Consider the following 115,343-nt stretch of genomic DNA (forward strand, 5'->3'; position numbering starts at 1 on the left):
CTAGTTGATACAAAAGTATATTTTACACATCCATATTCATCATGGGAAAGAGGTACCAATGAACGTCATAATGGTCTCATAAGACGTTTTATACCTAAAGGTAGAAGTATAAGTGAATTCTCCATTGAAGCCATTGGTAGAATTCAAAATTGGTGTAACACTTTGCCAAGAAAAATATTAGGATACCTAACCCCTGATGAATCTTTTGAGGATCAACTAAGAGAAATTCTATATGACTAAAATACCAAATTATTACAGTTTGAGATTAGTTCAATTTAATATTGCAATTTAGGCAGATTTAATAACTCCAAAATAAGAAATTAAAAATTCAATACTATTTGGTAAAAGTATACTAACCATATTTTCTACATTAATACCTAAATCAATTAAACCATTTGCTAATTGATTAGATTTTACTTCTAGTTCATAATAGGTGATTTCTTGGTCTTGAAAACTAGCTACAATCTTTTCTCTTTTATCTTTTGCAATTTTATTTAGAACTTTTCCTATTACCAATATTTTATAACCTCCTTGATTTTTAATTATTTTATCCATTATAAAATTTAAATGGTAGTCTTATATATACTTCAATTTTATAGAATAAAATCCCTTTATAATATAAGTTATTTTAATATCATTAAGTTGAATATACCAAATTATTAACCTGGGCTTTTAGCTTTTTTCTATATTTTAGTATTTATACAGACTTTAGTTTAATTAAAATCTTTAGAATTAAACTCTAAATATGATTAATAATAACTACTTTAAAGTTCACTATACCTTAGTTCAAAATTCTTTATATAACCTTTGACAATTTATATTTTAAATTTTATAATGAAGAAAGATGTACATATAAACAAAGAGAACGATTTAAATATGAGGAGGTAAAAATGAAATTTAAAAAGTTTTATATTTTAATTATTTGTCTGTTTTTAATAATATCACTAGGTATTAATAAAGTCCAAGCTGAATCGCCAAATAATCGTATTGAAAAAGCTATTAAAGTATTAAATGAAGTCTCTGATCAGAATGATGCAGAATCTATGGCTAGCCTACTTAGAAAAGCTAAAGGGGTTGTTATCTTTCCTAAAGTACTTAAAGGAGGGTTTATATTCGGGGCCCGTTACGGTGATGGTTTATTATTAAAACATGACACCAATCGTGATATCTGGTACGGTCCTTATTTTATTGAAATGAAAGGATTATCATATGGATTCCAAGCTGGAGTTCAGTCCATTGGTCTTGTTTTAGTTATTAATAATGAACTTGGTTTGAATAATTTTGAAGAAAGCACTCTAACCTTAGGAGGAGATCTTTCAATAGCTGCTGGTCCTGTTGGACGTTCAACAGAAGCCAGCACAGATATTGAATTAGAAGCAGCCATATATAGTTATTCAATGAGTAAAGGTGCATTTGCTGGTGTCTCTATTGAAGGTTCCCAAATAAAGAATGATACAGAAGCTAATAGAACTTACTGGGGGACTTCTCTTACTCCACATGAAATGCTTAACAAAAGAGCAACTAGCTACAAAATCACTTCTTTAATCAATACTATTGAAAAGCTTACGGCAACTGCAGATTAAATATATCCTAAAAAAAGACCAGAGCTAGATTATGCTCTGGTCTTTTAGCAAATTACTTTTTTAATTTAGACTTATTCAAAAATTTCTAATGCTTTAGCAGCAACTCTACTTCCAAATAGTTTTGCTCTTTCCTGTTGCTCAGCATCCCCTTCTTTAATACATACAGCTCCATAATGAGTAAAAGGTTTCCCTTCGGCTGAACCAACAGAATATACTAACATTCCTTTAACTAACATATGTCCTGCTAATGTTAATAAAGCCGAATCGGCTCCTCCACCTAAATAATTTTCTGTAGCAAAGGCAGCACCTAACTTACCTGAAAGATCAAATTCATGAGATGTATCAAACCATTTTTTAATTTGCCAAGAAAAATCTGCTAAATAAGTAGGACAACCAAAAATTACAGCTGCTGCTTCATCTAAAAATCCTTGGTCTATATCTTCAATTCCCATACATTTTACTTCAACATTTCCTGCTGAACTTGCTCCTTCAGCAATAATTCCTGCTACTGTCTCTGTATTCCCACTTTCGCTATGATATAAAATAGCTAATTTCATTAAATTAACCCCTCCTCTTTATAAAATAAACTGTACTATTAGTATTACTATAAAACAACTTATTTTCCTGTTTAGAACTTGATAAACATATTATTCTTAATTATCCATTTAATTTATATTTAATTAATATTTTCAGTCATAAGTGACTAAGTAATAAATGTACTATGTTAAATAAAATAAGAGCTAACTCCTATTAAATGAGAAGCTAGCTCTTATTCAATCATTCTGAAGAATTAGGAATTCTACCTGGAATTAAACCTATAACTGGTCTAACTGGATCAGGACGAGGATCAAAATTCATTGAACCATTTCCTGTTTCTGGTGGTTCAAAAGTAACTACTACCATATCAAACGGCCATGCTGACTGATCAATGGAAAATTCATTCTTAAAAACACCTAAACCATCTTGTAAAGTAAGATCTGTATCTCTAAAAAGACCAGTAGTTATATGATTATATAACCAACTAAATAATATAATTAGTCATTTATTATGAAAAACTCTAAATATACATAAAAATATAATTAACCTTTTCTTTGATCGTCTATGTTCTTAACTTTATCAAATAAATCATCAATCTCTTTTTTTCCATAAGAGTATAATTCACCACAAAAATGACATCTAATTTCTACCTGACCCTCTTCTGCAATTATCTCCTTAATTTCTTCTCTGCCTAAACCAACTAATAAATTTTTAGTACGGTCTTTACTACATTTACATTTATAAGAAACATCACGTTGAGTCAAAGTTCTAAATCTAAAACCATCTAAAACCTTTTCTAATAACTCTTCAGGACTTAAACCTTGATTTATTAATCCACTTACTGATTCTATCTTTGCTAAGTTTTCTTCTAATTGTTCTATTGTTTCTTCACTAGCCTCTGGTAATAACTGAACAATGAATCCACCAGCAGCTTTAACTGAAAGGTCAGTATCTATTAAAACTCCTAATCCAACAGCCGAAGGAGTTTGTTCTGATTGAGTGAAATAGTATGTAAGGTCTTCACCAATCTCACCAGAAATTAAAGGTACGCTACCTTCATATGGTTCCTTTAATCCTAAATTTTTACGGACAATCAACTTACCATTGCCAATAGCTCCAGCTACATCTAACTTTCCTTGTTTATTAGTCATAAAATCTATTTTAGGGTTACCAACATACCCTCTTACCTCTCCGTAATGATTAGATTCAGCAACTATCTTATTTAAAGGACCATCACCAATAATTTTTAAACCAGTTTCATGTCCAGTTTTAACCATAGACCCCATCAATAAATTAGCACTTAACGCTCTTCCTAAAGCTGCTGTTGCCACTGGTGTTGTATTATGTGCCTGTTGAGCATCTTTAACAACTTTAGTTGAATTAACTGCTAAAGCTCTAATCTCTTTATTTGTAGTCATTACTCTGATTAAATTATCTTTCACTTAGTATCACCTCTATATCATTATATCGTCTTATCTGTAAATTTTAAAATATTATTTTGCATAATATCAAACTTGAAATTTTTTTGAAAATCTAACTCTTATATGTTTAATTATGAGTATAATAAACAAAGATTAAGAAAATATTAATTATTGAAGAGTAACTATCTTATAAAAGAACCAAGAGGAGTGGATCAATTGACTAAATCCGTCTTTTTAGACCGCGATGGTGTTATTAATAAATATGATAAACCAGTTAATAAACCTGAAGACTTAGAGCTATTTCCTTGGACTAGTCAAGCCATAAACCAGCTTAATCAAGCAGGTTACAAAGTCTTTATTGTTACTAATCAAGGTGGTATAGAATCTGGTTACTTCACTACAACAGATTTAGAAAAAATCCACCAAAATTTAGTAACAACCTTAAAAGAAGATGATGCTATTATTGATGATATTGAATATTGTCCACATTTTAAATCAAATTGTAAATGTCGCAAACCAAAACCAGGCATGATATTTAAATTAGCTGATAAATATAATATCGATTTAAAAGCCTCCTTTATGGTAGGAGACCGAAACTCTGATATTATAGCTGGTAATAAAGCTAAATGTCAAACTATTAAGTTAGGAGAAGAATATCCTGCAGCAAATTATTCTGTTAAGAATTTAGCAGAAGCAGTCTCTATTATTAAATCTCATTAACCTCTTCATACTAAAGGCATCCAACGATTATCCCAATCCTGATTAGAGTTAGAGAGTTCTTTATTAATAACATCTCCTAATTTCTTAATTCCTTCTTTAATCTCTCGCTCAGTTACTGCTGCTATACTTAACCTAACTTTATTTGTTTGAGGTTGATTATGATAAAATACCGTACCAGGAGCAATATTAATTCCTGCTGCAAAAGCCTTATCATATAATTCATTAGCAGTAAGGCCTTGTGGTAGTTCCAACCAAATATTTAAACCACCCTCTGGTGCTACAAAGTCACATTCTTGAGGTAAATATTCATTTAAAACAGTAATCATAATCTGATACCTTTGCTGATAAGTTTCTTTTAATTTATTAAGTTGCTTCTCCCATAACTCTTCTCTAAAATACAGATCTAAAACTCGCTGAATCAAACCATCAGTAAAAATATCTGACATATATTTAGATAATAAAATATCATTAAAATGACATTCTGGAATAATTAAAAAAGCTAATCTCAAACCTGGCATGAATATCTTTGAAAAACTTTTAATATAAATTACTCTTTCATCTTCATCCATAGCTTTTAAAGCCATATTATTACTTTCTCCATAATTCAAATCACTCAAACAGTCATCTTCAATAATTAATAAATCATACTTTTGAGCTAACTCTAATATCCTTTCTTTTTTCTCCTGAGAATAACTATAACCTGTTGGATTTTGAAAATTAGGCATTAAATAAATGAATTTAGGTTTTTCCTTTTTTAATTCACTTTCCAACAACTTAAGATCTATCCCATTTTGATTAATAGGAATCTCTGTTATATTAGCATTTCGAGATTTAAAAACAGAAATTGCTCCAGGATAAGTAGGCTGCTCTACAAATACTGTATCTCCATAATCCAAAAAAGTTTTAGCTAAAATATCAATTCCCTGTTGTGCTCCGGAAATAATTTGGATTTCATTAACATCGGCTTCTATCTGATATCTATTTATATATTTACTAATAGATTTTCGCAATGCTAAATAACCTTGGCTCTTTTGATAACCGAAGGCGTATCCTCCATCTCTCTCTAATACTTTATTAATTAATCTTTTAAAAGGACTAATTGGAAATAAATCAGGAGTCGGAGCAGCAGTAGCAAAATTAATTATACCTTCTTGTCCACTTTCCTTCCTCTCTTCTATAAATTTTGTATCCTCATCAATATATACTTCCTCATCTAAGTAAATATCTTCTTTAAATTCAACTTTAGGAGCAACAAAAGTCCCACTACCAACTTTTTTATAAACTATTTCTTCCTCTGCCAATAGATTATAAGCATTAACAACGGTTACGTTATTAACTCCTAATTCTTCTGCAAACTTTCTAATCGATGGTAACTTTGTATGAGTTTTTACCTCTCCTTTCTCAATTAAACTTTTTAACTGACTATATAATTGAATATATAAATGTTTAGAAGATATTTTGTCTAATTGTACCCCTTTGAACATAATAGTTCCTCCTTATCTCTAAATTACAGACTATATAAATATTTATTGTACCCCTCTTGACAATACAATCTACTTTTGTATATAATAATTAATGGGTACAATACTATTTATTATAATATTGAACCCATACAATTTATTATATAGTAAATTAAAAACAGTGTAAAGTATAGGTTGTTAATTACTTAAAAAGGAGATGATTAAAATGAATGACAGATATGAATTGAACAAGAATCTAGCCCAAATGCTAAAAGGTGGAGTAATCATGGACGTAACAACTTCTGAAGAAGCAAAAATTGCCGAAGAGGCTGGTGCAGTAGCAGTAATGGCTTTAGAAAGAGTTCCTGCTGATATTCGTAAACAAGGTGGTGTCGCTCGAGCTTCAGATCCAGCCATGATTGAAGAGATTATTGAATCTGTTTCTATTCCAGTTATGGCTAAAACCAGAATTGGTCATTTTGTTGAAGCCCAAGTTTTAAAAGCTCTCGATGTAGATTACATAGATGAAAGTGAAGTTTTAACTCCTGCTGATGAAGATAATCACATTAATAAAGAAAAATTTGATATTCCATTCGTCTGTGGAGCTACAAATTTAGCCGAAGCACTACGTCGTATCGGTGAAGGAGCTAGTATGATCCGAACTAAAGGTGAGGCTGGTACTGGTAATGTAGTAGAAGCAGTTCGCCATATGAGAACTATCAATGCAGAAATTAGACAATTGACTACTTTAGATAGTGAAGAATTAATGACAGCAGCTAAAGAACATAGAGCACCTTTTGAATTAGTTAAGTATGTAGCAGAGAATGGCAGGTTACCTGTTATCAATTTTGCAGCCGGTGGAATTGCTACCCCTGCTGATGCAGCACTTATGATGCAGTTAGGCTGTGATGGGGTCTTTGTCGGTTCAGGTATCTTTAAATCGGGTAATCCTGTTAAACGAGCCAATGCAATTGTCAAGGCTACTGCCCATTATGAAGATCCTCAAGCCATTGCTAAAGTCTCAAAAAACATTGGGGAAGCAATGGTAGGAATTAATATAAGTGATTTACCTGACAATGAAAAATTAGCCGACAGAGGATGGTAATCTAATAAAGAAGGTGACAGACTATGATTAAAATCGGAGTATTATCGTTACAAGGGAGTGTCGAAGAACATCTTGACTTATTAGATAAAATTCCGGAAGTAACTCCTCTTCCAATCAAGAAAAAAGAAGAATTTAAAGATTTAGATGGGTTGATTTTACCTGGTGGTGAGAGTACAACTCTTAGTAAATTAATTCATATCTTCGAAATTAGAAAAAATATTATTAAATTAGCCCAGCAAGGTATTCCTATCTGGGGAACCTGTGCCGGTATGATTTTAATGGCTAAGCAAATCCACGGGCAAAAAAATAGTCATCTTGATTTAATAGATATTACTGTGAGACGTAATGGTTATGGTAATCAACTTGCTAGTTTTAAAACTAAGGCAATAATTCCCAAACTATCTAAACAAAAAATTCCTTTAATATTCATTCGTGCTCCTTATATTACAGAAGTAAATTCTAATGTTGAAGTATTATTAGAAATTGATGATAAGATAGTGGCTGTAGAGCAAAATAATCTTTTAGCTACTTCTTTTCATCCTGAATTAGATGATGATCTAACAGTTCATCAATACTTTGTGCAAAAAATAAAACAAAATATTAATTAAGATTCATTTTTTCAATAAATAGGACACGACCATAAATAATATAGGCGTGTCCTATTTCAAACTTAAAATATTTTATTAATAGCTTTCTTAAATTTATCTGGATGAACAGGTTTAATTAAAAAATCTTTTGCTCCATTCTTGATAGCTTCAATTATTATTGATTCAGAATCCATAGCACTACAGACTAGTATATTTGCCTCTGGATCTATCTTTAAAATTCTTTTCAAAGCAGTAAGCCCATCTACACCTGGCATAACAATATCTAAGATAACTAAATTTGGTTTAAATTTTTTATATAATTCTACCACTTCTATTCCATTTTTAGCTCTCCCTACTACTTCAAAACCAACTTCTTTTAACATATCCTTAAACATTAATCTCATAAATATGGCGTCATCAGCAACTAATGCTTTCTTTCCCATTAGATTCCTCCTACAAATATTACTTAAAAGATTACTAATTAATCTGTATTCTTCTTAACCAGATTTAATTCATAATAATCTATTATATTACGAAGTAATAAAATAGTATTAAATGGGAAATGCATTTCTGCATTTTGAGAAATCATAATTCATCTCCCCTACTTTCTTATAATAGGCTAATTTTAAATAAAATACCTGAACACTCATTCATATATAAACTAAAAATATAAATTATTATCCTGAATTTATTCAGAAGATTTAGGTAATTTAATAATTAATTTAGTACCAACCTTACTATTACTTAAAATTTCTATTGAACCTCCATATCGTTTAATAATCTTTTGAGTAATATAAAGTCCAAAGCCTCTATCTTCTTTATTACCATGTTTAGTACTAAAACCTAATTTAAAAATCTGTTTTTGTAATCCTTTAGGGATAACCGAATAGTTATTATGTACAACTATTTTAATTTGCTCCCCAACTACATCACTATTAATTTTAATTCGATTATTTTCTAAGGATTGATTATTAGCTAACTCATCAAGAGCATTATCAATCAAATTACTGATTATTCTAATCAACTTATGAGATGGAAGATTAGCTTTACGCAATGACACATTTAAATCCACCATTAAATCAACATCTAAACTTCTAGCTTCTGCTGACTTAGAAACTAAAAGACTATAAATAATTGGATCCTCATCCATATCTTCTAAATCTATTAACTTATAATTTAATGTTTCATCAATTTTTTTAAATAATCAATAATTCTATCATACTTCTCTAATTGTACTAATCCCCATAAAACCTGCAATTGATTCTTAAAATCATGTCTTTGAACCCTAAGCTGATTAATCATTTCTTCTTTTCCTTGACGTAATAAATATTCATTCTCTGCCAATTCACCTATAAATTTAGCTACCACTAATCCAAATACAGGTAACCAAAAAAATGACTGATTACTCATATTAGCTTGGCATCCCATTGCCGCTACTCCACATAAAACTGCTGCTAAATATGCTAAATCTTTACCATATTTTAAACCAATTCTAAAAATATATAAAATATAAATTACTTGAAAAAAGTTTGCCATTGCATAATCCAAATAAATGAATACAGTAATTAAAATAGCATCAATAATTAGTTCAAGAAAAGCCCATTTATGATAAGCATCAATTTGTATAACTGAATTCTTTATCTTAAAAGTAATTAATACTGAAATAATACTAATTATAAGGAAAGCTCCAACTGATAATGAAAAATTAAAATTAGAAGAAGTTCCATGCAGATACGTTATCACAAACATCATTAAAATCGCAATTATTTTAATATAATCTATCTTTTCAATCAAATTTTTATCTTGGTGCTCTATGACTGTAAACAATACATTTCACCTTCTATCACTTTATATATACTTCTTTTAATATTATTAGAGATTCACTCCTGTTTTCCCTTGTTTCTCGACAAAAATATTTAAAAAGTAGAATATTCCTACTCAGAAGAATAAATTATTAATTGTGAGGTAAAATAGAAATATAAAATATGAATAAAGGAGGATTATTTTGCAAAACAAACCTCATATTGCATACTTCTGTATGGAGTACGGTCTTAATGAAGAATTACCTATTTATTCTGGTGGGTTAGGAGTTTTAGCGGGAGATCATCTTAAAGCGGCTCATGACCTTCAGGCACCATTAGTAGCTATTGGTATGCTGTGGAAACAAGATTATACACATCAGTATATTGATGAAAACGGTAGACCATATGACACCTACCCTAATTTTGATTATGACTTTTTAAAAGATACTGGAGTTTCAGTCAACGTTAATGTTAGAGATGAAGATGTAACCTGCAAAGTAAAATTAGTAGATAGATATGATAACGCTCCTCTTTACCTCTTAGATACTAACTTCCCTGGTAGTGAACATGGCTGGATAACTAGTAGACTTTATGGAGGGCAGACTCAAGATCGAATAGCTCAAGAAATTGTTTTAGGCATAGGAGGTCTTAGAGCTTTAAGAAAATTAGGAATTCAAGTAGATAAATATCACTTCAATGAAGGACATGCTATACTAGCTGGTATTGAATTGATGCAAGAAAGAATGAAAAACGAAGGTTTATCCTTTCAAGAAGCTAAAAATGCAGTAAAAAAAGAGATTGTTTTTACTACCCATACCCCTGTTAGAGCTGGAAATGAAGCCCATGAGCATCAATTATTACAAGAAATGGGGGCTTATAATGGATTAAACTATAATCAGATGAACGAAATAGGCGGCGATCCTTTCAATATGACTGTAGCTGGACTTCGTTTATCTCATATTACTAATGGTGTATCTAAACTGCACAAAGAAACCACTAAAGAAATGTGGAAAGATGTATCTGGTACATCACCTATTATTGGAATAACTAATGGAGTTCATGCCAAAACTTGGCAAGATAAGAAAATGAGAAATGCTTATGAAGAAGATCAAGACTTGTGGCAACCACATCAAAAATCAAAACAAGAATTAATAGATTATGTAAAAGAAAATAACGGTGCTAATATGGATATTAACTCTATAATTATTGGATTTGCTCGTAGAGCAGCACCTTATAAACGTAGTGAACTAATCTTTAGAGATGCTGAAGCCATTGATCCACTTCTACGTGATGGTAAAGTCCAACTTGTCTTCTCTGGTAAAGCACATCCAAATGATCAAAATGGAAAAGATATTGTCCAAAATTTAGTTAAAATGGATCGAAAATATAAAGATTCTGTTGTTTTCTTAGAAAATTATGATATGGAAATCGCTCGTAAATTAGTTAAAGGTTCCGATGTTTGGCTTAATAATCCACGTCGTCCATTAGAAGCCAGTGGAACCTCTGGTATGAAAGCTGCTATGAATGGAGTATTAAATCTAAGTGTAGTTGACGGTTGGCTAGCTGAAGGTCCACAGCATGGAGTTAGTGGTTGGTTAATTGATGAAGCACTCCATGAAGAGTATAATCATTTAAGTGAAGATGAAAGAGACCTTAAAGCTCTTTATAAAATTATTTATGATGAAGTAATTCCGACATACTATGATAACCGTGCTAAGTGGAAAGAAATGATGAAAGCAAGTATTGATATGTCCCAGTGGAAATTCTCTGCTCAAAGAATGGTAGAAGAATATTATGAACGAATGTATAATAAGAATTTAGTTCGTCCTGAACAAAATCAACAACCTAGTGCTAAGCCTTTTGAAACAGTAACAGAATCTATTGAGGTAATCTCTCCACCTCAACAACAAATGTAAATCTAACTATATAATTATAAGTCAACATGTTTCTAAACAGTTATGCTTAGAAACATGTTGACTCTTTTTATTTTATATTAAAAACTAAACCATAAAAATTATCATCTTCTTTAAAAGTATTCAGAAGTTCATATCCCTTATCTTTAAAAATATCAATAACCTCTTCTTTAGAAAACGCTATTTTAGCTGGAGGACCCATATCTCGTTCTTTATCATTCCAATCCACAATTACTACTCGATGTTTATTCTTAGAAAAACGTTTTATTTCATCTATAAGTTCTTCTGGTTCTTCTAGTTCATGAAAAACAGTTACTAAAAATGAAAGATCTACTTGCTTAGATTTTATAGGTACTTCACTTTCTTTAGATTTAACCAATTCTATATTCTGTTGCCTATCAATTTTACTCTCTAAAATATTTAACATTTTAGGACTAATATCTATAGCAAAAACCTTTCCAGCACTAAATCTTAATCTTTCAGCTAATGGTAAGGTTAAGTAACCAATTCCACAACCTATATCAGCTACTACCATACCAGGATTAATTTCACCTAAACCTTGTAAAATATTATCTACAGGTAAAATCTTTCTTCGTTTAGGACTATCTAATTTTTCATATTCATTTTCATTAAACTTTTTATCTGTCATCTCTTGACCTCCTTATGATTTGGATCTTATATTGTTTAATATGGTAGAGTAACATAAAAAATAGTTCCCTTGTTCTCTTCAGTTTGAAAAGAAATATTGCCTTGATGTAAATTATGAATAATATGATAAGTTACCGGGAGTCCTAATCCTGACCCATTCTTCCCTTTAGTAGATGTGAAAGGATCAAAAATTGTTTCTTGAATATCCTCTGAAATATTTGGGCCGCTATTATAAATGCTTATTAGAATTTCTCCATTAGTATCCCACGCTTTAACCTTAATCTTACGTTCTTTTTCATGATTTTCTAATGATTCTATAGCATTTTCCACTATATTTATTAAAGCTCTTTTTAATAATTCTTTATCACCATAAATTATAGACAGATCACCTTCAAAGTCAGTTTCAAATTCTATACCATATTTAGGACAAAACTTTCTTAAAAAATTCTCAACATCCAATAATATTTCTTTTAATTCTAATCTTTCAAATGTTGGTTTATCACATTGACAAAATTCCAATAACTGTCCTAATAAAGTATTTAATTCACCAACTTGTTCATTAATCTTATTAAAATATAACTCTAGCTTTTCTATTTGAAAATTATCTTTACGTGCTAATAATCCCCCAACTTCTGCCGAAGATTTGACAACCTGCAACGGGTTCCGCAATTCATGAATAATTCTAAAGGCCATCTCTCCAGCATTCTTTATTTCATTAGCTTTTTGAGCTTGATTAACCAATTTAGTCTTCGAATCTAAATCAATTAGAATATCAACCCCACCAACTAATTCATCTTCAACCATCAAAGGAAAGGAGATAACATTCAAATGAAATGTATCATCACCTGACCTTAATATTCGCTTACTTTCTAATAACTTCTTTTGATCCATAGCTTCTGTTAATAATGGATCATAATCATCAGGCAAGACTTCAGTAACTTTTTTTCCAATTAGCTCACTATCAACTACTTTAAATTTACCATAAGGATCTGTTACATCAATATAATGATATTCATTATCTACTATCCAAACATCTGTTATTTCTGAACTAGTATTAAAATTTAATATCTTGATATCATTAAAATCTGCATCAGCAATTACCTCAATTCCTAAGACTAAAACTCCTATACCACCAGTGTCTAAATTAACTGGTAAATTACAATAGATTAATTGATAATCATATTCTTCAAATAAATTATCTCGATATCCATATGTAGGTTTCCCTGTTCTCAATGTCTCCTGTAAAAAGAGTTTTTGTGGGTCAAGTGCTAAATTTAAACTAGCAATTAATTTACCTTCTACTTCAGACGGTGAACTATTTAAATATTCACAAAATCTATTATTAGCAGATATTATTCTTCTTTCATTATCTAGAGCAAATGAAATGCCTGAAAAATCACTTACTATGGCCTTTACATCAAGATTTAACATCTCTTTCCCTGTTCTAAACCCTGTTTGGCTATTCTCAATATTTTTCAAATTAAGAGTTATATCTTTAAATTTTCTAATATTCATAATTACCCCTCGCATTTCGTTAGTATATAATAACTGCTAATATTTTCTAGATTTAATTATATATTATTTATTAAATAACAATATTCCATAATATACTCATAATCCCTTTATCTCATTTATTTATTTTTTTAAAATGGATATCAACTGTCGTTTTTACATGCATGTATTGTTATGTTATCATAACAATTTAGTACAACTAATTATATTCCATATATTTTATTAAATTCCTTCTTTTTTAGAAGTAATTAGACATTAAATAGAAAGATCAGCTAAATATTTAGCTGATCTTTAACTCAATTAATAATTTTTTTGTATAATTTTATAATAATTTCTTGATTATAGCCCTAATTTCATCTACTTGACAATTAAGATTATGTTTAATTTGTAGTTCTGCCAAACCCTGTAGTCCAGGATGTATATCAACTCCTGTCTTTTCTTCTAATTTTTCTAAAATCTTAAATTCATCTATTTTAGAAGACAATAAAGACTCATCAATAGCTTCTAATACTGTAGAACTAAATTTATATGGATTAGCCGTAGCATCAATTACTGTTTTAGTCTTATCTTCACTACTATTAAAATATTCTTTATAAGCTTTAATTCCAACTGCTGTATGAGGATCAATCACATAATCATATTCTTGATAGATATCTTTAATTATCTCTTTAGTCTCTGCTTCAGTAGCAAATTTCCCTACAAATAGCTGATCAATCTTTTCTTTTGTTTTATTATCTATTTCAAATTTACCTTCCTCATTTAATTGCTGATACCATTCATTAATTTTGTTAGAATCATGTCCAGTCATTTCGAATAAGAATCTCTCTAAGTTAGAAGAAATTAAGATATCCATCGATGGACTAATCGTCTCTTTAAATTCCCTATTCTTATTATAAATCCCTGTATTAAAAAAGTCTGTTAAAACTTTATTATCATTAGAAGCACAAATAAACTTATTAACAGGCAATCCCATTTGATAGGCATAATATCCCGCTAAAATATTACCAAAATTACCGGTTGGGACTGTAAAATTAATCTTATCACCTGGTTTAATATCTTCCTGATTTAAAAAATTAGCATAAGCTTTAAAATAATAAATAATCTGCGGTACTAATCTACCCCAATTAATAGAATTAGCTGATGAAAATTGATAACCTTCTTTAGCAATTATTTCATTGAATTCTTCATCTCCAAAAATTTCTTTTACACTACTTTGACAATCATCAAAGTTACCCTTAACAGCGATTACTTCAGTATTATCACCAGTAGTAGTTATCATTTGATGCTCTTGTGCTTTACTAACTCCATCTTGAGGATAGAAAACAATAATCTCAATTCCATCAACATCTTTAAACCCTTCTAAAGCTGCTTTACCTGTGTCTCCAGAAGTAGCTACTAAGATTAATATATCTTCATCTACCTCCACCTTATTAATAGCTTGCACTAATAAATAAGGCAAAATCTGTAATGCTAAGTCCTTAAATGCTGCTGTAGGACCATGCCATAATTCTAATATGTATGTCCTATCATTTAATTTATGAATTGGTGTTACTTCTTTTGCTGCAAAATTATTCATATTGTACGCTTCTTTAATTGCATTCTCTAATTCTTTATTTGTATAATCAGTTAAAAAGACAGATAAAACTTCTTTTGCAATTTCTTGATAACTTTTATCCTTCATCTGATATATAACCTCTTGAGATAAACTCGGCACATCTTCTGGAACAAATAATCCTCCAGCAGGTACCATTCCTAACCTAATTACTTCTGCTGAATTAACTTTTTGATAATTCCCTCTAGTACTAATATATTCCATTCTACTCAATCCTTTCTACTTCTCTTAGAGGTAATTATACCAAATCTAAAATTGAATTTAAAGTTATTATAGGGATTTTTCACATAAAATAACCACTGAAATTTATATAAAAATTAATTATTAATGACTTTAATCATCAACCATCTCTAAATCAGTTATATTTTCATGAAAACTATTTAATTTACAACTTACGTCACATATTTGTAACATATTCATCATATTTTCATCAAATTTATACTATATAATTATAATTGAAAGGTTAAGTTAGTTAACACTTACCCCTTTATATAAATAGTGTTAAATACTTACCCCTTATTTCCCCTTTTTAATATCCCTTTTATAAAGAGCTACCTATATAGGTAGCTCTTTATGTTTTTATTCTAATTATTTTATTGTTTTAGTAATTTCCTGTAGTTTCTTTTCCAGCTATAATCTTAACACCTGAACTAGCTCCAATTCTAGTAGCTCCTGCTTCAATCATCTGTTTAGCATCTTCTAAACTTCTAATTCCCCCGGAAGCTTTAACTTCTAATTCATCACCTACAACTTCTTTCATTAATTTAACATCATCTATAGTCGCACCACCAGTTCCAAAACCTGTAGATGTCTTTACAAAATCTGCTCCTGCTTCTTTAACAACTTGACAAGCCTTTCTTTTTTCTTCATCATTCAAATAACAAGTTTCAATAATTACTTTAACTATATTATCTGAGCTAACTGCAACTACTTCTTTAATATCATCTTTAACAATATTCCAGACTTCAGATTTTACTGCTCCTAGATTAATTACCATATCAAGTTCTTGAGCTCCATTCTTAATAGCATTTTTAACTTCAAAAGCTTTAACTTTAGTTGTATTCATGCCTAATGGAAAACCAATTACTGTACAAACCTTAACTGAACTACCTTTTAATTCCTCACTAGCTAATTTTACAAAACTAGGATTTACACATACAGAAGCAAAATTATATTCTTTAGCTTCTTGACACTTGGTCTTAATATCCTCCTCAATTGCATCAGCATTTAAAATAGTATGATCAATCATATTTGATATTTCTTGGTTCATTATCTTCACCTTCCTCTTTTTAATCAAATAATTTAGTTACTGTCTTTAATACCATTTCTGTCATTCTATCTACACCTTGTTGAATCTTATCTTTATCTGCCCTTACTTGAGTAAAGACATGATCTGATACAGTAAGTACTGTTGCTGCTCTTAAACCATACTTAGCAGCAATATTATATAAAGCTGCTGTTTCCATCTCCACACCCAAAACACCATATTCAGCTAATTTCTTTAATCCATCTATATAGTTATCACTTTTACCATAAAAATAATCAGAAGTCACAATCTGTCCTACATGAACAGGCATATCTAATTTAATAGCACTTTGATATAAATTATTAATTAATTCAAAATCAGCTGGTGGAGCTAACGTAATGTCATCAGTTAAACTATTAATTGTAGTTCCTGCAGTAGCAGCTGATTGGCCAATTAACAAATCAGCAGCTTCTAAACCTTCTTTTAGAGCACCACAAGTTCCTACTCTAATTAATGTTTTTGCTCCTAACATATTTAATTCTTCTAAAATAATTGCAGTAGATGGAACTCCCATACCTGTAGTTTGAACAGATACTTTTACTCCATTAAAAGTTCCTGTATAACCATACATCTCTCTATAACTAGTATATAACTTAGGATCATCTAAGAACTTTTTAGCTATATACTTAGCCCTTTCTGGATTTCCAGGTAATAATACAATATCAGCTACTTCATCTTCCTTAGCTTCAATATGAATTGGCATTTATAATATCCTCCCTATAAAATATAATCTTAATAATTATATTCCTAAATTATTAACTTTTACCTTTTCTTACTTCATGAATAAGATTATATGTAAAGTATCTGTTTTACCAAACAATTTATAAGTCGTCTGACATCTAACCTTTCATAATCCCATTTTAATGTATTTCAAAGTAATTGTCAATCTAATAAAATAACAAAACTTTTATTACAAATCAAAAAGATCTCCCTAACTATATAGCTAGAGAGATCTTTTTGATTAATTAAATATATTAATCTAAGCTACCTCTGATGCATCTACTTTCACTGTACTCGTTTCATCTATCTCTTCAATAGTTATTCCCATAAATCCATATATCATAGAAATTACTGGAACAATTAAATTAAAGAAAGCATAAGGAACATAAGCAAATGTATCAACACCTAAAGTTGCAGCCATATATGCTCCTCCAGCTGTCCATGGAATTAATACTGCAGTTAAAGTACCACTATCCTCTAATACCCTAGATAGATTCTTAGGATGCAATCCTTTTTTCTCATAAGCTGCTTTATACATCTTACCTGGTACAATAATAGATAAGAATTGATCACCTAATAAAGCATTGGCTCCAATACAAGCTACAATATTACTCGCAATCAATTTACCAGTTGTATTAGCTAATGATAATATTTTATTAACTATTACTTCTAATACCGAAATCCTATCAAGTACCCCACCAAAAGCTAAAGCACAAAGAATTAATGATATCGTCCACATCATACTATTTAATCCACCACGAGATAAAAGACTATCTACTACCTTTACTCCTGTATCACTACTATATCCATAATGCATAGCATTAATAACTTTAGAAAAACCAGCTCCCTGGAATAACATAGCAAAAATTCCCCCAACCACAGAACCTGAAATTAAAGTAGGAACTGCTGGTATTTTCATAGCCGCCATAATAAATACCATTACAGCCGGTAATAACATCCAAATATTAATTGTAAACGTCTGATTTAATGTATCTAAAATAACATTTATCTTATTAACATCTAGTGCTTCTGTTCCAAAACCTCTTCCTAAAAATCCATATAAAATTAAAGCTATAATATAAGCCGGTGTAGTAGTATAAACCATATGTTTAATATGTTCAAATAAATTACTTCCAGCCATTGCCGGAGCTAAATTAGTAGTATCAGATAATGGTGACATTTTATCTCCAAAATAAGCCCCAGAAATAATTGCTCCAGCTACCATTGGTAATGGAATTCCTAAGCCCTGACCAACTCCTATTAATGCAATTCCTACTGTTCCTGCTGTCGTCCAAGAACTACCACTAGCCAGGGAAACAACTGAACATATTAAGACTGTTGCCACTAAGAAAATTTGTGGTGATAATAATTTCATACCATAATAAATCATTGTAGGTACAGTACCACTAAGAATCCAAGCACCGATTACAATACCAATAATCAATAGAATAATTATTGAACCCATAGCTACATTAATTCCATCTATCAATCCTTGTTGAATATCTTTCCAATTAAATCCTAATACCACTCCTAAAAGACTAGCTACTGCAGTTCCTAAAACTAATGGAATATGTGGATCAATCCCCAAAAATACTATTCCAGTAAATAATAATACTGCCGTTATTACTATAGGTAGTATAGCTTCAAATAAATTAGGTTTTCTTATTTGTTTCATTCTAACTCCTCCTGTTTTATTATAACTTTTATATTTTAATACTTTAACCAACTAAATTATAACTAACTAATCTACCTATGACAAATATTATCTTACTTATATATGTTAGTTTATCTGTTACTTGCTTCTTTTTAAGCTAAATTACTACCTTTTTTGCAATTTATCACTTTATCATGTCAAATTAAATGATAAATCCTATTAAATATTAACTTGCCCTTTCTAACTGCCTAGCGACTAGCTGTACACTGTCATGACTGCCAGCAATTGTTAAGATATCACCATATTGTAATTTATTATATCCATGCGGGATAATTAATTCATTATTTCTTTCTATAGATAATAATAAACATTCTCCTGGCAAATCTAAATCTGATACTTTCTTATCAATATAGAAACTTTGTTTCAATCTTATCTCTTTAGTAGTTAATTTTTCTTCAGTCAAATTAATAAACGTTTTAGGACTTCTAATCAGATTTTCTAGCATAACTACTGCTGCTATAGAAGGAGTTATTATATTTATCCCTTCCTCTGATAATATTTTATTTTTCTCCATGTCACATTTAGAATTTAAAAGTAATATATTTTCAACTATAAAATTATCTTTGACTAATTTACAAATTTTTTCATTAACATAATCATCACCGGTAGCTACTACTAAAGTGGTATTCTTATTAATATCTACTTGCTTTAAAATAGATAAGTTAGTAGCATCACCTTCAATAACTTCATCAGCTAATTGCTTAGCTCTTTTTACTCTATTACTATCTTTCTCTATAATAGTTATTTCTGTATGATCTTCACGTAACTTTTTTACTAATAAAGAAACTAATTCACCACTCCCAATAATTACAATAGATTCTTTATCTTTTTCATATTCTGGACAAAAATAATCAAATAAAATTGGTGAAACAGTACAAGTAAAAATAGCTGTTAATATAATCGCTGAATTAATACTTTCACCGATTATTCCTAACTCTAAGCCAATAGTAGAAGCAGCAATTATTAAACTTAATCTAGATGATAATAGAAACCCTGCACTTAAAGTCTCTCGCCATGAATAATTCCGTTTAAAAATCAAAGCTGGAATCAATTTTACAAGGTAGGAGGCTATAATTAAACAAATAGTAAATAACCAAATATCTTTAGAATTAAATAAAACAGTAATATCAAATTTCACGCCAACCATAATAAAGAAAATTGGAATAAAAAAACCATAACCAATAGCATCTAATTTATGATTTAAGTAATTATTTTCATCATCAGAAATTAAAGAAATAATAGTTCCTGCTAAAAATGCTCCTAAAATCATTTCAATACCTAATTCCTGAGCTAAAGCAATAAAAATCAAAATTAAGGCAAATGATGCTCTAACTTTAATTTGAGAAGTAGCATGAGCTAACTCATCAAATATTTTACTATTACTAAAGATAATACCCATTTTATGAAAAATGATAAAGGCTAAAAAAAGAAGACCAATCAATAAAATTTGATGAAGGGCACCAGAAGTAGTTAAAATAGCAAAAATAGTAATTAATAAAATTGTTAAAAAATCTGCCAGTAATGCAGACAGTAATAACTGTTGTCCATAATCAGTAGTTATAATTTCTTTTTCTTTTAAAGTTGGCATGACTATTGCTAAAGAAGTAGTTGAAATTATTAAAGTCATCAACCAAGGAGTAGATAGTAGATTGAAAATTACAAATAATTGAGATATAATATATGAAATTAACAATGTTAAAGAAAAGATAATAATACTGTTTAAAATAGAACCATTTAATATACCTTTTTCTTTTTTAGCTGTTCTTTGAATTAAATTAAAATCAACTTCTAATCCAGATAAAAACATTAAAAAAGCAAATCCAAATTCTGATAAAAAATTTAGCCATGATCCAGCTTCTATTAAGTTTAATCCACTCTTTCCAATTATAACTCCAGCAATAATCTCTCCCACCACTACCGGAATTTTAACTTTTTTAACACTTTCAATTATAATTGGAACTATAAAGGCCAATAAAGTAATAATCACCAATGAATTAAAAGAATGCTCCATCCTCCTATCCCCTCCTATTAATTTTTTTCTATAAATTACTTATATGCCCAATTATATTGTATCAGTAAAAATTAATATATGATATAAGTTTCTTTAGAATTTACTATAAAATCTTTAGGTTTTATTTTAAAAAGAGAATAAAAAAATAACAGCCCTTTAAAGAGCTGTTACCTGTGATTCCTCATCTTCTAAAGAATAATTATTAATATGTTCTTGATCATCATCTGCCCCTTTATCAATTTCCCCTGCTTTATTTAATGCAAACTTAGCTGCTAATGGACCAATTAATTCACTAACAGCAACCGATGCTAAAATAAGAGATGTTAAAGTTTTACTAAATTGAGGAAAAGCTGATGCAGCTACAAAGACTAATCCAACCCCTACACCTGCTTGCGGGATTAAACCTAGACCTAAATAACGTCTTACTTTTTTTAGGTGCTTTAGAAATTGTTGCTCCTGTCCATGCCCCTAAGACTTTACCTACAATTCTAGAAACTATAAAAGCAACTCCAACTAATCCAGTACTAAATAATGCATCTAATTGTAATTCAGCACCAGCTAATGTAAAGAAAGCAACAAAAATTGGCACTTCAGCTGCTTCAATAACTTCTTTAATCTCATGTTGTGAATCAAAGAAATTAGTAAGAGCAAAACCTGCAGTCATATTTACCAATAATGGAGATAGATGATAAGCATCTGCTAACTCCATATCAAGTAAGACAGTAGTTAATACAATTAATAGATACTCCTTCTTAAGCTTAGTTCGATGAGCCAAAAAGGCAAGTAATTTAGCAATTATCAAACCTACAATTATTGAACCAAATATTTCAATGAATGGCTGTCCTATCATACTCATTATTGAACCGCCTCCATTAATTAGGACCTGATCCACTGCTAATACTAACCCAAATAACATTATACAAACTGCATCATCAATAGCAATAGTCGCTAACAAAGTACTAGTAAAAGGCCCTTTAGCTTTATATTCTTCAATTACCGCAGTAGTAGCTGCTGGAGCGGTTGCTGAAGCAATTGCACTTAAAATTAAAGCTAACGGCAATGAAACTCCAAATAGTAACATAATACTTAAAACAACCATAAATGTTCCTAGAAATTGAAAAAATGTTATACTTATAATAGTAAAACCTAATTTTTTTAATTCATCTATAATTAATTCCTCTCCAATTGTTAAAGCTATTAATCCTAATCCCAAATTTGTAATTGGCGCCAATGTCTTAACATATTCATGAGTTTCAATTCCTAAAACTGATTCACCAAATACAACCCCTGTTAATATATAACCTGTAATAGATGGAATCCCTATCTTATTAAATAAACTTCCTACTATAAAACCAGAAAGCAACATCAAACTAAATGCTAAAACTAAATTCACATTATCCAGCCCCCTTTTTAGACTACCTAGAGTCCATCTTAATTTATATTGTAACATCAATATTTAGAAGAAGATATAAATTTTTTTGGTTCTTTCTATAAAATCTTTAGACATATTTAAAAGCCTACTAAAAATTCAATAGTAGGCTTTTAATATTAATAATATTTTTTAATTTTTAATTAAACATGTATAGGATCTGCCTTCTCATCTAAAGAATAATCCTCACACTCTTTAGCCTCATTAACCTCTCCAGCTTTAGTAAGTGCACTTTTTATAGCTAATGGACCAATTAACGCATTTACAGCTACTGAAGCTAAAATTATAGAAGTGATTACTGAACCTATTTCCGGGAACTTTTCTGAAACTACAATAGATAAACCAATTCCAACCCCAGCCTGTGGAATTAATCCCCAGCCTAGATAACGAGAAATAACTCTAGATGAATTAGAAGCCTTAGCTCCTAACCAAGCTCCTAATAACTTCCCTATAATCCTAGCCACTATATAAGTAGTTCCAATTATACCAACTTGCGATAAGATTGAGAAATCTAACTCTGCTCCTGCTAAAGTAAAGAAAGCTATAAATAAAGGAACTTCTATAACTTCAATAACTTCCTTAATCTCATGACGACAATCAAATAAATTAGCTAATGTAAACCCAGCCGTAATATTAATCAATAATGATGATAAATGAAGATAATTTGCTAACTCTATATCAATAAATAATACAGCTAATACTACTAACAAATAATCTTTTTCTAATTTAGTATGATGTGCAAAATAGTGCAAAATTCCAGCAACTATTATTCCCACAATAATAGAACCAATTATTTCAATCATAGGTTCACTTAATGAACTTAAGATAGAATGACTTGCACCTGTATTTAATGTGCCTACAATTGCCATAATTCCCCCAAAGAACATAATGGCAAATAAATCACCAACAGCAAGAGTCCCTAATAATCTACTAGTAAGTGGTCCTTGAGCCCTATATTCTTCAATAACAGCTACCGTTTCTGCAGGAGCATTAGCCGAAGCAATAGCTCCTAAAATTAAAGCTATTGGAAGCTGTACACCTAATAAAGTTAATCCACCGGCAACTAAAATAAAGGTAATTAATAATTGAAATAAACTAATACTTAAAATACTCTTACCCGCTTTCTTTAAATCTTCAATCAATAATTCTTCACCTATAGTTAAGGAGATTACACCCAGACCTAGACCAGTAACAGGTGCTAATCTTTTAATATGTTCATGAGTTTGAATACCTAATATAGATTCTCCAAAAAGAATTCCAGTTATAATATAACCTGTAACCGTTGGAATTCCGATTTTTTTAAATAAATTACCTACTACAAAGCCACAAAGTAACATTAATCCAAACGATAAAAGCAAATTCATTAATCCTTCCCCTCCTTGATCATGTATTAGACTGTTTATGAAAAATTATAATTAATTTCGACTTTATTCCATCTTCAATTATATTGTATCAGTAAAATTACATATAAGATATAAATTTTTTTAGTTCTTTCTATAATATCTTTAGAAACTTATAAAATATATTTAAAATGAAGAAGACCTCTTTATGGTATTTTAACACCCATAAAAAGGTCTTGTTTCTATCATTATATTAAGTTATATCCTCTAACCTCGGTCATGATGAGGACGCTCATGAACTTTTTTTGCTGCTTCTAATACTGATCTTAATATATCTAATTGCGTCTGTTCACTAGATAGATCAGTACTATTTAGAATAATTTTACCTTCTTCACTTCCAGCATATCGCGGCTTTAAATTACTAAGAGCTAAAGCAAGTATATCTTGCTTACATTGATCACAATCACAAAACTCTTCTTTGTCTGTTAATATTTCATCAACCTTACTCATCACTTCATCTTCTATTAAATTACCGCTTACCATAATTCACTATTCCCCCTTCAATATCTGACTATTCCATAATTATTTTCTCTATACTTAAATTTACTTCAATGTCAGCAACTCATACATTTCCTTATATTACTAATTCCATATATAATTTAAATCACCTTTAAAGTTGATGAAATATTTTTTAATTTTAATATTTTTATTATTAAAATTAATTCCGTGGTCTAATAGTGCTACCGCTAGTAATCTTTCTTTTATTAAAATCATCTTCTTTAACTCTAGGTAAGACTCTACAATTTTGACCAATCTCAATATTCTCTGGTATTCTAACTCCTTTACCAATTACATTTAAACCACTATTCAAAATTTTTGGTCGTTCAAAATTAGCAGTTGTGTTTTTATAAAAACCTATTTGGGTATTATTTCCTATAACTACATTCTTATCAATTATAGATTTACAAATCTTAGCCCCTTGTTTAATGATAGTATTATTAAAAATAATTGAATCTTTAACTTCAACTCCTTCTTCAATGAAAACCCCTGGGAAAACAACTGAATTTTTTATTTTACCATTAATAATAGCTCCATTAGAAATTAAACTTTGATTAACTTCACCTTCTCTTCCAAATTTAGCAGGTGGTTTACTTTCACTTCTAGTATGCCATTTCCAATTATCATCATATAAATCCATCTCGGGCAAAGGATTAATTAGAGACAGATTGGCTTCCCAAAACGATTTAATTGTACCTACATCTTTCCAATATCCTTTGTATTTATAAGCAAAGACTCTAGTCTTTCTAATCATTTGTGGAATAATATGATGACCAAAATCTGAATTCTTTTGACTACAAAATTCTTCTAATTTATTAATTAACACATCTGTACTAAAGACATATATACCCATTGATGCTAAATTACTAGGTGGATTCTCAGGTTTTTCTTTAAAATCAACTATCCTCATATCTTCATTAGTATTTAAAATGCCAAATTGATGAGCCTCTTCTATAGGTACTGGTTTAGCCGCAATAGTTAAATCAGCATTCTTAGATTTATGATAGTCCACCATTTTAGAATAATCCATTTTATAAATGTGATCCCCAGATAAAATAACAACATAATCTGGCTTTTTATTTTTAATATAAAGAAGGTTTTGATAAACAGCATGAGCTGTTCCCTGATACCATCCTCCTTCTTTACCTATATAAGGGTGTAATAAAGTTACTCCACCGAACTGCCTATCAAGATCCCAAGGTTTTCCAATTCCAATATGTCTATGTAAAGATCTAGGTAAATATTGAGTTAAAATTCCTACATCATATATACCTGAATTAACACAATTACTTAAAGTAAAATCAATAATTCTATACTTTCCGGCAAATGGAACACCTGGTTTAGCTCTATCTGCAGATAAAATATCCAGCCTACTCCCTCTACCACCAGCTAAAACTAATGCTAAAATACTCATTATCATCTCACCTTCTTCAAAAGTTATTTAGATGTATAATGCTTACTATATACTTGATAATTAATATTGGAAAAAATATTATCTTTTTTCTCCAATTCACTTAACCATTCTTCATCAATTTCTTTTAACTTCAATTGATTATAAATATTAAAGAACCGATGGATATGAGCTTTAGTACGCTTTATGGCATACTCTACCATTGTTCCTGTCTTCATAATAAAAGCCCAATCACTACTTTGAGCTAATAATAATTCCCTAGCCGCTTGATTCAAAGCTCTCTTAGTTAACTTATTTGGATTAATATAATCAGTAGCCAATTCAACCATTTTCTCTACAGCTTGATGTAAATGCCGATATATCCAATCATTACTACTATCTAACCACACGTCATTATAACCATTAGCCCCCCAACTACACATAGGAGGTTGACAGACTTGATTCTTAGGATACATCTTTAAATATTCTATAGGAGAAATTAATTCTATTACTTCCTGCTCATTAGTTATCTTTTTAATTAAAAAATTTAAAAAGTCAGGCCCTTCATACCACCAATGTCCAAATAATTCAGCATCATACGGTGCTAAAATTAATGGTTCCCTGTCCATAAGATTACTTAAATCTTCTATCTGTTTTATTCTATTAAAAATAAAATCTTCTGCATGATTAGCAGCTTTTTCTCGCGCTATTTTATAATCATATGGCTCTTTATCTTGTAGTTCACAATTATCTCCAGTAATCTTATAATACTTAATTCCAGTATTAGTACGAATCTTTTCATCAGAAATATAAGATTTAATATAGTCTAATGGTAAATCAAACCCTATATCACGATAATATTCTCGATAATTATAATCTCCTGGATACCCTTTTTGGGCACTCCATACTTGTTTAGCTGATTTTCTATCTCTACCAAAAGCCGCTACTCCTGATGGAGTATAGATTGGTGCAAATACTCCATATTTAGGTCGAGGCGTAGCATATAATATACCATGAGTATCAAGAATAAAAAATCGAATTTCATATAACTCTAAGATTTTATCAAGTCCTGGATAATAAGCACACTCTGGCAGCCAAATTCCTGCTGGAGCCTCACCTAAATGTTGCTTATGATTATCAATAGCAAATTCAATTTGAGCTCTAACTGCCTCTGGATATTCCTTCATTAACGGTAGATAACCATGAGTTGCTCCACAAGTAATAATATCTAAATAACCTAAATCCTGAAATTTCTTAAATGCATTAACTAAATTTCGGTTATATTTATTTACAAAAATTTCCTTTGCACATTGAAACTTATTTAAATATATTTTAGCTGTTTGATTAATCTGTTCATAATCTTTAGTACGTGTTATTTCTTTTGAGGCTAGCTCAATTAAGTTATTAATATACTTAATGTAACGTTCTTGTAATAAAGAGTCAGTTAACATAGAAATTAAAGATGGACTTAAGGACATAGTTAATTTATAATTTATTCCGTCTCTATGAAGTTGTTCAAAATGTTCAATTAATGGAATATATGTTTCGGTAATTGCTTCATATAGCCATCTTTCTTCTAAAAAATCTTCATAATCTGGATGACGCACAAATGGTAAGTGGGCATGTAATACTAACGATAAATACCCCTTCACTTCTGACAAAATTTATCACCTCATTATCTAAAATATTTTCATTCTGCTGTAACTTATAGCTTATTTTATATTAAAAGTCTTTAATGATTCTAAAGAACTATATCCTGTCTTTAAATCAAATCGTTGAATAACATTTTTAATCTTCTTTATAAAATCTATTGAACTATAATTATCTATTTCTGATCCGTCCTTAGATAATCTATAAATTGTTTCTATCTCTTCATTAACTTCTAACCACTCTTCATCAAACAAATCACTAATGCTATTAGCTGGTGTCTTTACTTGATTAGAATTAATTAATGAATAAAATATATTATCTTTATCTAAAATTCCTAACTCACCTATATAAATATGATTTGGTGTTAACCCTCCAAGATACCAACTGTTATAATCATCTTCAACCTTAATATTATAATAGTTAGTTGTAGTTAAATCATAAACTCTTAATACTATAGGAATATCATCTTTCTCTATATAACCAGCCTGTAACGCAATTTCATTTAATCTATCAGACGTATATTCCCAATATACATATATCCATTCAGGATTCTTTACTTGTAATACTAATTTATTAACATAATATTTTTCAGGTAATGTAAATTGTTCTTTATAAACCTCCTTTTTAGGTTGACCTGTGTTAGTAGTTTCATTTTGACTTGTTAAAGTTTCTTCTTCATACTCTAGTTCCTGTAAATTTAACCTTTTTTCTCTTAACATAATCCTCCCCCTTCTTTAATATATTCTCTTTAATTGACTGAATCCAGAAACTATACTTATTTGTAAATATATTACATTTAATATTAATTATTACACATTATACCACTTTAGTTCTTTTCAATTGTAGGTAAATAAATCATAAATTTAGTACCAGTCTCTAGAATATCTACTTCTATCTTTCCATCATATTTTTCTATGATTTCCTTACTAATACTTAATCCTAACCCATTACCATTACTTTTAGTAGTATAAAATGGACTAAAAACTTCATCTATATATTCCTCTTTAATCCCTGGGCCATTATCTTTAATTATTATTATGTTATATTTATCATCTTGTGTAGACTTAATTTCTATATCTATCTGTTTATTAGTATTTTCACTTAAAGCATCCATAGCATTCTTAATTATATTTAATAAGACTTGCTTAATATGTAAATGTTCACAATAACCTTGACTATTTTTATCTAAATCATAATCTATTTTGATCCCCTTTGCATGACATTCATCAGCTATTAATTGGTGAATATCTTCAATAACTTCATTAAGTGATATTAATTCTGGATCTAAATTCTCAGGTTTAGCGTATTCTAACGATCTATTAATTAATAAATTTAATTCATCTATTTCTTTATCTAATAAATTTAAATATTTATCTATTTTTTCATCATTATAATCAGTTAATCTATGTTCAATATATTGTATAAATCCTTTAATATTTGCTAATGGATTCTTTAATTCATGGACTAATTTTGCTACTACCTCCTTTTCTAATAATAGTCCTTCTGAAAAGCTTAGTGAACAAAAACATATATAACCTTTTATTACAGAGTGATCATCTAATAAAGGCTCAACTTTAAGTTTTAATTTATAATTATCATTTAATCTAATTTTTAATTCTATATCCTCTTTAAAATTAATCTTAATTTGCTTTTCATTTAAATTAAAAAATGTTGTAATTCTCTTGCCTATTAATTCCTCATTCTTCTCTTTTAAAAATTCATCTGTTATAGCATTATAACTTTGAATTATTAAGTCAGTATTTAATATTAATATTCCTAATTCTTCATTCTTTTGTTGCAAAGACATTATTTATCACCTCACTTATCACTTCAATAATTTAAATTATACTTATTAGTCCCTATAAACTTCCACAAATCATCTCAATAAACCTAATTTATTACAATCATATACATTATATTTTATGATATCTATTTATATGCATATAATTGTTATTCTTTCTTTGCAAAACTAACAATATATTTTATAAAAGTTATTCCGTACATGTGAAAACTAATTTTAAAAATTTATAACCTCAACATAACTATCTTATAAGATACAATAATAATTTATGACTCAAATAGCTTTATAATAAAAAAACCTCCTATATTAATAGAGGCCACTTAAAAAGTAGTCTCATATTAATATAAGAGGTTATAATTTAAGATTAATTATAAACTTTAAATTAAATACCTAATCCTTCTCTCTTCTCTATGATATGAGCTTCAATATCTTCAGCAACCTGCACTGGATCCTCACCTAAGGCTACTTTACCACCACTCATCTCTTCTAAATCTTCAGTTAAAAGTTTTACTAACTCTTTTCCACCAGTAACTGGAGGAGTAGGCGATAAGTGTGTATAGAGTCCGTAAGCTAGAGCAAAGACACCATCAATAGTTGCTTTCTGTTCTAGATACTGTGGTGCGGTTACTGCTACTGGTAGAGCAGAAGTATCTACATCTAAGAAATCAGCTATAGCAGTAACTACTGTTGAAATACGACCAGTATCAGTACAGGTACCAAAAGGTAATACCGGTGGAATCTGTAACTTCTCACAGACGGCTTTTAATCCATCTCCTGCTTGTTCAATTGCTTCCATACTGGCTAATCCAGCAACTTCTAAACCATGACAACCACAACCACCAGTTACTACTAAAATATCTTTCTTAATTAATTCTTCAGTTAACTTAACAGTCATATAATCATGAGGTCCATTCTGAAGAGTAGTACAGTTAATTAAAGCAACAACTCCTTTAATATTTCCATCTTTAATTACATCAACTAATGGATCTATTTTTCCACCTAATGCTTCTAATACAGATTCAGTAGAAAAACCAGCAATTGCTTCCTGAGTTATTTGTGGCACAAATGGCTCAATATTTCTTTCTTTTCGCTTCTTGAAATTCTCAATCCCCATATTAATTAGTTCTTGAGCAACATCTCCAACTTTATCAGGCATATAATTATAATTTTTTTCTACTCCAGGAATTCTAACTAAGTCACTGACAGAGACTAAAGTAACTTGATACTTATCTTCATAAGGTTTTAAATTTGGTGGTGAGCAGTTTTCATCCATAGCAAAGATATCAATAGTACCAGTAGCTAAAGCAGGTTCAATAGCTAACCAATTACCGATTAATCCTCCAAAAACATCATCCATACCAAATCTTTGTGCTAATTCCTGACCGGTTTCAATACAACCAATAACTCTAATACCTTTAGCTCCGGCATCTTTAGCTCTTTGCTGAACTTGTTCATCACGGACAGCGTAAATAGTAGCTACGCCTGTCCACGGCTCGTGACCATTAAATACTATATTAATATAGTCAGGATCAAGAATTCCCATATCTGTTTGAATTGGGTGAGGTGTAGGAGTACCAAAAAGCATATCTTGTACTAGATTTAAACCAAGCTGCGCACCATAAATAGTTGCTATTCCGAGGCGCATAGCTTTCTTGGCCATAGATACATGATAACCATCTACATTTGTTAAACAACTAGCAGTAGCATCTTTAATTTCATGTACAACCCCAGAAGGATATAACCCTAAATCCTTCCATTTCTTCTTTCTATGCTTTGGTGCAAAAGCGTCAACCATCATTGGTGATGTTTCATAACCAGAATATAGCTGACCAATCATAGTATCAGCTAATTGTATAGCAACATCTTCTTTAGCTCCTGAATTATCAACTCCTACTGCTGCAGCAATATCCCTTAACTTTTGTTCATCAACTATACCAAAAGGTGTCTTATCCTCCGCAGTTGCTTTAAGAGTTCTAAAAGCATTGTAAGCATGATGAGTATAGGTACTAGTGCCCATTGCATTTCTAAGTAACATATCACGCATGGCCATAGCATTAGGATCAATACCACAAGTACCTAATTCAGCACCTGCTTTTTCTGAAATACGACAAGGCCCATTACTACATAACTGACAGCTAACACCATCTACACAAAACTTACATCTAATTCTATCTTGAGCATCAAAACGATCGAAAGTATTACTCATTTCATCTTTAGTTAATCTTTCTTCATATAATTCTTGAACAGAGTCATGAATACTAATTCTACCATCTAATACTTCTTTAAATGGAACTTCTTCTGACATTGCATCTCCTCCTATTAATTTTATTCTATTCTATTATTTCACTATAAGCATTTATTTATAACCTAATTTTTAAATGAACATCTATTTAATCTTTTTTTATATAAATTATAGAAATGATTAGCTATATAAAATCTTATTTAATGAATTAAAATTTCAGATTCAGAGTAACCTAAATGATAACTGCATTTAATTGAAAGTAGGTGTTTAAATGAAGTATTTAATTATAATTTTAATAATAACTACTTTAGTTGCATTTAGCTATATTACTCATATAACAATTAATAATTTAAAAACTCCTGCTATAAATGAAAAATATTTAGCAGGTAAGAAAGTATGGCATAAAAAAGGTTGTGTTGACTGTCATGCTATTTTTGGAAATGGGGCTTATTTAGCATCTGATTTAACAAAAACCATGAGTAATAGAAATAAAAAATGGATTAGAAAATTCTTCACCAAACGTCCAGTAATGCCACCAAATAAATCTAAAAAACATCCTGGACTCTCTAGTGAAGAAGCTGATGAGATTATTGCTTTTTTAATCTTTGTAAATCAGATTGACACTAACAGTTGGCCACCTAAAACTTTATTAAAAACTAAATTAAAAGATTATAATTTAAAATAAAAAAGGGTGAATTGATATGAAACGATTATTAAATACATTTAAAAGACTAATACCTTTTTTGCCTTCTGAGAATAATAACAAACAAGATGACCAAGAAAATAAAAAATCTAAAATCAAAACTATTGAATATAAATCACAAAAAGTAAGTTTTAAATTTTTAACTGCTGCCATTTTAATGTTTACTTTTCAGGTCTTTTTAGCTTTTGGCGCTTCAATGGAATTCATTATTCCTGATTTACCAGCTCCAATTCCTTTCAACGCTGGTAGAGCATTTCATATTAATTTAAGTATTTTTTGGCCGATTTTAGGAATAATCGGCGGGGTTTATTACATATTACCAGAAGAAGTTGGATATGACATAAATATTAAATTAGCTAATATACAATTTTGGTTAATGATAATAACTTTATTATCTATTTATAGTAGTTTATCTTTAGGATTTACAACTGGACGTGAATATTTAGAAGCCTTATTACCATTTAAAATAGCAATTGCTGTCTCTTTAATATTATTCTTTATAAATATTCTATTAACATTATTAAAAAGAAAGGTTACTGAATGGCATCCTACTATGGTTGGATTAATTGTAGGATTATTTTTTTCTATTATAATGTTTATCCCTAGTATGTTAACGTATAAAAATATAGCCATGGATGAATTCTTTAAATTTTGGACTGTACATATTTGGGTAGAAAGTACATTAGAATTAATAATAGCCTCAATAATTTCTTCAATTTTATTAATGATGACTGGAGTAAAACGCAAAACAGTAGAACGCTGGTATTATGTAGAGGTGTTTTTAGTAATATTAACAGGATTTTTAGGAGTAGGACATCATTATTTTTGGATAGGTACTCCAAACATATGGTTATATATAGGAATGATCTTCGGTGCATTACAAATACTTCCTATTTTCTTTTTGGTTTATACTGCTTTTAAAAGTATTAAACGGCAGAATATGATAACTACTAATGAATTAACCTTTAAATATTTATGGGCTACAGTCTTTTGGAATTTAATTGGTGCTGGAGGCTTAGGATTTATTATGACTTGGCCTGGTATTAATCAATATACTCATGGTACAGAATTAGTTTCAGCACATGGACATTTAGCTATTTTTGGAACATATGGTTTATTAACTTTATCTTTATTCTACTTTATTTTACCTCAATGGAAAAGAACAAAAGATCTAAGTATAAAAAAAGGCAAAATAGCATTCTGGTTAATAAATTCTGGATTAGCTTTAATGGGAATTTCGCTCTTCATAGCAGGAGTAGTGCAATCATATTTATTAAGATATGTAGGGATAGAATTTACTAAAGTTAGAGCATTATTAATACCTTACATGATAGGCCGGTCATTAGGAGGACTAATTTTTGCTGCTGGAGCAGTAATTATTGGGTGGAATTTAGGAAGTAATTTGTTATTTAAAAAATAAATTAAAGTAGGATAATTGGATTATATAAACTAATTATCCTACTAATGATATTTTAAATAGCTGTTTAAAATATATGCCAATTCTTAAATACCGATTGATATCCTTGTTGATGTAGCATCGCTGTAACTTCCTTAACACTTCTTTTATCCGAAGTTTCGAATTGACAATCATCTTGATCGACATTTATATCTATAGTTTCATTAGTTTGAGCATAACCACCAACACTAGTCTTCGCAGCTGCTGACATCTTTGTTACTCCTAAACCTATTAAATTATCTCGTAATTCAGCTCTTTCTCTAGTAGATATATTTAAACCCGCTCGCGGCAAAAATAACCTTAAGGCCAATAAATTTTGAACTAACTTCTTATCTTGCACCTCATCTTTAGGTTGATACGCTCCTAAATGAGGTCTAATACGAGGTAATGAAAGACTAATTTCCGTTTCTAAATAATTATCTTGCAAATACTTAGCATGTAATCCAGTAAAGAAAGCTTCCTTACGCCAATCATTCAATCCTAATAAAGCACCAATATTAACTGCTCTCATTCCAGCTTGACACCCACGTTCCGGAGCATTTAAACGGAATTGATAATCTTTTTTAGGCCCTGCTAAATGAACTTGATCATAGACATCCTGGTTATAGACTTCTTGATAAATAGTTAAACTATCAACACCAGCTTCAACTAATTCCCTATATTCCTCTGTTTTTAAAGGATAAATCTCAATAGCAATTGAATCAAAATAATCAGTTAATAATTCTACGGCTTCTTTAATATATGACACTGAAGTGTCTCTCCGTGATTCACCAGTTAAAATCAAGATATGTCTAAAACCCATCTTGGCTATAGCTTCTGCTTCTTTAGCAATTTCAGATAATCCCAATTTCTTTCGTTCAATACTTTCTTTAGTATTAAAACTACAATAAAGACATTGATTAACACAATAGTTAGCAAGATATAGAGGAGTATATAAAAATACCACTTTCCCAAAATGTTTAATTGTTAACTTTTGAGCTCTTTGAGCCATAGGTTCTAAATATCTTTCTGCTCTTTTAGATAGTAATGCTAGAAAATCTAGATAATCAATTCTATCTTTTTCTAAAATTTGTTCAATATCCTGATCACTTAGTTCATTCCAATAAGCAACAAAGTCAAAATCAGCTAATTCTAAATACTGGTCATAAAAGCTCATTTAGCTATCATCCTCTGTATTAAGAAAACCTGTTAATGGAGAAGAAGCTGAAGCATATTTCTTAATTTGCCCAGTTCCAGCTACATAGGCCTTTCTCCCTGCTTCTACACCTTGCTTAAAAGCTTCCCCGATTAGCACTAGATCTTTGGCTGTAGCAATAGCTGTATTTACTAAGACCGCTTCTGCTCCTAACTCCATAGCCTCAGCAGCATCTGATGGTTTGCCAATACCAGCATCTACAATGGTTGGAACTTCTATCTCTTCAATTAAAATTCTAACTAATTCTTTAGTCTTCAATCCTCGATTAGTACCAATTGGAGCTCCTAAAGGCATAACTGCTGCTGCTCCTACTTTCTCTAGCTCTTTAGCTACCATTAAATCAGGACTCATATAAGGTAGTACAGTGAACCCTTCTTTAACTAGCATTTCAGTAGCCTTAATAGTTTCATAATTATCTGGTAATAGATACTTATTATCAGAAATCACCTCTATTTTAACCCAGTCACCACATCCAGCTGCCCTAGCAATCTTAGCAATTTTTACAGCCTCCTTAGCAGTTCTAGCCCCTGATGTATTAGGCATTAAAATACAATCATCTGGTATGTAATTAATAATATTCTCTTCCTTAGCTTCAAAATCCATTCTTCTTAATGCTACTGTCACTACTTGTGCTCCAGATCTTTTAATTACTTCTGGAATAATATTTTTATTTGGAAACTTTCCAGTCCCTATAAATAAACGACTATCTACTTCTTGACCATTAATTATTAATTTATCCATCTTTTTATCCTCCTCCTACAAACCTTAATATTTCTAAAATATCTTTAGGTTGTAAAGTTATTTGACTTAACCTTTCATCATCACCTATGATCTCACCATTATATTGAATAACTACTTGATTTGGATCAATACTTTTATATTTAATATATTCTAAAATACTTAAACCTACTTCTATCTCTTCTTCTTCCCCATTTACTTTAATTAGCACTAAATCTTCACCTCCTAAATAAGAATATAAAAAAAAGCATAACCCCACGCAGGAGTTATGCTTAAATTTCCAGTTACTTAATATTATAAGTAATACTGTTTCCCTACGCTGGTGCTAACCAACAGGTTCAAAGGGTATAATCTCAGCTCTATAAAGAGCACCCCTAATTAATATTTGATTTTTTACTTACTTGAATTATAACAGACAAAATATAGAGTTGCAAGGTTTTTTATTATTAACAAATAGATTACTTAGTCTCTTCATCAACAGTATCTATTATTATTTTTTAAATATTTTTTATTTTTTGGTCATAAGTGACTAAGTAATTAATAACTATAAAATCAAATAAAAATATAGCCATGTTCTCCTGTCTAGCAGCTTCAATACTAACATTTAAAGATAAAAGATTAGTCTGTAATAAAAAACAGCCTAATGATAGGCTGTTTTAAGATTTAAGCATTTATTCTTTCATTATCATTTGATAATTTCCATCCTAACATTTTAATTACTGTCAAGGCAATCATAGCATCTACTGCATGATGTAAGACAGTTCCAACTCCAATTACTACTCCAGCTTTATATAAAGAAAAGCCAAATGGAATAACTATTAATGCTTCTCCTAAAGCATGAATCAATGTAGTTAATCCAAAAGCACTAATCACAGTTTTACCTTTTTGAATCCATAAGGCTCCTACTACTCCTACAACAATATGCACCGCAGCTCGAGCAGCAATTGTAGGACCTAGAATCATTAAAAAACCTAAAGTAGAACCTACCCCTACTAAACCTGCTACTAATGGACTAATTATCATAGCAATTAAAGTAGGAACATGAGAAGCTAAGGTAGCAGAAAAAGGCGGAATATATACTCTTAAATACCCTCCAAACATCAACGGAATTGCTAATGCTAAAGCTGTTAATAAAGCACCATAAACTAAATCTTTAATCTTCACTCTAATCTCCCCCTATTTTACAATTAATTAAACTTCAAAGTTTAAACTAATATCTAAAGAATTAATAGTATGAGTCAAAGTTCCTAAAGAAATTACATCCACTCCAGTAGCAGCAACCTCAGCAATTGTTTCATTAGTAATTCCTCCTGATGCTTCTACAATTGCTTCTCCATCAATTAATTCCACAGCTTCTTTCATCATTTTTGAAGACATATTATCTAACATAATAATATCAGCTCTAGCTTCTAAAGCTTCTTTAACATCAGCCAAATCTTCAGTCTCCACTTCAACCGTCATCGTATGAGGAATATTAGCTTTAGCTCTTTTAACAGCTTCTTTAATCCCTCCTACAGCTCGAATATGATTATCTTTAATCATTACTGCATCATATAACCCTAAACGATGATTACTACCACCACCTATTCTAACAGCATACTTTTCTAATATACGCAATCCTGGTGTTGTTTTTCGAGTATCAACTATTCTCACATCATAATCAGTAACCAACTTTTTATATTTAGCAGTCTTTGTAGCTATTCCTGACATTCGTTGTAAAAAGTTAAGAGCCAATCGTTCTCCAGTCAAGATTGAACTAGCTACTCCAGAAATTTCAGCAATCTCTTCACCAGCTTCTACCTTAGTTCCTTCATCTATAAGAAATTTAAAATTAAGTTTTGAATCCACTTTTTTAAAAACCATTTTAACTACTTCTAATCCAGCAATCACTCCTGATTCTTTAGCTAAAAAAGTGCCAGTAATTTGTCTAGATTTATCAATAATCGCTTCAGTAGTAATATCACCAGTCCATAAATCTTCTTCTAAAGCATTATCGATTATTTTTAATACTTCTTCTTTATTTAAATTCAAGATTTAACCCCTCCCACTCTTTATCTTTTTGTAAAACTATATGTTTTTGCCACTTTTGTTTAGTTTCTGGATAATCTTCTCGATAATGTGCTCCTCTACTCTCTTTTCTAATAAGAGATGCCTTAACTACTAAGTAAGCTAAATTAATTAGATTTTGAACTTCAATATATCTAATATCCTCTATATCTATATTTAAGTAATTAATTAATTCTTTAATTTCATTCATTGTTTGATTTAAGCCATTCTTATTACGAATAATCCCTACATTCTCCATCATTAATAATTGTAACTTTTCTTTAACTGCTGATAATGGCTTGTCTATCAATTGTTGATTATTATTATTTATCTTTAATTTCTTAAAATCTAATTTTAAATCTATCATATATTCTATTGCTTTCTTAGCTACTCGTTTACCATAGACTAAGCCATCTAAAAGTGAGTTACTAGCTAATCTATTGGCACCATGAACTCCCAAGGAAGCCGTTTCTCCACAAGCAAATAATCCTAAAAGATTTGTCTCTCCATTGGTATTAGTCTTGATTCCTCCCATAAAGTAATGAGCAGCAGGTGAAACCGGTATAAAATCTTTAGTAATATTAATCCCTCTCTCTAAACAAGTCTGATAAATAGTAGGAAACCTTCTTTTAATAAATTCTGTTTCTAAGCCTGTCACATCTAAATAAACATACCCAATATTATTCTTTTCCATCTCTTGATAAATTGCTCTAGCCACTACATCACGAGGAGCTAATTCAGCTAATTCATGGTATTTAGGCATAAAACGATCACCGGACTGATCTCTTAATACTGCCCCTTCACCTCTAACTGCTTCGGAAATAAGAAAATTTGGAATTCCATTTAATTGTAATGTAGTAGGGTGAAACTGAACAAACTCTAAGTCCATCACTTCTACTCCAGCTCGATATGCTAAGGCAATACCATCACCAGTTGCTACTTCTGGATTGGAAGTCTCTTGATAAAGTTGACCAGCACCACCAGTAGCTAAAACTACAGCTTTAGCTAGGTAAGCCACATACTCACCTTGTTGATTATCATAAGCTAATGCGCCGTGACATCTATCATCCTCTGTTAAAAGATCAATTACAAAGATGCCATTTTCGACTTTAATTTGAGATTTATTTAAAACTTTTTCAAATAAAGAGGATCTAATCTCCGTTCCTGTTGCATCGCCTCCAGCATGTAAAATCCGTCGACAACTATGAGCCCCTTCTTTAGTTAAAGCAACTTTATCACCTTCACGATCAAAATCTACACCTAACTCAAATAATTCTTTAATCCTCTGACTTCCTTCATTAACTAAAATTTTAACAGCATAAGGATTACATAAACCATCTCCAGCATCTAAAGTATCACGGTAATGTAATTCTGGTGTATCATCTTCAGAAATTACAGCCGCTATACCACCTTGTGCATACTCTGTATTACAATCCTTAGGCTCTTCCTTAGTTAATAAAGTTACTTCTCCTTTTTCAGCTAAATTCAAAGCACTGAATAAACCAGCAATTCCACTACCTATTACTAAAAAATCTGTTTCTATTTTATCTAAATCTGATAAGTCAAAATTTACTAAATATCTAGGAACCATAATCCAGCCTCCAAATGTACTACTACTATTTGCTAAACTCTAACATTCTATCTAAAGCTTCTTTAGCTTTAACTCTAATATTTTTATCTACAGTCACCTTATACTGCATATTCTCTAAAGCGTCGGCTACATGCTGCAATGAAGTCATCTTCATATTTTTACAAACTAGGCCCTGATTTAAGATATAAAAAGTCTTATCTGGATTCTCATTATTTAATCTATATAAGATTCCCATTTCAGTACCAACGATAATTTTATCTGCCTCAGACTCATTGGCAAACTTTAAAATTTGTGAAGTACTACCTACATAATCTGCCGCTGATAAAACTTCTGGCCTACATTCTGGATGAACAATAATTGGAGCCTTTGGATGTGCTTCTTTAACTTTTTCAAAATCATCAGCCTTAACTCTATGATGAGTAATACATCGTCCCTCCCATAAAACCACATCTTTATCTGTTCGTTGAGAAACATAGTGTCCTAAATTCTCATCTGGAACAAATAAGATTTGATCACTATCTAAAGATTCCACAATATCTACTGCATTAGATGAGGTACAACAAATATCACTTTCAGCCTTTACTTCTGCTGAAGAATTAACATAACAAACAACTGTAGCATTAGGATATTCTTTCTTCTTCATTATTAACTCTTCTGCTGTAATCATGGCTGCCATGGGACACCCTGCATTCTGTTCTGGTAATAATACTGTCTTATGCGGAGATAGAATAGCAGCACTTTCTGCCATGAAATCTACTCCACAGAAGACAATCACCTCAGCATCTACTATATCAGCAGCTTTTTGACTTAATCCTAATGAATCTCCAGTATAATCAGCGATAGCTTGTACTTCATCAATTTGATAATTATGAGCTAAAATAATAGCATTTCGCTCTTTTTTTAAATTCTCTATCTTTTGCACTAAATCTACTGACTCAGAAGTCATAAATTCTGCCTCCTTATATACATTCTTAATTTAGTTTAACCAATTTAAGCATTACTATAATTGTATAATTTTACTAGGCCTAGTATTGCTAACATAATTGTACAACCTTATGGATGTGATGTCAAGTGTCTTTACACCTGTAAATAAAAAAATCCAATCTATATTAATGTAATGTATAGTTTTGAATTTAAAACCTAATACTAACTATAATAAAATTTATTAATTACTCTAGGGAGATGATAAAACATGTCCAAAAAAACCCATTATTTAGCTGATAGTAATACTAAAGAGATTCATGATCTTAGCAACCCAGTAATGGACTGTAAATTAGAAAAAATCAATAAAGAATATATTACATTTCTCCAAAACAATCAAGAATTAAATGAATACTTAGATGAAGGGTATGATGGCTGCCCTTTTTGTCTTAGAACTCGTAGCCAAAAAGCCAAAAAGAGCAGCTAATTAATAATCAATTAATAAATATCCTTTCTCCTTTAATTTGCATTCAATTAGATTTAAAACTTCTTGATTAAGAGCCTCAATAGTATGTAAATGCACACCTTCAGTTAAAGTTAATAATGGTTTAACAGTATTATTATTATACTTGTGCATAAAGTTAGTTAAATCTGATTTAGATTGAATCATCAATAGTCCATTTAGTTCCCCATAAATTGGATGTTCAATAATTACATCTTTAACTCTACCACCGTACTTAATTATAGTTTCTAGTTCATCCTCTATTTCTGCACCATCATGTATGCAAGCAATAGTCTTTGTAACCATTTGGCTACTCCTTTGTTGAGGTATAATATATCCCTGAGAAGTAGCCAATATTTCCTCTCCCTGAGCACGCAACAACGCAACATCTTGCACTATTACTTGCCTACTTACCCCAAACTTTTTAGCTAATTTGGAACCAGTGATCGGTGATTGATTATCCATTAATAGATCTAGTATTTTTTTTCTTCTTTGATCTACTGACACATCTTTTCCCTCCAATTGATTTTTAAGCATCCTCATTTAGTTTATTTGACTACTTAATCCATTTTACTAATCCTAATTCATGTTTATTAGTTAACCTATCTTCATTTGGAACTATTCTAAAAGTATACTTATAAGATCCAATTTCTTTTAATTTTATATCTGTTGAATATACATACTTATTATTCTCTAATTCTTTTTTTAAATCCATCGATATAATATCTATTTTTTCTTTCCCATTTTCAGTTACCAAATATAACTCTATTTGAATATCATCAGGACTTAACTCTCCTAAACTAACTTTAACTGTGAATCTAATCATATCAGTTATATTAAAGGTACCTTGTTCCCCTTGATTCTGGGAGGTAATCTCTATATCTTCCCAATTATTTTTTAGCTTTTCTTTCCAAGAAACTAAATTCTTGCTTATATTATAATTGTCCTTTTTAGCCTTAATTCCCTTTATAGTAGCTGGCATATACAATCTTTTAGTATATTCTTGAACCATTCTATCAGTACTATATTTAGGAATAATTGAAATCATTGCCTCTTTCATCCAATTTATCCAATCTGCTGGCAGGTCTTTATCATTAGTATTATAGTAGAGAGGAACTATCATTTCCTCTAAAAGAGTATATAATGAATTACTATCGATTAAATCTTGTTCTTCTTTATCTGTATATTTTAACCTTTCTTTAGAACCTATAACCCAACCATTTTTTTCATTATAACCCTCACACCACCAACCATCAAATATACTTAAATTTAATCCTCCGTTAATTGCAGATTTTTGGCCGCTAGTTCCACTAGCCTCTAAAGGCCTTCTAGGATTATTTAACCAAACATCTACTCCCTGTATCAAATATCTAGCTAAATTCATATCATAATCTTCTAAAAGTACTATTTTACCTTTAAACTCTTTACTTTCAGCAATATCATGAATTTTTTTAATTAATTTCTTCCCTGGTTTATCAGCAGGATGAGCTTTTCCAGCAAAAACAAGCTGTACTTCTTTATCTGTTTTATTACAAATCTTATTTAATCGTTCTAAATTATTGAAGACAAGTGTAGCACGTTTATAAGTAGCAAATCTACGAGCAAAACCAATTGTTAATGCTCCTTTATCTAATATATCTTTCACTGCTGTTATATCCTGATATCTACGTTTTCTTTCTAAGTCTCTCTTTCTAATATTATCTATCATTTTTGATTTTAATTTCCGGTGAGTATGCCAAAACTTATCATTCGGAATTTCTCTAATATTTTCCCAAATATTCCTATCCTTAATTTTCATTCTCCAATTAGCAGGTAAATATTCATCAAAGAGCTCTTCCCATTCAGATGCCAACCAAGTTCGAGTATGAATTCCATTAGTTATATAAGTAATCGGATTTTCATTTGGCGGAACTTCTTCCCAAATATCTTGCCACATCTTACTAGCAATCTTTCCATGTAATTTACTAACGCCATTACTAAATTTAGCTAATTTTAAACCTAAGACAGTTAAACAAAACTCATCGTCATCTTCATAAATTTGACCAAGATCCATAAATTCTTCCTTGGTTAAGCCAATATCTTCCCAATAACTAGCAAAATATTTTTCTTTCAAATCAAATGGAAATGTTTCATTACCTGCTGGTACTGGAGTATGAGTAGTAAATACAGTATTAGCACCTACTACTTCAATGGCTTGATTAAAACTTAACTCTTCTTCTTTAATTAATTTTCTAATTCTTTCTAACTCTAAATAAACCGAATGTCCTTCATTCATATGCCATACTATAGGGCTATATTCCATTTTGTATAAAGCTTTAGTGCCTCCTACACCTAAAATAATCTCTTGTAAAATTCTTGTTTCCTGGTCTCCCCCATATAATTGAGCCGTTATTTTTCGGTCATCCTTACTATTCTCCTGCAAATTCGTATCTAGTAAATAGATAGAAACCCTTCCAACTTTAACCTCCCAAACTTTAACCATGACTTCTCTATCTAATAATTTAACATTAATTGTTAATTCTTCTCCTAATTCATCTTTTACAGGAGTTATGGGTAGTTGACTAAAATGCAATTCAGGATATAAACTTTCTTGCCAACCTTCTCCATTAATTTTTTGTTTAAAGTACCCATTATGATACAATAAACCTATACCTACAAAAGGTAATCCTAAATCACTAGCTGACTTACAGTGATCACCAGCCAAAACACCTAAGCCCCCGGAATAAATTGGTAAAGAATCATGAAATCCAAATTCAGTAGAAAAATAAGCAATTACATTATCTTCTTCAATTGATATTGGAGCATTGTCCTTAAACCAAGTCTCTTCTTGTTGTAAATAATCATTAAAATGATTCATAACCTGATTGTATTTATTAATAAATGCCTGTTGTTGACTAACTTTTTGTAATCTTTGATAATCAACTTTAGATAAAAAACTTACAGGATTTCTACCAGATTCTTTCCACTTTTTAGCGTCAATCATTTTAAATAAATCTTCTGCTTCTTGATTCCAACTCCACCAAAGATTATATGCTAATTGTTTTAAACCCTTAATTTTCATTGGTAATCTTGGAAAGACAGATAAACTACCATAAAAGTTCATTCTATATATCTCCTCCCTAATTTAATTAAAATTATTAAGAATTCTAATTTAAATAATATTAAATTTTATATTGCTAATGAAAGTTACTTCTTAAATGCTAAGTACTAATCAGATTATGCGATTAGCTTAAATATGTTACATTTTATCTTTTAGAGACAAAATTATTTCCTTTTTAGCAATTACTTCTTCCCCATCTATATTTCTTACTAAATACTTTCCTAGTAAGTCTTTAGTTAGAGTTATTGTATCTTTTTGATAGAAATCTAAAGATAATCTCAACCTTACCCCTCGTTTCTTTAGTATATTTAATTGGCTTATTATTAAGCTAATTCAGTAAATAATTATTAATTCCTGTTTATCTTAACCTAATTTATTTTTGAATATAGATTCTTTTCTGTTAAAAAAACCCCTTTCTATAATATTATAGAAAGGGGTTTTTTTAAATTTCAAATTCTGAAACTAAATTTTGTAATTTTTGAGCCATCTGAGCTAATTCTTCAGAAGACTTAGTTACTTCTTCAGACATATTACTAATATTTTGAGAAACATCCAATACTTCATCACTTCTTTTGGATAAATTTTCAACTGAAACAGCTGTCTGTTGCATATAGGTAGAAGTATCATCAATAGCATTCTTAATTTTATAGAATACTTCTCCTGTTTCTTCTACAACCTGCTTCCCTTCTTGAGCAGTCTTTTCTACTTCTTGGATTGCACCTAAACTAGCTGCCGACTTATTCTGTGTGTCTCCAATTAATTTACTAATTTCATTAGTTGCTTTAGAGGTTTCTTCTGCCAGTTCCCTAATCTCTTCAGCAACTACAGCAAAACCTCGTCCATGTTCTCCAGCCCTAGCAGCTTCAATTGCTGCATTTAAAGCTAGAAGGTTTGTTTGATCTGCTATATCAGTAATTAATTCTACTATCTTATTAATCTCTTGTGAATTAGTATTTAACTCCTTAATTTTATCTACTGTTTCTTCCACTACTTGATTAATATTTTCCATACTTGCTATTGTAGTATCAATTTTGTCGCCTCCCACACGTGTTTGGGAGTTAGTTTCTTGAGTAAGACTTGTTACTTCTTGATTACTAGCTGAAATCTGTTGTATATTAGCTGTCATTTCTTCTATATAATGATTAGTAGTTTCAATGGATGCATTTCCTTCCTCTGCTGATGCAGAAAGTTCTTCACTATAAGCTGATAAATCTTCTACGTTATTAAATATATTAGTTATCATATTACGCAGCTTATCTACCATATTATTAAAAGAAGTTACTAAACTACCTATTTCATCTTCACCAAATTCACCATCTAACCTTTTTAATTTACCTTCTGCAATTTGATTAGCCATATCCTTTAACATATTTAAACTTTTACGCATAGGGGTAATTATTTTATACATCAATAATATTAATGCTCCATTGACTATTATAATTAAAGAAAGTACTATTATTTTTACTTTCTGCTGTACCTTTTTAAATCTTTGATAAAATACTCGTCCATTCTTTTCACTCTCATTAAAAGCTTTTGTTTTAAGCTTAAGATATTCTTCTTTAGTCAACTCACCAGCTTGATATTTTTTCACAACTTTTACTAAATTCTTTTGATCTTTAATATCTTTTATACAAAGTTCAGTACCTACTCTCATATCTTCCGGTAATAATAAACGGTCAAGCCAACTAATCATTTCTAAAAATTTCTCAGGCTTTCTCTGCATTTCTTTTTGCCCTTCAAAAAATTGTTTTAAAAACTTTTCATCACCAATTTCTTCATATTTATTTAAATAAAGTCTATTCTTCCAAAGTAACTTAACATGATCTCGTTCTAAAGATTGTAACTTAGATAATTTATGTAAGTTAGCAATTCCAAACAGAGTAATCCCAAAAGATAATATTGGTATAATCAAAAGAATTATAAATTTTCTCTTGTTTAAGTTATTAAAAAGATTACTTAATTTCATAATTATCAAATTCCTTTCACTTTTAAAATATGTCTCTTTAATAAAAACTAACCCTATATTTCACCTCCTCATCTAAGCTAACATCTTCTGAATTGTTCTATTCCTCACAATAGATATATTCTAAATATCTATTATAAAATTTTATCTGTCCTCCTGTAATAATTAATTTATATTTAACCTTTATTTAACATAATTATATATTTATACTAAATCACCTTCATTTTATTATAAAATTATATCTTATTTAGCATTTTGTTCCATAAATATACTTTATAATATAATAAAAGATAGCTCACTTCTTCTTAGAAAAGAAGAGTTAGCTATCAGTAATTTTTCCTATATGAATAATTTATTTACTTATTTCCATACTCACATCTTCAAATTAGATAAAACTTTAAACTTATATTAATTATTTATAATATTTTTTAAACTTTTTTCTGCTACTACTACTGAATAATGAAAGTTACTTCTTAAATGCTAAGTACTAATCAAATTATATAGTTAATTTAAATATGTTACATTTTATCTTTTAGAGACAAAATTATTTCCTTTAATATAAAAACGCCAAGGCTTATCTCGATATTCCTCAGCATAATCTATATTTATTCTCCTATCAGAAATTATATCATAATTTCCTTTATTCCTTCTTTTACTATCTTTAATATAAAGATTATTGCCATTAGTCAAATCATAATCATTTAAACTTTTATCAATATCTAAAGCCTGGCAAAGCTTTCCTGGACCATTAGTCAAATCCTGTTTTCTTTTACTTTTAATAGATCTATTCTGTTTAACAATCTCTAAACCTTTAATAGGTTCTACTGCCCTAATCAATACTGCTTCAGGCTTTTCTTTTGGGTCTGCAACTACGTTAAAACAATTATACATTCCATAAATCAGATAAACATATGTATACCCCCCTCTTTTAAACATAGCTTCAGTTCTTTTAGTTCTCTTATTTTGATAAGCATGACATGCTTTATCTTCTGGACCTACATAAGCTTCGGTTTCTACCATTTTAGCAATTACTTCTTCTCCATCTATATTTCTTACTAAATACTTTCCTAGTAAGTCTCTAGCTAGAGTTATTGCATCTTTTTGATAGAAATCTAAAGATAATCTCAATCTTACCCCTCGTTTCTTTAGTATATTTAATTGACTTATTATTAAGCTAATTCAATAAATGATTATTAATTCCTGTTTATCTTAACCTAATTTATTTTTGAATATAAATAGTTTTTAGTATTTATAAAAATAATAGGTTTTATGTTAATAATTACTAATATAATGGTAATTATTGCAGGACACAACTACTTTTTATCGAACATATAGAATGGTATCACTATAATTTATAATTCTATTGAAGAAAGGCAGTTGAAAATGAAAAACTTTTTGCAAAGATATAAATATACCATCATAGCCATAGTATTTGTAACTATATTATATAGTTCATTTTATAGTTATCAAAATACTAAACAGATAATTAAAGATAAATATACTACTCAACAAAATTTAATAGAAAAAAGCATTTTGAATGCTATTAATCATGCAGATAACTCTTATAGAATTGCTGAAAAACATTTAAATGAAAAGATGAAAAAGTACTCTATGATAATGATAGATAAATACCGTCAAAATCCAAATGTTTTAAATTGGGACCTTAAAAAACTAAAAGACAAATTTGATGATTATGAAATTTATATTATTAATAGTAATTTAAAAGTAGCTAAAACAACTTTTAAACCAGACTTAGGACTTAATTTTCAGAGATTTCCTGCTTTTTCTAAACTATTAAAACAACGTTTAAAAAGTGATTCATTTACTTCTGATCGTATAGATATCTCAATAAATACTGGTAATATAAAAAAGTATAGCTATATACCTACTCCTGACTATAAATATCTTTTAGAACTAGGAGTTAATATCAAGAATAAATTTCCTTCTTTTAAAAATTTAAATGTTATTGCTTTTGCAGATAAATTAACAAAACAATATAAATCTGTTAAAAAAATTGCATTTTATAAATTTAATCAAGATGGAAGTACACTTGGAAAAGTAAATAAAGTAAAAAAACCAGTTCTTAATACTAATATTTCTGAAGATACAAAAAAAGTTATTAAAGAAGTCATTTCATCTAATGAAATTAAGACTATTATAAGTTCATCAGCAAAAATCAAACATACTTATAAATATATTCCTTATCTAACTTATAAAAAAAATGGTGAATTAAATTGGTGGAGTTCATATGTTATTGAAGTTACATACGATAATAATATAATGTTGACAGAACTTAAAGAACAACGTAATTTATTTTTAGGTAATATCTTAATTATAACTTGTGTATTTCTAACATTCATCGGTATAATAATTTATCTTTTAAAAAAATCTGAACATATGGCTTATTATGATCATCTTACAAGTTTAACTAATAGAAAGAGATTTGAAGAAGAGTTTAAAAAACTAATCAAAAATTCTGATAAGAATGAAAATAAATTAGCTATTCTATTTCTAGATCTAGATAATTTTAAAAATGTTAATGATACATTTGGCCATGATATAGGTGATAAACTACTTAAAGAAATTGCTAACAGATTAAAAAATAATTTACGAAAGAATGATATTGTAGCTAGATTAGGAGGAGATGAATTTACTGTATTAATCCCTAAAGTTATTTCTTATGATGATGCGGCCCAAACAGCCACAAAACTTGTTAACATTCTTAAAAAACCGATAATAATAAATAAAAATGAATTCTCTATAAAAACAAGTATAGGAATAAGTGTTTATCCTGAAGATGGTATCGAACCACAAACTCTTATCAAAAAAGCAGACCAGGCTATGTATAAGGCCAAAAAACAAAAAATTAATTATATGCTATATACTAATATTAGCGAAACTAAAAAATTCCCAGGTTGAATTTAAGTTCATTGCCTAACCAAAATTGTAATATAAAATACCTAAGACTTTAGGTGCAATCTAGTCTTAGGTATTAATAATGTTAATTTGAATTTTTAATTACTTATTTAAAACTTAAACATCAAATCTTTCAACTAAATCCTTTAATTCTTGTGCCATACTAGCCAATTCTTGTGAAGATTTAGTTACTTCCTCAGACATGTTATTTATATCCTGTGTAGCATTCATAACCTCATCACTATTCTCAGCTAAATCTTGAGTAGATGCTGCAGTCTGTTGGATGTAGGCAGTTGTCTCTTCAATTGAACTCTTGATTTCTGTAAATATTTCACCTGTTTCTATTGCAATTTCCTCACCTTTTTTAGCTTCATCTTCCACTTGGTTAATTGCCTTTAAACTACTATCTGATTTATTCTGAGTTTCTTTAACTAAATTAGCAATCTCATCAGTAGCTTTAGCAGTTTCTTCTGCCAATTCTCTAATTTCCTCTGCTACTACAGCAAAACCTTGTCCATGTTCTCCTGCCCTAGCAGCTTCAATGGCTGCATTTAGAGCTAAAAGATTAGTCTGTTCTGCTATATCATTTATTAACTCTATAATCTGTCCTATCTCCTGAGATTTATCATCTAAACTACTAATAGTATTTACAGTAGTCCCTATCTTTTGATTAATCTGTTTCATACCCATTTCTGCATTAGCAACCTTTTCACTACCAGCTTTAGTTTTGGAATTAGCTTTCTGTGCAACACCAGTTACTTGCTGGCTACTGGCTGAAATTTGCTGAATGCTAGCTGTCATCTCTTTGATACTTTCATTACTCGTTTCAATGACAGCATTTCCTTCTTGAGCAGATGCAGATAATTCTTCACTATATGCTGATAAGTTTTCAGTAGTATTTAATAAGTCAGTTATCATATCTTTAAGATTATTACGCATTCTATTCAAAGATGATATTAACTCTCCTACCTCATCATTAGAAGTAATATCTAATGACTGCACTTGTAAATTACCGTTAGCAATCTCCTCAGCAAAATTAGAAGCTGCTTGAATTGGTTTAGCAATTTTCGAAGAAATTAAATATGCTACAATCAATCCTAAAATAATTGCAACTAAACTAATCCATAAGCTACTCTTCTTTATAGCATTAACTGGAGCAAGCACTTTATCATTAACTGCAACTAAAGCTATAGACCAATTAGTTTCTTCAATAGGAGCAAATGCTAAACCTTTTCCAACTCCCTCCTGCATAAAAACACCTGAACCTGCCTTACCTTCTGCCATTTGAGAAGTAATATTCTTTAATTGTTTATCTCCTGTTTCTAATATCTTTTTATTACCTAAATATTTATCATTAGGATGAGCAATAGTCTGTTTATTACTATCAATAATCCATCCATAACCTATCCCATTTATTTTCATATCTTCTGTAATCTGCTGTAATTTATCAAGCTTAAGGACATTCCCTAATATTCCTACCATTTGACCATCTTTATGTATTGGAGTAGCAATAATAGTAATAGGTCTACCGGTTTCAAAACTACTTAATATTTTAGAAACTACTATTTTTTTCTCCTGCATTACTCGTTGAAAATAACTTTGATTTGAAACATTAGTACTATAATTATTAGTATCATGCATCTTACCATTCAAATCAACTACAAACAATGATTCTGAAGCTGGTGCTTCTTTAAGTAATTTTTTTAAAGTCAAATATTGTTTATCCCAATCCATACTTTTAATTGAATTTAACTGAGACAATAGTTTCATATCATTTTTCTTAGCTTTGATCCAAGTGCTAATTACTTTAGCATTTTGTTGAGCACTTTCTTCAGCAGCTTTAAAGAGAGATTGTGATAGAATACCTCTTGCTTGATTATAAGCAATCAATGAACTTCCTACTATTAATACTAGAATAACAACTCCAATAATAATCATCATTTTAGCTCTAATACTTTTAAACAAAATAAATACCCTCCTATATCTGTTTTCATATTATTTTGAATCATTAGTTAATTAAACTTTTAATTTACCCCCTTTTTTTTATTGTAAATAATTTAAAGATCCACTCTTAACCATTAGTTAATAATTTACAGTAATTTTTAACTATGTTTATATAATTATACAAAAGGATAGATACTCCTTTTAAAAATCACCAAATTATGACGAATTAATTATTAATTTTCTAAATTTTGATAATATTCAAATTTAGTTTGACTATAAATTCTATGATAAAAATTACAATTAATCCTTGCATTACCATACCAGGGTATAATATAATATTATTGAGGTTATATTCACACCTACCTCATTTCTAATGCCCGCCCCTGCGGGCATTCCTTTTAAGCTCCATTTTAATGGGGCTTCTTTTTTTGTTAATAATACATATCCTCCAATAAATTTGTTAGAATAATATTCCATGGATTTTTAAACTTATATTTGATAAAATTAGATTGTGACTATTTATTTACTATATGATATTAAATTTAAATTACATATTTATAGATTAAAATTATTGTTTTTAGCTTAAAACCACGTATATTAAAATGAGGTGTAAGTATGAAAAGAAAAGTATCATTACTTTTAATTATTTTGCTTATAATGACTTTAATGTCTTCCATAGTAATAGCTAAGCCTAAAAAAGGAAAGTTTAAACAAGGAAAATTCAAACATGGTAAGAAAAAATCTAAAAAACATGCTAAAAAAGATTATCATGATAATTCAAATAGTACAGACTTTGTGAAGAATGTTTTTAATATTGAAGATCAAAAAATCAGATATTTTAAAAAGTTTGATTTAAAACCAGAAGAGTTAAGTTTTATTCTTTATCTTCATTCTATGTCTAATCGTCCTGTAACTGATAAAGAAGTTAATTTTATCATTAGTAATAAAAATAATTGGGGACGAGTCACTTGGCATTTTGGATTGCCACCTATTATGTTTGAAGAGGAAATTTTAACTTTCCGTCATCCAATGCAAACAAGATCAAGACTTTATCTTCCACTTGGTAAAACAGGACATAAAAGTAGACATAGAGGCTTTATTAAAGAAAAATTGAATGTAGATTATAATAAGTATGAATACAAATACGAAAACAAACGTGCAAAAATTAAAGAAAAGATTGAAATTAAACTTGATAAATATGAATATAAATATGAAAATAGACGTTCAGGAATTAAAGAGAAACTAGAGGTCAAGTATCCTTCTTATAAGTACGAGTATCATTATATAAATCGTATGACCGGAAAAAATATTAAACAAGAAGGAATAGGACGACCAATTAATCCTAGGATCTTTTATAAAAATTTAAGGAATAAAAAAGATGAAGATTCTAATTTTCATCTGTCTATAAATATTAATATTGATCTTTAAAACCAAAAGCTAAATCTGGTTATTAATATGTATGAAGCTTAATAACATATCATAGTGAATAATCATATGGTAAATATTTAAAAAAGTCACATTAAATCATTTAAATTAACTCTTCTATTTATTTTCTTTTGATAAGACTATAAAAAACCAGGGCATCAATAATATGCCCTGGCTTCTTTAAATATTAATTTTATTTTTATACTTCTTCTGTAAATTGAGCTCTATTTTTAATTACTATTCGAATTACTGCATAAATCGGCACCGCAAATAAAGCTCCTAATATTCCAAATAACAAAATAGAAATTATAATTAAAAATAATACAACTAATGGATGAATATTAAGCTTTTCGCCTTGAACTAAAGGTCTTATTAAATTTCCTTCTAAATATTGAGTTATAGATAAAACTACTAATACCTTAATTACCATTAAAAGACTGGTTGTCAAAGCTATTAACAAAGCCGGCAGTATACCTAAGCTAGGACCTAAAATTGGAATAAAAGAAGTCACCATTGCTATTAAAGCTAAACCTAATACATTAGGTAAACCGATAATTAAATAACCTATAAACATTAAAACTCCTAAAATAAGTGCTACGATTAATTGAGAACTAATATAAGCAGATAAGATTTGATCAATTTCTTGTAAAGTCCTTTCTAATTTATGTTGATTCTTACTTGGTAAAGCAGATAAAAGAAAATCATGTATCTTATCATCATCTTTGAGAAAATAAAATACAACAAAGGGAATTAAGACTATAATTGTTGCTAAATTACTTAAAGATGAAAACGTACCCATAAAATTATAATTACTCATTTCACTTAAGAGTCCTTTTACAAAATTAAGTAGTCGTTTTTGTAAATTTAAATCTTTTAGAAATCGAAAGTGCTCATTACTAAAATTAATTATTTGACTAATGCTTTGTTTAGTGGTTTCATAATTAAAAGAAAAATAATTAAATAATTCTTTTACCTCACTATAAATTATACTTCCTCCAAAGTAAATAACAAAAGCCCAGAAAGCTATCACTATTAAAAAAGTAATGATAATAGCAATGGTTTTATTATTGACCTTGTTCACAAAGAATCGGACTAGAGGTCGCAATAAATAATATAAAAATCCGCCTAGTAATAAAGGAAATATAATAATTGATAATACTGTAGATAAAGGTTTCATCACATAAGGAATCTGCCCTAATAAAAGTATTATTACTAAGATTAAAATAACGGCATATGCTGTTTTAAAGAACTTTCCTTTAAACATTTTTATTGCCTCCATTATCTAAATAAAGATTAAATCCTTAAAGCCTTGTATTTTTATTATACCAAAATAATATTAAATAATAAAATTATCCCAAAATTATTCAAAAAAACCCATCCTTATATTAAATAAATTTAGACCAACTCAATCAAAACTGAAGTTTATTTGCTTTTATACAGCATTTCCACATGAGGAATTCCATCCTCTAGATATGTGTCTGACACTGTTTTAAAACCTAAACTTTTATAGAAGTCCAATAAGTATTCTTGAGCAGAAAGCCTTATACTATCTTCTTGTAATTCTTCTTCAATATATTCTATTGCTCTTTCCATTAATTCTCTTCCTAAGCCATTTCCTCTATATTCCCTATGTACTAACACTCTCCCAATTGATGCTTCTTCATAAGAGACTCCTGGTAAGATAATTCTTAAGTAAGCAACTACTTTGTCACCCTTAGCAGCATAAAGATGATACGAATCAAAATCTTTATCATCACATTCAGGATATGGACAATCCTGTTCAACTACAAAGACATTTATTCGTTGCTTAAGAATTTCATATAATTCAGCTGTATCTAGTTCACTAAAATGATTTATCTTCCATTCCATACTATTTACCTCCCTTAGACCTTTATCATTATAAGAAAATATATTAAGTAAGTCAATATTATCATACCTCTTGGCAAGGTATATTAACTATATAAATTAAATATTTAATTTTATCCTTAATCTATTTTATCAACTTCAATAATTCCCTAAATTCAGCTGTTCCTGCTTCTTTCATTAAATCAAAGAATACTGTTTCTGTATTTGTAATTACTGCTCCCATAGATGTCATTAGAGATAGACCATTTAAATAATTATTCTTGGTTCGAGAACATACTGCATCTCTTACTACAAAAACTTGATAACCATTATCAAGCAAATCTCTTACCGTTTGAAAAACACAGACATGAGTTTCCATTCCAGTAATAATAATCTTTTTTCTTTCTAGTTGGTTTAAGTTAGAAGCTATATTATCATTATATCCTGAAAAGGTTATCTTCTCATGAATTGAAGCTTCCTCAAAAAAGTTGCTCACTTCCGATACTGTTCGTCCAAGACCTCTAGGATATTGTTCTGTAGCGATGATTGGAACACCTATTCTTTCAGCAATAGAAATTAACTTATTTGTATTTTGAATAACTTTTTCGCCATATTCCATTGCAGGTACTAACTTTTCCTGGATATCAATTACCATTAAAACTGAATCTTCTCGAGATAAAGTAAATTTGTCCAAAATCAATCCTCCTTAATTAGCTCATCTTTCTAAATTATTACGACATAAAATTATTAATTCCTTTTCTGAATTATAACAGGCTACTGTATAACCTTATTAAAAGCTAATAGCAAATTAAAAAACCAGAACATAACCATGCTCTGAGTCCTATATAAATAAATCACATTATTATAGCTTCTTATCTAATATTTAAAATATAAAAAATATTTTCATCTGCAATTACATCATCTTTCAACCCATAAATATACTTAAATTCCTTTAAAGCTTTTTTAGTATCTGTACTAAATATGCCATCAGTACAACCTGGATCAAAACCATGTTCCCTTAACTTTTCTTGAAATAACAAAACATCCTTCCCTTTATTCCCTGATCTAAAAGCATGAGTAATTTTAACTGGCTTTCTATAACCAATAATTTTAACTTTCGTACCGATTTTAACCCATGAATAAAGTTTCTCTACATCCTTATTAAACATTCTAATACACCCATTACTAGAAGCATATCCTATCGAACCTGGTTTATTAGTACCATGGACTCCATAATTTCCCCAGGGAGTACTTAACTTCATCCACTTATAGCCAAAAACACTTTTATTCCACATATCTACTTTTTGAATTATCTTAAACTCACCAATAGGAGACTTAGAAGAAGGCTTACCAATAGCTATTGGAAATTCTGCATATTTACTACCATCAGAATAAACAATTAATTTCATCTTATAAGTATCAACTAAAATTGACACCCCTTCTGGTGGCGAATCATTTTTATTTGCTGTTATAATATTTTCTCCATATATTGCCTTACCTAAATCTGACCACAACTTATCTGTAACCATCCCATCTCCTTTTAAACCATTAGCATATTGAAATCTCTTAACAGCTATATATGTATTCCAATCATATAAAGAGTTAATTTTCCCTTTATAATAATTTAATATTTTAAGTTCTCTTTGTAGTTCCCAGATATCATCTCCTTTTAACGGCGGATATTGTAACGATATTTTACGAGATTGATAACAGCTACAATTATGACTAATCTCAGTTGAACTTATATTTACAGATAATAAAAGTAAAATAATCAAAACTAATAATAATTTTCTCATTAGCATCTATCTCACCCTTTATTCAGAAACTTAGCATCTATCTCTAAACTTATTTATTATAATAATATTCAATTATATTCTGTTTTATTGAATAATATAACCTTCAAATTAAATCTCTAAACTCAATAATATATTATAAATTAAAAATTAAAATAAAATAACCCCTGAGATTCACTCAGAGGCTTCCTTATTATTTAGCTTTTGCCTTATCTACTTTACCTACTTTGTCAGTTACAGTTGGTTCATTCATCTTTTTAAAGACTTCATGTAATACTATTACTAACCAAATTGTGACTATAACAGCCGCTATTAACTCTGCAATAGGAATTGCAAACCATAAAGCATCTAAACCATAAAGATAACTTAATAAATACATAGTCGGAAAAAGTAATAATATCTGTCTAAAAGTAGAATGAATCAAACTAGGTATGCCTTTTCCGATCGCTTGAAAAGTAGTTGAAAATATAATTGCTGGTCCCATTATTGGGAAAGCAAGAGTAATTCTCTTTAAAGCCGTAGTCCCTACTTCTAATAATTGAGGATCTTTATTAAATAATAAGATTAATTCCTTAGTGAAGAATTGAAAAATAATAAATCCAACTGTCGTAAATATGCAGCTAATTATTGCTCCAGACTTAATTGTTTTCTTCATTCTTTCTGAATTGTTATTTCCATAATTATAACCGATTATCGGCATATAACCTTGAGTCAACCCGACAATAGGAAGAAAAACAAAAGATTGTAATCTAAAATAGATTCCAAAGACTGCAATAGCTGTTTCACTATAACTACCAACAATTTTATTAACTCCAGCAATCATTGTACTTGCTGATATCTGTAAAGCCATTGCCGGTAATCCTACTTTATATACATCAATTATAATTTGTGGATCAAATGTAATCTGTTTTAATTTTAATGTAATCTGATTCTTATCACTAAATAGAATTATCCAAACAAAAATCCCACTAGTTAACCTCGCAAATATCGTAGCATATGCAGCACCTTCAATACCTAGTTCAGGAAAAAAACCAATTCCAAAAATCAAAAGTGGATCTAAGATTATATTTAAAATCGCTCCAATTAACATCGTCACCATTGGAACAAAAGTATTCCCTTCGCCCCGTAAAATATTATTACCTATTATCGGAACAAATAAAGCTAAAGCTCCCATTAAGATAATCCTAGTATATTGAGTAGTAAGATCAATCAAAACTTGGTCATGAGTAAATATTCTAATCAAATCTTCTGTGAAAAAATAACCAATAATTGCTACTACTATCCCGTAAATAACAGAAAGAAATGTAACATGCTCAGCAACACTATTAGCTCTATTATGTTCTTGTCTACCTAATAGTCTAGAAATTAATGAAGTAGTTCCTACTCCAGTACCAACTGAAATTGCAATTAAAAGTAGCTGAATTGGAAAAGCCAATGAGATAGCAGATAATGCCTCTTTGCTAAGGTGACCAATATAAATACTATCTATTATATTATATAACGATTGAATAAGCATCCCAATAACAGCTGGTGCTGATAGCTTAATTAATAATGGAATAATCGGTTCTGTTCCTAGCCTATCAGCTTTTTTATTTAGTGCCATATTTATTCCCCCTCAATAAACTCATCTTCAAAACCTAAATTATAACATATCTTTTTAATTAATTTCATAAAAATTTCAACTTCATCTTGAGATAATCCTTTTTTTATCTCTTCTTCAATTGAATATAAAATATCCATAAATACTGGTTTAAACTTCTTACTTTTTTCTGTTAAATAAAGAAGATAACATCGTTTATCTTCAGAATCTCTTTTACGTTTAATAAACCCTTTATCCTCTAATTTCTTTACTGCTCTACCAGCAGCAGCCTTATCTATATCATAAATCTTACATAAATCCTGTTGACATATTTCATCTTGATGATACAGGGCAATTAGAAAAGGGTATTGACCTCTCCCAATATCATAATCAGCTAACTTATCATTTAACAAAGAAGCTTGTGCTCTATAAGCAATAGATATATATTTAGCTATACTATCTAACTTTTTCATAAATACCTCCTCCAAATTAAATCTTTTACAGTTCATATACTTTAAATTTGTTAGTTATTTATTATATCACGATTAGTTGAGATGTCAACCATTTAAGTGTAATTATTTTATTCTTACAAAGTAATTATCATATTTTAAAACACAAATAATTTATTTATCCATAAAATAAAAAACTAGAACAGAATTCTGCTCTAGTCTCCTTTAAAAGTTCCAAGGAAATTATATGGATATAAAAGGGAGGAAAGAATAACAGAGGTAACTAACAAGAGGGTATATCACTTTCCTCCTTCTCTATGTATAGCTTAATTATATTTAATTTTCGCTAAATTTATTCAAAACATCTGATTATATTCCTATATCCCAATTAAATCTTCTTTTTATTTTATTTCTATATAGTTAACTAATTCACCTTCTATAATATAAATTAAAAGCACTCAACTAAGAGTGCTTAGTAAAATTATTACCTTAAACCATTCTGTCTCTTAGAAATAACTTCTCCATTTTGAAAAGTTATTGTCATATTCGAGCCATCTTGATTTTGCCATAGATACGCTGCAGTATTATACAGACTTGCACTAGACCTAGAAACTACATTTCCATCATTGCCTAAAAGATTAGTTACTTCATCATATGTCATACTGGTCTGTATCTTCTCAAACTGCCGTTTCGTGTAAATTTTACTTTTTGTACCTCTACTACTACAGCCTACTACTGCTAAAGATAATATTATAACCATTAGAATTAATATAATTTTTTTATTTGAATACGGCATCATTTTCTCATTCCCTTCTCTATATTCTGTAATAAAGTAAATTTTAACATTGATGAAGTATTATTATTCTATGTAAAATACCAGTTACTTATTTTTCATCTACCTTTTATCTAACTAGCAATTTTTTTCATGGTAAATAATTCACATATAAATCACAAAAACATACCTATATTAAAGGTATGTTAACAAACTTTCTAAATATAAAATTTTAATTATTAATCTCTATGCTTTATCCTGCACATATTCAAATTCTAATATTATATATATTATAAATTTTCAGAAAATAATTCTAATTATAATAAATCTTGTGCTTTATTCTTTAATAAACTCTTCTCTTCAAGTTCTTCACTTTGAGATAAATACATAGCAGCATCATCTTGAGGTTGTTCTTTCTTTAAATTTATTCCTATAGTATCTAAAACATCCTCTAATTCATCACTATAAACCTCAACAACTATGCTCAGCAATATCACAAAAGCTAACTGCCATACTGACACCATTATCCTTAACATTTCTGTATCTATCATTATTACCCCTCCTTAATAAAGTAATAAATTTTCTGAATCTTTATTCGTCTTATCTATAACTATTCTACACTCAGACACCTGTTTCCTGTATAGTGAAAAATTTCCCTAATTCTCCCTTCGAAAGCATGGTTATATCTTCTAATGATAACCTTTAAACAAATTGATATAATACTAGAGTAAAATTAGAAAAAGGAGGAATTTATAAATGAAGAGATTTAAGATCACATTTATAGTTACTGTAGTAGCTCTTATATTATTTACTAATGTATTAGTAGCTTCTGCTGCAACTATGCATACTGTTAAACCAGGTGAAAGTCTTTGGACAATTGCTAGAAAGTATGGTACTACTGTTAATCAAATTAAATCTACAAATAATCATTGGTCAGAACTTATTCATGCAGGTCAAACATTAAACATTCCGCAAAAAACAAAATATACTACAAATCATTTTTCTTCTAGAGATTTAGATTTATTAGCTCGTCTAGTTCATGGAGAAGCTCGTGGAGAAACTTTTGAAGGACAAGTTGGAGTAGCAGCAGTAATTTTAAATCGAGTTGAAAACCCAAAGTTTCCTAATACTGTTTCCGGAGTAATTTATGAAAACTTAGCTTTTGAATCAATAATGAATGGTCAAGCTAATTTAAGACCAAATCAAGAAACTATTAAAGCTGCTAAAGCTGCTTTAAATGGTTGGGATCCTACTGGCAACTCTTTATTCTTCTATAATCCAGCAAAAATCCACTCTTCTTCTAACTGGATTTGGACTAGAAGAGTAGTTAAAAATATTGGAAGTCACAGCTTTGCTGTATAAATAAAGAAAGCAACCAGAGAATTATTCCCTGGTTGCTTTTCTACTTAACTTTAACCTATCTTTTCATTAGTAATCTTTAAAACTTCTTCTTTTAATTCTTTAGCCTCAGCTTTTAATTCTTCCATAGCTTTTCTCTTTTCCGCTACATATTCTTCATCACTCATAAAAGCTAAATTAATATTTACATTTAGTTCAGCTGCTTCTAAAGCTGCCCAAGCTTCAATAGCTCCTACGCCAGCATCACTTACGGCATGAGAATTACCTTTCTTAGCAGCAATTACAGCCTGCTTTAAAATATCTACACTCTTCTTAGCCATAGTAAAAGGAACTTCTGTTGCCTCTATAGAAGCTTTTTTCATAGTCTTGTCTCTTAATTCTTTTTCCTCATCAGTCTCCTTAGGCATCTGTAAAGCATCCATATACTCACCGAATACTTCCATATCTTCATTAACTAAATCAAGATAATCTTCTTTTAATTGAGTAGTAGCATCAATTAATTCTTCCATTTCTTCTTGCACATCAGCATAATCATCTTTTCCTACTGTTAATGAAGCTACCATACAAGTTGAAACAGCACCTAAAGCTCCACTTAAAGCAGCTGCACTTCCTCCACCTGGAGTTGGTGACTTAGATGCAAATTCCTCCATAAATTCTGCTATTTTCTTCTCTCTAATCATTATGTAAATCCTCCTTTCAAAACATACTAATAATTCCATATCTAACTATCATAATATTTATTCTTTATGAATTAGAAATATCCTTCATAATTTTCAAAAAACTTATATTAGCTTAATATTTTACCCAAAGATGTAGATAATCATCCCAATTAATGGTGGAATAAAAGCCGTACTTAAAATTCGAATCACAGTAAATTTAGGACCAATTAGAGCAACTTCAAAAGTAAGAGAACTAATATTCCAAATTGACCAAGCCACTACATAAGTAATTACCGCCATTAAACTAGCCCCGCTTTTGAAAATACTGACCGCCAATGGAAAAGCCACATAAGGACCTCCAGGAGTAACCAAACCTGCAAACCACCCAATTAAAATCCCTTTCACACCCGCTTCTGCTCCTAACCATTCTACTATTAATTCTTGAGGAATTAATACCTGAATTAATCCTGCTAAAATAAAAGCAACTATTAATAATGGTGCAGTCTTAATTAACATATTACTACTTACTTTCAAACCTTTAATATGTAATTGATCACCTTTAAGATAAGCAATAATAAATAAAACCACTGAAATAATAGCCATAATAATAGTAGATTCTAACATCAATTTTCACCAGCTTTCCTAGAAACTAAATCATCGCTAAATCTCGAAAATAATAAATTAGCCAGCAAACCAGCTAATGGAGGAAAAACCAAAGTCAATCCATATCTAATTGCTGTTAATTTAGGACCTAAAATAGCTACTTCCATTACTAATCTACTTAAAGACCAAAATGCTTTTCCCGCTACAAAAGCAACCACTGTCCCTAATTCAGCTCCTGCCTTTAAAAAGGATGCCGCTATTGGAAAACTTACATACGGTCCACCAGGGATTATACCGCCGGCAATACTTCCTAACATTATACCTATAAAACCAGACTCCTCTCCTAGCCATTTAGTAATCATCTCTTGTGGAATCAATACTTGCATGTAACCAGCAATTATAAAGGCAAAGATCAATAATGGAATAATCTTAATTGTCATTTCAACTCCAATCTCTAAGCCTTTAAGCGGTAATGTGCTTGCTTGAAAATAAGCAACCATCATTAAAATTAAAGCTATAATCACCATGACAATAATTGTCCGCTGCACTTAATTACCTCCTCTATCTCTAAAAATGGAAAATATTATATCTCAATAATAACATTCTCCATAAAATAAATCAAACCCCCGCTTAACCTAAACGGAGGTTTGGTTCAATTAAATATTAATTTATAGAATTTTTAGCCTCATTTAAAAACTTTCTTGCTTTATCAACCATTTTACCATTAGGATATTTTGCTAAAAATGCCTGCCAAGCTTTAGCAGCCTTTTGATAATCTTTTAAATCAAAATGAGTTACGATTCCTTTATTAAATAAAGCATTTTTAAAATCAGGATCAATTTCTAATGCTTTATCAAATATTCCAATAGCTTTTTTGGGATTATTTACCTTTCTATAAGCTATTCCTAAATCTACAAGCACTGATACATTATTAGGTTTAAATTTCAAACTAGTTTCATAATAATTAATCGCTTTACTAAAGTTTTGTTGATCAAAATAAGCATGACCTAAATTAATCATTGCTGCTACATCTTGTGGGTTTTCTCCTAATCTTGCCTTATAATCAGCAATTGTAGATTGAGCATTAGTCGATTGTGGAGAGCTTATTTGATCTGGATTTTTGGCTGAACTCCTTGCCTCCGCAAGAAACTCTTTAGCTTTATCAGTCATTTGTCCATTTGGATATTCAGCTATAAACGCCTGCCATGCCTTAATTGCTTTTTGATAATTCCTTATTCCTCGTTGGTAGACGACTCCTTTATTGAATAAAGCATTTTTAAAATCAGGATCAACCTCTAATGCTTTATTATACAATTCTATAGCCTTCTGTGGGTTAGAATTTTGTTTATAATAATAAGCAGTCCCTAAGTCCACCAATACGTGTGCATGCTCCGGTTCAAACCTCAAGCTAGCTTCATAATAATTAATCGCTTTCTCATAATTACGTTGGTCATAATAAGCATTTCCTAAATCAATCATAGCCTGTACATCCTGGGGATTGTCAGATAACCTCTGTTTAAGGTTATTAATCTTTTGGCTATCTCCTTGTGAATTCGATTGATAATTTGTTTGTTGGGAATTATTTGAAGAACTAATAAACCCTGCAGCAGCTACAAAGACCGATGCTACAAAAACAATTATCATAAAAATTGCCATAGTCTTTTGTTTATCATTTTTACCACTCATATAAGTTACCTCCTCTATGTATGTTAAGTCCTTATTATATATTATAACACATTGTTCACATATCCACAATCAAATATGCAATCTTCATATTTACTTCATAATTCAGTGCGAATAGTTGTTAATACTACTCGCACTTATATTATAATTATGATATTACTGGTTTAAACATCTCTTTATCAGCCCCACATTCAGGACATACCCAGGCATAAGAGATATCTGAAAAAGATATTCCTGGATCTATCCCTGCTGCTGGATCTCCTTTAGTCGGGTTATATACATATCCGCACTCCTTACATCTATATTTCTTCATCTAATACTCCTCCTTTTAGTTACAATTGATTTCTATTATGTTAGTTAGTATCTATTTAATCGGCACTATATATTCATTCTTCGTCCCATCTAAATGCTTACAAACCCAAACTCTATTATCTTTATTTCGTCTTGCTTGTAAAGTAGCTCCCCGTCCTCCAATTACAGTCGGTAAATATAATTCAATAGCCTGACTAGGACATTCTTTAACACAAGCAGCACAATCCCAACATTCTTCAGAGGCTCTAATTAATACTTTTCCATCTTTCTCTAACAGAAGATCCCCAGGACAAACATTAATACACTTACTACATAAACTACAAGCTTGATTATCAATACATACACTCATAATTGACCTCCGCCTTCTCTAAACAGTAACACTCTCTTTCTTTAATTGTAACCTTGCTTTTCTTTTGGTCATAAACTGAATTTACAAATTTAAACCATTCTTGATCATCCAGTCTAGGATAATCTAAGTTCTGCTGGTAAACTGGCCATCTAGTCTCTTTTCTATATAGCAAATGAGCAACTACTACTTTAGCAATTTGAATCCTATCAATAATCTCATGCACCGCCATTAATTGATGGAGATTATCTGCACTTAACCTCTTAGCATCTTCCTCTATCTCTATTAACCTCTTTTTTGCTATTAATAATTTTTGATTATTAACCCGATAATTACTACTGATCCCCCCGGCATATTCGTCCATTATTTTTTGTAATCTACTCTCTAATTCTTGCTGTTTCAAGCTCTCAATTGTACTTAAAGGCTGATATACTCGTTGTAATTCTTTTTGAATAACTTGCTTATTAAAATGAACCTCTTCTCTTTCTTTAATTAAATCTAAAGCCGCCTCCACAGCTATTTTCCCTTCTACAAACGCTCCTGTAACATACTTTTTAGGAGCTCCACCTGCTACATCTCCGGCAGCAAATAACCCCTTTAAAGTGGTACTTCTATCAGTCCCAATCCAATAGCCAGCCTGCCCATGCCCTCCTACTATATAAGGTTCAGAACCGGCAATCTCAATTGGTTCTTCATTAGGTTCTATCCCCTTATTAGCCCATTGTAAAACTATACTAGGAGACATATTCAAAAACTCTTTCTTTAACTCTTTACAACCCTCTTCATCTAAATGACTTACATCCAAATAACATGGTCCTTTACCAACTTCATTTTCAATTAATGTAGCCTGTAATCTAATTGGTGTAGTTACTTCTTTATACTCTTTTAAATACTCTTCACCATAAGCATTAATCTGCTTTGCTCCCGCACCTAAAGCTAATGTTCCTGTTGGAGCTAATACATCCTTAACTCGTAAAGCGATAAACCTCATTTCAAAACTTGTCATTTCAGCTCCAGCTCTAATTCCCATGGCATATCCTGCCCCAGCATTAAATGGCGGATACCAAGTTCTATGCCGAGCACTTCCAGTATTATTAGACTTATAGACCCCACTAACTCCTCCTGTTGCACAGATTACTGCTTTTGCCTTAATCACATAAAATTTATTCTCTCTAACAGAAAATCCAAATGCCCCATATACCTCTCCTTGCTGCAATAAATAATTAGTAGCTACTACTCTATTTAAGATTTCAACATCTTCTTTTTTAACTCTATTAGCTAAAATAGGTTTAAACTCATCTCCATTAATCTTAATACTTCGCCTACTTCTTGCTAAGTAATTACCTTCTTGATCTTTTTTAATCGGTAATCCCCAATCTTCTACTTCAGCAGTGACTTGATTCAACTCTTGAGCAATAGTATAGACTAAATCATCTCTAATAAGTCCATTATTATCTCGTTTAACATATTCTAAAAAACTTTCCGGTGTTTCACCAGATGTTAAATAAGCATTGAGAGCATTAATCCCTGCTGCTAAACAGCCACTCCATTCAATATTAGCCTTTTCCATAATCGTTACTTTACAATCTGGGTCTAACTCTTTAGTTTTAACCGCAGCAAATATACCGGCAGCTCCCCCACCAATAATTAAGAGATCAGTCTCTTTTTTAATAATCTCTATTCCTAACTCATTATTCACTTTTAACACCACCTCATATCTCTAGTCAGCCCCATTATTAATATGTAAGTTTGAAGTGGCATTTTTATTCCTATACTTAACTATAAATAATAAAAAATTTACATTCTAAAATATATCTTCCTCGATAAAACATTGATTAAAAATAAAAAACCGAGGGGATAATCCCTCGGTCAAAATTAAAACTTGTTTAATATTCTCTTGGTCTTTCACCTAAAGTCATCGGTATAAATAATTTACGACCATCTCTTAGCACCCTTAAAATTATTCGTTTACCAACTTTATATTTACTGACTAACTTGACCACATCTTTAGGCTTTTCTATCTTCTTTTTATTTAATTTTAAAATTACGTCTCCGGGGTTTATGCCAGCTTTATCAGCTGGACTATTAGGAATTACATCGGCTATTAAAGCTCCTTTAGTACTTTCTAACCCAAAATAATCAGCAATCTCTTTAGTAATCTGCTGCATATAAACTCCCATCCATGGTCTAATAACTTTCCCATGCTTCTTTAAATCACTTAAAACTTTTTTAGCTTCATTAATAGGAATAGCAAAACCAATTCCTTGAGCTTGAGCATTTACAGCAGTATTGATCCCAATAACTTCTCCTTTAATATTTAATAACGGTCCGCCACTATTACCAGGATTGATATCCGCATCAGTCTGTATCATATTCTTATATACTCTTGGTTTCTCACCTTGAGAAATTTTTAATGGACGTCCTAAAGCACTAATTACTCCAGCAGTAACAGTATGATTTAAACCATATGGATTTCCAATTGCTACTGCCCAATCACCAGGCTTAATCTGATCAGAATCTCCTAATTTTACAGTAGGTAATTCCTCATCAACATCAACTTTTAATACAGCTAAATCTAAACTAAAATCAGAACCTACTAATTCAGCTTTAATCGGTTCTTTTCTATCACTTAATTTAACAGTAATTTCATCAGCATCATGAACTACATGTTCATTAGTTAAAATATATCCATCCTTGCTAATAATAAACCCAGTTCCGAAGCCTTGTCTAACCTCTGGATGTTTACGCTTGCCATACGGAATATCCTGTCCAAAGAATTCTCTAAAGAAAGGGTCATTCAAGAAAGGTTTTCGTTGTTTAACTTCTTTAGAATCTAATTTAATCTTAGCATTAACTCTAACTACTGCTGAATCAACCTTAGATGCTATATCAGCAAATACATTTCGTTCAAATATATTTTGCCCCTTAGGTTGAGTCTTAGCTAAAACTTGACCTGTTTCTATGTAAGTGAAAATTAAACCACTTAATAACATGCTAATTAAAGCAATTGACAAGTACTTAGATAAACTCTTTTTATTAATTTTAATTAATCTTTTCATCATAAAAGCCCTCCTATTTTAGTTGTTAATTAAGCTTTTTAATTGTTAATTAAATTATAACTAACTTTATTTACAAAAATGTGACAAAACATAATTAAAGTTAAATTTTCTCAAATCTCCAAAGATGATTAACAGGCCCTCTCCCTTTACCTACATTTATTCCATTCTTTAATGAAGAAGTAATGAAATCTTTAGCTTTCTTAATTGCTGGTAAGATTTCCATTCCGTCAGCTAAATTAGAAGCAATAGCCGAAGACAAAGTACAACCCGTTCCGTGTGTATTCTCTGTCTTAATACGGGGAGCAGATATTCTATGTGTTTTGTCTTTATAATAAAGAAGATCAATAGCCTTACCCTCTCTATGACCACCTTTAAGCAATACCGCTGTTGGACCTAAATTACTAATTTCTTTAGCCGCATCTTCCATCTCTAATAAAGTATTAATTTCTTTATCAATTAATACCTCAGCCTCAGTTAAATTAGGAGTCACTACTGTTGCTAAAGAAAAAAGTCTTCCTGTTAAAATAGAAATTGCCTCTTTATCTAATAGTCTATCTCCACTAGTAGCTACCATCACTGGATCAATAACCAGATTTTTAATCTCACGTTCTTTTAATACAGAAGCTATAACACTTACTACCTCTGCTGTTCCTAACATTCCAGTTTTAATTGCGTTTATTTCTAAATCATTTAAAACATCATTTAATTGTTGTTTAACAAACTCTCCACTTAACATCGAAACCTCACTAACACCTTTTGTATTCTGTGCTGTAACCCCAGTAATTACTGAAGCAGCATAATTTTGCAACATAGTTATAGTTTTAATATCAGCTTGAATTCCAGCTCCGCCACTAGAATCTGAACCTGCAATCGTTAAAACTTGATTAATATGTAACATGCCTATACTTCATCCTCCTAATATTATTTTATTTTAACATCGAATCTATGGTATATATTATGAATATTCTGGGTTTAAATTGCTTTTCCTGCAAAAATAATATCCATCATCAAAAAAGACCTAGATAGCAAGAAACTATCTAGGTCTAATATCTTAAAAAATTAAGTAACTTATGATTTTGTTACATTTTTAGCTTGTAATCCTTTATCATTTTCAACAACTTCAAAACTTACTTCTTGATCTTCACTTAAATCTTTAAATCCATCTTCTTCAATAGCAGAATAATGAACAAAGATATCATCTCCATCTTCTTGTTCAATGAATCCATAACCTTTCTTAGTATCAAACCACTTAACTTTCCCAGTCATGAAGTCACCAGTTTCTTCATCATTATCATTTGCTTCATTATTAACTGTTTCAGCTTCTAACTCTACCTCAGCAGCTTCTTCTGAAGCAGTTGTCTCTGAAACTGAATTAGAAAGATCATCAGCTTCTTCACCTAAAATTTCACTTAAAGATACCATCAGTAATACCTCCTCACAACATTATCATTTTTAACCATTTATCATAGTAACATAATCAAAACTTAATGTCAAGAATGATTTTACAATCTCTTAGCAGTATATTAAATTATAATTTGGATAAAATATTACTGACTTTGAAAGGAGGATATTATCTTGTTTAATCTATTTGAAAAGAAACAAGGTCTGGATGCAAAGATGATTGCCACTGACCCTTGGTTATTTTATTCAAAAATCATTGCTATGACTGCTGGAGCCTTTGTTTTAGGTAGAATGATCAAACGGTAACCTCTGTCAAAGTCAAAGCTAGGAGATTTAAATCTCCTAGCTTTTCTTTTTATTCCTCTCTTAAAACGGCAACTATATTATTACCTAATCCCAAGTGATCACCACCGGCTTGATTAATGACATCAACCTCTTCAAATATATTATTAATTAATTCTGTAGTTTCTTTAAATTTCATTGTTAATTCTTCAGCTATATGTAAATTACTATTTAAGTTGTCATCTAAAGTTTCAACCTTATCTTCAGAGTCAGAGGACAGAGTATATATTTGATCAGTAGTTTGAGTGATATCTTCTAAAAGTTGTGAAGTCTCCACTGCTAATTGTTTAATCTCATCAGCTACCACAGCAAAACCTTGACCTGCTTCCCCTACTCTAGCAGCTTCAATTGAAGCATTTAATGCTAAAAGATTAGTTTGGTCAGCAATTCCATTAATTTCCGCAGCTAATTCATTAATTCCTTTTATATTCTTTATCAATTTATTAAAAATTTCAGAAAATCTAGTTAACTGCTGATTAGATTCTTGAAGTTCTGTTAACATTACTCGTATTTCTTTTTGACTATTAATCGTCTTATCCAGTACCTGATTAGATAGATTATTAATATCATCAACTTTCCCTATAATCCATTCATCTTCCGTCTGCATATGATTCATCATTTCTATAATTTCGTCTTTAGAATTATTTTCACCATTTATCTCCTCAATTTTTGCTTCTAATTGAGCTATTTTTTCTTCTTTATTTATCAATTCTTTTTGCAAAGAAGCTTTATCAATTTCTGCTCTTTCTAATTCTTCTTTCAATTGATTATAATCTTTATATTTATTTAAGAATTCAAACATATTTATCAACTCCTATACTCTTTATACATAAATTTTACCACTTATCACTTATATATTCTGTATAAAAAATCACACAAAGATCATATAAAAAAAGAACCCTATTGAAAAAGCAATAGGGTTCTTTTAATTTCAGAATTAATTTTTAATTATTTTTTTCATGGTAAGCTTCATCTAATAGCCTGTCTATTTTTTGTACATCTTGAACTATTTCATAGAACCCATGCCAATGTACATAGTCTGGTCCACCCATGGCTGCTCCCATTCTAGCTCGACGGCCCTCATGATGCCACATTTCAAAGAATGTCCAGTCTACTTCATCATTGAATGGTCCTGGCTTTAATACGCCATCTTTTTTAGCCTGTTCATACTTCTTTTTATATGGATTATAGAATTTTTCATTATAAATCTTTACTGTTTCATCTAATTTCTTATAATGATTTTTCGTCCATTGAGTAGAGTGACATTCAGTACATACTTTCTGCATCTCTTCTCGTTTTACTTTCCAATTCTTAGTTCTGTCAGTATGTGGTCTCTCTAATTCCCAAGATAGACGAGCACTTACATTATGAGTAACTTCTGTTTCACCAAATCCAGAAATATGACAAGTTGCACAAGTAGGAGCTCTCATATCATCTACACCTAATTCTTCAGCCGGTGCATCCCAATTCCATTCGTCACCTTCCATAGCATAAATAGCCCCGTGTTTAGATTCATTATAAATCTCTTTTTGTGGATGGTCAGGTCCTAAGTGACATTGAGCACACGCTTCTGGCTTTCTAGCTTCCTCTACAGAGAATTTATGACTAGTATGACAAGCGGTACAAGAACCTTTACTTCCATCAGGATTAACTCGTCCAATTCCGTTATTTGGCCACGTATCTGGGTCAAGCTTACCATTTTCTAATACCTTTACCTTAGTACCATGACAAGTTTGACAACCTGATACTTTAGCAGCCTTACCTGTATGTTCATATAAAGCACTTTCTTTTGCAAACTTATACCCATCAGCATGTAAACTATTATTATGCTGCTTTACTTCCTCTGAGTGACAAGTGCCACAATCTTTCGGTGAAACAATAGTAGCAATTGTGAAGCCATTATGTTGATATGCATCTTTATCATCTTCGTTGGCTTTATGACATTCATAACAAGAAACACCTACTTCAGCATGCTTACTATTTTCCCAATCATGAATAACCCCATTAGTTGCTCCTAAACTATCGTGACAACTAATACAAGTATCACTTGGACTCTCTGCCATAGTTAAAGCTGTCACTGCAAATATTGCTAACACCGTTAACATCATCGTAAATAGTATTTTCTTCTTTGACATATGTATAATTCCCCTCCTGAAGATTTATATTTAATCCTTACCCCTTAATTAATAAGATTAACCTTTAAATACCCATTAAAACTCAATACTAATTACCACTCCTTTCGACATGTTATTTTTTTAACATGTGAATCTAAAAAATTAAGCAATTTAAAGACAAATATGTAATTAAAAGAATTATTTCAACTTATACATAATTATAACATTGAAGATTTTGTGACAAAATGATATTTATCATACTTTGTTAATTTTGTTCACAAATTAGTAACAAATAAAGAAAAAAGCCAACCCCTTAAATAAGGGATTAGCTTTAATTTAGAATAAATATTACTTATTTTTGAAGAACAATTGACAATGACACTGTCCATCTTCTTCTATCTCTTCTTTATGCCACTTGCACGGACAAATTTTATCTTTATCTACTTCCTTATCACCAGTAAGCAGTCTACAAGGGCAATATTGATATCCATGTTCTACTTTATTTCTAGCCAAGCCTTCAATTACAGTATTAAGTACTTCCTCATTAGGATTCAATTTATATCCATTTTTTTTAGCATATCCTTCTACAAACTTTCTTGCTTTTTTTACCTCATCTTTATTTACGTCTTCCATCTTAATCTCTCCCCCTAATAACTTCCATTTCAGTTTACTTACTAAGAATACTTATATAATACTAACTCACAAATGTTATTAGCTTTATTACAAGAAGCATCCAGCTTCCTAATTAAGATTAATGCCTCAGCCTCCACCAGAACTACAACCATTACCAGAATTACTGCTAGCTGAATTGCCTCCAACACTAAATGCAGAGAACTGTCGTTTAACATCATTAGAGTCACATTTTGAACAAGCTACTTCTTTAATATTACTGTAAGAAGTCCTTGTAGTGAACTTTTCTCCACAATTATTACATTTAAAATCATAAAAAGGCATATTATATACCCCCTTTTAATTATTAGTATCCAATTATATTTATTTTTGAAAATTAGTCTTAACATATTTAAACTTATCTTTATTAATTATAGCAATATTAGATATAGTTGTCAATAAGATATGTTATTTGAAATTCTTCGTGTGATAAATTTAATTTATAATATGTGATGAAACTAACAGAATAAAAACTCAAAAAGGATTATCATATAATTAAGAAAAATAATTAATATATTGACTACTAAATTTTTAAACATCTTTTACTTTTAAAGATATCTTTCTTAATAATAGAAGTAGTCTGTGTACTAATAAATCAAAAATTATTTAAAAAATTGAAAGGAGAAATTTATTATGGCAAAAAGAAAAATTATTAGAATCAACGAAAATAAATGTAATGGTTGTGGAAATTGTGTAACTGGATGCCACGAAGGTGCTCTACAAATTATAGATGGAAAAGCTAAGTTAGTAAACGAATCATTCTGTGATGGTTTTGGAGATTGTATTGGAGAATGTCCAACTGGAGCATTAGTAATTGAGGAAAGAGAAGCAGAAGAATTTGATCTACAAGCAACCGCAGAACATGTTAAAGATTTAAGAGGAGAAGAAGCAGTTGAAGAAATGTTAGCTGCTCAAGAAGTCCATGATGATAATGAAAATGATACTAAGCCACATTCTCATTCTGGAGGATGTCCAGGCAGTAGAATGCGAGTCATGAAAACAGAAAATAATACAACTAATAAAAATGTAAAGATTGATTCAGAATTAGAACAATGGCCGGTACAAATTCATTTACTTTCACCAAATGCACCTTATTTTGAAAATGCTGATCTTTTAGTTACAGCTGACTGTGTACCGACTGCTTATGCAAATTATCATCAAGATTTACTAAAAGGTAAAGCAGTAGCTCTTGGTTGTCCTAAATTAGATGATGCTAATGCTTATATAGAAAAATTTACACAAATTATTGCCAATAATAATTTAAATAGTATTACTATCGCTCGTATGGAAGTACCTTGCTGCGGCGGTTTAGTTCATATCGTAGAGGAAGCTATTAAAGCAGCTCAAGTTGATTTAAATGTTGAAATAATCACTGTAGGTATTGATGGAGAATTAAAATAACTATGAATAAATATGACTTATTAATATATAAAAAGAGCTTCAATCAAATGATTGAAGCTCTTTTTATTGAATAAATTTTGATATAATTACTATAGTGAAATTTTCTCTTTAGTTGAATCTTTTACTCGTTTATTCTGGAAAAACCAGACTAAAATTAAAATAATTAATCCTATCAAATCACTAGATAATCCCGGCATTAACAAAGCTAAAGCACTAATCAATAGTAAGCCTCTCTCTACTAAATTAGTCTCTAATTTTAAATACCCTAAAACCCCTCCTGCTAAAGCTAAAACACCTAACAAAGCACTACCTGACATAGTAATAATCTCTTGCCAATTAGTATCTATCAATAGAAGTTCTGGTGAATAAGCAAAAACAAAAGGTACTACAAATCCAGCAATTGCTAACTTAACCGCTGTAATCCCGGTCTTTAAAGGATTAGAACCAGAAATTCCTGCTCCTGCATAAGCAGCTAATGCTGCCGGTGGAGTTAAATCAGCTACTACTCCAAAGTATAAAACAAATAAATGTGCCGCTAAAATCGGTACGCCTAATTTGACCAAAGCTGGAGCTGCCATAGCCGCTAAAACTATATAAGTTGCCGTTGTTGGTAATCCTGTTCCTAAAATAGTACAAGCTACCATAGTAAATAATAATGCTAAAAAGAGATTGCCATTAGCTAAAGCAACAGTAATCGACGTGAACTTTAAACCTAAACCGGTCAAAGTTGTAACCCCAACAATAAAACCAACACAAGCACAAGCAGCTGCCACCCCTAAAGCACCACGGGCTCCTTCCTCCAAAGTTTCAATTAAATCTTTCACGCTAATTCTTGTATCTTTACGTAAGAAGCTTAATATAAAAGCTAAAACTATACCCACAAAAGCTGCTCTAAGCGGTGTATAACCTTGAAAGAGATAGTAAAAAATAGCAGCTAAAGGAATTAACATCTGTCCTCTTGTTTTCAGAATCTCCATCACTTTAGGAATTCTATCTTTACTCATACCACTTAAACCTAATTTTTTCGCTTCAAAATGAACCATTAGTCCCACAGATAAATAATATAAAATAGATGGTAGGATTGCTGCCTTAGCAATAGTCATATATGGAACACCAATAAATTCGGACATGATAAATGCAGCAGCACCCATAATCGGCGGCATAATCTGACCACCTGTGGAAGCAGATGCCTCTACAGCCGCAGCAAAACGTGGTTTGTACCCAACATTTTGCATTAACGGAATAGTGAATGAACCAGTAGTTACTGTATTTGCTACTGAGCTTCCTGAAATAGAACCCATCAATCCACTAGACACTACAGCAGCCTTTGCTGGTCCACCAGTAGTTCTACCAGTCAAAGCTATTGCTAAATCAATAAAAAGCTCTCCTAAACCAGTTCGTTTAGCAAAAGCTCCTAATAACAAAAATAAAAAAACATAAGTTGCTGAAACACCAAGCGGGATTCCAAAAATACCCTCCGTAGTAAAGAACATATAGGTAGTAATCCGTGAAAGAGAAAAACCTCTATGAGCTAACATTCCTGGCATTTGTGGTCCAAAATAAGCATAAATTAAAAAAATTGAAGAAATAATAGGTAACTCCCAACCTATTACCCGACGAGTTGCTTCTAATACTAATATAATAGCAATTCCAGCAATAATCTCATCCAAATTAGTATAAATCCCCGCTCTTCTAACTAGCTCCATATAATTAACTAAAATATAACCACTAACTACTGCACCTAAAATTGCTAAAATATAATCCATAATTAATATTTTTTTATTATCCATCCATTTTTTCTTAGCTGGATATAGCAAAAAGATTAATACTAAAATGAATCCTAAATGTACCGCTCTCTGCTTTAAGGCTAATAAGACTCCAAAACCTGCAGTATAAAGATGAAATAAGGACATCCCAACAGCAATAATAGTAATAATAACAGCCATAATATCTGTATAATTTCTAAAATTACTAGTAGTATCAAATTCATTTAATAAATCTGAAGTATCTTGTCTTTCATTATCTACTTTAACCATCGTATTACCTCCTTTACAACCAATTAACTAATTTATTCTTTAACAATGCTAGTAGATTTTGATTTTTAACCTTTATTATTACTAAATTCTGTGGTTCTGTCATCTTATATAATTTATACTCTTCTTTATCAATTATAAATTTATGAAGTGCATAATCACTGACTCTTAAAGGAATTGAATCTAATTTTTTATCAATATTCTTTATTTCAAACTTACCATCTCCTACAACATAAGTATGTTGTTTCAAAAAAGGTAAACCTGCACCATAAGATTCATATCGAGTTCCAGTTAAATATAATTTATTATCTTTAACCACAAAATACTCCCAAACTGGCGTTCGTTCTACTGAATGTAAATACTTAATAGCAAACTCTATATTACCTTCAACCGGCTGTTGCCAAATCACTTTATCGCTTTCAGCTTCTTGAATTACTAACCATTCTGAATTAAAGAGAAAAAGACTACCAACTATTGAAATTATAATTAAAATAATCACAAATAAATTATTATTTCTCATAAAATGATAACCGGGCATTATTAATAATGCCCGGAAATCCTCCTCCCATCACTTTTAAAGCTTTGCATTATTATCTATTTTACTTCTTCAAAATATTGCTTAGCTCCTAGATGAAGTGGAATTGTCATTCCATTTTCTGCATTTTTGACTTTAATATCTTCAGCTCGTTTATGAGCTGCAATTAATATATCTCGATTCTCAAAAATAGCTTTAGTAATATCATAAACTAAATCTTTAGATAAGCCTTTCTGAGCTACTAATGTAGCTTTTAAAGCAATAGTCTGCACTTGCTCGTCTTGACCATTATAAGTATTAGCTGGAACTTCAACCTTGGTTAAATAAGAATACTTAGAATTTAATTTTTTAATCTGCTTATCAGTAAAGTTTAATAAATCAATATTCTGAGTAGCAGCAACATCCATTACTGCTGCCGTAGGTACTCCTGCCGTTAAGAAGACAACATCTACCTGACGATTCTTTAATCTCCCTGCAGCCTCAGCAAAAGAAAGAAAATCTTCATCTATGTCATCATAAGTAATATCAAAAGTATTTAAAATCTGCTTAGCATTTGCTTCTACTCCACTTCCTGGTGCTCCAACTGCCACTCTCTTTCCTTTTAAATCCTTAATATCATTGATATTTGCTTCATCCCTAACTACCACTTGTATGATTTCTGGATATAAGGTAGCAATTCCTAACATATTCTTAACCGGCTTACCTTCAAACTTATTCTTGCCATTAACAGCATAACTAGCAATGTCATTCTGTAGAATCGCTAACTCTACCTGCTTTTTACCAATTAATCGCGTATTAGTTACTGAAGCTCCCGTTGATTGAGCTGACGCACTTACATCAGTAACTTTTTCATTAATAATTTTAGCTATAGCTCCACCTATTGGATAATAAGTACCTGATGTTCCTCCTGTAGCAATAGATAAAAATTCTTTTTGACTCTCAGTCATTTCCTTATTACCAGAAGAACAACCAACAGCAACTAACCCGACAATGACTAATAAGACCATAGAAATTGTTAATTTGTTCCTAATATGTTTCATACTCACTACTCCTTTCTGTTTTAATATAATTACAACACTTACCCACATTAAATTAGATTATATCAAATTACTAGCAAATTGTCAAAAAAATAAAAAAAGATGCTAACTAGTCGTCAGCATCTTTTTCTAATCAACTATTCTCTTCTAAAACTACGACACTTAGTTCCTGCAGCCTGAGTAGTATAAGGACTATTATCATCACAGTACACTTCAATCTTATCTAAACCACATTGATCTTCTTGTTGATAGACACAATTAATTACATGACATTCAATTTCTGCCATTCTCCTCACCTCTTATATTGGTTATTGAGCATTAATACTATATTATCCAATTTTATAAAATTTATAACTCTTTAATTTAGTTTACATATTTGAATGAAATTTTGGAAATCTTAATTTTGAGGATGGTGATATAAATGAGGACTCTAACTATCCGTTTTGGATTAGTAACTGTAATATTACTTTTAACTGGCGTAATTAGTACTACTTTTAATCAGGCAGCTTTCTTTAATTTAATTTTAGTTTCTTTAATGATATCTATTGTTGGATATTTAATCAAATTTCCTTTAGATGAAAAGTATACTCCACTCACTAGAGGAATAGTTAATTTTATAGGAGCAACAATCATTATTTATCTTTTTACTGGTTTAATCTATAGTGCTCTTTTTTCTGCATTTGCCATTGGTTTATTAGAAACATTAATATTAACTAGAATTTAACTTAACCCCCCTAAAATTTTAGGGGGGTTGTCTTTATTATATGCATTTTGCGCTTATGGATATAGTGATTTCTTATATGCAATTCCTTTTAAAAAATCAATATTAAAAACAATGTTCCTTTGCGTTCAAGAAAGGATAGTTTTGCTTTTAAGCCGCTAAAAATCTACTTTTATCCCCTATGTTATCCACAAGTCCACAGTTACAATATAACTAACAGATAAATTGTATAGCGCATAGCTATAACTTTTTTCAATCATATTATTAAAATTAATTAAATAATACTCATTTTATATTTAAACTTTCTAATAAATTACCATAAATACTTCCTGGAACTATATATATCCTTCTTATATTTCCCAAGGTTTAATTTACTTAATTTGTTATAATTGTAATATGTGATATATTAGTATTTTTTTATCCATATATTATTTGTTTATTAATTCATTATCAGTATAATTAATTTGCACTTGTGACATTATAATTGCAAATAAGAAAATATATTGCTTTAAATAAAACTCAACTTGATATATTTTACATTATTTTACTTATATGTTATAATGTTGTTGATGTCAACGCAATGATTAAACGCAATTAAGAAAGGTGATTAAATAATGAATCAATTTTTATCTAATCTTACAACTGAAGAGATTAATAGTTTTTATCATGAATTAAATATAGGAAAGAGGATTAAATTAATTAGGCAAAAATTAAATTCCTTAAACGAAAAAGATTATTCTCTAACCGCTATGGCTGATAAAATTGATGTTCATGCTTCTACCCTTTCACGATTTGAAAGTCAAAATACTAATTTAAAATTAACATCATTTATAGAATTAACTCACTATCTTGATTGTAGTTTAGATTTAGCATTAAAAGGAAGAGTAATCTATCAAAATTCTAAATTTTCACATGAAACCATAAAAAAATTAAAAAGTTTAGCTGATTATAATCAAAGAATTAAATATCTTAAAGACAAGTTTGATTCTAATGACACTCAATTAAATAATCTTCAGATTACTCCTTCAACCTTCAATAAAATTATAAATAAAAAAGTTACTCCTAAAATTAGAACTATAATTTTAATAGCAGATTTATTTGAAATTAATATTGACCTACTTATCAAAGGATATTTTCCTAATAATCACCTGCAACCTTTAACAGATTATAAAGATAACTTAAATAAACTAATAGATATCTTTCCAACCCAAATAAGTGTCTTAAAAGGAATGCTATTAAAATATAATTATCAAGAAGAAATAAAGAATAAATTTATTAATATTATAGACCATTTAATTGAGATTTTAACAGAGCTCCCTCATCAACTTAGATTAAAAGAGTTATTGATTCATGATTTCCAAACAAAATTAAATAAAATAGAAAAAATCTACAAACCAATAAACTCCATTATTAATTCTTTAGATAAAATTGTTAAAGTCTTTTCAACATCTATAGATTTTAATAATAATACCATAACCCTCTTATCACAAGTGGAGAATAAATTACATGAATTAAAGTTAACTGTAGATGGTCTAAACTTTCATCAAAAAAACAAACCAACAGGCTCACAAAAATCCTTGACTATCTTTACTACTATTGCTAAACCACTAACTAAGATCTCAAAACAATTAACTAAATTAGAATCCATTATAACTTCAAAGAAAAAAAGGACAACCCAAGAATCATCTTTAGATTTATGCAAAGATAAAAATGAATTTAATCTGAACTCACAAGCTAAAAATGAAATTAATACTAAAGAACAATATCCTAATTTTTCTCCAAATTCTAACGAAGCTAATGCTATTACCCAAAATATAAATAAACATAAACTTAAAACAAATTTCCATTCTATTAATTTAAAATCTAAATATAATCCTGACCTAAATCATATATATAAGGAACTAATTAATCAATTACATAAATTCAAAAGTGATTTACATGAATATTCAACTAATTTGCAAACCTCAACTAAAATAAAAAAATCTCATGAATATTGGCAATTATATGATTTACTTCAATTAGAATTAGAAATCTTTTGGAATAAAGAACTCATCTTAAAAAATGTACCACCTGATATAAATAAAGAATTAAAATTTTTAATTTTAAAATTAACTAATTTTATCAATCCATTAAGTAGATTATTAAAAATTTTAAATGGTGAAATTACTCATCAAGAATACTATACTAACTATTTACTTAAAATTTTACAAGAAGAATTATCCAACTTATCCATTACACCAGATTTAGTGGCTCCTGACCTACTAAATCAAATAGAAAAGAAGACTAGAGAATTTATTAATATAATCTAAATACTAATATCAATATATTTTAACATGATTATAATATGATATTAACATATATATGATATATTATGTATGAAGGATTCTTCAAACTATTTAGCCAGTGCAGAGCACTTTAATTTTAAAGTGCTCTGCTTTTTTAATCCTAAATCTCTACCCGCTTAAGCCAGCCTCTGATAAACTTCTTTTGAGATTCATCATTCTTTACTATTCCAATATACTTTTCAGCCTGAAATATATTAAGCAATTTTAATAATGCATCTTTATGCTCACAATTATTATTTACTGCATTAAGAGTCTGAGGACCTACAATTCCATCTACTACTATTTCATTATTAGAAAGTAAATTATAAGCCTTCTGTAAATTTTTAATGGCTGTATCTGGTCCCATATTCACTGCTTGTTCAAAACATTCAATGGCAACCCTGTCATCTCCTATTTCATTATAGTTATACTTAATCCAAAAGTTATTATAATATATATCTTTGGCTTTTTCTAAGGTTAGTTCCTTTATACTTCCGGTATAACCTACATTTCGTGCTAACTCTTCAGTAATTCCATATTTAGTCTTACCTCCATGGTCATCTTCATCATTACTATAATCTCCTTCATATTCTAAAATTTTCTCAAATGCTTTTTCAAATAGTTTTCTACACTTTTCACTCATTATACCACCTCCACTATATCATATTAAAAATTCTTAAAATTGGGAGGTATTTTTTAAGTATAAAATTAAAGAGCCCTAAAACCAATAGATAGTTTAGGGCTACTCAATAATTCTTAATAAATAATTAATCTCTTCTTTTTGATTTTATCTCTGGTACTTCATCATGGATATCAAAATCATCTGGACTAATATCTTGGGCCATCTCAATATTTTCAATACTAATATCCTCACCTACTTCCATATCATCTGGACTATAGGCCTCTACTACTTCAATTGTCTCTTTATTTAATTCTTTAGTTGGTGGAATCTCCTTTTTTGTCATTCCTGATCTCCTCCTTTTAAATGAGAATTTATCTTGTATTATACCCCATCAAGAAAAAATCAACTCAAACAAGTAATCTCATTAATGGAAAGCATCAGGCATTGAATCCATAATTCTCTTGCTTAATTCTTCAGCATTCTTAGTACTAATATATATTTGACCGTTAGTATCTAAAGTCATCAGTAAAACATTCTTAATATGATTAATCCTTTCTTTCTTTAATTCATCCTTTAACCAGTCCTCATTTAATTCCACTTTTTCTAAATTAGTATGATTAATCTTGCCATCATTTATTAGTATAGAAGGTATTCCTTCATATTCTGTTTCTATTCCTAAGTCCTCAGGTGTAACACCTCTTTTTTGAGATTTAGGAATTACAGTCAAAGAACCAGATGTTTCTAAGATAGCAAACTCAACATCAGCAATATTAAAAATACCATTTTCTCGTAACTGTGCCATCAGATCATGGATAGTATATCGTGAATTCTTCATCTCATTTTCTACTATTTCTCCATTTTTAATTAAAATACTGGGACTACCATTCAATATTTTCCTCATCTTCTCACTTTTTAATGAAAAAAATGATATCAAAATCTGAAATCCACTTAAAGATAATATAGGTACAATAGCATGAATAAGTGGTGCTTGATGATCCTCAATTAAAATAACACCTAATTCTGCTATCATTAAGGAAACTACTAAATCAAAAGGAGTCAATTCTCCTATCTCTCTTTTTCCCATCATCCTAACAGATAATAGCGTAAAAACATAAATAAAGACTGTTCGCCAAAACATAGTAATAATTTCTTTAATCATCAACTTAACACTCCTTACCAAGTTAATAATTTATTAGTATAATTAATTATTAATCGAAAAATACTATAAATGATAAGGAAGTGATTAATAATAAAAAGTAGTAAAAATAGTATCTGTATATTCTTAGTAATATATACTATATAATTGATTATTACCTTCTAGAATATTAATCACCATATTCTATCTATTTGATTAGCTAAGTTACACATTAATAGCAGATGTTGAATAATATAAAATTAAGTCTTTATATCCATTAACATATAAAAAGGGGTGGAAGAATGAAACCAGTTATTCTTTCTAAATACTTACAACAAAATAATTTAGAGTTTAAAGAGTTTATCGTACAACTCAAAGAAGAAAAAGCAATTGGAATGAAATACTTTCGCAAGGAAATAGATGACTTAGATTTAAACTCATATATTCAACTTTACCAATATGCAGTTAAACCTAATATAGAATGTATTACTAAAAATAAAGTTTCCCTAATTCCTTTTCCAATTGAATATCAATCTTATCAGAAATATAAAAATCAATTCAGATTATTAGAAGAACTGGCCATAGCTAAAATTTCCTATGAAAGAAAAGGATATAGACCTAAACAGATTAATATAAATTGTGAATTAATTAAAGAAACTATTCGAGTAATATACCAATATTACGATTACCAGACTCCCAATCTAGGTGAAGAAATTATCTGGGTTGACCTCAAAACAGATATTTTAAAAACCTTACACTCATGCACTCAAAATAACCTAGACGGTATTGTTGATGGATTAGGAATCAAATATTACCCTGATAAATTTCATCAATAGCAGTTTCAATAATCTTTCTTGCTTCTCTAAATGAACTTTTATATTTAATTTTCATTTTTTCTAAATGGTCTCCACCTTTTTCAGTTAATCTATAGTATCTAATTGATCGTTTATCTGGTTCAGACCACCAGCTTTCAACATATTCCTCTTCTTCCATCTCTCGTAATAATGGATAGACCATACCTCTAGACGGCTTCCATCGTGCATCCATCTGGTCATTAATAGTGTCCAAGATTCTTTGACCATACATTTTTTTGTTTCCTTTCAGTAAATGTAAAATATAAATTGAAGTAAAAGCTGTTGTACTTATCTTAGCTGGAAATTGACGATTTAATTTACCTTTGTATTCTCCCATAACGTTCCCTCCTTATTTTTTATTTAGTAGTCATAACTGACTAATATAGAAGTTACTATACTATTTATAGAAAAATAATATTTATCCTGCTTAAATAAAGGTTATTTTTTTGATTTTGGCTCTATGTCAACAGTCATTTCCTAATATTTTACAAATAATAGAGGAGATTTGGACAATAATCACTAAATATATTATATAACAATATTTTCTAAAAGGAGGATTATTATGTGGATCAAAAAAAGAATCAGCAAATATAGGTTTTCAAGGATAGGTTCTTATCAAAGGGCTTTAAATAAAACTTTGAAAATATTTCAAAAAAAGTATGGTAAAAACAAAGTCTTTCTTACTAATGAAAAAGACAGTTTAAGTAATAACCATCTCTTTTTAAAAGCAAATCTAAAACAAGATGAAATAGAATCTTTTCATAGAACTTATAATCAAGTAACTAATATGTTTTTTGCCGGTAAGCATAACCAAGAAGTTTCTATTTAATCTATTTGGCTAATCATATTCAATGTGATCTCTGAAGCGGTATCCATAGCATGAGCTCCTAATAATACTATTAAATCACCATTATCAACTTTATTTACTGTTTCATAAAGACATGGCTTTAACCTATTAAAATATCTTAAGTCAATATTATTATTTTGTAATGTACTAATAAATAAATCACGTTCTTGTGAAGAGACAATATCATATTGATTGACTAATTTTTCACAACTAGTTATATATAATTCTGTTACATTTAATCCTGGAATATGCTTACTAATAATCTCTGCATTCTCTTTATTAACTGTTAAACCACGATTACCACGAATTGAATTAATAATATATAAATTATTATAATCTAAATCCTTAATTGTGTTAAATACAGCTTGATAATTACCTGGGTTATGAGCACAATCATCTATTACAGTAAATTCCTTATTATAAATAACTTCTAATCTTCTAAAAAAAGGCTTGAACTTACTCAAGCCTTCTTGAATATTTTCAATATCTAAATCATATAGTAATCCGATAATAATAGTTGCTAATCCATTATATACATTATGCTTACCTAATAAACCTAACCTAATCTTAAATCGTTGCGGTTGAATCTTGTTCCCACTTATAGTTGTTAATTCCTGTTGGACGACAACTGTAAAATGACTACCTGTATTATCGTACTTAAGATTGATAGCTCTCACATCAGATTCCTGACTAAATCCATAAGTAATAACATAAGGTGGAATTTCTCTTCTAATATCTTCACTATATTCATCATCTATATTTATTAAAGCAAACTTCTCCTCTGAGCATTGTTGAAATAATCTTTTTTTAGTTAACAAATAATCTTCAAAATCATTATGTAAATCCAAATGATCTCGAGTTACATTAGTATGTACTACTATATCAAAATCAAGTCCATCAATCCTGTTTAATTTTATTCCATGTGAAGAAACTTCCATAGAAGCAATATTTACATTTCTATCTACCATTTCTCGTAAATACTTATGAATCATAACTGCATCTGGGGTGGTTAATTTTGCTTCTTCAATTCTATCTCCAATTTTAGTTTTAACAGTTCCTAATAATCCTGTTTCAAAATCATTATTAGCAAATAACGATTCAATTAAATGAGTAGTCGTCGTCTTACCATTAGTTCCAGTTACCCCGATTAAATTTAATTTATTTGAAGGCATATCATAAAATTCATGAGCTAAACGTGCTAAAGTCTCCCGGGCATTAGCAACTTTAACTACTGGTACATTAGTATCTTTAATATCTTGTTCTGTATAAATCACTTTTGCTCCACGTTCAATAGCATTCTCTATATATTTATTCCCGTCATCCTTAAATCCTTCTATTGCTACAAATGCATATCCTGGCTTAACTTCTCGTGAGTCACAAGTAACTCCCGAAATATTATAATCACAGATCTTCATAATTGAAGACACTCCTTTTATTAGAACTAATACTTTAGTTATTGTACCTAAAAAAGATTTAAAATATTATAAAAGCCAGGAAACTAAATTAATATGCATATAAAAAAGAGCCCTAATTAATAATAGGGCCCTAACTATAATTTATATTAACCTCTTAATCTCTCTTACTGCATTAATAGCATTAATAGCATAAGCATCTGCTCCAATCTTATCTGCATAATCTTGAGTTATTACTGCTCCACCTAAGATTACTTTAACATCTAAATTTTCTGCTTTAAGACGTTTAACTACTTCTTCCATCTCTACCATAGTAGTAGTCATTAAAGCACTTAAGCCTACTACATCAACTTTTTCTTGCTTAACTGCTTCAATTATTTGTTCATTGGATACATCTTTACCTAAATCTAACACTTCATAACCATGATTTTCCACAACTACTTTAACAATATTCTTCCCGATATCATGCACATCTCCTTTAACTGTTGCTAATAACACCTTTCCAGCAGAAGATGTTTTAATATCACTTCCCAATTCATCTTTTAAATATTTAAATCCTTTCTGCATACTTTCTGCAGATGCCATTAGTTGTGGTAAAAAGTATTCACCAGTTTCATACTTATTACCTACTTCTTTAATACCAGGAATTAAAGCTTTATTCATTAACTCATCTGAAGAATATTCCTCTAAAGCATTCTTCAAAATAGATATTATCTCTTCCAGTTCTCCTTTTAGCACAGCTTCTTTTACCAATTCTAATGATTTATCATTTTGATTTTGCTTCTTATCTGACAGATCAGTTTTTTCAACATCCTTATCCTCTTCTTTATCATTAACTTTTCTATCTTGTGTAACCTTTTGTTGTCCTAAAGCATCAATATACTTTGCAGCATTTTGATCTCGGTTAATTAATACATCTCCAGCTAAAATTGTCTTTTGTAATGCTTCGTCTAAAGGATCTACTATGTAAGCATCCAACCCATATCCTAATGCCATAGCTAAGAAAGTACGATTCAATAGTGGCTTCTGCGGTAAACCATAGGAAACATTACTAACTCCTAATACTGTTTTTAATCCTAACTCTTCTTTAACTAGCTTTATAGCATTTAAAGTCTCTACTACTTCTGCTTGTTTAGTACTAGCAGTTAGAACTAAAGTATCTATTAAAAGATCCTCCGGTGGAATTCCATAACTTATAGCTTTATTCTTAATTTTTCTTGCTATCTCCAATCTTCCTTCTGCTGTATCAGGGATTCCATCTTCATCTAAAGTTAAGCAGACCAAAGCTGCTCCATACTTTTTAGCCAATGGTAAAACTCGATTCAAGCTTTCTTCTTCACCAGTTACAGAATTAATTAAAGCCTTACCAGTAAATGCTTCTAAACCTGCTTCTAAAGATTCAACATCTGTAGTATCAATGCAGACCGGCACTCGAGAAGTATTCTGTACTTTTTGTACTACATTTTTCATCATCTCAACCTCATCTATACCGGCTCCACCAACATTAATATCTAAAACCTTAGCTCCTGTCTTTATTTGTGAATTTATCTCCTGTTGAACCACTTTAAAACTGTTATTCTTTAACTCTTCAGCTAAACGTTCTTTACCACTAGGATTAATTCTTTCTCCAATTATTAAACTCTCACTTTGATCTGATAATTCCATTAACTGAGAGCGACTGGCTAATCTAAAATTCCTAGTTAATTTTGATTTACTTGGTGTCAGTCCTTGTAACCCTTGGGCAAAAGCCGCAATATGATCCTCAGTCGTTCCACAACACCCTCCAATAATATTTGCTCCTTCTGCTACAAACTTTTTAATATAAGTAGTCATTTCTTCTGGAGACTTTTGATAAACAGTTTCCCCATCTATTATTTTAGGTAATCCAGCATTAGGTTGAACTATTAATGGCTTATCAGTAACTTGGTTCAATTCTTTTAAAACATCTAGCAAACCTTGTGGTCCTAAACTACAATTAGCTCCAATAATGTCTGCTCCTAAAGCATCTAATACTACTGCTGCTATTTTAGGAGTAGTTCCACTTAATGTTCGCAAATTTTCATCAAATGTCATTTGAGCCATGACTGGAACGTTATCACTTACTTCTTTAGCAGCTATCACTGCTGCTCTCAATTCTTGTAGACTACTCATGGTTTCTAAGCTTATTAAATCTACCCCTGAATCAACTAAAATAGCAATCTGCTCCTTAAAAATATCAATAGCTTCTTCAAAAGTAACATCACCTATAGGAGCTAAAAACTTACCAAATGGTCCTACAGAACCAGCAATATAATTATCTTTTTTAACCTCTTTAGCTATCCGTACTGCGGCTCTATTAATTTCTTCTACTTCTTGGGCTAACCCATACTCACCTAATTTAATTCGATTAGCACCAAAGGTATTAGTCTGAATAATTTGGCTTCCTGCTGCTAAATAATCTTGATGGATTTGCTTTATTATTTCTGGCCTCTTTAAGTTCCAAACCTCAGGAGCCGTATCAGTCTCTAAATCTTCTTGTTGTAATTTAGTCCCCATAGCTCCATCCAATAATAGTACTTCTGACTCAAGACTAATTAAAACATCTGATTTCATATTTCCTCTCCTCCTAAATTCTCAATGATTTAAAAAAGCCTCTTCTCAAATTTGAGAAGAGGCTTTATCTTTTAATCTGTGTCCTCTTCTCTCATCTGTCAATCTTAATAAGATTGCAAGAATTGGCACCATTTTATTCTAAATGAATACTGGTTGCCGGGCTTCATAGGGCCAGTCCCTCCACCACTCTTGATAAGAGAATATAGTATTAATCATACATAAAGATGAAATATATGAATTTTTATCTGTAATTTTATGCAAGTATAACACTTAAATTATTAACTGTCAAGTTTAACTTAAAAATTATCTATTAAAACTTAAGGTTAGCTGACAAAGCATAATATCCTTCATCATCCATAGCTAAATTGGCATGTAAATTAGCTAAATTTAATCCTAAACCTCCAGTAATTACTTCATCACCATTCTCCGGTTTATACATACCTGCTCTTAAAGAAAGACCATTAAAGAGAATATTCTTTTCAAAACCTACATGATAGATATCCTCACCATCTTCAATGCTCTCAATATCTGCTGCTATAGTAGCAGATAATGGATAAGGTAATTTAATTGCTGTTCCAGCAGTTACCGTCCGTGGTAATGAGTCATCTAACTTGGCTGGATTAATAGGCTTCTTATCCCACTCCCAATCTAAATCTGATGTTGCATTCTTAACACTTAAACCAAAATTAACTGCATCTGTCACCTTAGCCATCATTCCTATATCAAGGCCATAACCTGTAGCTGAAGCTTCACCTTCTTCTGTAGTTCCACTACCACCACTATTATATCCAGTTACGCTATCATATCTACTCCATAACCCTTTTAAGTTAGCACCAACATATAAAGCACCAATATTCATAGGTGGTTCCAACAACTTAATCCCAGTAGAAATAACTCCTTGTCCATCCAAACGATTCCTTAATTCAAGATTATCATCATTATTATAAGTAAAAGAATTAGTTAATAATGCACCTATACCAACATTTTTAAAATTAGCATTAAACATCCCATCAAGCCCCATCTGAGTTGAATTTAAATCATATAATGCCTTATATTGTTCTGGTCCTTCTGGCATATCTAAGACATCTTTAGCATCATCAATAAAATCATCATCAGGATCTGCTCCAATAGAAAATTCTGCACCAATGAAACCGCTTTGTACCAAGCCAGCTGGATTCCAGTAAATTGCACTGGCATCATCAGCAACTGCAGTAAATGCGCCCCCCATTCCGTAAGCTTTAGCTCCATATTTAGGAGTAGCAAAAGCAAAAGTAGTTACTGAAATAACTAATAATAATGTCAATACGACAACTATACTTGTTTTCAAACTCATTTAATTTAAATCCTCCTCTATGCTATATGTGAATCTACCTTCTACTCAATTAATTTCAACATATAGTAACACTTTTCCTGCTAATTCATATTAGAAAATTATTCATCTTTTAATTCCTCTATTATAACACCTTCAGTAGCTGGTTTGGTAATCTTATAATTAGCTTCAATTCCATGACGAGCAAAAGTCTGAACCATAGTCTTTCCCACACTTTCCTCCTGATTTAAAGTCAAAGCAATTATAGATGGGCCTGCTCCACTTAAAGCCACTGCTAAAGCACCAGCCTCTTTAGTATACTTAATAACAGAATCCATTCCTGGTACTAAGTCTTGTCGGTAGGATTGATGTAATCTATCTTCAAAACAAGTAGCTAATAAGTCATAATCTTTACTCATCAATGAAGCTATTAACAAAGCTACACGACTACTATTAAAAACGGCATCTTCAAAAATAACTTGAGCCGGTAAAACTTCTCTTGCTTCAGTAGTTGATAATTTAAAGTCTGGAATACCTACTACTGTACTTAATTTAGGAACATCTAATCTTTTATATATTATCTCCCCATCTTCAGTCATTACAGAAATAACTACTCCTCCTAACAAAGCAGGAGCTACATTATCCGGATGCCCTTCTATCTTAGTAGCAAAATTTAAAAGCTCATCTGTAGAAAAAGGTTCACCTGCTAAACAATTAGCTAAGACTAATCCACCTACTATTACTGTAGCGCTACTTCCTAATCCTCGCGATAAAGGAATTTGATTAATTAGATTTATCTCTAAGCCTGCTGGAGAATAATCTGTTCGCGAAAAAAGATAATCCATAGCTTGATAAGCTAAATTATTTTCATCAGTAGGTAATTCATCAGCGCCTAAACCTTCTATCTCTATCTTTAAACCTTCTTCTCTTTCACGTACTTCTATTATATTATAAAAATCTAATGCCATACCTAAAATATCAAACCCTGGCCCCAAATTAGCAGTAGTAGCTGGGACCTTTACTCTATACATTCTGATCACTTACTCTTTGCTTTTCACCTAAATTAAACTTATCATGAATTACTTTTACTGCTTGTTGAGACTTAGCCTCATCCATTAAACAAGAGACTTTAATCTCCGAAGTACTTATCATTTCAATATTAATATCAGCATCAGCTAATGCTTCAAACATTTTAGCTGCAACTCCAGGATTAGTAACCATTCCTGCACCTACAATTGATACTTTAGCTACTTCAGCATCATAAATAATATCCTCTATAGTTAATTCTTTATTCAATTCATTTAAAATGACTTTAGCTTGACTTAAGTCTTCATCATCAATAGTAAATGTAATATCATTTACCTCTCCTCGATGTACATTCTGAATAATCATATCTACATTGATGCTAGATTCTGCTAAAGTATTAAAAACCTTAGAAGCAATCCCCGGTCGGTCTGGAACTCCTATTAAAGAAATTTTAACTTCATTCGTATTACAAGCAACACCACTAACTACTTTGCCTTTTTCCAATTCTTCCACCTCCTTAACGTGTGTCCCTGATTCATAATTAAAACTTGATTTAACTGCTAATTTTATTTTATACTGTTTAGCAAACTCTACAGATCTCGGTTGTAAAACCTTAGCTCCTAAACTAGCCATTTCTAGCATTTCATCATAAGAAATTTCGGGTAGCTTTACTGCATCATCTAACATTCTTGGGTCAGCAGTATAAATACCATTTACATCAGTATAAATCTCACAGATATCAGCATCAAGTTTAGCTGCCAAAGCTACCGCTGTAGTATCAGAGCCACCTCTTCCTAAAGTTGTAATATCATCATTAATTGTAATCCCCTGAAAGCCAGCTACTACTACAATTTGATCTTTAGCCAATTCTTTTTCTAATCGGCTAGAATCTATCTCTAAAATTTTCGCCTTAGTATGTAGGTCATCAGTGATAATTCCTACTTGTGATCCAGTTAAGGAAATGACATCCTCTCCTAATTCATTAATTGCCATAGCCAGTAAAGCAACTGATACTTGTTCTCCTGTAGAAATTAACATATCATACTCTCGTTTAGGTGGTTGATCTGTGATTTCATTTGATAAATTTATCAATTCATCAGTAGTATCCCCAATCGCTGAAACAACAGCTATTACCTGATCTTCTTCTCGCTTTCTTTTTACTAGCCTTTCTGCTACCTTTTTAATTCTAGTTGTATCAGCAACAGAAGTACCTCCATACTTTTGTACAATTAAGCCCATATCATCTTGCCTCCTATTTAATAACATTCTTCCCCTTCTACTCTAATTAAACTACTAATTTCTTTAACTTCTGCTAGATTATCAATCTCATTTAATGCTGTTTGTATATTCCCTTCATTCACTTGATGAGCAACTAAGATTAATGGTACTCCATTTTCAGTTTTGCTCTTTTGAATCATTGATTCAATACTTACACCATTATTACCTAAAATACCAGATACAGCTGCTAAAACTCCTGGCCTATCAATAACCTGTAATCGTAAGTAATACTTAGAAACAACTTCATTTATAGATTTTAATTCTTTTTCTTCATAACAACTACACGCTATTCTTCCGTTGGCATCATTAATAATATTACGAGCAATATCAATAACATCGGCCACTACAGCACTACCTGTTGGCATTGAGCCTGCCCCTCGACCATAATACATTAATTCCCCAACTGCATGTCCTTTAACAAATACTGCATTAAAAGAATCATTTACAGCAGCCAACGGGTGATTATTTGGAATCATAGTTGGATGAACTCTAGCCTCTATCTTACCATCAACTTCTTTACCAATAGCCAATAGTTTAATTACATAATTTAATTCTTTAGCATACGTAATATCTTTCTGTGTTACTTTTGAAATTCCTTCTAAATAAATATCATTTATGTCTATTCTTGATCCGAAAGCAATAGCTGATAAAATTGATAATTTATAAGCTGCATCATATCCATCTACATCAGCAGTAGGATCAGCCTCAGCATATCCTAAATCTTGAGCTTCAGCTAATGCATCAGCAAAATCAGCGCCTTCTTGAGTCATTTTAGTTAAAATATAATTAGTTGTTCCATTTACAATTCCCATTATCTCTTCAACCTTATTAGCAGTTAATGATTCCTTTAAAGATCTAATAATTGGAATTCCTCCACCAACGCTTGCCTCAAAATATAAATCTACACCATTCTCTTCGGCTAAATCTAATAAATCTGAACCATATTTGGCCATTACTTCTTTATTAGCTGTAACTACATGCTTCTTAGCTTTTAAAGCTCTAATCATAAAATCTTTAGCAGGATTAACTCCCCCAATTAATTCTATAACAATATCAATCTCAGGATTTTCTAGTACTTCTTCTGGTTTATCAGTCATTATTTCAGCAGGAACTTCAATCTCTCTCTCTCTAGTTAAATCTTTATCTAATATTTTAGCCAACTCTAATTTCTTTTTCATTTTTTGATTAATATTTTTACTAGTCTCTAATAAAATTTTTGCTACTCCACTACCAACAGTTCCTAACCCTAAAATTCCTAATTTAATTGTTCTCTTCTCCATACTTAACTCCTCCTTAAAAAGTAATTAATATTTAAAATTGCGAGCAATTATCTTTACCTTTTGGATTCCAGGTAAATCTTTCATTTCTTCTACTAATTCATCTATATTTAATTCCATTTCGTGGGCTTCAAGAGTAATCGTGGCATTAGCAACTCCTTGTAGAGGAATCCCTTGATTAATAGTTAATACATTACCTTTAACTTCCGCTATTCTGTTAATTACTTTTGATAATACTCCTGTTTCATGCTTTAATAGAAAATATAACGTAATTACTTTCTTTTGTTTATCCTCTAAAAAAGGAAAAACATGATCTTTATACTTATAATAAGCACTTCGACTTAATTTTACTCTTTCTACAGCTTCGTTAATCTTTTCTACTTCACCTGATTTCAATATTTTTTTTACTTCTATTGTTTTCATAATAGCTGTTGGAAGGATATCCTTATGTACCACATAATAATCACTTTTATGTTTGGTCATTTGATCACCTTCTTTGTCCACGTGTAGTGGATATTTGTTCATTGACATTACACATTATAACATGGTTAAAATTAGAAAGCAACTAATATTAGTGATTATTAAATTAAATTAGGACCTCTATACTACTATTTAATAGATAAAACTAGCGCAAGCTTTTAAAGTTAATTAAATAAGAAAGCCTCTTCTTAGATAAGAAGAGGCTTTTAATCATATCTCGATAAGAGCTTATTATTTAATTATTATATACATCTTTACCCCTTATCATAGATAGGATAACCTTCGCTATTAGCTTTCTCTCTAAATAGCTCGATTAAATCCCAAGTATAATCACCTGGAGTACCATCACCAATTTCTCTATCATCAATCTTAACTACTGGAATCACCTCAGCAGCTGTTCCTGTTAAGAAACATTCATCGGCTATATAAAGGTCATGGCGAGTAAATACTTCTTCTTTCACTTCTAAACCTAACTTAGGAGCTACTTCCATTACTACTTCTCGTTTCACTCCTTTTAAGGCGCCGACATAAGTCGGTGGAGTAATTAATTTACCATCTTTGATAATAAAGATATTATCTCCTGTACACTCAGCTACATAACCTTCATTATTTAACATTACTGCTTCTAACACTCCAGCTCTATTAGCTTCTATTTTAGCTAAAATATTATTTAAATAATTTAATGACTTAATTCTAGGATTTAAAGCTTCTGGAATATTTCTTCTAGTTGGAACTGTAACTACTTCTAAACCTTGTTCATAAAATTCAGGAGGATAAAGTTCAATATCACTAGCAATAATTAAAACAGTAGGTTCAGGGCACTTTTGTGGATCTAAACCTAAATCCCCTACACCTCTAGAAATTACTAACCTAATATAAGCATCACTTAATTCGTTAGCTCTTAATGTCTTTATTACCGCTTCTTCCATCTCCTCTTTGGATAAAGGAATATCTAACATAATAGCTTTAGCTGACTCATAAAGTCTTTTAATATGTTCATCAAATCTAAAAACCCTACCATTATATGCTCTAATGCCTTCAAAAATTCCATCTCCATATAAATATCCATGATCCCAAACTGATACTTTTGCATCTTCTTTTGCCACTAATTCTCCATTTAAATATACTTTTTGACTCATGATTTCTCCCCTTTCTACTCTACTACTTTAATCCTTTAATTTTATATTATTAAAAAAGTAGAAAGAGCAAAATAAGCTCTTTCTACAGTAAATCAATATCTCTTCAAAAAAATTAAGTAATAAATCAAATTATTAACTATTAAGTATTACTTGTCGCCATTTACTGCATCTTTTAAACCTTTTCCTGACTTAAAAGCAGGAACTTTACGAGCTGGAATTTGAAGTTCTTCACCAGTCTGAGGATTACGACCAGTTCTAGCACTTCTATCTCTTACCTCAAAACTTCCAAAACCAATAAGTTGAACCTTGTCCCTTTCGTCTGCATCTTTAGTAGCTTCTGACTTAAGAGTGTCAGTAATCACTTCAAGAAATGCATCAACAGCTTGTTTGGAATCTTTTTTTGTCAATCCTGTCTTTTCTGCAATGTTATCAACTAGTTCAGTCTTTGTCAAGTCAATCACCTCCCTTAATAGTATAACACTTTAATATTCATTATATCAACAATTTAATTCGTGATTTTTATAATTTTCTCCTTTTTTTTATCAAAAAAACTTTAAAATTAAAAAAACCGACTTTAAAAGCCGGTTATAAAAATTAAAATTAATCTTTTATTTATATTATAAACATATTCTTATAAAATAATACAGATTAATCCTCCACTACCTTCATTCACAATCTTTTGAAGAGTATCTTGTAACTTATGCTGAGCATTCTCAGGCATTCTATATAACTTATTTGTAATTCCATCTTTAACTAAATCATGTAAGGAACGACCAAGAAAATCAGTCTCCCAAATTGCATCTGGATTATCATCAAACTCTTCTTGTAAGAAATCAATTAACTCTTCACACTGTTTCTCAGTACCTACTACTGGTGAAACTTCAGTATTAATATCAGCTCTAATCATATGAATTGAAGGCGCTGATGCTGTTAACTTAACACCAAATCCACCACCACGTTTAATCAATTCAGGTTCATCAAAGACTAAATCTTCTATCTCTGGCTTAACAATACCATAACCTTTCTCTTCTACTTCAGTCAAAGCTTCAGCTACTCGGTCATATTCTTTTTTAGCAGTACTGAGTTCTTGAATTAAATTAAATAATTCGTGTTCTCCTTCAATTTCCAAGCCAGTCACTTCTTCAATAATATCGTAGAAAAGATTATCCTGCATACCTATAGATATATTCGTGGTACCAGTACCTAAATCCATCTCCTCTAAGAAAACCTCTTTAGTATATTGATAATCAGCTAAATTATTTAAACCTACTTCAATATCTCTTAATCTTATTACATCGTCTAAAGAAGTATTAATACTATCAGTTACTTCCTGACTAAGCCAATGGTCAGAATCCAACTCATCAATCCATAATGGCAATTGAATATTGATCTCACGAAGTGGAAATTCATATAAAATCTCTTGTAATAAATGAGTTATATTATTTTCAGATAAATTATCACAATCAATAGGTATTACTGGCTTATTATACTTTTCCTCTAATTCTTCTTTCAATTCTTGAGCTGCTTGACCGTGAGGATGAGTAGAATTCAAAGCTATTATATACGGTTTTCCTAAATTCTCTAATTCGGAAATAACCCTCTCTTCGGCAGCAATGTAACTTTGTCGCGGTAATTCTGTAATGGAACCATCAGTAGTCACAACCAGTCCAATTGTGGAATGATCCTCTATAACCTTCTTAGTGCCCATTTCAGCAGCTTCCTGGAAAGGAATTGCTTCCTCATACCAAGGTGTAATCACCATTCGTGGACCATCTTCTTCTTCATAACCTAAAGCTCCATCAACCTTATAACCTACACAATCTACTAATCGTACTCTAAAATTTAGTTTTTCATCTAATTCAATTTCTGTCCCCTCATTAGGTACAAACTTAGGTTCAGTAGTCATAATAGTTCTACCGCCACCACTTTGAGGCAATTCATCTTGAGTTCGTTCTTTATCATATTCATCTTTAATATTAGGCAATACCAACAGATCCATGAATTTTTTAATAAATGTCGATTTTCCAGTTCTAACTGGGCCTACAACACCGATATAGATGTCTCCACCAGTTCGATCAGAAATATCTTGGTAAATATTATACTCCTCCATCCTTTCATTCCCCTCCTTGTAATTGGTAATAACTTAAAAAACAAAGATATATATTAATCATTAAATTTTAGACTTATATCATTATATATATATGAGCCTAATTCTAAATTATTCTTTTTTATTTAAAATTTTAGAATTAAAATTGAATAAAAATAAAAAAGCTAATCTCTTTAGTTGTAAAGAGATTAGCTTATCTTAATTAATATATTCATTATCAAAGCTTAAGAATAGATATCCGAAAATTCTATCTCTACTTTATTAGTAAGATCCTGCATTTCAGGCTGTAAAGTTCCCTCCTTTAATTGTAAGTCATCTTGCTCTGATAATCTTTTAGTAGGAAGCTCCACAATAAACTCACTACCTTCTTCGTATTCACTTTCTACTTTAATCTGGCCATCATGCATTTCTACTAATAATTTAACAATAGATAAACCAATTCCAGTACCATCTGCATTTCTTTTCACTGATTTATCAACTTGTCCAAATTGTTCAAATATTAACTCTTGTTTATCTTCTGGAATTCCAATTCCTGTATCCTTAACTGTAATTAATATCTTATCATTCCGTTCATATATATTAACTATTATTTGATCTCCTTTATCAGTAAACTTAACTGCATTAGAAAGTAAGTTTAGCATAACTCTTTCAATGCTAAATATATCACAAGCAATGACTTTTTCTTGAATATTAGTATTAAATTGCAAGAGACGCTTCTTATCCAATATGTATTCTTTGGCAGACATAGTTACTTCCTCAACAAATTTAACGATATCATGATTTTTCAAATTCAAACTAAAAGAATTAGATTCCATTTTTGTAAGATCTACTAAATTATTAACCAATCTTAAAAGTCTCTGTCCATTCTGATTTATAGTATCTACATATCCTTTAAGCTGTTCATCTTCTAATTTTAAATCTAATAACTGTAACGCTGAGAAAATCAAGTTCAATGGAGTTTTAAAATCATGAGATAAATTAGCAAAAAATTCAGTCTTTAATTCGCTAAATTCAAGTTTTTCTTTTAACAATTTTCCTTTAGTAATATCTAAAGCAATTTCAACAATACCCACTATCTTCTTGTGATTATCTTTGATTGGATACGCTCGTACTAAATATACCTTCCCATTAGGTGTAATAATCTCCCCTTCTTCTATCTTTCCTGACTTTCTAGCTTTTATTACTGCACATCCCTCACAATTATGTTTGCAATCAAAGAAAAGTTCATAACAATATTTATCACCAAAATCTTCTGGTGATATACCAAACTCATCCATGGCTACTTGATTAGCCCAAAGCACTTTACTGTTAGCTGTATGGCATACTACAATATCATGTAAATTATTTAAAATATTAATGAAATTATCACCAGCATCTACTCCATAGTTTTCGTACTTTTCTTTAATCACTTTTTTAATTTCTTCTTTTGAACCCAATTAATTATCCCCCCTTTTTCTAATCATAACGATTAAATATTTTTATTAACCCCCTTATACAAAAAACACCTATGTTTATTATATTTGAATATCTACCGACAAATTCCTTCCTTAATAGCAAAAAAATAACAGAATAGATATATCCTGTTATTTTTTAGAGTTAACTTTATCAAATTGTTATTATTCTATATTTAAAATTTTACCAATTTTCTTTATTTTTAACTACTTCCTCTATTTCATGTTTTTTTCCTCTAACCATTAATTCATTAACACCTTGTTGTGGATGCTTACCTTCAAATAACACTTCATATGCTTTAGTAATAATTGGCACCTCAACGCCGATCTCTTTAGCCAATAAATAAGCCGCTTTCGTAGTTCTAACCCCTTCTGCTACCATCTTCATTTCACTTAAAGCCTCATCTAAGCTTCTTCCATTACCTATTTTAACTCCTAAACGGCGATTTCTACTATGTTGACTAGCACAAGTAACAACTAAATCACCTGTCCCTGATAATCCAGCAAAAGTCATTGGATCAGCACCAACAGCTACGCCTAAACGTTTAATTTCAGTTAAACCTCTTGTAATTAAAGCCGCTTTAGTATTATCACCATAACCTAATCCATCGGATATTCCAGCAGATATTGCAATAATATTCTTTAAGGCCCCACCTAATTCTACTCCTACTATATCAGGATTAGTATAGACCCTAAAAACATCAGACATAAAGATATCTTGAATATTTTCAGCTAATCGACGTGATTTGCTAGCAACTACTGTAGTAGTAGGAATTCCTTTACTAACTTCTTCAGCATGACTAGGACCTGATATGACAGCTATATTCTCATGTAATGCTGGTCTTAATTCATCTTTTAAAACCTCTGACATTCTATAATACGTTTCTTCTTCAATCCCTTTAGTAGCACTAACAATAATTGTATCATCTAATAATAATCCAGATAATTCTTGAGCTACATTGCGAATTGCATGAGAAGGAACTACTACTATTACTACACTAGCATCTTTAACTGCCTCTTTAATATCAGTAGTAGCAGTAATGTTTTCTGGAAACTCTACTCCTGGTAAGTAATCAATATTCGTCTTTTCTTCATTAATTTCTGTAACTTGTTCAAAAGATATATCACGTAAAGAGATACGATAACCATTATTTGCTAATAAAATAGCAATTGAACTTCCCCAGCTACCGCCTCCTATAACTGCTATCTTTTCCATATTCTCTTTCCTCCTCTAAAATAATTAGTCATCCTTCTTATCTACATTCATATTCCAACCGATTTTATTCTCCTCACCAGCCAGTAACCTTTTAATATTAGGTCGATGCCGAAAAATAACAAAGACTGCAATCGCCAAGCCTAAGCCAACATATATAGGTGGATTATTAAATAGAATGGCCAAAATAGGAATTAAAGCTGCCCCTACTATCGAACCTAAGGAAACATATCTAGTCGTTAATACTATGATTAACCAGATAAAGAATACAATTAAAACAGTCTTAGGTAATAGATTAATTAAGATTCCTACAGAAGTAGCTACCCCTCTCCCACCATTAAACTTCAAAAAGATAGGCCAATTATGACCAGCAACTGCTGCTAAACCAGCTATAATTAAAATCACAGCTACATCTGCACCAAATACTTGTTTAGCAATCTGAACACTAATATATCCTTTACTAATATCGAATAGAGCAACCATTACTCCCATGCCAAATCCCATTACTCGATAAGCATTAGTAGCCCCAATATTTCCACTGCCATATTCTCTAATATCTACTCCTTTTACTAACCTTGTAAGTAGTAAACCAAATGGAATTGAACCTAATAAATAACTAATCAAAATCACAAATAAATAACTAAACATTACTTTCCTCCCCTTGCATACTATCTTTCTCTAACTATAATTTTAATAGGTGTTCCTGAAAAACCAAAGGCATCCCTAATTTTATTCTTTAAATAACGTTTATAAGAAAAATGCATTAAATCAGGATCATTAACAAAAAGCACAAATAATGGAGGTTTAACCCGAGGTTGTGTTGCATAATATATCTTTAACCTCTTACCTTTATCACTAGGGGGTTCAAACATAGAAGTTGCTTCTTTAAGTACATTATTTAAAGTATTAGTCTTAACTCTTCTTGAATGCTGTTCAGCCACATACTCCACTATCTCTAAAATTTCTAAGACTCTTTGTCCAGTTAAGGCAGAAACAAATGTAATCGGCGCATAATTTAAGAATCCAACATCATATCTAATATCCTCAGCATAACGCTTATTAGTATCATTCCCTTTTTCAATTAAATCCCACTTGTTCACTACTATCACCATTGCTTTGCCATCTTCATGAGCATATCCAGCAACCCGTTTATCTTGTTCAGTCATTCCTTCAGTAGCATCTAACACCATTAAAACTACATCAGAACGATCTATAGCTCCTAAAGATCTAATTACACTATATTTTTCTATGCCAGGCTTTACTTTACCTCTTCTTCTCATCCCTGCTGTATCAATAATTGCAAATTCTCTATCTCCTAATTTAAAATAAGTATCTATCGCATCTCGGGTAGTACCTGGAATATCGCTAACTATTACCCTATTTTTACCTAAAACCTGATTAACTAATGAAGATTTACCTACATTAGGTCTGCCAATAACAGAAATACGAATAATATCATCTTCATACTCTATCTCTTCCTCTTGAGGAAAATGAATAATCACTTCATCTAATAAATCTCCAATGTTTAATCCATGCTCAGCAGAAATCAAGACCGGATCGTCTAAACCTAATTCATAAAAATCATATTTAATCTCTTCTTCTAATTTCTTATAGTCTACTTTATTAACTGTTAAAATTATAGGTTTTCCACTTTTCCTAAGCATATTAGCTACTTCGCGATCCATCGGCTGAAGTCCTGTTCTACCATCAAGCATAAATAAAATTACATCAGCTTCATCTATAGCTATTTCTGCCTGTCGTCTAATATCCTCTTTTAATTCCTTCTCACTATTTAAATCAATACCTCCAGTATCTACTAATAAAAAATGATTATTTAACCACTCACCTTCAGCATAAATTCTATCTCGTGTAATACTTGGTTCATCTTCTACAATTGAAATTCTATCACCAACAATTCTATTAAAAAGTGTTGATTTCCCTACATTAGGTCTGCCAACTATTGCTACTATTGGTTTACTCACTATAAGCACCTCCGAATTAAATATTAATTAATGTCTTAACTAAATCTTTCGCATTATTATTCACTATAATAAATTCTATCTCTGGAAACTCAGCCTCTAAAACATCTAATTGTAGATCATCAATAAATAACCTATCTTCATTTAATAAAAGTTCCGGTAAAATTATGCTTCCGTTTAAATCTCTCTTTTTAATAGTTTCTATTATATCTTGTCCAGTTAATAATCCAGTAACCGTCACATTCTCCCCAAAGAAACTATTTTGCACTACTAACAAGTCTAAATCTAAATTATTAATCTCATTTAATCTAGCCACCATTGGTTCTAAAGTTGCTACACCTAATTCACCAGTAATTAATGTAAACTGTTGTTTTTTATCTATAGTAGTAGGTAATTTCTCTTCCACCTCATTAAACTGCTCCCAAAATAATCTAACCATTCCTACTCCATTCTCCAATTGAGGATATCCATTATAATTTTTAGTAGGTGGAATTGATTCATTAGCTAATAAATAAAATTCATCAGATAAGTACAAGAAATTTTCTCCACATTTCTCACCTATTCTCTTCTGCCACTGCTCTACTTGCTCTACCACTTCTTTAGCCTCCTCAGTAGTGAAAGAACGTAAAGAGTATAAATCATCACGAAACTTTGTCAATCCTACTGGTACTACGGCTAAACTCCTAATAGCAGATGACAATTCTAATAAATCTTTAATAGTCCTTTCTAGTTCATCGCCATCATTAATTTCTGGACAAAGCACAATTTGAGTATGAAACTCAATCCCCACTTCTGCTAACTCTTTTAAGTAAGATAAGACATCACCCGCCTTAGAATTTCGTAACATCTTCACTCTTAATTCAGGGTTAGTAGTATGTACTGATATATATATAGGACTCAAATGTAATCTTTTAATTCGATTAATCTCTTCTCGACTTAAATTAGTTAAAGTTATATAACTACCTTGTAAAAATGAAAATCTATAATCATCATCCTTTAAATTCAAAGTCTCTCGTAACCCTGGAGGAGATTGATTAACAAAACAAAAAAGACAATTATTATTGCACTTCTTTAAGTCATCATAAATAATGCCTGAAAATTCTAAACCCAATCCCTCATCATAATCCTTCTCAATCTCTAATAACCACTCTTCTCCATTAGACTTTCGAATCAAAACCTCTAAGTATAAATCTGTAATTAAAAATTTATAATCTATATAATCTCTAATCTGGCTACCATTAATAGTTAGCAATTGATCACCAGGCTCTATATTAAGCTCATCTGCTATACTATCTAATTGAACCGTTTCTATTTCTATACAGCTACTTTCTACCATAATTAACCACCTCAATTTAATGCCTACCTTATATTATCTTATATCAAACTAAATTAGTCAAGCTATATCAGAATTTTACCACCAAAAAAGCCCATCAACAAGTGATGAGCAATTATTTTAACTAATATGGTCCAACCTTTTTTTTACACTTTTAACTAAATTAATAAATCTTTTATATGACTTTTGTAATCCATAAATAGTTAATGGCCTCCCTAGATTTACAAATCCTAAACCTCTAGACAAAAATCCCCCTATTCGAGTAAGATTATTGACATAAGGTAAGGTATCAACTAAAATCATTTTGGTTCTATCAATTCCAAAAATTCTTAAATTACTCAATAGTGCTCTTTTAACTATCTTAGGCGAACTCTTCATTCCCATTATATATACATCAAAACCAAACTCATCTTTACCAAAATAATAGACTGTACCTATCTCTTCTGTGTCAGTGCGGTCATAATGAGGAATATTACTAATTTCTTCGGCAGTTGCTACTCGATCATCTGGTACAATTCCAGTATGTATCCCAGCAGCTAAAACTGATGAATGGGCACTACCATAACAATTATAGATTACCTTCATCCAATCGTCTCCCTTTTAATCTCTAATATCATTTACTACTTCTACTATTTGTGTAAAAGATTTTAATATATTCTTATAAATTAATCTATTAGCTAAAGACGAATTAGTAAATAAACTTTTAATCTTAATTCCTAATCTAAATAACCAATCTTCTTTTTTAGTTAAGTCTATAAACTTACTTTCAGTATGAATATCAAATATTCTATTTATACCATGTACCGCTTTTTCAATCACATCACCTACTCCATCACTACCTAATATATATATATCATTTCCTAATTGGTCTGTACCGATAAAGATAATTTGACCTAACTCCACTTTCTGTCTTCCATCAAAATAAGGAAGTTCTTTTAAATCATTCCAATCAGGTGCTACTTTAGCAGTAGCTAACATATTCAAATGTATTGCAGCAGCAACTACTGCTAAATATTGACCTGTACTATCATAGTAAATTATCTTCATCTTATACTCCTCTAATTAATGTTTAATTAGAATATAGACACCATTACCTAAATTATGGGCCATTGATAAAGTTAAACGTGAAATTAACATTGCCACATATTCTAATTCTTCTTCATCATCTACATAGAATACTGGAGAACCGCCTCCATCTACTTTATTTTCATTATTCTTTAAAGTTACTATTGCTAATATATTATTTGTTAAACTAACCTCCATTGGAGTCCCTCCTTAATCAGCAGCTGCTCTGCCAGCTTTTGATGCTAAAGGTCTACGTTTAGAACCTTCTAATACTGGGGTATTCTCGACTGCTTTCTTAACCCATTTTTCATCTGGCTCAATCGGAATTATAATTATAACAACTCTACCTGTGTCCAAATTTAACCTAGCTAAAGGAGTATAATCTTGCACTCCCACATCTAATCTAACCCCTAATTGAGCAGCAACGTCATGTAAGATTGCCTGACGTTGTCCAGTATTAGCTAAAGTTGCTCGAGCATTGTCATCCTTAGGGTCAATCACAATCCCTAATCCATTCTCTTTCCAATAATCTAATGATTCTTGCACTCCTACATTCATAATTACTACATCACCTATAGCAATATTCTCTTCATTTTCACCTTTAAATTCTAACTCAACTACTTTAACATCACCTATATCTTTAATATTCTTTTCTGTCATCGCCTTTTGTAAAACTAAAGCAGCTATTATTCCAAAAATCAATCCTCCGTACCATTCTAATAATTGAAAACCAATGGTGACAGCAATTGACACTAATAAAGCTAAATAATTTCTTGCTTCGAACACTTTAGCTATTCCTTCAATATATGCAGTACCACGAGGCACTAATTCAGTCTTCTCTATCTTATTTAAAAATTCTCGTTCCATATCTCGAATACTACTAAATTGTTGAACAGCTAAAGTCAAAAATGTAACAGCTATATAGTTTTCTTCTAAGAGTGCTGGTAAAAAGAGTGCACCTAAAACCGCAGCAATAAATCCTAAAGTTAGATGAACAGCATAACCATGAGGATAACCAGGATATTGTCTATAATCTATTTTTAACATCCAAAAACGGGATAAGGTTCCTAAAATAATACTTACTATAATCATTACTCCATATTTCATGGTATTTATCCTCCTATACTCCTACCTATACTCTATTTATTTTCTTCATCATCTTCTTTTTTAAATCCAAAATAATTAACAAATTCATCACCAAAAAAATGCTTAATTCGATTAACTACTCCATCCCAACCGTCCTCATTAATGAATAAAAAACCTGCAATACCTACTAAAACCACAGCTATAATAATTAGTAATGAAGTCCAGGCGCCTCGACTCTGACCAGCATCTCCTGCATCTTCTCCTTGAGTCTGTTGTGCGTCCTCTCCATATAATAATTGATTGACAGAATTAGCAAATAAAGTTGCTGCTGATTCAGAATCCTGCTGTGAAACAACATGAGTGCCAAACTCTAATAACATAGCTCTTGGCGAAAGATCTTGATTGTATTTTCCTTTTGCATAAAATATCCCTTTAATTAAACCAGGGTATTTATTATCAGTAACAGATTTTAATTGTTTTGCAAACTTATCATTTACTTTCATATTTGGATTCTGTCTACCAACTACTAACCGGACCTGAGATACTTTTTTTCCATTAATCTTAGTTAGATATTGTGACGGATCTGGAACTCCATCACGATGAATATCAAATAATGCATCTGGTCCTTTTTGAGTTAACTTTTTAGCTGTTCTTCTAGACCGTTCATAAGCACCACCATCATGGGGGTCATGCTTTGCGTTAGATGCTATGACCTTAACCCCTTTATTTTTTAATGCTGCAGCAAATTCATCAGCTACTTTATATATATCCCCGTTTCCAGCTTCAGAATGAGTTCCACTATTAGGCACATAAGACTCATCACTATGTGTATTATAAATCATAATCTCTTTTTTAGCTTCCTTCTCTGATAATAATACTTCAGGTTGTGACAATGCTGAAGATAAATTATCATCTTCCGGGGTCAAATCTACAGTTCCTTCATACTTAGCAATAGCTTGATCACCATTTGTCTTGATTATAGTATATTTTTTATTATTTTCATTAATATACCAATCACCTTTGTGTACCTTCATATCAGTCTGAAAAATAAGATTACCATCTTCATCTACTACAGTAAAATACCCATCACCTTCAACTTCTATTTCTGCAAAAGCTACTGTACTAAATAAAAGTATAAATATTAAAGATAAAACAAATCCATATCTTAAACTTTTATTCATCATCCTCACCCCGTTTCTTCTTCCTCTTCTTAATCTTACCGCTTAAGAAGTCTGCATACTCAACATTATCTAATTTCTTTTCATCTTCACCTGAATCTTCATCTCTACCTCTATCATTATGTTCTTTGTGAGCTGTGCCTCCTTGTAATCGCTCTCTAGACTCTCCAACTACTTCTGCTAATAATACTGCAATAAAACCAGAAGTAACTATAGTGTCTAAAGCACCAGCCCCTCCAATATCTGCTTGTCCTGGTACTCCACCAAAGGTTATATTCCAAACATGGATCAAATCATATAATAAAAACCCTAATGTACCTGAAATAAATGCATTTCTACGAGAACGACTCGTTATATATGCAGTTACACCGGCTACAATAGCAAAAATATAAGAAGGATCTAACAGCGTATGGCCTTCTTCAAATTGATATATCTTAGTTAAAGCATAGATAACTCCACCGGTGACCACTATAGAAAAGATAGTTCTAAGCCATTCTTGAGTAGAATCAGCCTTAGATAAAACATAGATTGCTAAAACCACCGGCAAAAGTGCACCTCCAATATTAATACTTATAGCTGGAGCAGTAGTTATAGGAATATCTATAAAACTTCCTACTACCATTAACCCAATAAATAATAATGCCTGTTTATCAGTTAAATACATCCTGTCTAAAATTCTTTGAGCAAATCCAAAATAAATTAGTACCGCCATTACAACTAAAACTATTACACCTAACGGCATTTTTTACCCACCTCCATATTTTTTCTTGTCGCTAAATATTCTTTCCCTGGAAGTGAGAAAATATTCGCAAAAAGAAAAAAGCCTCTAGCATGAAATCATGCTAGAGGCTTAATTAAATAAACAATTTTAAAATTTATTATTCTAAATCTTACTCTTCAAACAACTCTCCAAACATATCTCCAATAGTTACTCCACTACCTTCATCATCATCAATGAACTCTTCGACATCTTTTTGCTTTCTTTGAGTATTATTATTATTATCATTATCATCTTCTTCTTCTAACTCTTTCATACTTAAACCTACTCTTCTTTCTTGAGGTTCAATATTAATAATCTTAGCTTCTACTTCATCACCAGCTGTTACTACTTCTTCTACAGTAGCAACATGTCGACGAGAAAGTTGAGAAATATGGATTAAACCTTCAACACCTGGCTCAATTTCCATAAAAGCACCAAAGTCAACAGTCTTAGTAATCTTACCAGAAACTACCTCTCCTTCATTATGATTATCAATGAATTGATCCCATGGATCAGGTAAAATCTGCTTTAATCCTAAAGAAATTCTTTCTTCTTCAGGGTTAACTCCTAAAACTTTAACTTCAATCTCTTCTCCTTCTTCTAAAACGTCTGATGGATGATCAATTCGTCCCCAAGACATTTCTGAAATATGTAATAATCCTTCAACGCCTCCGATATCAACAAAAGCACCAAAATCTACTAACTTAGTAATAGTTCCAGAAATTACATCACCTTCTTCTAACGAGCTAAAGATTTCTTCTTTCTTCTCTTCTAACTCTTCTGCAAGTACTTCTTTACGAGAAAGCACTACATTGTTATTATCTCTTTCAACTTCAATTATCCTTAGAGGTAATGTTTCACCAATATACTGGCTTAAATCTTCAATATATTCAATGGCTACATGAGAAGCCGGAATAAATCCTCGTAGACCAATGTCTACTACTAAGCCACCTTTAACTTCTTTAGTGACCTCAGCTTCAATAATTTCACCACTTTCATAAGCCTGCTGTACACTTCCCCAAGCTTCTTCATAATCAATACGCTTTTTAGATAATAGAATATTACCTTCTTCATCTTCTGGGTTTAAGACCTCAACTTTAATTTCGTCTCCTTCAGCAACTACATCTGATGGAGATTCAAAATGACTTGAGCTTAATTCATTAAGAGGAATAAGTCCCTCAGATTTAGCTCCAATATTGACATAAACCCCGTCATCAGTAACTTGCTCTACAGTGCCATCAAGAGCTTCACCTTTTTCAAGTGCTTTAACTCCTTCATAATCAACTTCTTCTACTTCTTCCTCATTCACTTCTTCTACTTCTTCTTCATTCACCTCTTCTACTTCTTCATTCACATTTTCTTCTTGTTTAATATCTTCCATTCGACTAACAACCTCCTTAATAATCCAGTTTGGGGTCGATGCCCCCGCTGTAACACCTATTCTTTTAATATTATGAAACCAATCTCGACTTAAATCATCTGCAGTTTCAATATGGTACGTTGTAGTACCAACTTCCCAACAGACTTCAGCCAAACGATTGGTGTTCGCACTATTATAGCCCCCAATCACAATCATAATATCTACTTCAACAGCTAAATCAGCAGCAGAAGTTTGTCGTTCATTAGTGGTTGTACAAATAGTATTGTACACCTTTAACTCCTCGGTAATATCCATTAACCGATTGACAACAGTTTTTAAGTTATCTATTGATTGGGTAGTCTGTGCAATGATGCCTGCTTTCTTTATCTTTTTAGGTAATTTTTCAAAATCTTCCTCTTCTTCAATCACAATAGCTTGACCATTTGTTGAACCTAAAATGGCTACTACTTCTGGATGCTGTTTATCACCACTAATTATTACCTGATAACCAGCTTCTTGTAAGCGAGCAGCACTCTTTTGTGCTTTCTTTACAAATGGACAAGTAGCATCTAATACTTCTAAATCTTTATCTTTAGCTTCATTCAAAGTATTAGGTGGTACTCCATGTGATCGAATAATTATAGTCCCTTCATTAACTTCATCAACTTCATCAACTATTCGAATACCCAGACCCTCTAACTTGTTTACAGCTTGAGGATTATGGATTAATGGCCCTAAGGTATAAATCTCATTGTCATCATTCTTACCTGCGTCCATCGTCAAATCCATTGCTCGAGTAACGCCAAAACAGAACCCAGCATGATCAGCTAAAATTATCTCCAGTCCCAACCCTCCTTCCAAACCAACAAATACCAATACATTTTCTAAAGATATTATTCCCATTCTTACCTGGAATATTATAAAAATTAAAAAGAACCCTTTATATTTTTTCGTCATCAATAAAATAATTCCTTCCTATATTAGAAAAAAAGTATACCTTAATTCAAATTAAGGCATACTTTTTCGAGAAAAATACATTATTTGTTATTATATACAAATATATAGAGTAAAATACATTTTCGTTCAACTTAAATTGTAACCTCATTAGAATCATTAGCTTGATTTGATTTTTCTTCATTTTGACTTATTAAAAACCAAATTAAAGCTATAACAGCTACTAATACTCCTACAATTGTAGATAATGATCCTTGAATTCCAAATCCTTCAGGAGCAATAATAATATATGAAATGGAAACTGCTGTCATGAAAGTAGCTGGTATAGTAGCAATCCAATGAAGTCTGCCATTTTGTTTTAAATATGCAGCACCTGCCCATAAAGCAACCATAGCTAAAGTCTGATTAGACCAAGCGAAATATCTCCAAATAACACTGAAGTCCATTTGTGATAAGATAACTCCGATTGCAAATAGTGGAATAGCTAATTTAAATCTGTTACCTGTTTCAGTTTGACTTAAATCAAACATATCTGCCAATGTTAATCTAGCACTACGAAAAGCAGTATCACCTGAACTAATAGGTAATGCTACAACTCCTAACATAGCTAAAACACCACCAAATACTCCTAACATATCATTACTGATTATCTTTACAATACCTGCTGGACCTCCATTATTAGCCATGGCAGTCGCCAACCCTTCTGTTCCTCCTAAGAAAGTCATAGCCGCTGCTGCCCAGATTAGAGCAATTACACCTTCAGCAATCATAGCACCATAAAATACTTTACGACCATCTGTCTTTTCTTGATCTAAACAACTAGCCATTAATGGAGACTGAGTTGCGTGGAAACCACTGATTGCTCCACAAGCAATTGTTACAAATAACATCGGCCACATTGATAGGGAATCAGGATGCATATTAGTTAGAGTAATCTCTGGAATCTGATAATCTCCAAATACTAATCCTCCAGCAATTCCTGCTGCCATAATCAATAGTGAACCACCTAATATAGGATAAAATTTAGCAATAACTTTATCTACTGGTAAAATTGTAGCTAAGAAATAATAAAGAATAATAATTCCTAACCACATATTAAGATTTAATCCTGTCATACTAGCTAATAAACCTGCTGGCCCAGTCATAAATACTGTCCCAACCAAGATTAATAAAATAATTGAGAATACTCGCATAAATTTACGAGCACCTTCTCCTAAATATTCACCTGCAATTTCAGCAATACTTGCTCCATCATTCCGTACAGAAATCATACCTGATAAATAATCGTGAACCGCACCGGCAAAAATAGATCCAAATACGATCCAAAGAAAAGCTGCCGGGCCAAATAAAGCTCCAGCTATTGCTCCAAATATTGGACCTAATCCGGCAATATTTAAAAGCTGAATCAAGAAAACTCTCGGCCAACTAAGCGGCATATAATCTACACCATCTTCTTTAGTATGTGCTGGGGTTTCTCTAGTTTCATCACTTCCGAATACATTATCTACAAATGTACCATAAATCATATATCCTACAATTAATATAATTAATGAACCAATAAATGATACCATTTTATTTCCCCTCCTATTTCTTATTCTTAATTCTAATGTTATTATAATAAATTCAGAGGGGATCAGTAATATTTCTTCTTTAAACTACAATAATAGACACCTAAAATGCACTATATGAATCTAAACTGAAAAAAATATAATTACATTGTTCTACAAGAATACCTATAAATTCATTATTTCTTTTAACTCTTTAACTTTCATTCTACTAACTGGAATCTCTAACTTTGATATATCATTCATAATTAATCTATATTTACCTTTAAACCAAGGTATAATCTCCTCAACTTCTTCTAAATTAGCTAAATAACTACGATGGACCCGAAAAAATTTAGGATTCGGCAATCTCTCTTCTAAATCTGATAAGTTAGCATCTGTTCTATATTCATCATCATTAGTTTTAACACAGATATCTTTATTTTTAGTATAAGCAGCTATTATCTCGTCTTGATCTAATAACTTAATTCTACCTTTCTTAGAGTGGACTGGAATCTTTATTATTGAATTCTCTGAAGCTTCAACTGTGGCTATTAGTTGGCCTAACCGTTGATTAATATCCTTTTTATTATTATTCCCTTGTCTTTTGAGAACTCTCTCCATCGTTCTCTTAAATCTGTCCTTAGTAAAAGGTTTTAATAAATAATCAATAGCATTTAATTCAAAAGCTTTAATTGCATACTCATCATAAGCAGTTGTAAAAATAATTAACGGCTGCCAATCCCATTCTAGTATATCTTCAGCAACTTCAATTCCTGTTTTAACTGGCATTTGAATATCTAAAAAGACTAAATCCGGTCTTTGCTCCTTACTAATTCCTAATGCCTCTTCTCCATCTTGAGCTTCTGCAATTATATCTATTTCTTCAAAATCAGATAACAGAAACTTTAATTCATCTCTAGCCGGTGCTTCATCATCTACTATTACTGCTCTCAAACCCATTCAACCTACCTCCTACTGTTTAGGAATCACTACAATCACTTCAGTTCCAGTACCTAATTGGCTATCTAACTTTAAACCATAACCATCTCCATATATCTTTTCTAATCTAGCATTAACATTAGCTAACCCTATTCCTGTTCCATGTCCTTTTCCTTCTTCTAAAACTTCGGTTAATTCTGTAGAACCGATTCCAATCCCATTATCTTTAATCTTAATCTCTATTTCAGCACCTAAATCTTTAGCTATAATCTCAATCATACCACCACCAGATTTAGGAGAAATTCCATGCTGCACTGCATTTTCAACCAAAGGTTGTAGAATAAAACTAGGTAATTGTAAATCTAATAATTCTTGACTAACCTCTCTACTAATTTGTAATTTTTCTCCAAATCTAGCTTTTTCTATACTAATATAGCTATTGATATAATCTAATTCTTCTTCTAAAGAAATTACTCTATTTCCTTCTTTTAAAGTCTTTCTAAATAAATATGATAATTTAATTAATAATTCTCTAGCCTTCAAAGGTTTAGTTCTACAGAATGAAATAATGGTATTTAAAGCATTAAATAAGAAGTGAGGATGGATTTGAGCTTGTAAAGCCTTCAATTCAGCTTGAGTAGCTAGTTGAGCTTCTTTTTCTAAACGGGCAATTTTAATCTGTGTTGATAACAAATTAGCCACTCCAGTAGCTAACTCTATATCTACTTCATTAATACTATCCTCCACATTTTTATAAAATTTTAATGTCCCTATTATCTCATTTTGAAACTGCATAGGTACCATAACTGCTGCTGCTAATTCGCAACCTTTTACTGGACATCCGATGTTTTCCCGATTTCTAGCTACTGAAACCTTCCCAGTCTCAATAGCTTTTTTAGTAGCTTGAGTTAATATCTTTTCACCAGGTTGATGATGATCTTCTGCTAACCCCTTGTGAGCTAATACTTCTGTTCGATCAGTTAGAGAAACTGCTTTAATATCGGTCATATTCAAAATTGTTTCTGCTGTTTTAGTTGCCGATTCATAATTAAGCCCTTCTCTCAAATGAGGAAGGGTTTTATTAGCAATATCTAAAGCTTTCTGTGATTGTAATGCTCTTACTTTTTCATCTTCTTCTTTAGTAGATTTTAAAATATTAATAAAAATAGCAATACCCAAAGCATTATTTAGAAGCATAGGGAGAGTTATCACTTTAACTAATTTTTGAGCTGTAACAAAGGGATCACTCAATAATAAAACATAGCCCATCTCTATAGCCTCTACTACAATTCCCAGATAAAAGGCAAATTTAGCATCAATCTTATTAAAAGAACGATACTTTCGGACTAAACCACTAATTAAGCCAGAAGTACTTGTCCCCACAGCACAAGCAAAGGCAGTAAAACCTCCTAAGGTATACCGATGTATTCCACCGATTAACCCTGCTCCTAAACCAACTAAAGGACCACCTAATAGCCCTGCCACTACAGCACCGATAGCTCTAATATTAGCATAAGCATCAAAGATATAAACACCCATATATGTTCCTAAAGCTGATAATCCCCCAAAAGTAATAACTAAAAATAACTTAATCTGAGGGCTAGACTGTTCGTATACTATCTTCTTAAATAACTCTGTTCGACTCAATAGATAAGCGAAAACAGCCACTACCGACATATTCTGCAATAAAGTAATAAGTATCTTAAATACCATGACCACATCACCTACCTTACTCAAGTAATAATTTGATTTCCCCCATAATCTTAGCTCCTACCTCTCTCATTTCTTTTTTATCCAATTTTTGGTCATAATATTCATCTAATGTAAAAGGTTTTCCAATCTTTACTTTCATTCTACTTTTGAATGGTTGATTAGTATTAGATAAACCCACTGGTAAGATAGGTGCTTTAAATCTTAAAGCAATCATTACAATCCCTAACTTGGCTCTCCTTAATTTGCCAGTCTTACTCCGTGTCCCTTCAGGAAAAACCCCAAGAACTTCACCGTTCTTCAAAATATTTAAAGCTTCTCTAATTGCATTACGGTCTGGTTTACCACGATTAATTGGAATCATCCCCATATGATTTAGAATATCACCTAATACTGGCACTTCAAATAGCTCTTTTTTGGCTATATAATGAACTGGTCTAGTCAAAGAACTACCTAAAACCGGGGGGTCCCAATTACTAATATGATTAGCTGCTACAATTACTGGACCATCTTCAGGAATATTCTCACGACCTTCTACATCCCAACCTGTTGCAAATCTAAAAAAAGTACTAAATATAAAATGTCCAAATTTATAGGTTAGGTTCCCATTCATTAGTATGATTCCTCCTGACAAAATTTTAATATACGTTTTATAACCTCTTTAATTGTTAAAATTGTTGAATCTAACTCAATAGCATCTTCCGCCATCTTTAACGGGGCTACTTTCCGCTCTCTATCCAACTTATCTCGTCGAGAAATTTCTGATTTTAAATCTTCAAAATTAACATCTTTCCCTTTGCTTTTTAACTCATCGTATCGTCTTTGGGTTCGCTCTTCTACTGTAGCAGTTAAGAAAATCTTAATATCAGCATCTGGTAAGACTACTGTTCCTATATCCCGACCATCCATTACTACTCCTTGATTTTGAGCCATCTTTCGCTGTAATTTAACTAATTGCCTTCTAACTGCCGGTACTTTAGCTACTAACGAAACATTATTAGTAACTTCTTTACTTCTAATTTCTTTACTTACATCTTTACCATCTAATAAAATTCTGTCTTCTCCATGAACTTTTTTAAATTTAATTTCAGTATTCTTAGCCAATTTAGATAATTCCTGACTGGAATCTAAATTACTCTTTAAATCCAAAGCCTTTAAAGTTAAAGCCCGATACATAGCACCGGTGTCTATGTATATATTATTTAACTTATCAGCTAGCATTTTAGCCACAGTACTCTTTCCTGCCCCTGCTGGACCATCAATAGCAATTACTAAATTCGATTTCATTATTATCCATTCCCTTCATCACTATTCTATCTGCTTATCCAATAATTAATTCGTGAAAGAGCACTAGACTCCTGCTTATTCTTCATAAAAAGACATCTTTCAATAAACAAAGATCTTATTATATCTCATCAATTAAATCGATAAAATTAGGAAAGGATGTTTTAATACAATCTGTATTAGTAATTACTATATCTTCTTTAGCAATTAAACCAGCTACAGCTAATGACATAGCTATTCTATGATCGCCATAACTTTGACATTGTACTCCTCCTTGAATTGATTGAGGACCTTCAATTATCATGCCATCTTCTTTTTCTTCTACTTCTATACCTAATTTCTTTAATTCTGTTACCATAGCTGAAATTCGGTCTGTTTCTTTAACTCTTAATTCAGCAGCATCTTTGATTACAGTTCTTCCTTCAGCTTGAGTAGCTGCCACAGCTAAAATAGGAATTTCATCAATTAGTTTAGGAATTACTTCTCCTCCAATCGTTGTTGCTTTTAAATCACTACTCTTTACTTTAATATCTGCTATAGGTTCTTTATTCTCTAATCTTTCATCTAACAACTCATAATCTGCTTCCATTTCATCTAAAACCTCTAAAATACCAGCCCTAGTAGGATTTAAACCTACATTTTCTAAAACTAATTCAGAATCTTGATTAATTAAAGCAGCAACTAAGAAAAAGGCAGCAGACGATATATCACTAGGCACTGTAATCTTTTTCCCTTTTAAAGCTGGTCTGCCTTTAACACTAACTTGTAATCCAGAAACCTCTACTTCTGCACCAAAATATTCTAACATTCTTTCAGTATGATCTCTAGATTTTTCTGGTTCATTTACTATTGTAGCGCCGTCTGCTTGTAATCCAGCTAATAAAATACAGGACTTTACTTGAGCACTGGCAACTGGTGAGTCATACTCTAAATTAGTTAATTCTTGACCACGTACTGTTAATGGAGCTAAATTACCATTATCACGTCCATAAATTTCAGCTCCCATCTCTTTTAAAGGATCCGTAACTCTAGCCATTGGCCGTTGTGATAGAGATTCATCACCGGTAATAACCGAATAAAAATCTTGACCTGATAAAATCCCTAACATTAAACGCATAGAGGTTCCAGAATTACCTACATCTAAAATTGATTCTGGTTCCTGTAATCCATTTAAGCCTACTCCATGGATTACCATTTCTTCAGAACCTAATCCTTCAATCTTAACTCCCATATTTTGAAATGCTTTAGCTGTATTTAAGCAGTCTTCACCTGTTAAAAAGCCACTTACTTCTGTCTTTCCAGCAGCTAAAGAACCAATCATTACTGAGCGATGGGAGATTGATTTATCTCCTGGCATTTTTATATTTCCTCTTAAACTACTCTTAGGTTGAACTTTTAAATCCATAATTCTCAACTCCTTATACTACTTAGTCTGTAACTTATATCCTTTTTTAATTAGTATATTCTTAGCTTCTTCCAATTCTTCGGCAGTAGAAAATACTAAACGTAAAGCTCCACCTTCTTCTCTAACTCTTAAGATACCAATATCAACAATATTAATTCCTGCTTTTCCTAAAGAAGAAGTTACTTCTCCAATAGCATTCGGGTGATCTGAAATATTAATTACTGCTTCATGGACTGGAGAAATTAATCCTCGTTTTTTCTTTGGAATTTCTTCTCTTAAACTTTGAATCCGATTAAACTTATTATATAATCCTTGAGAATCAGCATCTGCAAGTAACGAATCAAATTCTGCTAATCTATCTTTAAAAAGACTAATCATCTCCCTAATAAAATTAGAATTACTTAAACAGACATCTGTCCACATAATAGGATCACCACTGGCAATTCTAGTTGTATCTCTAAATCCACCAGCGGTTAATGAAAAGACCCTTTCATCTTCTTGAGCTACTTTTCCTACAGCATCAACTAAGGTACAAGCCATAATATGTGGGAGATGACTTGCGGCTGCTACTATTTGGTCATGTTTTTTGGGAGACATAAAGAGTAATTTAGCACCTATTTTTTCTAATAATTCCACTAATAAATTAAATTTACCATTGCCATCCTGTAGTGGAGTTAAGACATAAATAGCATTCTCAAAAAGATAAGCATCAGCCCCTTTAGGACCACTAATTTCTGAACCAGTCATAGGATGACCTGGTATATATATTATATCTTCTCTTAATTGACCTTTAATTTTATTAATTACTTTTCTCTTAGTACTACCAACATCAGTAATAATAACCCCTGATTTTAATTGTTCCTGAATATCCTGAACTAACTTAGAAATTACTCCTACTGGTGTGGCTAAGACTACTAAATCTAATTTTTTGAGCATTTTATTCTCTTTACTATTTGAATTTTCTCCCTCTTCAATAGATAATTCATTATCAATTGCACCTATTTCTAAAGCAGTTTCTATATGTTGATTATCTTTATCATAACCTAATACTTCAGTAACTTCTGTAAAACGTTTTAAAGCTAGACCTAATGAGCTACCTAATAAGCCTACTCCAATTATCCCTACTCTTTTTATCCTCTCCATATCTTCAACTCCCACGCTCACTTCTATACTAATCTTTAAATCTGTTTCCCAACAGCATCTGCAATCGGTTTAAGTTCATTTATTAGTTTAGCAAAATTAGTTGGAGTTAAAGATTGAGGGCCATCACATAATGCTGTAGCTGGATCTGGATGTACTTCAGTCATTATACCATCTGCTCCTGCCGCTAAAGCAGCTTTAGCTACTGCATTTACTAAGCTCCATTTTCCAGTACCATGACTTGGATCCACAATAATTGGTAGA

Annotated in this window: 114 protein-coding genes and 2 riboswitches (1 of these 116 running past the window's edge); of the genes, 18 read left to right on the plus strand and 96 right to left on the minus strand. The window is 30.6% G+C overall.

Going from position 1 to position 115,343, the window contains the following annotated elements; translation table 11 throughout:
- Positions 1 to 240, plus strand: a 240-nt coding sequence (locus B5D41_RS05120; RefSeq protein WP_143555667.1) for an IS30 family transposase, incomplete at its 5' end; no start/stop codon positions are given.
- Positions 241 to 288: 48 nt separating this feature from the next.
- Here B5D41_RS05120 and B5D41_RS05125 read toward each other — a convergent pair.
- Complete coding sequence (locus tag B5D41_RS05125) at positions 289 to 516, minus strand: AMP-binding protein (protein WP_078809545.1); 228 nt, start codon at positions 514 to 516, stop codon at positions 289 to 291.
- Positions 517 to 890: 374 nt separating this feature from the next.
- Here B5D41_RS05125 and B5D41_RS05130 point away from each other — a divergent pair, with 374 nt between their 5' ends.
- Positions 891 to 1,583: a lipid-binding SYLF domain-containing protein gene (locus B5D41_RS05130; protein WP_078809546.1), complete on the plus strand. Its 693-nt coding sequence runs from the start codon at positions 891 to 893 to the stop codon at positions 1,581 to 1,583.
- A gap of 71 nt (positions 1,584 to 1,654) precedes the next feature.
- Here B5D41_RS05130 and B5D41_RS05135 read toward each other — a convergent pair whose 3' ends face one another.
- The 3 genes from B5D41_RS05135 to hslO form a co-directional block, all read right to left on the minus strand.
- Entirely contained in the window at positions 1,655 to 2,140 is a 486-nt protein-coding gene (locus tag B5D41_RS05135) for a flavodoxin family protein (RefSeq protein WP_078809547.1), read from the minus strand.
- A gap of 220 nt (positions 2,141 to 2,360) precedes the next feature.
- Complete coding sequence (locus tag B5D41_RS14465) at positions 2,361 to 2,486, minus strand: hypothetical protein (protein WP_268794132.1); 126 nt, start codon at positions 2,484 to 2,486, stop codon at positions 2,361 to 2,363.
- A gap of 176 nt (positions 2,487 to 2,662) precedes the next feature.
- Positions 2,663 to 3,562 carry an Hsp33 family molecular chaperone HslO gene (gene hslO / locus B5D41_RS05140; RefSeq protein ID WP_078809548.1) on the minus strand — a complete coding sequence of 300 codons (900 nt, stop codon included), beginning with the start codon at positions 3,560 to 3,562 and terminating at the stop codon, positions 2,663 to 2,665.
- Positions 3,563 to 3,757: 195 nt separating this feature from the next.
- Between hslO and B5D41_RS05145 the strand changes: the two genes are divergently transcribed.
- Entirely contained in the window at positions 3,758 to 4,261 is a 504-nt protein-coding gene (locus B5D41_RS05145; protein ID WP_078809549.1) for a D-glycero-alpha-D-manno-heptose-1,7-bisphosphate 7-phosphatase, read from the plus strand.
- A gap of 5 nt (positions 4,262 to 4,266) precedes the next feature.
- On the opposite strand, the gene pdxR is transcribed toward B5D41_RS05145, so the two are convergent.
- Complete coding sequence (gene pdxR, locus B5D41_RS05150; protein WP_078809550.1) at positions 4,267 to 5,745, minus strand: MocR-like pyridoxine biosynthesis transcription factor PdxR; 1,479 nt, start codon at positions 5,743 to 5,745, stop codon at positions 4,267 to 4,269.
- Between the two features lie 202 nt (positions 5,746 to 5,947).
- Between pdxR and pdxS the strand changes: the two genes are divergently transcribed.
- Positions 5,948 to 6,826 (plus strand): pyridoxal 5'-phosphate synthase lyase subunit PdxS, encoded by an 879-nt coding sequence (gene pdxS, locus B5D41_RS05155; RefSeq protein ID WP_078809551.1) that lies wholly within the window; start codon positions 5,948 to 5,950, stop codon positions 6,824 to 6,826.
- 23 nt (positions 6,827 to 6,849) lie between these two features.
- Positions 6,850 to 7,434 (plus strand): pyridoxal 5'-phosphate synthase glutaminase subunit PdxT, encoded by a 585-nt coding sequence (gene pdxT / locus B5D41_RS05160; RefSeq protein ID WP_078809552.1) that lies wholly within the window; start codon positions 6,850 to 6,852, stop codon positions 7,432 to 7,434.
- A gap of 62 nt (positions 7,435 to 7,496) precedes the next feature.
- Here pdxT and B5D41_RS05165 read toward each other — a convergent pair whose 3' ends face one another.
- The 3 genes from B5D41_RS05165 to B5D41_RS05175 form a co-directional block, all read right to left on the minus strand.
- A complete protein-coding gene (locus B5D41_RS05165; RefSeq protein WP_078809553.1) occupies positions 7,497 to 7,856 on the minus strand; it encodes a response regulator in 360 nt (119 codons plus the stop codon).
- Between the two features lie 245 nt (positions 7,857 to 8,101).
- Complete coding sequence (locus B5D41_RS05170; protein ID WP_078809554.1) at positions 8,102 to 8,563, minus strand: sensor histidine kinase; 462 nt, start codon at positions 8,561 to 8,563, stop codon at positions 8,102 to 8,104.
- A gap of 26 nt (positions 8,564 to 8,589) precedes the next feature.
- Complete coding sequence (locus B5D41_RS05175; RefSeq protein ID WP_078809555.1) at positions 8,590 to 9,240, minus strand: Spo0B domain-containing protein; 651 nt, start codon at positions 9,238 to 9,240, stop codon at positions 8,590 to 8,592.
- Between the two features lie 178 nt (positions 9,241 to 9,418).
- On the opposite strand from B5D41_RS05175, the gene glgP (B5D41_RS05180) reads away from it, so the two are divergent.
- Positions 9,419 to 11,131, plus strand: a complete 1,713-nt coding sequence (gene glgP / locus B5D41_RS05180; protein ID WP_407695260.1) for an alpha-glucan family phosphorylase — start codon at positions 9,419 to 9,421, stop codon at positions 11,129 to 11,131.
- Positions 11,132 to 11,198: 67 nt separating this feature from the next.
- On the opposite strand, the gene B5D41_RS05185 is transcribed toward glgP (B5D41_RS05180), so the two are convergent.
- The 15 genes from B5D41_RS05185 to cooS all read right to left on the minus strand — a co-directional run bounded on the left by B5D41_RS05185 (position 11,199) and on the right by cooS (position 31,124).
- A complete protein-coding gene (locus B5D41_RS05185; protein ID WP_078809556.1) occupies positions 11,199 to 11,777 on the minus strand; it encodes a class I SAM-dependent methyltransferase in 579 nt (192 codons plus the stop codon).
- A gap of 35 nt (positions 11,778 to 11,812) precedes the next feature.
- The gene (locus B5D41_RS05190; RefSeq protein WP_159442893.1) at positions 11,813 to 13,291 is read right to left on the minus strand and encodes an ATP-binding protein; all 1,479 of its coding nucleotides are present in this window, start codon (positions 13,289 to 13,291) and stop codon (positions 11,813 to 11,815) included.
- Positions 13,292 to 13,610: 319 nt separating this feature from the next.
- A complete protein-coding gene (gene thrC / locus B5D41_RS05195) occupies positions 13,611 to 15,104 on the minus strand; it encodes a threonine synthase (RefSeq protein WP_078809558.1) in 1,494 nt (497 codons plus the stop codon).
- 397 nt (positions 15,105 to 15,501) lie between these two features.
- On the minus strand, positions 15,502 to 16,170 hold the full coding sequence (gene deoC, locus B5D41_RS05200) for a deoxyribose-phosphate aldolase (RefSeq protein WP_078809559.1): 669 nt from the start codon (positions 16,168 to 16,170) through the stop codon (positions 15,502 to 15,504).
- 19 nt (positions 16,171 to 16,189) lie between these two features.
- The gene (locus B5D41_RS05205) at positions 16,190 to 16,909 is read right to left on the minus strand and encodes a DeoD-type purine-nucleoside phosphorylase (protein ID WP_078809560.1); all 720 of its coding nucleotides are present in this window, start codon (positions 16,907 to 16,909) and stop codon (positions 16,190 to 16,192) included.
- Positions 16,910 to 17,185: 276 nt separating this feature from the next.
- Complete coding sequence (gene nhaC / locus B5D41_RS05210; RefSeq protein ID WP_078809561.1) at positions 17,186 to 18,601, minus strand: Na+/H+ antiporter NhaC; 1,416 nt, start codon at positions 18,599 to 18,601, stop codon at positions 17,186 to 17,188.
- 205 nt (positions 18,602 to 18,806) lie between these two features.
- Positions 18,807 to 20,651: a monovalent cation:proton antiporter family protein gene (locus tag B5D41_RS05215; RefSeq protein ID WP_078809562.1), complete on the minus strand. Its 1,845-nt coding sequence runs from the start codon at positions 20,649 to 20,651 to the stop codon at positions 18,807 to 18,809.
- A 334-nt stretch (positions 20,652 to 20,985) separates the two neighbouring features.
- Positions 20,986 to 22,044, minus strand: a complete 1,059-nt coding sequence (locus B5D41_RS05220) for a cation:proton antiporter (protein WP_159442894.1) — start codon at positions 22,042 to 22,044, stop codon at positions 20,986 to 20,988.
- A gap of 179 nt (positions 22,045 to 22,223) precedes the next feature.
- Positions 22,224 to 23,444: a cation:proton antiporter gene (locus B5D41_RS05225; protein ID WP_078809564.1), complete on the minus strand. Its 1,221-nt coding sequence runs from the start codon at positions 23,442 to 23,444 to the stop codon at positions 22,224 to 22,226.
- 243 nt (positions 23,445 to 23,687) lie between these two features.
- Complete coding sequence (locus B5D41_RS05230; protein WP_078809565.1) at positions 23,688 to 23,963, minus strand: late competence development ComFB family protein; 276 nt, start codon at positions 23,961 to 23,963, stop codon at positions 23,688 to 23,690.
- A 175-nt stretch (positions 23,964 to 24,138) separates the two neighbouring features.
- Positions 24,139 to 25,392: a glucose-1-phosphate adenylyltransferase gene (locus tag B5D41_RS05235; RefSeq protein ID WP_078809566.1), complete on the minus strand. Its 1,254-nt coding sequence runs from the start codon at positions 25,390 to 25,392 to the stop codon at positions 24,139 to 24,141.
- A 23-nt stretch (positions 25,393 to 25,415) separates the two neighbouring features.
- Positions 25,416 to 27,029, minus strand: a complete 1,614-nt coding sequence (locus B5D41_RS05240) for a glycoside hydrolase family 57 protein (RefSeq protein WP_078809567.1) — start codon at positions 27,027 to 27,029, stop codon at positions 25,416 to 25,418.
- 51 nt (positions 27,030 to 27,080) lie between these two features.
- Positions 27,081 to 27,737, minus strand: a complete 657-nt coding sequence (locus B5D41_RS05245; RefSeq protein WP_078809568.1) for a DUF4912 domain-containing protein — start codon at positions 27,735 to 27,737, stop codon at positions 27,081 to 27,083.
- A 107-nt stretch (positions 27,738 to 27,844) separates the two neighbouring features.
- Entirely contained in the window at positions 27,845 to 28,825 is a 981-nt protein-coding gene (locus tag B5D41_RS05250) for a sensor histidine kinase (protein WP_078809569.1), read from the minus strand.
- Between the two features lie 376 nt (positions 28,826 to 29,201).
- Complete coding sequence (gene cooS, locus B5D41_RS05255; RefSeq protein ID WP_078809570.1) at positions 29,202 to 31,124, minus strand: anaerobic carbon-monoxide dehydrogenase catalytic subunit; 1,923 nt, start codon at positions 31,122 to 31,124, stop codon at positions 29,202 to 29,204.
- A 208-nt stretch (positions 31,125 to 31,332) separates the two neighbouring features.
- Here cooS and B5D41_RS05260 point away from each other — a divergent pair, with 208 nt between their 5' ends.
- Both B5D41_RS05260 and B5D41_RS05265 read left to right on the plus strand, forming a co-directional pair.
- Positions 31,333 to 31,746 (plus strand): c-type cytochrome, encoded by a 414-nt coding sequence (locus B5D41_RS05260; protein WP_078809571.1) that lies wholly within the window; start codon positions 31,333 to 31,335, stop codon positions 31,744 to 31,746.
- A gap of 16 nt (positions 31,747 to 31,762) precedes the next feature.
- Positions 31,763 to 33,184, plus strand: a complete 1,422-nt coding sequence (locus B5D41_RS05265) for a cbb3-type cytochrome c oxidase subunit I (protein ID WP_078809572.1) — start codon at positions 31,763 to 31,765, stop codon at positions 33,182 to 33,184.
- A gap of 64 nt (positions 33,185 to 33,248) precedes the next feature.
- On the opposite strand, the gene thiH is transcribed toward B5D41_RS05265, so the two are convergent.
- From thiH to nadA, 7 genes are all read right to left on the minus strand, one after another.
- Positions 33,249 to 34,376, minus strand: coding sequence for a 2-iminoacetate synthase ThiH (gene thiH, locus B5D41_RS05270; RefSeq protein ID WP_078809573.1), 1,128 nt, complete (start codon positions 34,374 to 34,376; stop codon positions 33,249 to 33,251).
- Positions 34,377 to 35,156: a thiazole synthase gene (locus tag B5D41_RS05275; RefSeq protein ID WP_078809574.1), complete on the minus strand. Its 780-nt coding sequence runs from the start codon at positions 35,154 to 35,156 to the stop codon at positions 34,377 to 34,379. It abuts the gene before it with no gap.
- Positions 35,157 to 35,160: 4 nt separating this feature from the next.
- Positions 35,161 to 35,364: a sulfur carrier protein ThiS gene (gene thiS, locus B5D41_RS05280; protein ID WP_159442895.1), complete on the minus strand. Its 204-nt coding sequence runs from the start codon at positions 35,362 to 35,364 to the stop codon at positions 35,161 to 35,163.
- Between the two features lie 83 nt (positions 35,365 to 35,447).
- Positions 35,448 to 35,539, minus strand: a riboswitch (TPP riboswitch).
- Positions 35,540 to 35,816: 277 nt separating this feature from the next.
- Entirely contained in the window at positions 35,817 to 36,317 is a 501-nt protein-coding gene (locus B5D41_RS05285) for an ECF transporter S component (RefSeq protein ID WP_078809575.1), read from the minus strand.
- 27 nt (positions 36,318 to 36,344) lie between these two features.
- A complete protein-coding gene (gene nadC, locus B5D41_RS05290) occupies positions 36,345 to 37,184 on the minus strand; it encodes a carboxylating nicotinate-nucleotide diphosphorylase (protein ID WP_078809576.1) in 840 nt (279 codons plus the stop codon).
- Entirely contained in the window at positions 37,171 to 38,790 is a 1,620-nt protein-coding gene (gene nadB / locus B5D41_RS05295; RefSeq protein ID WP_078809577.1) for an L-aspartate oxidase, read from the minus strand. The genes nadC and nadB overlap by 14 nt, the downstream gene beginning before the upstream one ends.
- 25 nt (positions 38,791 to 38,815) lie before the next feature.
- Positions 38,816 to 39,766 (minus strand): quinolinate synthase NadA, encoded by a 951-nt coding sequence (gene nadA / locus B5D41_RS05300; protein WP_327292694.1) that lies wholly within the window; start codon positions 39,764 to 39,766, stop codon positions 38,816 to 38,818.
- A gap of 216 nt (positions 39,767 to 39,982) precedes the next feature.
- Here nadA and B5D41_RS05305 point away from each other — a divergent pair, with 216 nt between their 5' ends.
- A complete protein-coding gene (locus B5D41_RS05305; protein WP_078809579.1) occupies positions 39,983 to 40,198 on the plus strand; it encodes a hypothetical protein in 216 nt (71 codons plus the stop codon).
- On the opposite strand, the gene B5D41_RS05310 is transcribed toward B5D41_RS05305, so the two are convergent.
- From B5D41_RS05310 to B5D41_RS05325, 5 genes are all read right to left on the minus strand, one after another.
- Positions 40,199 to 40,720: a transcription repressor NadR gene (locus B5D41_RS05310; RefSeq protein WP_078809580.1), complete on the minus strand. Its 522-nt coding sequence runs from the start codon at positions 40,718 to 40,720 to the stop codon at positions 40,199 to 40,201.
- 49 nt (positions 40,721 to 40,769) lie between these two features.
- Positions 40,770 to 43,316, minus strand: a complete 2,547-nt coding sequence (glgP, locus tag B5D41_RS05315) for an alpha-glucan family phosphorylase (RefSeq protein WP_078809581.1) — start codon at positions 43,314 to 43,316, stop codon at positions 40,770 to 40,772.
- A gap of 135 nt (positions 43,317 to 43,451) precedes the next feature.
- Positions 43,452 to 43,595, minus strand: a complete 144-nt coding sequence (locus tag B5D41_RS14065; protein WP_159442896.1) for a hypothetical protein — start codon at positions 43,593 to 43,595, stop codon at positions 43,452 to 43,454.
- A gap of 160 nt (positions 43,596 to 43,755) precedes the next feature.
- Complete coding sequence (locus B5D41_RS05320; RefSeq protein ID WP_078809582.1) at positions 43,756 to 45,279, minus strand: methyl-accepting chemotaxis protein; 1,524 nt, start codon at positions 45,277 to 45,279, stop codon at positions 43,756 to 43,758.
- Between the two features lie 522 nt (positions 45,280 to 45,801).
- A complete protein-coding gene (locus tag B5D41_RS05325) occupies positions 45,802 to 46,404 on the minus strand; it encodes a DNA-3-methyladenine glycosylase (protein WP_078809583.1) in 603 nt (200 codons plus the stop codon).
- 255 nt (positions 46,405 to 46,659) lie between these two features.
- Between B5D41_RS05325 and B5D41_RS05330 the strand changes: the two genes are divergently transcribed.
- Complete coding sequence (locus tag B5D41_RS05330) at positions 46,660 to 48,195, plus strand: GGDEF domain-containing protein (protein ID WP_078809584.1); 1,536 nt, start codon at positions 46,660 to 46,662, stop codon at positions 48,193 to 48,195.
- 114 nt (positions 48,196 to 48,309) lie between these two features.
- On the opposite strand, the gene B5D41_RS05335 is transcribed toward B5D41_RS05330, so the two are convergent.
- Positions 48,310 to 50,157 (minus strand): methyl-accepting chemotaxis protein, encoded by a 1,848-nt coding sequence (locus B5D41_RS05335; RefSeq protein ID WP_078809585.1) that lies wholly within the window; start codon positions 50,155 to 50,157, stop codon positions 48,310 to 48,312.
- A gap of 594 nt (positions 50,158 to 50,751) precedes the next feature.
- Between B5D41_RS05335 and B5D41_RS05340 the strand changes: the two genes are divergently transcribed.
- Entirely contained in the window at positions 50,752 to 51,564 is an 813-nt protein-coding gene (locus B5D41_RS05340; protein WP_078809586.1) for a hypothetical protein, read from the plus strand.
- A 196-nt stretch (positions 51,565 to 51,760) separates the two neighbouring features.
- Here the strand turns inward: B5D41_RS05340 and B5D41_RS05345 are convergent, their stop codons facing one another.
- From B5D41_RS05345 to B5D41_RS05380, 8 genes are all read right to left on the minus strand, one after another.
- Positions 51,761 to 52,825 (minus strand): AI-2E family transporter, encoded by a 1,065-nt coding sequence (locus tag B5D41_RS05345; RefSeq protein WP_078809587.1) that lies wholly within the window; start codon positions 52,823 to 52,825, stop codon positions 51,761 to 51,763.
- A gap of 158 nt (positions 52,826 to 52,983) precedes the next feature.
- Positions 52,984 to 53,430 (minus strand): GNAT family N-acetyltransferase, encoded by a 447-nt coding sequence (locus tag B5D41_RS05350; RefSeq protein ID WP_078809588.1) that lies wholly within the window; start codon positions 53,428 to 53,430, stop codon positions 52,984 to 52,986.
- Between the two features lie 121 nt (positions 53,431 to 53,551).
- Positions 53,552 to 54,100, minus strand: coding sequence for an isochorismatase family protein (locus B5D41_RS05355; protein ID WP_078809589.1), 549 nt, complete (start codon positions 54,098 to 54,100; stop codon positions 53,552 to 53,554).
- A 178-nt stretch (positions 54,101 to 54,278) separates the two neighbouring features.
- Positions 54,279 to 55,202, minus strand: a complete 924-nt coding sequence (locus B5D41_RS05360) for a L,D-transpeptidase family protein (protein ID WP_234983897.1) — start codon at positions 55,200 to 55,202, stop codon at positions 54,279 to 54,281.
- A gap of 190 nt (positions 55,203 to 55,392) precedes the next feature.
- Positions 55,393 to 56,802, minus strand: a complete 1,410-nt coding sequence (locus tag B5D41_RS05365; RefSeq protein ID WP_078809591.1) for an MATE family efflux transporter — start codon at positions 56,800 to 56,802, stop codon at positions 55,393 to 55,395.
- A gap of 2 nt (positions 56,803 to 56,804) precedes the next feature.
- Positions 56,805 to 57,251: a MarR family winged helix-turn-helix transcriptional regulator gene (locus B5D41_RS05370; RefSeq protein WP_078809592.1), complete on the minus strand. Its 447-nt coding sequence runs from the start codon at positions 57,249 to 57,251 to the stop codon at positions 56,805 to 56,807.
- A gap of 460 nt (positions 57,252 to 57,711) precedes the next feature.
- On the minus strand, positions 57,712 to 58,026 hold the full coding sequence (locus B5D41_RS05375) for a DUF3862 domain-containing protein (protein WP_078809593.1): 315 nt from the start codon (positions 58,024 to 58,026) through the stop codon (positions 57,712 to 57,714).
- Positions 58,027 to 58,316: 290 nt separating this feature from the next.
- On the minus strand, positions 58,317 to 58,550 hold the full coding sequence (locus B5D41_RS05380) for a hypothetical protein (RefSeq protein WP_078809594.1): 234 nt from the start codon (positions 58,548 to 58,550) through the stop codon (positions 58,317 to 58,319).
- A gap of 205 nt (positions 58,551 to 58,755) precedes the next feature.
- On the opposite strand from B5D41_RS05380, the gene B5D41_RS14360 reads away from it, so the two are divergent.
- Entirely contained in the window at positions 58,756 to 59,361 is a 606-nt protein-coding gene (locus tag B5D41_RS14360; RefSeq protein WP_078809595.1) for a cell wall hydrolase, read from the plus strand.
- 50 nt (positions 59,362 to 59,411) lie between these two features.
- Here B5D41_RS14360 and B5D41_RS05390 read toward each other — a convergent pair whose 3' ends face one another.
- The 10 genes from B5D41_RS05390 to B5D41_RS05435 all read right to left on the minus strand — a co-directional run bounded on the left by B5D41_RS05390 (position 59,412) and on the right by B5D41_RS05435 (position 67,286).
- On the minus strand, positions 59,412 to 60,038 hold the full coding sequence (locus B5D41_RS05390) for a cyclodeaminase/cyclohydrolase family protein (protein ID WP_159442897.1): 627 nt from the start codon (positions 60,036 to 60,038) through the stop codon (positions 59,412 to 59,414).
- Positions 60,039 to 60,158: 120 nt separating this feature from the next.
- Positions 60,159 to 60,641, minus strand: coding sequence for a permease (locus B5D41_RS05395; protein ID WP_078809597.1), 483 nt, complete (start codon positions 60,639 to 60,641; stop codon positions 60,159 to 60,161).
- On the minus strand, positions 60,641 to 61,168 hold the full coding sequence (locus B5D41_RS05400; RefSeq protein ID WP_078809598.1) for a permease: 528 nt from the start codon (positions 61,166 to 61,168) through the stop codon (positions 60,641 to 60,643). The genes B5D41_RS05395 and B5D41_RS05400 overlap by 1 nt, the downstream gene beginning before the upstream one ends.
- A gap of 115 nt (positions 61,169 to 61,283) precedes the next feature.
- Entirely contained in the window at positions 61,284 to 62,306 is a 1,023-nt protein-coding gene (locus tag B5D41_RS05405) for a tetratricopeptide repeat protein (protein ID WP_078809599.1), read from the minus strand.
- Positions 62,307 to 62,451: 145 nt separating this feature from the next.
- Positions 62,452 to 62,616, minus strand: a complete 165-nt coding sequence (locus tag B5D41_RS05410) for a rubredoxin (protein WP_078809600.1) — start codon at positions 62,614 to 62,616, stop codon at positions 62,452 to 62,454.
- Between the two features lie 51 nt (positions 62,617 to 62,667).
- Positions 62,668 to 62,964: an indolepyruvate ferredoxin oxidoreductase subunit alpha gene (locus tag B5D41_RS05415; protein WP_078809601.1), complete on the minus strand. Its 297-nt coding sequence runs from the start codon at positions 62,962 to 62,964 to the stop codon at positions 62,668 to 62,670.
- Positions 62,948 to 64,660, minus strand: coding sequence for an adenylyl-sulfate reductase subunit alpha (locus B5D41_RS05420; RefSeq protein WP_234983898.1), 1,713 nt, complete (start codon positions 64,658 to 64,660; stop codon positions 62,948 to 62,950). The genes B5D41_RS05415 and B5D41_RS05420 overlap by 17 nt, the downstream gene beginning before the upstream one ends.
- Before the next feature lie 187 nt (positions 64,661 to 64,847).
- Positions 64,848 to 66,020, minus strand: coding sequence for a trypsin-like peptidase domain-containing protein (locus tag B5D41_RS05425; RefSeq protein ID WP_078809677.1), 1,173 nt, complete (start codon positions 66,018 to 66,020; stop codon positions 64,848 to 64,850).
- 100 nt (positions 66,021 to 66,120) lie between these two features.
- Positions 66,121 to 66,918 carry a bifunctional hydroxymethylpyrimidine kinase/phosphomethylpyrimidine kinase gene (gene thiD, locus B5D41_RS05430; protein WP_078809602.1) on the minus strand — a complete coding sequence of 266 codons (798 nt, stop codon included), beginning with the start codon at positions 66,916 to 66,918 and terminating at the stop codon, positions 66,121 to 66,123.
- A 170-nt stretch (positions 66,919 to 67,088) separates the two neighbouring features.
- On the minus strand, positions 67,089 to 67,286 hold the full coding sequence (locus B5D41_RS05435; RefSeq protein WP_078809678.1) for a cold-shock protein: 198 nt from the start codon (positions 67,284 to 67,286) through the stop codon (positions 67,089 to 67,091).
- Positions 67,287 to 67,595: 309 nt separating this feature from the next.
- Here B5D41_RS05435 and B5D41_RS14470 point away from each other — a divergent pair, with 309 nt between their 5' ends.
- Positions 67,596 to 67,727: a hypothetical protein gene (locus B5D41_RS14470; RefSeq protein ID WP_268794134.1), complete on the plus strand. Its 132-nt coding sequence runs from the start codon at positions 67,596 to 67,598 to the stop codon at positions 67,725 to 67,727.
- A gap of 49 nt (positions 67,728 to 67,776) precedes the next feature.
- On the opposite strand, the gene B5D41_RS05440 is transcribed toward B5D41_RS14470, so the two are convergent.
- The 4 genes from B5D41_RS05440 to B5D41_RS05455 all read right to left on the minus strand — a co-directional run bounded on the left by B5D41_RS05440 (position 67,777) and on the right by B5D41_RS05455 (position 70,831).
- Positions 67,777 to 68,565, minus strand: coding sequence for a methyl-accepting chemotaxis protein (locus B5D41_RS05440; RefSeq protein ID WP_078809603.1), 789 nt, complete (start codon positions 68,563 to 68,565; stop codon positions 67,777 to 67,779).
- A gap of 142 nt (positions 68,566 to 68,707) precedes the next feature.
- On the minus strand, positions 68,708 to 69,898 hold the full coding sequence (locus B5D41_RS05445; RefSeq protein WP_078809604.1) for a multiheme c-type cytochrome: 1,191 nt from the start codon (positions 69,896 to 69,898) through the stop codon (positions 68,708 to 68,710).
- A 327-nt stretch (positions 69,899 to 70,225) separates the two neighbouring features.
- On the minus strand, positions 70,226 to 70,510 hold the full coding sequence (locus B5D41_RS05450) for a ferredoxin-thioredoxin reductase catalytic domain-containing protein (RefSeq protein WP_078809605.1): 285 nt from the start codon (positions 70,508 to 70,510) through the stop codon (positions 70,226 to 70,228).
- A 126-nt stretch (positions 70,511 to 70,636) separates the two neighbouring features.
- On the minus strand, positions 70,637 to 70,831 hold the full coding sequence (locus B5D41_RS05455; RefSeq protein WP_078809606.1) for an FmdB family zinc ribbon protein: 195 nt from the start codon (positions 70,829 to 70,831) through the stop codon (positions 70,637 to 70,639).
- A gap of 348 nt (positions 70,832 to 71,179) precedes the next feature.
- Between B5D41_RS05455 and B5D41_RS05460 the strand changes: the two genes are divergently transcribed.
- Positions 71,180 to 71,947, plus strand: a complete 768-nt coding sequence (locus B5D41_RS05460) for an ATP-binding protein (RefSeq protein ID WP_078809607.1) — start codon at positions 71,180 to 71,182, stop codon at positions 71,945 to 71,947.
- An 89-nt stretch (positions 71,948 to 72,036) separates the two neighbouring features.
- Here B5D41_RS05460 and B5D41_RS05465 read toward each other — a convergent pair whose 3' ends face one another.
- The 4 genes from B5D41_RS05465 to B5D41_RS05480 all read right to left on the minus strand — a co-directional run bounded on the left by B5D41_RS05465 (position 72,037) and on the right by B5D41_RS05480 (position 75,839).
- On the minus strand, positions 72,037 to 73,983 hold the full coding sequence (locus tag B5D41_RS05465) for a TRAP transporter permease (protein WP_078809608.1): 1,947 nt from the start codon (positions 73,981 to 73,983) through the stop codon (positions 72,037 to 72,039).
- A 13-nt stretch (positions 73,984 to 73,996) separates the two neighbouring features.
- The gene (locus B5D41_RS05470) at positions 73,997 to 74,500 is read right to left on the minus strand and encodes a DUF1850 domain-containing protein (protein WP_234983899.1); all 504 of its coding nucleotides are present in this window, start codon (positions 74,498 to 74,500) and stop codon (positions 73,997 to 73,999) included.
- Between the two features lie 74 nt (positions 74,501 to 74,574).
- On the minus strand, positions 74,575 to 75,555 hold the full coding sequence (locus tag B5D41_RS05475) for a TAXI family TRAP transporter solute-binding subunit (RefSeq protein WP_078809610.1): 981 nt from the start codon (positions 75,553 to 75,555) through the stop codon (positions 74,575 to 74,577).
- A gap of 134 nt (positions 75,556 to 75,689) precedes the next feature.
- Positions 75,690 to 75,839 (minus strand): DUF1540 domain-containing protein, encoded by a 150-nt coding sequence (locus B5D41_RS05480; RefSeq protein WP_078809611.1) that lies wholly within the window; start codon positions 75,837 to 75,839, stop codon positions 75,690 to 75,692.
- 134 nt (positions 75,840 to 75,973) lie between these two features.
- Between B5D41_RS05480 and B5D41_RS05485 the strand changes: the two genes are divergently transcribed.
- Both B5D41_RS05485 and B5D41_RS05490 read left to right on the plus strand, forming a co-directional pair.
- Positions 75,974 to 76,276, plus strand: a complete 303-nt coding sequence (locus B5D41_RS05485) for a hypothetical protein (RefSeq protein WP_078809612.1) — start codon at positions 75,974 to 75,976, stop codon at positions 76,274 to 76,276.
- A gap of 611 nt (positions 76,277 to 76,887) precedes the next feature.
- On the plus strand, positions 76,888 to 78,582 hold the full coding sequence (locus tag B5D41_RS05490) for a helix-turn-helix domain-containing protein (protein WP_078809613.1): 1,695 nt from the start codon (positions 76,888 to 76,890) through the stop codon (positions 78,580 to 78,582).
- A gap of 136 nt (positions 78,583 to 78,718) precedes the next feature.
- Here B5D41_RS05490 and B5D41_RS05495 read toward each other — a convergent pair whose 3' ends face one another.
- The 3 genes from B5D41_RS05495 to B5D41_RS05505 all read right to left on the minus strand — a co-directional run bounded on the left by B5D41_RS05495 (position 78,719) and on the right by B5D41_RS05505 (position 80,378).
- Complete coding sequence (locus B5D41_RS05495; RefSeq protein WP_078809614.1) at positions 78,719 to 79,240, minus strand: glycoside hydrolase family 108 protein; 522 nt, start codon at positions 79,238 to 79,240, stop codon at positions 78,719 to 78,721.
- Between the two features lie 124 nt (positions 79,241 to 79,364).
- Positions 79,365 to 79,562, minus strand: coding sequence for a hypothetical protein (locus tag B5D41_RS05500; RefSeq protein ID WP_078809615.1), 198 nt, complete (start codon positions 79,560 to 79,562; stop codon positions 79,365 to 79,367).
- An 81-nt stretch (positions 79,563 to 79,643) separates the two neighbouring features.
- The gene (locus tag B5D41_RS05505; protein ID WP_234983900.1) at positions 79,644 to 80,378 is read right to left on the minus strand and encodes a YetF domain-containing protein; all 735 of its coding nucleotides are present in this window, start codon (positions 80,376 to 80,378) and stop codon (positions 79,644 to 79,646) included.
- Positions 80,379 to 80,656: 278 nt separating this feature from the next.
- Between B5D41_RS05505 and B5D41_RS05510 the strand changes: the two genes are divergently transcribed.
- Positions 80,657 to 81,190 (plus strand): hypothetical protein, encoded by a 534-nt coding sequence (locus tag B5D41_RS05510; RefSeq protein WP_078809616.1) that lies wholly within the window; start codon positions 80,657 to 80,659, stop codon positions 81,188 to 81,190.
- Here the strand turns inward: B5D41_RS05510 and B5D41_RS05515 are convergent.
- Positions 81,159 to 81,545: a PadR family transcriptional regulator gene (locus B5D41_RS05515; RefSeq protein ID WP_078809617.1), complete on the minus strand. Its 387-nt coding sequence runs from the start codon at positions 81,543 to 81,545 to the stop codon at positions 81,159 to 81,161. The genes B5D41_RS05510 and B5D41_RS05515 overlap by 32 nt on opposite strands.
- Positions 81,546 to 81,770: 225 nt before the next feature.
- Between B5D41_RS05515 and B5D41_RS05520 the strand changes: the two genes are divergently transcribed.
- A complete protein-coding gene (locus B5D41_RS05520; RefSeq protein ID WP_078809618.1) occupies positions 81,771 to 82,037 on the plus strand; it encodes a hypothetical protein in 267 nt (88 codons plus the stop codon).
- On the opposite strand, the gene B5D41_RS05525 is transcribed toward B5D41_RS05520, so the two are convergent.
- From B5D41_RS05525 to aroF, 30 genes are all read right to left on the minus strand, one after another.
- Positions 82,034 to 83,470, minus strand: coding sequence for a Mur ligase family protein (locus B5D41_RS05525; protein ID WP_078809619.1), 1,437 nt, complete (start codon positions 83,468 to 83,470; stop codon positions 82,034 to 82,036). The genes B5D41_RS05520 and B5D41_RS05525 overlap by 4 nt on opposite strands.
- A 141-nt stretch (positions 83,471 to 83,611) precedes the next feature.
- Positions 83,612 to 86,059, minus strand: coding sequence for a homocysteine S-methyltransferase family protein (locus tag B5D41_RS05530; protein ID WP_078809620.1), 2,448 nt, complete (start codon positions 86,057 to 86,059; stop codon positions 83,612 to 83,614).
- A gap of 88 nt (positions 86,060 to 86,147) precedes the next feature.
- Positions 86,148 to 86,258: riboswitch (SAM riboswitch) on the minus strand.
- Positions 86,259 to 86,369: 111 nt separating this feature from the next.
- Positions 86,370 to 87,392 (minus strand): PorV/PorQ family protein, encoded by a 1,023-nt coding sequence (locus B5D41_RS05535; protein ID WP_078809621.1) that lies wholly within the window; start codon positions 87,390 to 87,392, stop codon positions 86,370 to 86,372.
- 98 nt (positions 87,393 to 87,490) lie between these two features.
- On the minus strand, positions 87,491 to 88,399 hold the full coding sequence (thrB, locus tag B5D41_RS05540; protein WP_143555668.1) for a homoserine kinase: 909 nt from the start codon (positions 88,397 to 88,399) through the stop codon (positions 87,491 to 87,493).
- The gene (locus B5D41_RS05545) at positions 88,392 to 89,633 is read right to left on the minus strand and encodes an aspartate kinase (RefSeq protein WP_078809681.1); all 1,242 of its coding nucleotides are present in this window, start codon (positions 89,631 to 89,633) and stop codon (positions 88,392 to 88,394) included. Before B5D41_RS05545 ends, thrB begins: the two co-directional genes overlap by 8 nt.
- 17 nt (positions 89,634 to 89,650) lie before the next feature.
- Complete coding sequence (locus B5D41_RS05550) at positions 89,651 to 90,952, minus strand: homoserine dehydrogenase (protein WP_078809622.1); 1,302 nt, start codon at positions 90,950 to 90,952, stop codon at positions 89,651 to 89,653.
- A 24-nt stretch (positions 90,953 to 90,976) separates the two neighbouring features.
- A complete protein-coding gene (locus B5D41_RS05555; protein ID WP_078809623.1) occupies positions 90,977 to 91,432 on the minus strand; it encodes an ACT domain-containing protein in 456 nt (151 codons plus the stop codon).
- A 251-nt stretch (positions 91,433 to 91,683) separates the two neighbouring features.
- Positions 91,684 to 92,568, minus strand: a complete 885-nt coding sequence (gene ilvE / locus B5D41_RS05560) for a branched-chain-amino-acid transaminase (RefSeq protein WP_078809624.1) — start codon at positions 92,566 to 92,568, stop codon at positions 91,684 to 91,686.
- Between the two features lie 146 nt (positions 92,569 to 92,714).
- The gene (locus B5D41_RS05565) at positions 92,715 to 93,020 is read right to left on the minus strand and encodes an HU family DNA-binding protein (protein WP_078809625.1); all 306 of its coding nucleotides are present in this window, start codon (positions 93,018 to 93,020) and stop codon (positions 92,715 to 92,717) included.
- Positions 93,021 to 93,199: 179 nt separating this feature from the next.
- The gene (gene spoIVA / locus B5D41_RS05570; protein ID WP_078809626.1) at positions 93,200 to 94,678 is read right to left on the minus strand and encodes a stage IV sporulation protein A; all 1,479 of its coding nucleotides are present in this window, start codon (positions 94,676 to 94,678) and stop codon (positions 93,200 to 93,202) included.
- A 221-nt stretch (positions 94,679 to 94,899) separates the two neighbouring features.
- Positions 94,900 to 96,111 carry a sensor histidine kinase gene (locus tag B5D41_RS05575; protein ID WP_078809627.1) on the minus strand — a complete coding sequence of 404 codons (1,212 nt, stop codon included), beginning with the start codon at positions 96,109 to 96,111 and terminating at the stop codon, positions 94,900 to 94,902.
- 199 nt (positions 96,112 to 96,310) lie between these two features.
- The gene (locus B5D41_RS05580; protein WP_078809628.1) at positions 96,311 to 97,342 is read right to left on the minus strand and encodes an NAD(P)H-dependent glycerol-3-phosphate dehydrogenase; all 1,032 of its coding nucleotides are present in this window, start codon (positions 97,340 to 97,342) and stop codon (positions 96,311 to 96,313) included.
- Positions 97,343 to 97,366: 24 nt separating this feature from the next.
- Positions 97,367 to 97,987, minus strand: coding sequence for a glycerol-3-phosphate 1-O-acyltransferase PlsY (gene plsY, locus B5D41_RS05585; RefSeq protein ID WP_078809629.1), 621 nt, complete (start codon positions 97,985 to 97,987; stop codon positions 97,367 to 97,369).
- 20 nt (positions 97,988 to 98,007) lie between these two features.
- Entirely contained in the window at positions 98,008 to 99,321 is a 1,314-nt protein-coding gene (gene der / locus B5D41_RS05590; protein ID WP_078809630.1) for a ribosome biogenesis GTPase Der, read from the minus strand.
- A 16-nt stretch (positions 99,322 to 99,337) separates the two neighbouring features.
- Positions 99,338 to 100,654: a DUF512 domain-containing protein gene (locus B5D41_RS05595; protein WP_078809631.1), complete on the minus strand. Its 1,317-nt coding sequence runs from the start codon at positions 100,652 to 100,654 to the stop codon at positions 99,338 to 99,340.
- A gap of 117 nt (positions 100,655 to 100,771) precedes the next feature.
- Positions 100,772 to 101,236 carry a DUF3189 family protein gene (locus B5D41_RS05600; protein ID WP_078809632.1) on the minus strand — a complete coding sequence of 155 codons (465 nt, stop codon included), beginning with the start codon at positions 101,234 to 101,236 and terminating at the stop codon, positions 100,772 to 100,774.
- A gap of 15 nt (positions 101,237 to 101,251) precedes the next feature.
- Positions 101,252 to 101,698: a DUF3189 family protein gene (locus B5D41_RS05605; protein ID WP_078809633.1), complete on the minus strand. Its 447-nt coding sequence runs from the start codon at positions 101,696 to 101,698 to the stop codon at positions 101,252 to 101,254.
- Between the two features lie 15 nt (positions 101,699 to 101,713).
- On the minus strand, positions 101,714 to 101,914 hold the full coding sequence (locus tag B5D41_RS05610; protein ID WP_078809634.1) for a capping complex subunit for YIEGIA: 201 nt from the start codon (positions 101,912 to 101,914) through the stop codon (positions 101,714 to 101,716).
- A gap of 12 nt (positions 101,915 to 101,926) precedes the next feature.
- Positions 101,927 to 102,823: a YIEGIA family protein gene (locus B5D41_RS05615; protein ID WP_078809635.1), complete on the minus strand. Its 897-nt coding sequence runs from the start codon at positions 102,821 to 102,823 to the stop codon at positions 101,927 to 101,929.
- A 32-nt stretch (positions 102,824 to 102,855) separates the two neighbouring features.
- Positions 102,856 to 103,983, minus strand: a complete 1,128-nt coding sequence (spoIIP, locus tag B5D41_RS05620; RefSeq protein ID WP_159442898.1) for a stage II sporulation protein P — start codon at positions 103,981 to 103,983, stop codon at positions 102,856 to 102,858.
- Positions 103,976 to 104,722: a DUF1614 domain-containing protein gene (locus B5D41_RS05625; protein WP_078809637.1), complete on the minus strand. Its 747-nt coding sequence runs from the start codon at positions 104,720 to 104,722 to the stop codon at positions 103,976 to 103,978. The genes spoIIP and B5D41_RS05625 overlap by 8 nt, the downstream gene beginning before the upstream one ends.
- 148 nt (positions 104,723 to 104,870) lie before the next feature.
- Entirely contained in the window at positions 104,871 to 107,057 is a 2,187-nt protein-coding gene (locus B5D41_RS05630) for a bifunctional 4-hydroxy-3-methylbut-2-enyl diphosphate reductase/30S ribosomal protein S1 (RefSeq protein WP_234983901.1), read from the minus strand.
- 131 nt (positions 107,058 to 107,188) lie between these two features.
- Positions 107,189 to 108,625: a carbon starvation CstA family protein gene (locus tag B5D41_RS05635; RefSeq protein WP_078809638.1), complete on the minus strand. Its 1,437-nt coding sequence runs from the start codon at positions 108,623 to 108,625 to the stop codon at positions 107,189 to 107,191.
- A 162-nt stretch (positions 108,626 to 108,787) separates the two neighbouring features.
- A complete protein-coding gene (locus B5D41_RS05640) occupies positions 108,788 to 109,561 on the minus strand; it encodes a LytR/AlgR family response regulator transcription factor (protein ID WP_078809639.1) in 774 nt (257 codons plus the stop codon).
- 12 nt (positions 109,562 to 109,573) lie between these two features.
- Positions 109,574 to 111,277, minus strand: a complete 1,704-nt coding sequence (locus B5D41_RS05645; RefSeq protein WP_234983902.1) for a LytS/YhcK type 5TM receptor domain-containing protein — start codon at positions 111,275 to 111,277, stop codon at positions 109,574 to 109,576.
- Positions 111,270 to 111,863, minus strand: coding sequence for a lysophospholipid acyltransferase family protein (locus B5D41_RS05650; RefSeq protein WP_078809640.1), 594 nt, complete (start codon positions 111,861 to 111,863; stop codon positions 111,270 to 111,272). Before B5D41_RS05650 ends, B5D41_RS05645 begins: the two co-directional genes overlap by 8 nt.
- Positions 111,863 to 112,537 carry a (d)CMP kinase gene (gene cmk, locus B5D41_RS05655; protein WP_078809641.1) on the minus strand — a complete coding sequence of 225 codons (675 nt, stop codon included), beginning with the start codon at positions 112,535 to 112,537 and terminating at the stop codon, positions 111,863 to 111,865. The genes B5D41_RS05650 and cmk overlap by 1 nt, the downstream gene beginning before the upstream one ends.
- Positions 112,538 to 112,655: 118 nt before the next feature.
- Entirely contained in the window at positions 112,656 to 113,939 is a 1,284-nt protein-coding gene (gene aroA / locus B5D41_RS05660; RefSeq protein ID WP_078809642.1) for a 3-phosphoshikimate 1-carboxyvinyltransferase, read from the minus strand.
- 18 nt (positions 113,940 to 113,957) lie between these two features.
- Entirely contained in the window at positions 113,958 to 115,082 is a 1,125-nt protein-coding gene (locus tag B5D41_RS05665; protein ID WP_078809643.1) for a prephenate dehydrogenase, read from the minus strand.
- Positions 115,083 to 115,117: 35 nt separating this feature from the next.
- Positions 115,118 to 115,343, minus strand: partial view of a 3-deoxy-7-phosphoheptulonate synthase gene (gene aroF / locus B5D41_RS05670; protein WP_078809644.1) — the 3' end only. The gene runs 788 nt beyond the window's last position; the window shows 226 of its 1,014 coding nt (coding positions 789-1,014); its start codon lies off the right edge, out of view; the stop codon is at positions 115,118 to 115,120.

The organism is Selenihalanaerobacter shriftii (assembly GCF_900167185.1).
GTDB classification, from domain to species: domain Bacteria; phylum Bacillota; class Halanaerobiia; order Halobacteroidales; family Acetohalobiaceae; genus Selenihalanaerobacter; species Selenihalanaerobacter shriftii.

Bases quoted from the DNA above. Each gene is read 5' to 3' on its own strand.
- B5D41_RS05130 (WP_078809546.1), top strand. From the start codon at position 891: ATGAAATTTAAAAAGTTTTATATTTTAATTATTTGTCTGTTTTTAATA.
- B5D41_RS05135 (WP_078809547.1), bottom strand. From the start codon at position 2,140: ATGAAATTAGCTATTTTATATCATAGCGAAAGTGGGAATACAGAGACA.
- B5D41_RS14465 (WP_268794132.1), bottom strand. From the start codon at position 2,486: ATGGTAGTAGTTACTTTTGAACCACCAGAAACAGGAAATGGTTCAATG.
- pdxR (WP_078809550.1), bottom strand. From the start codon at position 5,745: ATGTTCAAAGGGGTACAATTAGACAAAATATCTTCTAAACATTTATAT.
- pdxS (WP_078809551.1), top strand. From the start codon at position 5,948: ATGAATGACAGATATGAATTGAACAAGAATCTAGCCCAAATGCTAAAA.
- pdxT (WP_078809552.1), top strand. From the start codon at position 6,850: ATGATTAAAATCGGAGTATTATCGTTACAAGGGAGTGTCGAAGAACAT.
- B5D41_RS05165 (WP_078809553.1), bottom strand. From the start codon at position 7,856: ATGGGAAAGAAAGCATTAGTTGCTGATGACGCCATATTTATGAGATTA.
- B5D41_RS05170 (WP_078809554.1), bottom strand. From the start codon at position 8,563: ATGGATGAGGATCCAATTATTTATAGTCTTTTAGTTTCTAAGTCAGCA.
- B5D41_RS05185 (WP_078809556.1), bottom strand. From the start codon at position 11,777: ATGACAGATAAAAAGTTTAATGAAAATGAATATGAAAAATTAGATAGT.
- B5D41_RS05190 (WP_159442893.1), bottom strand. From the start codon at position 13,291: ATGAATATTAGAAAATTTAAAGATATAACTCTTAATTTGAAAAATATT.
- thrC (WP_078809558.1), bottom strand. From the start codon at position 15,104: ATGGAATATATTAGTACTAGAGGGAATTATCAAAAAGTTAATTCAGCA.
- deoC (WP_078809559.1), bottom strand. From the start codon at position 16,170: ATGAACCAAGAAATATCAAATATGATTGATCATACTATTTTAAATGCT.
- B5D41_RS05205 (WP_078809560.1), bottom strand. From the start codon at position 16,909: ATGCCAATTCATATTGAAGCTAAGGAAGATGAAGTAGCTGATATTGTA.
- nhaC (WP_078809561.1), bottom strand. From the start codon at position 18,601: ATGAAACAAATAAGAAAACCTAATTTATTTGAAGCTATACTACCTATA.
- B5D41_RS05215 (WP_078809562.1), bottom strand. From the start codon at position 20,651: ATGGAGCATTCTTTTAATTCATTGGTGATTATTACTTTATTGGCCTTT.
- B5D41_RS05225 (WP_078809564.1), bottom strand. From the start codon at position 23,444: ATGAATTTGCTTTTATCGTTTGGATTAATGTTACTTTGTGGCTTTGTA.
- B5D41_RS05230 (WP_078809565.1), bottom strand. From the start codon at position 23,963: ATGGTAAGCGGTAATTTAATAGAAGATGAAGTGATGAGTAAGGTTGAT.
- B5D41_RS05235 (WP_078809566.1), bottom strand. From the start codon at position 25,392: ATGAGTATTTTAGCATTAGTTTTAGCTGGTGGTAGAGGGAGTAGGCTG.
- B5D41_RS05245 (WP_078809568.1), bottom strand. From the start codon at position 27,737: ATGTTAAGAGAAAAAAGGTTAAATTTACAGGAACTAGAGTATGAAGAA.
- B5D41_RS05250 (WP_078809569.1), bottom strand. From the start codon at position 28,825: ATGTCTTTGCAACAAAAGAATGAAGAATTAGGAATATTAATATTAAAT.
- cooS (WP_078809570.1), bottom strand. From the start codon at position 31,124: ATGTCAGAAGAAGTTCCATTTAAAGAAGTATTAGATGGTAGAATTAGT.
- B5D41_RS05260 (WP_078809571.1), top strand. From the start codon at position 31,333: ATGAAGTATTTAATTATAATTTTAATAATAACTACTTTAGTTGCATTT.
- B5D41_RS05265 (WP_078809572.1), top strand. From the start codon at position 31,763: ATGAAACGATTATTAAATACATTTAAAAGACTAATACCTTTTTTGCCT.
- thiH (WP_078809573.1), bottom strand. From the start codon at position 34,376: ATGAGCTTTTATGACCAGTATTTAGAATTAGCTGATTTTGACTTTGTT.
- B5D41_RS05275 (WP_078809574.1), bottom strand. From the start codon at position 35,156: ATGGATAAATTAATAATTAATGGTCAAGAAGTAGATAGTCGTTTATTT.
- nadB (WP_078809577.1), bottom strand. From the start codon at position 38,790: ATGGTTCCTAGATATTTAGTAAATTTTGACTTATCAGATTTAGATAAA.
- B5D41_RS05305 (WP_078809579.1), top strand. From the start codon at position 39,983: ATGTCCAAAAAAACCCATTATTTAGCTGATAGTAATACTAAAGAGATT.
- glgP (WP_078809581.1), bottom strand. From the start codon at position 43,316: ATGAACTTTTATGGTAGTTTATCTGTCTTTCCAAGATTACCAATGAAA.
- B5D41_RS05320 (WP_078809582.1), bottom strand. From the start codon at position 45,279: ATGAAATTAAGTAATCTTTTTAATAACTTAAACAAGAGAAAATTTATA.
- B5D41_RS05330 (WP_078809584.1), top strand. From the start codon at position 46,660: ATGAAAAACTTTTTGCAAAGATATAAATATACCATCATAGCCATAGTA.
- B5D41_RS05340 (WP_078809586.1), top strand. From the start codon at position 50,752: ATGAAAAGAAAAGTATCATTACTTTTAATTATTTTGCTTATAATGACT.
- B5D41_RS05345 (WP_078809587.1), bottom strand. From the start codon at position 52,825: ATGTTTAAAGGAAAGTTCTTTAAAACAGCATATGCCGTTATTTTAATC.
- B5D41_RS05350 (WP_078809588.1), bottom strand. From the start codon at position 53,430: ATGGAATGGAAGATAAATCATTTTAGTGAACTAGATACAGCTGAATTA.
- B5D41_RS05360 (WP_234983897.1), bottom strand. From the start codon at position 55,202: ATGAGAAAATTATTATTAGTTTTGATTATTTTACTTTTATTATCTGTA.
- B5D41_RS05365 (WP_078809591.1), bottom strand. From the start codon at position 56,802: ATGGCACTAAATAAAAAAGCTGATAGGCTAGGAACAGAACCGATTATT.
- B5D41_RS05370 (WP_078809592.1), bottom strand. From the start codon at position 57,251: ATGAAAAAGTTAGATAGTATAGCTAAATATATATCTATTGCTTATAGA.
- B5D41_RS05375 (WP_078809593.1), bottom strand. From the start codon at position 58,026: ATGATGCCGTATTCAAATAAAAAAATTATATTAATTCTAATGGTTATA.
- B5D41_RS05380 (WP_078809594.1), bottom strand. From the start codon at position 58,550: ATGATAGATACAGAAATGTTAAGGATAATGGTGTCAGTATGGCAGTTA.
- B5D41_RS14360 (WP_078809595.1), top strand. From the start codon at position 58,756: ATGAAGAGATTTAAGATCACATTTATAGTTACTGTAGTAGCTCTTATA.
- B5D41_RS05390 (WP_159442897.1), bottom strand. From the start codon at position 60,038: ATGATTAGAGAGAAGAAAATAGCAGAATTTATGGAGGAATTTGCATCT.
- B5D41_RS05395 (WP_078809597.1), bottom strand. From the start codon at position 60,641: ATGTTAGAATCTACTATTATTATGGCTATTATTTCAGTGGTTTTATTT.
- B5D41_RS05405 (WP_078809599.1), bottom strand. From the start codon at position 62,306: ATGAGTGGTAAAAATGATAAACAAAAGACTATGGCAATTTTTATGATA.
- B5D41_RS05410 (WP_078809600.1), bottom strand. From the start codon at position 62,616: ATGAAGAAATATAGATGTAAGGAGTGCGGATATGTATATAACCCGACT.
- B5D41_RS05415 (WP_078809601.1), bottom strand. From the start codon at position 62,964: ATGAGTGTATGTATTGATAATCAAGCTTGTAGTTTATGTAGTAAGTGT.
- B5D41_RS05425 (WP_078809677.1), bottom strand. From the start codon at position 66,020: ATGAAAAGATTAATTAAAATTAATAAAAAGAGTTTATCTAAGTACTTG.
- thiD (WP_078809602.1), bottom strand. From the start codon at position 66,918: ATGTTACATATTAATCAAGTTTTAACGATTGCAGGTTCAGATTCTAGT.
- B5D41_RS05435 (WP_078809678.1), bottom strand. From the start codon at position 67,286: ATGACTGGGAAAGTTAAGTGGTTTGATACTAAGAAAGGTTATGGATTC.
- B5D41_RS05440 (WP_078809603.1), bottom strand. From the start codon at position 68,565: ATGTTTGAATTCTTAAATAAATATAAAGATTATAATCAATTGAAAGAA.
- B5D41_RS05445 (WP_078809604.1), bottom strand. From the start codon at position 69,898: ATGTCAAAGAAGAAAATACTATTTACGATGATGTTAACGGTGTTAGCA.
- B5D41_RS05450 (WP_078809605.1), bottom strand. From the start codon at position 70,510: ATGGAAGACGTAAATAAAGATGAGGTAAAAAAAGCAAGAAAGTTTGTA.
- B5D41_RS05455 (WP_078809606.1), bottom strand. From the start codon at position 70,831: ATGCCTTTTTATGATTTTAAATGTAATAATTGTGGAGAAAAGTTCACT.
- B5D41_RS05460 (WP_078809607.1), top strand. From the start codon at position 71,180: ATGGCAAAAAGAAAAATTATTAGAATCAACGAAAATAAATGTAATGGT.
- B5D41_RS05465 (WP_078809608.1), bottom strand. From the start codon at position 73,983: ATGGTTAAAGTAGATAATGAAAGACAAGATACTTCAGATTTATTAAAT.
- B5D41_RS05470 (WP_234983899.1), bottom strand. From the start codon at position 74,500: ATGAGAAATAATAATTTATTTGTGATTATTTTAATTATAATTTCAATA.
- B5D41_RS05475 (WP_078809610.1), bottom strand. From the start codon at position 75,555: ATGAAACATATTAGGAACAAATTAACAATTTCTATGGTCTTATTAGTC.
- B5D41_RS05480 (WP_078809611.1), bottom strand. From the start codon at position 75,839: ATGGCAGAAATTGAATGTCATGTAATTAATTGTGTCTATCAACAAGAA.
- B5D41_RS05485 (WP_078809612.1), top strand. From the start codon at position 75,974: ATGAGGACTCTAACTATCCGTTTTGGATTAGTAACTGTAATATTACTT.
- B5D41_RS05490 (WP_078809613.1), top strand. From the start codon at position 76,888: ATGAATCAATTTTTATCTAATCTTACAACTGAAGAGATTAATAGTTTT.
- B5D41_RS05495 (WP_078809614.1), bottom strand. From the start codon at position 79,240: ATGAGTGAAAAGTGTAGAAAACTATTTGAAAAAGCATTTGAGAAAATT.
- B5D41_RS05500 (WP_078809615.1), bottom strand. From the start codon at position 79,562: ATGACAAAAAAGGAGATTCCACCAACTAAAGAATTAAATAAAGAGACA.
- B5D41_RS05505 (WP_234983900.1), bottom strand. From the start codon at position 80,378: ATGATTAAAGAAATTATTACTATGTTTTGGCGAACAGTCTTTATTTAT.
- B5D41_RS05510 (WP_078809616.1), top strand. From the start codon at position 80,657: ATGAAACCAGTTATTCTTTCTAAATACTTACAACAAAATAATTTAGAG.
- B5D41_RS05515 (WP_078809617.1), bottom strand. From the start codon at position 81,545: ATGGGAGAATACAAAGGTAAATTAAATCGTCAATTTCCAGCTAAGATA.
- B5D41_RS05520 (WP_078809618.1), top strand. From the start codon at position 81,771: ATGTGGATCAAAAAAAGAATCAGCAAATATAGGTTTTCAAGGATAGGT.
- B5D41_RS05525 (WP_078809619.1), bottom strand. From the start codon at position 83,470: ATGAAGATCTGTGATTATAATATTTCGGGAGTTACTTGTGACTCACGA.
- B5D41_RS05530 (WP_078809620.1), bottom strand. From the start codon at position 86,059: ATGAAATCAGATGTTTTAATTAGTCTTGAGTCAGAAGTACTATTATTG.
- B5D41_RS05535 (WP_078809621.1), bottom strand. From the start codon at position 87,392: ATGAGTTTGAAAACAAGTATAGTTGTCGTATTGACATTATTATTAGTT.
- thrB (WP_143555668.1), bottom strand. From the start codon at position 88,399: ATGTATAGAGTAAAGGTCCCAGCTACTACTGCTAATTTGGGGCCAGGG.
- B5D41_RS05545 (WP_078809681.1), bottom strand. From the start codon at position 89,633: ATGGGCTTAATTGTACAAAAGTATGGAGGTACTTCTGTTGCTGATACA.
- B5D41_RS05550 (WP_078809622.1), bottom strand. From the start codon at position 90,952: ATGGAGAAGAGAACAATTAAATTAGGAATTTTAGGGTTAGGAACTGTT.
- B5D41_RS05555 (WP_078809623.1), bottom strand. From the start codon at position 91,432: ATGACCAAACATAAAAGTGATTATTATGTGGTACATAAGGATATCCTT.
- ilvE (WP_078809624.1), bottom strand. From the start codon at position 92,568: ATGAGTCAAAAAGTATATTTAAATGGAGAATTAGTGGCAAAAGAAGAT.
- spoIVA (WP_078809626.1), bottom strand. From the start codon at position 94,678: ATGGAGGAGTATAATATTTACCAAGATATTTCTGATCGAACTGGTGGA.
- B5D41_RS05580 (WP_078809628.1), bottom strand. From the start codon at position 97,342: ATGGAAAAGATAGCAGTTATAGGAGGCGGTAGCTGGGGAAGTTCAATT.
- plsY (WP_078809629.1), bottom strand. From the start codon at position 97,987: ATGTTTAGTTATTTATTTGTGATTTTGATTAGTTATTTATTAGGTTCA.
- B5D41_RS05595 (WP_078809631.1), bottom strand. From the start codon at position 100,654: ATGGTAGAAAGTAGCTGTATAGAAATAGAAACGGTTCAATTAGATAGT.
- B5D41_RS05600 (WP_078809632.1), bottom strand. From the start codon at position 101,236: ATGAAGGTAATCTATAATTGTTATGGTAGTGCCCATTCATCAGTTTTA.
- B5D41_RS05605 (WP_078809633.1), bottom strand. From the start codon at position 101,698: ATGAAGATAATTTACTATGATAGTACAGGTCAATATTTAGCAGTAGTT.
- B5D41_RS05610 (WP_078809634.1), bottom strand. From the start codon at position 101,914: ATGGAGGTTAGTTTAACAAATAATATATTAGCAATAGTAACTTTAAAG.
- B5D41_RS05615 (WP_078809635.1), bottom strand. From the start codon at position 102,823: ATGAAATATGGAGTAATGATTATAGTAAGTATTATTTTAGGAACCTTA.
- spoIIP (WP_159442898.1), bottom strand. From the start codon at position 103,983: ATGAATAAAAGTTTAAGATATGGATTTGTTTTATCTTTAATATTTATA.
- B5D41_RS05625 (WP_078809637.1), bottom strand. From the start codon at position 104,722: ATGCCGTTAGGTGTAATAGTTTTAGTTGTAATGGCGGTACTAATTTAT.
- B5D41_RS05630 (WP_234983901.1), bottom strand. From the start codon at position 107,057: ATGACGAAAAAATATAAAGGGTTCTTTTTAATTTTTATAATATTCCAG.
- B5D41_RS05635 (WP_078809638.1), bottom strand. From the start codon at position 108,625: ATGGTATCATTTATTGGTTCATTAATTATATTAATTGTAGGATATATG.
- B5D41_RS05640 (WP_078809639.1), bottom strand. From the start codon at position 109,561: ATGGGTTTGAGAGCAGTAATAGTAGATGATGAAGCACCGGCTAGAGAT.
- B5D41_RS05650 (WP_078809640.1), bottom strand. From the start codon at position 111,863: ATGAATGGGAACCTAACCTATAAATTTGGACATTTTATATTTAGTACT.
- cmk (WP_078809641.1), bottom strand. From the start codon at position 112,537: ATGAAATCGAATTTAGTAATTGCTATTGATGGTCCAGCAGGGGCAGGA.
- aroA (WP_078809642.1), bottom strand. From the start codon at position 113,939: ATGGATTTAAAAGTTCAACCTAAGAGTAGTTTAAGAGGAAATATAAAA.
- B5D41_RS05665 (WP_078809643.1), bottom strand. From the start codon at position 115,082: ATGGAGAGGATAAAAAGAGTAGGGATAATTGGAGTAGGCTTATTAGGT.